This is a genomic window from Streptomyces sp. NPDC058812, from assembly GCF_042744565.1.
Taxonomy (GTDB): domain Bacteria; phylum Actinomycetota; class Actinomycetes; order Streptomycetales; family Streptomycetaceae; genus Streptomyces; species Streptomyces thinghirensis.
Genome location: NZ_JBHYOB010000017.1, coordinates 57,672 through 167,448 on the forward strand (window position 1 = coordinate 57,672; position 109,777 = coordinate 167,448).

Consider the following 109,777-nt stretch of genomic DNA (forward strand, 5'->3'; position numbering starts at 1 on the left):
CACTCCGGACGCTCCCGGCCTGCCCGACGGCGGCACTCCCGCGGATGTCTTCTGACAGCGCGAAGGAGCCGAACAAGTCGAAGAATCGGGCAAATCCTGGCAAGGTGGGGCCCATGGCTGATCGGGGAGCGAGTGCCCTGTCACTCCCGGACGACTGGCCCGCCCACCCGGACCCGATCCTGGCGCTCAACCGCATGGGCAGCTTCGACTGGGACCTGGACACGGGACTGTTCCACATGGACGCCCAGGCCTACGAGGTGTTCGACCTGCGCCCCGAGGAGTACGACGGGCGCCCCGAGTCGCTGTCGGTGCGCGTGCCCACCGCCGAGGGCCACCGCCTGGACGCCCTGGTCGCCCAGGCCATGAAGGACGGCAGCGAGAACTACGGCACCTACTTCCGTCTGCGCTGCCGCGACGGCACCCTGCGCTGGACCCGCACCCAGGGCTACATCCGCCGCGACGAGACCGGCCGCCCCCGCCGGATCATCGGCATCGTCCGCGACGCCACCCAGGAGGTCGGCGACATCGAGGCCCGCCGCGAGCAGGCCGCGCAGGACGAGGCCCGCCGCCGGCTCACCAACGTCGTCCAGCTCGCCACGGCCGCACTCGCGCACGCCCGTACGGTGGACGACGTCATCGAGGTCCTGCGGGACACTCACGGCCTCACCCGCCTGGGCGCCACCAGCCTCGTCATGGGGCTGGTCGAGGCCGGCCGCATCCGGCTGGTCGCCGACGGCCCCGACAACAGCTTCGTCCCCGGCACCCGCGTCACCCGGATCGACGAGCCGTACCCGATGAGCGAGGCCGTACGGACCCTCAGCCCCCGCTTCATCGAGTCGCCGGAGGACTTCGCGGAGCGCTATCCCGGCCTGTGGCAGAGCATCACCCACCTGAACATCACCGCTGCCGCCTACCTGCCGCTGATCGCCCAGGCCCGGCCGATCGGCGCGATCGGGCTGCTCTACAGCGACCGGCGCGGCTTCTCCGCGGAGGACCGCAACGTACTCGTGGCGCTCGGCAGCGGCATCGCGCAGAGCCTGCAGCGGGCCATGCTCTACGAGCAGGAGATGGACCTCGCCGAGGGCCTCCAGCAGGCCATGCTCCCGCGCAGCATCCCCAGCGTGCCCGGCTGCGACGTCGCCGTCCGCTACCGCGCGGCCACCATCGGCGGTGCCCTCGGGCGCGACATCGGCGGTGACTGGTACGACCTGATCCCGCTGCCCGGCGGCCGGGTCGGCGCCGTCATCGGCGACGTCCAGGGCCACGACACGCACGCCGCCGCCGTCATGGGCCAGCTGCGCATCGTGCTGCGCGCCTACGCCGCCGAGGGCCACCCCCCGGCCACGGTGATGGCGCGGGCCTCCGTCTTCCTCCACGAACTGGACACCGACCGCTTCGCGACCTGCCTGTACGCGGAGGCCGACCTGGGCACCGGAGTGGTCCAGGTGGTCCGCGCCGGGCACATCGACCCCCTGCTGCGGCGAGACGACGGAAGCTGCCGCCGCGTCCCCGTCGAGGGCGGGCTGCCGCTCGGCCTGTCCGCCGAGTTTGGGCGCCTCGCCTACCCGGTCTCCACCGTCGAGCTGGACCCGGGCAACACCCTGCTGCTGTGCACCGACGGCCTGGTCGAGCAGCCCGGCGCCGACCTCGACGAGGGGATAGAGGTGCTCACGGCGCTGGTCGCCTCCGGCCCGCAGGACGTGCGGGACCTGGCCGACCGGCTCATCGACGTGGCGGAGGAGCGCCGAGGCGACGACGACGTGGCGCTGCTCCTGCTGCGCCGCCACGGCACGGGCGCCCCGAGGACCTTCGGCCGGCTCCAGCAGCACGTGTCCCCGGGCGACCCCGAGGCCCTCACCGAGGCCCGGCACATGATCCGCGCCGCCGTCCGCGCCTGGGGCGCCGCGGGTCAGAGCGATGAGATCGAACTGGTCGCCGACGAACTGGTCACCAACGCCCTCATGCATACCGAGGGCTCCGCCGTCGTCACCCTGCGGCTGCTCACCGGCACCGACCGCCGGCTGCGGGTCGAGGTCGAGGACTCCTCCAGCGCCCTGCCGCGCCGCCGCGACGCCGGGGACGCCGGTGTCTCCGGACGCGGGCTGCTCCTGGTCGAGACCCTCGCCGACGAGTGGGGCGTGGAGGCGCGCGGCGGCGGCAAGTGCGTGTGGTCCGAGTTCGTGGTGTCCCACCGCGCGGGCTGAGTACCGGCCGTCCCACTGGCACTGTCGGTCCCCGGTGGCACTCTGGACGTATGCCCGAACTGCCCGAGGTCGAGGCGCTCAGGGACTTCCTAACCGAGCACCTCACCGGCCGAGAGATCGTCCGTGTCCTGCCCGTGGCGATCAGCGTCCTGAAGACGTACGACCCGCCGCTCACCGCCCTGGAGGGCCACCAGGTGGCCGCGGTGCACCGCCACGGCAAGTTCCTCGACGTCGAGACCGCCGGCGGCCCGCGTCTGGTGACCCACCTGGCCCGCGCGGGCTGGCTGCACTGGAAGGACAGCCTCCCCAGCGGCCTTCCCCGCCCCGGCAAGGGTCCGCTCGCCCTGCGCGTCGCCCTGGAGACCGGCGCCGGCTTCGACCTGACGGAGGCGGGCACGCAGAAGCGGCTCGCCGTGTACGTCGTGGCCGACCCGCGGCAGGTGCCCGGCGTGGCCCGGCTCGGCCCCGACCCGCTCGCCGACGACTTCGACGAGGCGCGTTTCGCCGCGCTCCTCGAAGGCGAGCGGCGGCAGCTCAAGGGCGCCCTGCGCGACCAGGGTCTGATCGCGGGCGTGGGGAACGCGTACAGCGACGAGATCCTGCACGCGGCGAGGATGTCCCCTTTCAAACTGGCCGCGTCGCTCACCGACGAGGAGACCGCACGGTTGTACGCCGCGCTGCGCGGCACGCTCACCGAGGCGGTCGAACGCTCCCGGGGCATCGCCGCCGGCCGGCTCAAGGCCGAGAAGAAGAGCGGGCTGCGCGTGCACGGCCGCACCGGCGAGCCCTGTCCGGTGTGCGGCGACACCGTTCGCGAGGTCTCCTTCAGCGACTCCTCGCTCCAGTACTGCCCGACCTGCCAGACCGGCGGCAAGCCGCTGGCGGACCGGAGGCTGTCCCGGCTGCTCAAGTAGCGCTGCCCGGATCAGCGAGAAAAGCTACGGTTCTGCACGATTGAGGACCAAAGTCCCGAATGCGGCCAAGGGGTGCATGGGCAGAGAAGGTCGGAGAGAACGTGACCGAGCCCACCGTGAGGAACCCCGCAGTATGCCGACCCATGTCGCCGCACGCCCGCACCCCACCGCAGCCGCGGTCCGGCGCCCCGCGCCCGACACCCCGGACGCCGTCACCGCGGCCTTCGTCCGTCTCGCCGTACTGGACGACGGCCCCGAGAAGGAGCGGCTGCAGGAGGAGCTGACCCGGGCCTGGCTGCCCATGGCCCACCGACTGGCCTCGCGATTCCGTGACAAGGGTGAGAGCACCGAGGACCTGCGCCAGGTCGCCGCCCTGGGACTGCTCAAGGCGATCCGGCGGTTCGACCCGGCCAGGGGGCCGTTCGAGCCGTTCGCGATACCCACCATCCGCGGGGAGCTGCGGCGGCACTTCCGCGACCGCACCTGGGACGTCCGGGTGCCGCGCCGCGTCCAGGAACTGCGCAACCGCGTGCGGGCCGCCTATGTGGAACTGGCCCTCGGCCCCGGCGGCGCGCGCCCCACCGTCGACGACCTGGCCCGGCACACCGGGCTGTCCGAGCAGCAGGTCCGCGACGGACTGGAGGCTCTCGAGAGTTACCGTGCCCTGTCCCTCGACGCCGGGAACGGAGGCGGCGGCGCGGACGAGGAAGGGCCGAGGCCGGTGGACTTCCTCGGGGAGACGGACCACGCCTTCCAGCTGGTGGTCGACCGGGAGAGCGTCAAGGAGGCGGTGCGCCGGCTGCCGTCGCGTGAACGCGCCATCCTCTACCTGCGCTTCTTCGAGGACTGGTCGCAGAGCCGTATCGCGGAACGCATGGGCATCTCCCAGATGCACGTCTCCCGGCTGCTCGGCCAGACCTGCGCCCGGCTCCGGCGCGAGACGCTCGGCTGACGGTGACCACTCAGCCGGCGGGAAGGGTCACCAGATGCTCCCCGTCCGCGGTGCGCACCTCGTAGCGGGCGATCTGGCCGGGATGCAGGGCGGCCCCGCCGTGCATGGTGTTCGGCCGGGCGTCGTCCCCGGGGACGTTCCAACTGGTGACCGTCTGCTCCGTGCCGTCGAGTCCGACGGCGATCAGCCGGCAGGAGCGCGGCCCCGCCCCGTCCTTGACCTCGAGTTCCACATCGGTGCCCCAGGCCTCGTCCTCGGTGGTGACCCGCGCCCACACCCCGGACCGCTCGTCGGTCGCGGTGATCCGCACCGCCGGGTCGGCCTGTCCCGTGTAGATGACGACGCCGGGACCGGCCACGGCGCACGCGACCGCGGCGGCCACGGCGTACAGCACCCGCCTGCGGCCGGCCCTTCGGCGCGCGGTCACCTCGGCCAGCAGTCGGTCCAGCAGCCTCGGGCCGGGCCTGGCCATGGGGTGGACGAGGCGCGGCGTCGCCCGCCGGTACAGCATCAACTGACGGGTGGCGGGGCCGAATTCGGTCACCTGCGCCGCGCACCGGGGGCACTCCATGAGGTGGTCCTCGAAGCGGAACGCTTCCGCCTCGTCCAGCACGCCGAGCGCGTAGGCGCCGACGTCACGATGCCTTTCCAGGGACCTCATGCCGAATCCTCGTGCCGTTGGGTGTGGGTGGGGTCACTCCTTGCTCCCACCCGTACGCACCGGACAGCCGAATCACTCAAGCCACAGACAGAATCGCGACCAAGGGGTTCGGAGCGGCCGAGCCCGCGGATTGGTCCGCCCGCGAAGAAGTTCGCGGAACCGACCGGGCTCCCGGGAAACCGGCCCGCCCCCTAGAAGAGATGGATGGCCAGGTGGCCGAGCGGCAGCCCCAGCTGCCACGCCGGGGTCCACACCTTCGGCCCCTCGTCCTCCCCGGTCACCGCCCCGCCCGGGACCGCGTTCAGGTCCGGGGCGAGCAGCTCGGTCTCCTGGAGCCAGCGCCAGGCGTCCCGCGCCAGCTCCAGGTCCGGCGAGTGCCGGCCGGCGGCGACCGCGTCGGCCGTGACCTCGGCCAGTCGCGACCGCACCCACTCGTGCCACGGCTGGTCGTAGGCGGTCAACGACAGCCAGGTCTCCAGCCGGGTGATGACCCGGATGCCGCCGAGCTCGTCGTCGGTGTCGGACAGGAAGACGGTCAGCGCCAGGGCGTCGCGCCCGGCGCGGAACTCGAAGGACGTCGGCGGCATCAGGTCGCCGGTCCGCAGCAGCTCGTCGGCGATGTACTCGGCGTACAGCCACGCCATGGGAACGGTCAGTTCGCCCCCACCGGTGCCGTCCGTGCTCTCTTGACCTCTGTGCAGCATCCCTTCCTGCCTTCCTCCGGTGCGTACGCGTCGCCCGACCCGGGTCATGGGCCCCCGTCCGGAACACGGATGAGGACAGCCGATTACTCAACCGGGGTCCAGGGCAAGGCGCTTTACGGAGGCTTGACCATGCGGTCGGTTTCACCGCAGGTCGGCGGCGTATCCCGGTAGCACCCTGCGCAGGGCGCGCAGCGCGTAGTACGCGCGGGACTTCACGGTACCGGGCGGGATGCCCAGGGCTGCCGCGGCTTCCGCCACACTCGCCCCCTGGAAGTACACCAGCACCAGGACTTCACGGTGCTCAGGAGTGAGTGTCTTCACAGCCTCGCGCACATCCAGGGCCGCGGCGGCCCGTTCGGCGTGATCGGCGCAGACCCGTGCGTTGTCCAGTACGGCGTCGCCGACCTCCGCGGGCCGCGCCTGCCGGGCCCGGCGCGCGTCGATCGCGAGTCGCCGGGCCACGGTGAGCAGCCAGGGCCGTACGGAGTCGAAGTCGTCGGCGCGCAGCGCCTCGGGATGCTGCCAGGCGCGGACCAGGGTCTCCTGCACGAGGTCCTCGGCGCGTTGCCGGTCCCCGTCGCTGAGCCGCAGCAGCAACGCGAAGAGCGGCCGGCCGTGCTCGCGCTGCAGTGCGGCGAGCTCGTGCTCGGCGGTCGTCCCGTTCGTTCTGTCCGTCAGGGTGATTCCGGCCGTCATGGCCGTATGGCACCGCAGGGCCGCCGTCCGGGGACAGGGCGCGCGCACGGGTGTGCGACGGACGGTCGATCGCGTCGACGAACGGTTCGACGAACGGTCGGCGCACCCCGTTCGGTCGGCCGGCGCACCCCGTTCGCGCACGCCGGACGGGCTAATGGGCGTGTCGGAACCGTCTGGGACACCGTGAGCCTCATTACCTGTTTGTAAGTAAATGTGACTATCCATCGGTGTGTGCGACCCCAGCGGAGTGAACGGATGATCACACGCAGTCGGCAGGTGGCCCTGGCCCTGACCGCCCTTCTCACCGTGGGCGCGGCCTGCCAGGCCCGCGACCACGAACCGCCGAAACGGCCGGCCCCGGCCCCGTCCGCCGCGGACACCGGTGTCTTCACCCTGGTCGCCTCCGGCGACGTACTGCCGCACGACTCGATCATCGAACGCGCACGCTTCGACGCGGGCGGCACCGGCTACGACTTCCGCCCCATGCTCGCCGGCGCCGAACCCGTCGTCTCACGCGCCGACCTCGCCCTGTGCCACATGGAGACCGTGTACGGCGCGAACGGCGACTACAGCGGCTACCCCCTCTTCAAGTCCCCGCCCCAGGTGGCCGAGGCGCTGGCCGCCACCGGCTACGACGGCTGCTCCACCGCCTCCAACCACAGCGTCGACGACGGCGCCGACGGTATCCGCCGCACCCTGGACGCCCTCGACCGCTCCGGTGTACGGCACGCCGGTACGGCACGCACCGAGGCCGAGGCGCGCACCGCGACGGTCCTGCGCGCGGGCCGCGCCGACGTCGCCCACCTCGCCTACACCCTGCACACCAACGGCCACCCGGTCCCCGAGGAGCAACCCTGGGCGGTCGGCATGATCGACGAGGAGCGGATCGTCACGGACTCCCGGGCCGCCCGGAAGGCCGGCGCGGACATCGTCGTCGTGTCCCTGCACTGGGGCACCGAATGGCAGGACGAGCCCGACGAGGACCAGTTGACCCTGGCCCGGAGCCTGACCGCCGCCCGGACCGGCGACCGTCCCGACATCGACCTGATCCTCGGCACCCACGCCCACGTCCCGCAGGCGTACGAGAAGGTCAACGGCACCTGGGTGATCTACGGGATGGGCGACCAGATCGCGGGCGAGATGATCAACGACGAGGGTGCCCGCGACCCGCGCGGCAACCAGTCGACCATCGGCCGTTTCACCTTCGCCCCGCCCGCCCGGCCCGGTGAACGCTGGCGGGTGACCCGGGCCGAGTTCGTCCCGCAGCTGTTCGACGTCGACGCCGGCCGGGTGGTGAACCTCAACCGCGCGCTGGAGCGGGGTGCCGATCTGCGTGCCGTGCGCGACCGGATCCGCGACGTCGTGCTCAGCCGGGGAGCGGCCGAGGACGGGCTGGTGATGGGGGAGTAGCCGGGCCGGGCGCCGTCCACAAGGTCCGCGCCGGTACTCCCCGCGGCCTGACGACTGTGCCCGGTGCCCGGCGCGCCCGGCATCCGGTTCGGGATGTCGGCGCCCGACTCGCCCACGCGTGGCCGGGTTCCGCATGGGCGAGGGCGTTCTCCGCCGCAAACCCATCGAGCACATCGAGGACACGGAGGCCGGGGAGGGCACCGGCCTGCGGCGGACGCTGGGGCTGTGGCAGCTGACCGCGATCGGCGTGGACCCACACCCGTCCGCGACGGGAGCCACGACGCACGCACCGTAGCCGCCGGTGCTACGGCACCACTGTCACGGGCCAGCGCCCCGCCTTCACCAGCCGCACCGCGACGGAACCGACGATCCGGTGGCCGGCCTGCTCCGAGGCGCCCACCACCACGGCGTCGGCCTTCAGTTCGTCGGCCGCCGTGACCAGCCCGTTGTAGGGGTCGCCGCGGAAGGTGTGGAACTCCCAGCGCACGTCGAATATCCCCTTGGACCGCTCGGTCGCCTCCCGGATCTGGGCCACCAGGTCCTCGGCGATCTCGTCGGTCGTCTCCGTCACCGGTGCCCCGAGCGCCGCGCCCGACGCCAGCACCGGCTGCACGTACACCACGGCGAGCAGCGCGCGCTGCCGCCGGGCCAGACCGCCGGCGTAGGCCGCGGCCCGGAGCGAGGAGTCGGAGCCGTCCACCCCGGCCACGATGACCTTCGGCCCGTCCGTGCCCCGTTCGAACTGCTGGGAGTGCTGTTCCGTCACGCCGCGAGGTTATCCGGTCGCTCGTGATCTTGGGCCGTGCGGGTGGTTTCGTGCCGCCGCACCGGTGTTGCTCAGGTGCGCCGGACCGTGGCCGGGCGACTGATGAGTCATGAAGAAGGATCAGTTGCTGACACGACGCCGCGCACTGCTGGCCGGCGCCGCGGCCGTGGGAGCGGCAGGCACCGCCGGCGCGCTCGCGGTGGCCCTGGGGGACGGACCGGCCCGGCCGGTCGCCCCTGCCCCGGGTCCCCCGGCGCACCGCCCGCTCAAGCCCTCCGCATACCGCCTTCAGCCCTTGACCGGATACGGTGCGCCACGCGCCGCGCCCGCGCGGACCCCGGTGCGCAGCGAGCCGATCCTGCGCGTGTCGGGCCGGGGCCGCACCATGCTGCTCACCTTCGACGACGGACCCGACCCCCGCTACACCCCGGACATCCTGGACACACTGGCGAAGTACGACGTGCGCGCGACGTTCTTCGTGTGCGGCGAGATGGCGGACTACAACAGGGACCTACTGTCCCGGATGGCCGACGAAGGGCACGTCGTCGGCAACCACACCTGGTCCCACCCGCTGCTGACCAGTCTCGGCCGGCGCCGTATCCGCTCCGAGATGGAGCGCACGAGCGAGGTCGTCGAGCAGGCCTACGGCGAGCCGCCCCGGTGGTTCCGGGCCCCGTACGGAGCGTGGAACCGCGCCGCCTTCCAACTCGGCGCCGAACTCGGCATGGAACCGCTCGCCTGGACCGTGGACACCCTCGACTGGACCACCCCCGGCACCGGCACCATCGTCGACCGGGTCGAGGACGGCGCCGCCCCCGGCGTCGTGGTGCTCTCGCACGACGCCGGGGGCGACCGCTCGCAGAGTGTCCGCGCCCTGCGCTCCTACCTGCCGGAGCTGCTGGACTCCGGCTACCACCTCACCGTCCCCCGGCGGCGTTACGTCTGACGCCCGCGACGCCCGCCCGGCCGGGACACGCTCAGCGGATCCCGGTCATGCGGGCGAAGACGACGACGTTCCCCTCGTATCCGTTCTGCTTCGAGAAACCGCCGCCGCAGGTGATGACCCGCAATTCGGGGCTGCCCTTGGAGGCGTACACCCGGTCGCCGGGGAAATCGTCCTTCGCGAACACCTCGATGCCGTAGATCTCGAAGACCGCCGTCTTTCCGTCCTGGCGGTGCACGTCGACCTTGTTCCCCTTTTTCAGGGCCCCGAGCCCGTAGAAGACGGCGGGGCCCTGTTGGTTGTCGACATGGCCTACGACGACCGCGGTGCCCTTTTCCCCGGGAGTGACCGCGCCGGTGAACCAGCCGGCCAGATTCGGGTCCTCGGGCGGCGGCGCGCCGACCCAGCCGTCCGCGTCGAGACCGACCGGCATCATCGGTGCGTCCACCTGGATGGCGGGAATGCCGACCCGGTCGGGTACCGAGTACGGCAGTGGTGTGAGCCCCGCGGCGGCGCCGTCGCCACCCGCGACGCGGGTGTCCGAGGCGGCGGCCGACGCCGGCTGCGGCGGGCCCACGTCGAATTCCCCCGAACCGTTCCGGATGAGCGCGAGCCCGGTCAGCAGAACAAGCGCTATCACGCCCCAGGGAGCGCGCTTCCTCCGCCGCTCCTCCTCTTCGGCCAACTCGGACGCATACATTCGCCATCCCCTCTCGACGCGGCCGTCGCCGTGTCATTCGCGCATACGAGCACGCTAAGCGCCGTGCGCCCGACCGGCGACGGGGCGGCGGCGAACGGGTGGCGCGCACGCCCTTCCGTGAGCCATCCGGGATTTCCCCGGCAGGAAATTTCTGACGGTCCGTGACCTGCGGCGATATCCACTCGCGCGCCACCGGTCCGGTATGCCCTCTCACCAGGACGGACCATTCCCGAAATGCGGCTCCGCGCAGGTCAACTGAGGGTCTTTCTGGGAGACGCTTTCTCGCCGATCGACCGGGGACGGGTCCCGGGGCGTCTTCCGCGGAGGATCACATGCGTAACACTCGTGCCCTCGCGGCAGCCGGCGCCGCCGTCGCTGTCCTCGGGCTGGCCGCCCCCACGGCCACCGCCGGCGGCGACCACAACCAGCCGTCCAACATCGTCGCGCTGCCCAGTGTGATCGCTCGCGGCGGTCAGATGACCGTCACGGTCGACGGCTGCCCGCAGGGCGGCACGATGACCTCGGACGCGTTCCGGACGACCCACCTGACCCCGGTCAAGGGTGCCAACGAGACCTCCAAGGGCACCGCCACCATCAAGGAGGACGCCCGGCCGGGCTCTTACGACATCACCGTCAACTGCTCGGGCAGGCGACTGACGCGTCCGGCGGCCTTCACCGTCATCGGCGGCGTCCGCGGCGGCGTCGGCGGCAGCAGCTCCAGCGGGGCGACCCCGACCGACATGGCGATCGGCGGCGGGCTCGTCGCCGCGGCCGTCGCCGGTGGTGGCCTGTTCTGGATGCGCCGCCGGGCCGAGCGGCGTATCTGAACCGTCCCCGTCCGTTTTGTCCGACACCGTACGGGCTCGCCTCGGAGGCGGGCCCGTCCGGTCCCCTTCGGACCGCGCGCCGGCGGCGCACGGCCGGATCGCGCGTGGCGCGTGGCGCGTGGCGCGTGGACAGGGCTTCGCCCCGGATCCACAACGGGTCCGGGGCGAAGCCCTGTCCGGCGTGCGGGGCGGGGAGATGTCAGGCGCCGTCCTCGGCGGAGCGGCGGCGTGAGAGGTGGTAGGCCGTGCCGACCGAGCCCGCGATGAGCAGGGCGCCGAGGCCGATCTCCTTCACGTCGAGCCCGGCGATGCTGCCGCCCTCGCCGGCGTGCACGCCCTTGGAGGGATGGCGGGGTTCGTGCGTGGGGTGGTCGGAGTGGTGGCCCGCGATGGTCAGGTTCACGGTTCCGGTCGTCTTGGCGCAGGTGAACGTCACCTGGTAGACCGCCCCATGTCTGGCGTCCCGGTCGACCTGTGCCGTCGCGGACGACTCGTGCCGCGGGATGGTGACCGTGTCGAACACCGCCGACGAGACCGTGACGCGTCCCCGGCAGCCGCCGGCACCGCGGCCCACCCCCAGCGTGACCTCGCCGCCCGGCGCGACCGTGGCGGGGTGGACGGTGAAGCCGAACGTCGAACCGCTGCCCCCTACGGCAGCCCCGGCCGGTACGCAGGCGGAAAGGGCGGCGACGCCCAGCAGAGCGACCGAGGCGGCGGGTATCGCGCGCATGGTGAATCCTCCGGGTCCCCGAGGAGCAGCGGCGGACCTGTTCCGCTCGTGCCAGAAATGCACCTCGATGTCCGAAACGCTAGGAAACGGTGCACGTCGACGCGATCGCAGTCGCGCGAATGGGGCAAGTGTGTGGGCCGCTCAGGGGACGGTGACGGTGTGTCGGGCGTCCCCCGGCGGGTGCCCGTGCAGGGGGCCGCCGGGGGCGCCCGTAGGGGCCCGTCCGCGTGGACGCCTCAGCCCTTGGCCTCCGGGAAGAGGCTCAGGAACGGATCCGTCGACGCCGCGACGCCGCGGCTGAACGGTGCGTCGAAGTCCCAGATCAGGAAGAGCAGGAAGGCGATCAGTGCCGAGAACAGCCCGGCGAGGATCAGTTCGCGTGCCGTACGCCGGATCTGCAGGGCGAAGACCATGCCGACCGTGACGACGCCTCCTGTGACGAGCCCGAACCACACCACCCCCGGCATGGTCGCCCCGGTCGACTCCGCCCGGGAGATGCGGGCCTGGTCCGCCGCGGTCACCTGGTCGACGAGCGGCTGGTACGCCTGGGCCTCGAAGTCCGACCTCGGCTCGTAGTCGGTGACGTCCGCGCGGACGCGGTCGAGAAGCTCGGTGCCGCGTTCGGTCACCTCGCCGCGGTCGGCCATGGCCTTCCACTCGGTGGTGACGACGTGTCCGACATAGGCGTTGACATCCTCCCGGATGCGGTCACGGACGTCGGGCGGATAGACCCGGACGCGTTCCGAGATCTCGTGCAGCGCGATCGCCTCCGCCTGCACGTGGTCCTGGGCGGCGCTGCGTGCCTCCCAGACGCCGGCGATGGCCAGGCCCAGGACGATGGCGTACACCACGCCGATCCACATTGTCATGTACTCGATGACGTCCGGGGTCTCGGTGATGTCCTCGTCGTCGGACGCCCTGCGGTGCCGTACGAGGGTGATGATGACGACCACGACACAGGCCGCCAGCATCGCGAGGGTGAGAACAAGCCATTCCGGCAAGAGAAGCTCCAGAAGATCAGCGCGCACGGAGCGCGGCGACGGCGACCACCGCGGGCACCGTGATGAGCAGGACGAAGACGAGCGGCGACGTGGCCCCGCGCGAGGACCGCTGCTGCGGCCGGGCGGCGCGGTAGCGCGGGTAGTGCACCGGGCTCAGCGACGGCCGGGGCGTGGGCGCGGCCGACGACGGGGCGGGCGCGGGGGGCGCGGGGCGGATAGGCGTCGGGGTGGGGCTGGGGGGCGGTGCCGGTGCGGGCCGGGCCGGCGAGGGGGGCGGCGGAGGCGGCGGCTCGGGTTTCGGGTCGGGCGGCGCCGGCCGGGGAGGCTTCGGCGCGGGGGGTGGCGGGGGAGTGGGCTTCGGTGGTGGCGGCGGTGGCGGTGGCGGAGGTTTGGGAGTCGGGGGCGGGGTCGGGGTGGGCGTCGGTGAGGGCTCGGGGCACGGCGGGAAGGTGGGCCAGGAGTCGCTCCCGGCGACGGCAACCGCGTCGGTGCCGCCCGGTCCGGTCGACGCGTACGCACAGGCGTCGGCCTGCGCCAGGCCGACCGGTGCGCCGACGAGCGTGAACGTCAGCGTCACCAGGGTCAACACCCGGCCGGCAGAAGCGGATCGGGTCGGTTCGGGTCCATGCACGACGCAGATCATGGAGCCTGCCGGGTCGGGCCACGCCCGATTACCGGACGATTGCCCCGAAGGAGGGACATGGGCCGACCGGCGGTTTGACCAGCGCGCACCCCCCCCGCACTCAGAGGTGCGCGTGGGTACGAGCGGGAGGCAAGCGGGAGCGGGATCGTGGCGGGGGTGGGCGGAGGCGGGGAGGCGCCCGAGTCGGCATGGCCGCGGCTCATCGCGCGTCGGGGACGCCGAGCCGCGGCCGGCCGGTGGCCGGGCGGGGCCGCGGGTCGCGACCGGTCCGCCGCTCGGGCGACACCGTGGTGGTCGCCGTGGTGGTCCGGCCGCCTTGCCGTCACTGGCGGATGCAGAGGCCGTCAGGCCGTCAGGCCGGCATCGGGCTTCGCCCGGAGACGGGACCGCCGGGCGCATGGCCGGCTTGCCGCACTCGGGCGCCGACCGGCCGGGGCACACCCGGCGGGGGTAGGACACGGGCGGGGTCGGGCGCGGGGCGGGGTCGGACGCGGGGCGGGGCCGGATGCGGCGGGGCGGGTAGGACGCGGCGGGGGCCGACGTGGTGCGGGCTGGGCGCGGCGTGGGCAGGACGCCGTGCGGCTCAGGACGCGGCGCGGTGCGGGCGCTGGACGGGCGCTGGATGTGGTGCGGGGTCGGGCGCGGCGGGGCCGGACGTGGGGCGGGGTCGGACGTCGGGTTGGGCTGGACGTGGTGCGGCGCAGGACGCGGCGGGGCCGGGCGCGGCGTGGGCAGGACGCCGTGCGGCGCAGGACGCGGCGCGGCGCGGTGCGGGCGCTGGACGGGCGCTGGACGTGGGGCGGGGCTGGACGTGGTGCGGGTTAGGACGTGGTGCGGGTTAGGACGTGGCGGGGCTGGACGCCGTGCGGCGCAGGACGCGGCGGGGCCGGACGTGGCGGGGCTGGACCCCGTGCGGCGCAGGACGCGGCGCGGTGCGGGCGCTGGACGGGCGCTGGACGGGCGCTGGACGTGGGGCGGGGCCGCGGGAGGCCCGGTGGGTGACGGTGCGCCACCGCCTCCTCGCGGCCGTCGGGGTGCCGCCCCCGGTCCGCCACGGCGTCGGCGCGCCGGGCGGGGAAAGAAAACCGCGGAGCCGTTGAACACAACCGGCTGCGCCATGCGTACCCAGTGTCGTGCGGCGGCGCAGCGGCCGCCCCAACACCTTCGCGATGATCGGGGATTGACGATGAAGACCTCCTGGCGGAGCGCCTCACTCGTGGCGAGCGCTGCGGTGGTGCTGGCGCTGACGACGGCGTGCGGCCAGGACGGCGGCGGCGCCACCGGCAGCCAGAACGTGGGCGCCACGGCCGCGCCCGGCGACGTGGGCAACATCGGCGCCGGGGCAGGCGACGGGCTCGGGGCCGGCGCGGACGGCGCGGACGGCGCGCAGGCGTCGGCGAGCCCGCCGGAGTCCGCGGGCAAGCTGTCCGTCTCCACCAACGCGGAGATCGGCGAGCTGGTGACCGACGGAGCGGGCCGCACCCTCTACCGCTTCGACGCGGACACCGCCAAACCGCCCAAGACGACGTGCGAGAACGACTGCGCCACCGCCTGGCCGCCCGTGGCCGCCGACGACGCCCTCGCCGGCGAGGGCATCGACAAGGCCCTGCTCGGCGAGGTCACCCGTCCCGACGGCACCAAGCAGCTGACGATCGGTGGCTGGCCGGCGTACCGCTACGCCAAGGACACCGCCGCCGGGGACGTCAAGGGCCAGGGCGTCGGCGGCAAGTGGTACGCGCTGGCCGCGGACGGCAAGAAGGCCGAGGCAGAGGAGGCGGCCGGGCTGTCCACCCGCGACGACCCGAAGCTCGGCGAGATCGTCGTCGACAAGAACGGCATGACCGTCTACCGCTTCATGAAGGACGAGGCGTGGCCGAAGCCGGTGTCGGCCTGCACCGGTGCCTGCCTGGAGAAGTGGCCGGTCGTCGCGCCCGTGGAGCCCAATGACACCGAGGGCGTCGTCAAGAAGGACCTGATGACCTTCACCCGGCCCGACGGCGCCGAGCAGCAGACGGTCGACTGCTGGCCGATCTACACCTTCGCCGGTGACAAGAAGGCCGGCGACACCAACGGACAGGGCGTCGGCGGTACCTGGTACGCCGTCTCCCCCGACGGAAAGCCGGTCGGCGCGCCGAAGAAGTAGCGACCTCCCGCCCGCCGTCTTCGGCGCGCGACCGTGGGCCGTCCCCTCCGTACCCAGGCGGAGGGGACGGTCCCGTTCGCGCGCTTTGGTGTGCCTTGGCGCGAGGCACGTGCCGCAGGCAGTGACCGGGAACGGACGGTCAATTTCCGTTTGGGCTCGCCCGTTTGGCGGGCGATCAGTAGCCTCAGCTCGAACACCGGATCGCCAATGCCTTGGAGAGCTAGATGGAGCGTCCCGCCTGGGCCCCTCGCAGCATCGACATCTCGGTGCCCAGTGTGTCCCGGATCTACGATTTCTACCTGGGCGGTTCCCACAACTTCGAGGTCGACCGGGAAGCGGCCCGCAGGGCCATGGAGTTCATGCCGGGCCTCCCCAAGATCATGCAGGCGAACCGGGCGTTCATGCGCCGCGCCGTGCGCTTCGCGGCCGACGAGGGCATCGACCAGTTCCTGGACATCGGCTCCGGCATCCCCACCTTCGGCAACGTCCACGAGGTGGCCGCACGCAGCCGCCCCGGCGCTCGTGTCGTGTACGTCGACCACGACCCGGTGGCGGTCGCGCACAGCGAGGCCGTCCTGGCGGGCCACGACGACGCGGACGTCGTGGCCGCCGACCTCCTCAAGCCGCGGGAGATCCTCGCCAGCCCCCAGGTGGAGCGGCTGATCGACCTGAATCGGCCGGTGGCCCTGCTGCTGGTTGCCATACTGCACTTCGTGGAAGACGCGGACGACCCGTACGCGGCGGTGGCCGAGCTGAACGACGCGCTCGCGCCCGGCAGCCTGCTCGTCCTCACGCATGCCTCGTACGAGGGAATCCCGCTGCCCGCCGAGCGGGCCGGGGGCGCGGTGGACGTGTACAAGGACATCCGCAATCCGCTGATCATGCGTTCGCGCGAGGAGATCGCGCGGTTCTTCGAGGGGTACGACATGGTGGAACCCGGGCTGGTTCCGATGCCGCGCTGGCGGCCTGAGGAGGCGCCGGAGGACGAGGACCCGTATACGTTCTCCGGGTTCGCCGGCGTGGGACGTACGGCGTGACGGCGGAGCCGGGCGGGCCGGAGGACAGACTGCGCCGGTTCGCGACGATCTGGAGCCGGGCGGTGTTCCCGGTGACCTCCACGTCGTCGACCCGGCCCGAGTTCGAGGGGGAACTGCTGCCGCTGGCCCGCCGGTTGAGCGAGGCGCTGCGGGCGCGGAGCTTCGACGCGGACGAGGCCAGGGCGGTCGGCGCCGCGCTCGTCGACTCCCACTGCACCGACCCCGAGGCGCTCGCCCGGACGCTGGACTGCGTCGACGCCTACCTGGTGCTCTACTGCGGCGAGGACGGCGACCCCGAGGCCCTGCGGGCCCGTTCGGCACGGCTGCAGCACGCCATGGCGGCAGGGTTCGCCGCGGCGCTGCGCGCACGGACCCTCGCCGAACAGGAGGCCATCGCGCAGGCGGCCCTGCGGGCGCAGGGGGTGGTGGCCGAGGCCCTGCACGCCAGCGAGGCCCGCTTCCGCGCGGTCTTCGAGGGCGCCGCCATAGGCATCGGCATCGCCGACCTGGACGGCAACGTCCTCCAGGTGAACGGAGCCCTGATGCGTATGTTCGGTATCGCCGACCCGACGCTGCGCGGCCGCAACGTCAGGGAGTGGTCGCACCCCGACGACGCGCCCCAGACCTGGCGGCTCTACGACGAGCTGGTGCGCGGCGAGCGCGAGGCCTACCACCTGGAGAAGGCCTTCTACCGGCCCGACGGAACGGTCCTGTGGACCAACCTGACCGTCTCCCTGCTGCGCGACGCCGACGGCACCCCGCAGTACCAGCTCGCGCTGATGGAGGACACCACCGAACGCCGGCTGCTCAACCTGCGGCTGCGCTACGAGGCCACCCACGACGCGCTCACCGGCCTGCCCAACCGCAGCTTCTTCTTCGAACGCCTGGAGAAGGCGCTGAACGCGGGCCCGGGCCAGCGGTTCGGCCTGTGCTACCTGGACCTCGACGGATTCAAGACCGTCAACGACAGCCTCGGCCACGCGGCCGGCGACCGGCTGCTCGTGGAGGTCGCCGACCGCCTGCAGTCCTGCGCCACCGCGCCCGGCGAGATGGTCGCCAGGCTCGGCGGCGACGAGTTCGTCGCGCTGACCACGGGCCCGGGCACCCGGCACGAGGTCGACGAACTCGCCGGGCGGATCATGAACGCGCTGCTCGCCCCGATCAGCGTCGACGGCCGCGAGCTGACCGTGCGCGGCAGCATCGGCATCGTCGAGGGCCCGGCGGGGGAGCGCAGCCCGGCGGAGGTGCTGCGCAGCGCCGACATCACCATGTACCGGGCCAAGTCGGCGGGCGGCAACCGCTACGAGCTGGCCGACCCGGAGGCCGACGCCCGCGTCATCACCCGGCACGGGCTGACGACCGCGCTGCCGGCGGCCCTGGAGCGGGGCGAGTTCTTCATCGAGTACCAGCCGCTGGTGCACCTCGGCGACGGCAGCGTGCGCGGTGCCGAGGCCCTGGTGCGCTGGCTGCACCCGCAGCACGGGGTGCTCGGCCCGGACCGGTTCATCCCGCTCGCCGAGCACACCGGACTGATCGTGCCGCTGGGCCGCTGGGTGCTGGAGCAGTCGGTGCGCCAGGCCCGCGCGTGGCGGGAGCGGTACGGCGAGACGACAGCCGCCGGCCCGCTGCGCATCAACGTCAACCTCTCGCCCTGCCAGCTCACCCACCCCGGCCTGGTCCAGGACACCGTCGACATCCTGGAGCGGACCGGGGTCGCGCCCGATGCCCTGTGCCTGGAGGTCACGGAGTCGGCGCTGATCGGCGCCGACGACGACCTGCTGAAACCGCTGCGCCGGCTGGCCGAGATGGGCGTCGACATCGCCCTGGACGACTTCGGCACCGGCTACTCCAACCTCGCCAACCTGCGCCGGCTCCCGGTGAGCGTCCTCAAGCTGGACCGCTCCTTCACCCAGAGCATGCAGCAGTTCCCGGCCGACCCCGTCGACCTCAAGATCGTCGAGGGCATCGTGGCCCTGGCCCACAGCCTGGACCTAGCGGTCACCGTGGAGGGCGTGGAGACCGGCGCCCAGGCCGAGCAACTGCGCATACTCGGCTGCGACACGGCCCAGGGCTGGTACTACGCCCGCCCGGGCCCACCGGAGCGGCTGCACGAACTGGCCCTGGTGGACGCGACGGCGTAGGGAACACGACGATGTGAGAAGGGTGCGGGCAACGCGCTGAAGGGGCGCGGGGCTGTTTCGATGTGCGGCTCCGCCGCGTGGGCGCGCTCAGCCACAGAGCACCCGCACCCCCGAACGAACACCGCACCCCTACGGCGCGACCGGGGCCCTGCCCACACCCCCAGAGGGTCACCGCTCGAGCAGCATCCGCTGCAACTCCCGAGCCGCCCGCGGCGGAGCCACATCGCTGCGATGGGCGAGCGCGATCGTCCGGTACAACCCCGGCCGAGCCAACGGAGTGACCCGCAGCCCGCGCCCGGACCGTGCCGCCACCATCCGGGGCACGACCGCCATCCCCAGCCCCGCCCGCACGAACCCCAGCACCGCGTCCATCTCCCCGCCCTCGACCGCGAAGTCCGGCTCGAAGCCCTCCGCGCGGCACGCGGCCACGGTCAGCTCCCGCAGGTCGTACCCGTGCCGGAACATCACCAGCCGCTCGCCCTCCAGGTCGGCGACGCGCACCGCCCGACGCCCTCCGCCCGGCCGGGGCGACTCCGGGGACGACACCACCACCAGGTCCTCCCGCAACAGCTCCACCGTGGTCAGCGCCGGCGACGCGGTGGGCAGCGGCAGCACCACCAGCGCCAGGTCGAGCGCGCCGCGCGCCAGCTCCCGGACGAGGTCGTGCGAGCCGCCCTCCTCGATCATGAGCTGGATGCCGGGATACCGGTCGTGGAACGCGCGCAGCACGTCCGGCAGTAGCCCGGTGCACAGACTCGGCGTGGCGCCCAGCCGGACCCGCCCGCGCCGCAGCTGCACCAGCTCCAGCACCTCGTGGCGGGCCGTGTCCGCGTCGGCCAGGATGCGCCGGGCCAGCGGCAGCAGCGCCTCACCGGCGTCGGTGAGCGTGATGTTGCCCCGCGCCCGCAGGAACAGGTCGGCGCCCAGCTCCCGCTCCAGCGCCCTGATCTGCTGGGACAACGACGGTTGGGCCACGTGGACCGTCTCGGCGGCCCGGGTGAAGTGCCGGGTCTCGGCGACCGCCACGAAGTACTGGAGCTGTTGCAACTGCATACCGCGAGCATACGTTGCCGATAGGTACAGCCTATGGAAACCAGGCAGACCATGTCTTGGACCGATGGGCCCTCGGCCCCGTAGCGTCCTGTGACATGGCTCTGGCAACGCGGACGGACCGACGGCCGTCCATGGCGCGCACCGTGTGGGACTCGACCGTCGGCAAGAAGACGGTGATGGCGGTCAGTGGACTCGTCATGCTGCTCTACCTGGTCGCCCACATGATCGGGAACCTGAAGATCTTCTTCGGGACGAGCGAGTTCAACGAGTACGCCCACTGGCTGCGCACGGTCGGCGAACCGTTCATGCACTACGAGTGGACGCTCTGGCTGATCCGCGTCGTGCTGGTCGTCGCCGTCGTCGCCCACGCCGTCTCCGCGTACCAGCTCAGCCGCCGCGACATCAAGGCGCGGCCGAGCAAGTACGTGCACAAGAAGCCGCGCTCCAGCTATGCGACGCGCACCATGCGCTGGGGCGGGATCATCCTGGCGCTGTTCATCGTCTGGCACATCCTGGACCTGACCACCGGCACCGTGCACTCCGGCGGCTTCGAGACGGGCAAGCCCTACCAGAACGTCGTGGACACCTTCTCCACCTGGTACGGCAACGTCATCTACATCGTCGCGGTGCTCGCCGTCGGCATGCACATCCGGCACGGCTTCTGGAGCGCCGCCCAGACCCTCGGCGCCGGCAGCCGCACCCGCGACCGCGCCCTGAAGACCGTCGCGAACGTCCTCGCGCTGCTGCTCACGGTCGGCTTCGTCGCCGTACCCGTGGGCGTCATGACCGGAGTGGTGAGCTGACATGTCAACCTACGCCGACTACACGACCGGTGCGCCGGTCGCCGACACCAAGGCCCCCGCCGGGCCCGTCAACGAGCGCTGGGACACGCGCCGTTTCGAGGCCAAGCTGGTCAACCCCGCCAACCGGCGGAAGCAGACGGTCATCGTCGTCGGCACCGGCCTCGCGGGCGGCTCCGCCGGCGCGACGCTCGCCGAACAGGGCTACCGCGTCGTCCAGTTCTGCTACCAGGACTCCCCGCGCCGAGCCCACTCCATCGCGGCGCAGGGCGGCATCAACGCCGCGAAGAACTACCGCAACGACGGCGACTCCGTCCACCGGCTGTTCTACGACACGGTCAAGGGCGGCGACTTCCGCTCCCGCGAGTCCAACGTGCACCGCCTCGCCCAGATCTCCGTCGAGATCATCGACCAGTGCGTGGCCCAGGGCGTGCCGTTCGCCCGCGAGTACGGCGGCCTGCTCGACACCCGCTCCTTCGGCGGCGTCCAGGTATCCCGTACGTTCTACGCCCGGGGCCAGACGGGCCAGCAGTTGCTCCTCGGCGCCTACCAGGCCCTCAGCAGGCAGATAGCGGCGGGCAACATCGAGATGCACCCGCGCACCGAGATGCTCGACCTGATCGTCGTGGACGGCCGGGCGCGCGGCATCGTCGCCCGGGACCTGATCACCGGGAAGATCGACACGTACTTCGCGGACGCCGTGGTCCTGGCGAGCGGCGGCTACGGCAACGTCTTCTACCTGTCGACCAACGCCATGAACTCCAACGCGACCGCCGTGTGGCGGGCGCACCGGCGCGGTGCCTACTTCGCCAACCCCTGCTTCACGCAGATCCACCCCACCTGCATCCCGCGCACCGGTGACCACCAGTCCAAGCTGACCCTGATGAGCGAGTCGCTGCGCAACGACGGCCGGATCTGGGTGCCGAAGGCCAAGGGCGACGACCGTCCGCCGAACAAGATCCCCGAGGACGAGCGCGACTACTACCTGGAGCGCGTCTACCCGTCCTTCGGCAACCTGGTGCCCCGCGACATCGCCTCCCGCGCCGCGAAGAACGTCTGCGACGAGGGCAGGGGCGTCGGCCCCGGCGGCCAGGGCGTGTACCTGGACTTCGCCGACGCGATCAAGCGCATGGGGCGGGGGGCGGTCGAGGCCAAGTACGGCAACCTCTTCGACATGTACCAGCGGATCACCGACGAGGATCCGTACCGGGTGCCCATGCGGATCTACCCCGCCGTGCACTACACGATGGGCGGGCTGTGGGTCGACTACGACCTCCAGACCACCGTCCCCGGCCTGTTCGCGATCGGCGAGGCGAACTTCTCGGACCACGGTGCCAACCGGCTCGGCGCCTCCGCGCTGATGCAGGGCCTGGCCGACGGCTACTTCGTCCTCCCGGCCACCATCAACGACTATCTCGCCCGCAACCCGCGGGGGGACGAGGTGGACGACGGTCACCCGGTCGTGCAGGAGGTGCTGGCCGAGACCGAGGACCGGCTCAACCTGCTCCTCTCCGTGGACGGCGACCGCACCCCGGACTCCTTCCACCGCGAACTCGGCGAGCTGATGTGGGAGTTCTGCGGCATGGCCCGCACCGACACCGGCCTGCGCAAGGCCCTGGAGCGCATCCCCCAGATCCGCGAGGAGTTCTGGCGGCGCATCAAGGTCCCCGGCACCGGCGAGGAGTTCAACCAGTCCCTGGAGAAGGCCAACCGCATCGTCGACTACCTGGAACTCGCCGAGCTGATGTGCCTCGACGCGCTGCACCGGGCCGAGTCCTGCGGCGGCCACTTCCGCGAGGAGTCCCAGACCCCCGACGGCGAGGCGGCCCGCAGGGACGACGAGTTCGGGTACGCCGCCGCCTGGGAGTTCACGGGCACCGGCGAGGCCCCGGCCCTGCACAAGGAAGACCTGGTCTTCGAGTACGTCCACCCCACTCAGCGGAGCTACGCATGAAGCTCACCCTGCGCGTCTGGCGGCAGAAGAACGCCGACGCCGACGGCGCCATGTCCACGTACGAGGTGGACGGCATCTCCCGCGACATGTCCTTCCTGGAGATGCTCGACACCCTCAACGAGGAGCTCATCCTCAAGGGCGAGGACCCGGTCGCCTTCGACCACGACTGCCGCGAGGGCATCTGCGGCGCCTGCTCGCTGGTCATCAACGGCGACGCCCACGGCCCCGAGCGCACCACCACCTGCCAGCTGCACATGCGGTCCTTCCAGGACGGCGACACCATCGACATCGAGCCGTGGCGGGCGTCCGCCTTCCCGGTCGTGAAGGACCTGGTCGTCGACCGGTCGGCCTTCGACCGGATCATCCAGGCCGGCGGCTACATCACCGCGCCGACCGGTGCCGCGCCGGAAGCCCACGCCGCCCCGGTGCCCAAGCCGGACGCCGACTTCGCCTTCGAGCACGCCGAGTGCATCGGCTGCGGCGCCTGTGTGGCGGCCTGCCCGAACGGAGCGGCGATGCTGTTCACGTCCGCGAAGGTCAACCACCTCGGCGTCCTGCCGCAGGGCGCGCCCGAGCGGGAGACGCGGGTGCTGGACATGGTCGCGCAGATGGACGACGAGGGCTTCGGCGGCTGCACCCTCGCCGGCGAGTGCGCGACGGCGTGCCCCAAGGGCATCCCGCTCTTCTCCATCACCAGCATGAACAAGGAGTGGCTGCGGGCCACGCGCAAGGTGGCGAAGCGCTAGCCCACCAGAACGTTCGCCGAAAGGTGCGGACGGACGGGGCCGGGGGAGGTGCTCCCCCCGGCCCCGTCTCGCTTTCGCCCCTGGCATTCAACAGCCCAACATCCACTCTCCCGGCCCAGGTCACGCACCGGCCAACCGGCGGCGGAAGAACAGGTGCGGCGGGCCGTACACCGTCGGCCCGCCGTCGCCGCCCCTGCCCGTGACCAGGAGAGTGCCATGACCGGCGTACTGACCGCAGACCGCCCCCCGAAGCCCGCCGCACCCCACCGCTACACCGTCGCCCTCGCCCGCGACGAGGAGGACGTGCGGGCCGCGCAGCGGCTGCGGCACGACGTCTTCGCCGGGGAGATGGGTGCCCTGCTGGCGAGCCCGCAGCCCGGGTACGACGTCGACCCCTTCGACGCCTACTGCGACCACCTGCTGGTGCGGGAGGAGACGACCGGGCAGGTCGTCGGCACCTACCGGCTGCTGCCGCCGGAGCGCGCGGCGGTCGCCGGGCGGCTGTACGCGGAGAGCGAGTTCGACCTCGCGGCGCTGGACCCGATCCGTCCCGGACTCGTCGAGGTCGGCCGTTCCTGCGTGCACCCCGACCACCGCGACGGTGCCGTCATCGGGCTCATCTGGGCCGGCATAGCCCGCTACATGACCGACCACGGCCACGAGTGGCTGGCGGGCTGCTGCTCGATCCCGCTCGCCGACGGCGGCACCCTGGCCGCGGCCACCTGGGACCGGGTGCGGGCCAAGCACCTGGCGCCCGAGGAGTTCCGGGTACGTCCGCTGCTCCCGTGGGTCCCGCGCAGCGCGGCGCCCGCCGCCCGTACCGAACTGCCGGCCCTGCTGCGCGGCTACCTCCGCCTCGGCGCCTGGGTCTGCGGGGAACCCGCGCACGACGTGGACTTCGGCGTCGCCGACCTCTACGTGCTGCTGCCGATGAGCCGGGTCGACCCGCGCTATCTGCGGCACTTCCTCTCGCTCGTCCCGGCCTGGTGAGCGCCTGGCTGCCCGCCGCGCCCTGCACTCCCGGAGCGTGCGTGGAGCGGTCCCGTACCGCGGCCGCCGTACCGCGCGCCGTGCTGCGGCTGGCGGCGGTCGCCGTGCTGCTGCTGGCGGGCATCGCGATCGTGCTGACGCCGCTCGGTGGACGGGTCCCCGCCGCCCTGGTGCGGTGCTGGTGCCGGTGGATCGTGCGGGCCGCCGGCGTCCGGGTCCGTGTCACGGGCGCCGCCGCGCCCGCCGGCGGGCTGCTCCTCGTCGCCAACCACGTCTCCTGGCTCGACATCCCGCTGCTCGCCGCCGTGCGCCCCGCGCGGATGCTGGCCAAGAGCGAGATCCGGCGATGGCCGGTGGCGGGTCCCCTCGTCGCGCGCGGAGGGGTTCTGTTCATCGAACGGAACCGGTTGCGGGCGCTGCCGGACACGGTCGCCGTGATCGCGCGGACCCTGCGCGCGGGCGCCGCGGTCGCCGCCTTCCCCGAGGGCAGCACCTGGTGCGGACGCGCTCAGGGGCCCTTCCGCCGGGCCGTCTTCCAGGCCGCCCTGGACGCCGGGGTGCCCGTCCAGCCGGTCCGCATCCGGTACCGGGCCGGGGAGCGGACGGTGAGCACGGCGCCCGCGTTCGTCGGGGAGGACACCCTGCTCGCCTCCCTGTGGCGGGTGGCGTCGGCGCGCGGGCTGACCGCGGAGGTGGAGGTACGGCCGGTCATCGGGCCGGGCGGCCACGTCGACCGCCGCTCGCTCGCCCACGCCGCCCAGGGGAAAGCACCTTCGAAAAGTATGTGGCATTTGTGACGTATGATCCGTTTTCGTGCGTCTGATGCGGACATTCGGAAGGCAGGCACTCCGGAAGGAGGGTGATGCCAGATGATCACCCGTGAAGAGATCGCCAACGTCCTGGACCACCCGGTCTACGACGGTGACGGCAACAAGATCGGCGACGCCAAGCACGTCTTCTTCGACGACATGACCGGTCGCCCCGAGTGGGTGAGCGTGAAGACGGGAATGCTCGGTTCCAACGAGTCCTTCGTGCCCATCCGCGACGCCGCGCTGGTGCAGGACCACCTTGAGGTCCCCTACCGCAAGGACATGGTCAAGGGCGCGCCCAGCGTAGACGTCGACGCGGGCGGACATCTGTCGGAGACCGAGGAGCACCGGCTCTACGACTACTACGGCATCAACTGGGACAGCGTGCTCTCCGAGGCCGAGCGGACCGACGACGGCCGCTGGGCCGCGGGGCCGGGTCCGGCCGGGACGGCCGGAGCCGCCGGAGCCGGCGGAGTGGCCGGTGCGGCCGGCATGGCCGGCAGGCAGGACGCGCCGGACCGGACGGGCATGCGCGGCGACGACGCCATGACCCGCTCCGAGGAGCAGATGCACGTCGGCGTCGAACGGCGCGAGAGCGGCCGGGCCCGGCTGCGCAAGTACGTGGTCACGGAGGAGGTCCAGCAGACCGTTCCGGTGAGCCACGAGGAAGTGCGGGTGGAGCGCGAGCCGATCACGGACGCCAACCGTGACGAGGCGCTCTCCGGACCGGAGATCAGCGAGGACGAGCACGAGGTGACGCTGCACGAGGAACGCCCCGTCGTGGAGACCGAGACGGTGCCGGTGGAGCGCGTCCGGATGACCACCGAGGAGCACACCGAGAACGAGACCGTGCGGGGCCGGGTCCGCAAGGAGCGGATCGAGGCGGAGACGGAGGAGTACACCGAGGACGACCTGCGCAGGGGCCGCGAGTAGCCGTCCCCGTCCGTCACCACGAGGGCCCGCGCCGGTGGAGCGCCTTCACCGGCGCGTCCCGCCGTCCACGGCCCGGGACAGATATGGCGCGGTGGCACTCCCGCTCGCCCGTGCCACCTCGGCCGGCGGTCCCGCGGCGACGATCCGGCCGCCCGCCTCGCCGCCGCCCGGCCCCAGGTCGATCACCCGGTCGGCGCCCGCGACCACGGCCATGTCGTGCTCGACGACGACCACCGTGTGTCCGGCGTCGACCAGGCCGTGCAACTGGCGCGTCAGCACCTCGACATCGGCCGGATGCAGACCGGTCGTCGGCTCGTCGAGGAGATACAGGGTGTGCCGGCGGCGCCCGCGCTGCAACTCGCTCGCCAGCTTGATCCGCTGCGCCTCGCCGCCGGACAGCTCGGTGGCCGGCTGGCCGAGCCGCAGATAGCCCAGCCCGACGTCGAGCAGCGCGGCCAGGCTGCGCGACACCGCCGGCGTGTCCGTGTCCGCGAAGAACTCCGCCGCCTCCTCCACCGTCAGGTCCAGCACGTCGGCGATGTTCCGTCCCCGGTACGCCACTTCGAGCGTCTCGGGGTTGTACCGCGCCCCGCCGCAGTCAGGGCACGGCGCGTACGTGCTCGGCAGGAACAGCAGCTCGACGCTGACGAACCCCTCGCCCTGGCAGGTCTCGCAGCGTCCACCGGACACGTTGAAGGAGAAGCGGCCGACGCCGTAACCCCGCTTCCGCGCCTCGTCGGTGGCCGCGAACACCTTGCGTACGACGTCGAAGAGGCCCGTGTACGTGGCCAGGTTGGAGCGCGGGGTGCGGCCGATCGGCCGCTGGTCGACGGAGACCAGGCGGCCCACTCCCGGCAGGTCCTCGGTGATCTCGCCGACGAGCGTCGACTTGCCCGAGCCGGACACGCCCGTCACCGCGGTGAGCACCCCGAGCGGGAACTCGGCCGTCACCCCGCGCAGGTTGTGCCGGGTGACCGGACCGACCGTCAGCGTGCCCCGCGGGGTCCGGACCGCACGGGCGGGAGCGGGGGAGCGGTCGAAGAGGTGGCGGGCCGTGGCGGACTCCCCGACATCGGCCAGCCCGGGGACGGGGCCGCTGTACAGCACCCGCCCGCCGTGCTCGCCCGCCCGCGGACCGACGTCCACGATCCAGTCGGCGCCGCGCATCACGCCGAGGTGGTGCTCCACCACGAACACCGAGTTGCCGGCGGTCTTCAGCCGCTCCAGCACCGTCAGCAGCGCCTCGGTGTCCGCCGGGTGCAGCCCCGCGGACGGCTCGTCCAGGACGTACACGACCCCGAACAGCCCGGAGCGCAGCTGTGTCGCCAACCGCAGCCGCTGCAGCTCTCCCGCCGACAGGGTGGGAGTCGGGCGGTCGAGGCTCAGGTAGCCGAGCCCCAGCTCGACGACGGGCGCGATGCGGGAGGTGAGGTCCCCGGTGAGCACCCGGGCCGTCTCGCCGCCGGTCGGCAGCGCGTCCACCAGTTCCGTGAGCGGCAGTGCGGCCAGCTCGGCGATGGTGCGCCCGCCGACGGTCACGGCCATGGCCTCGAGCCGCAGCCTGCCGCCGCCGCAGACCGGGCAGGGCGCACTGGTGAGGAAGCGCTCCGCCTTCGCCCGCAGCGTCGCGCTCCTGGAGTCCGAGAACGTCTTCATCACATACCGTCGGGCGCTCATGTACGTGCCCTGGTACGGCCGCTGGATGCGGCCCGCGTCCCGCACGGGGTGCACCGTGACCACCGGCTGCTCGTCCGTGAACAGGATCCACTCCCGCTGCTCGGCCGGCAGCTCGCGCCAGGGCCGGTCCACGTCGTACCCCAGCGCGTCGAGGACGTCCCGCAGGTTCTTGCCCTGCCAGGCGCCCGGCCACGCCGCGATCGCGCCGTCCCGGATCGAGAGGGACGGGTCCGGAACCAGCAGCTCCTCGGTCGTGCGGTGCACCCGGCCGAGCCCGTGGCACTCCGGGCAGGCCCCCGCCGCCGTGTCCGGTGAGAAGGCGTCGGAGTCGAGCCGCGGCGCGCCCGGCGGGTGGTCACCGGCGCGGGAGAACAGCATCCGCAGGGAGTTGGAGAGATTGGTGACCGTGCCGACCGAGGAGCGGGACGTGGGCGCCGAGCGGCGCTGCTGGAGCGACACGGCGGGCGGCAGCCCGGTGATCTCGCCGACCTTCGGGGCGCCGATCTGGTGGATCAGCCTGCGGGCGTAGGGCGCGACCGACTCGAAGTAACGCCGCTGCGCCTCCGCGTAGACCGTCCCGAACGCGAGCGACGACTTCCCCGATCCCGACACCCCGGTGAACACGGCCACCACGTCCCGGGGGATGTCCACGTCGACGCCCTTGAGGTTGTGCTCACGGGCGTCGCGCACCCGGACGTACGGGTCGTGAGGGCTGTGCATCGCGGGGAACTCCGTACGGTCTTCGGCGACGGCCGGTGGGGCCGGCCGGTGGGACAAACCCCGCGATTCTACGCCGGAGCGGTGGCCGCCCCGGCGCCGACGACGCGGGCGAGCCGCACGAAGGAGTCCAGCAGCGCCTCGCGGTCGTACGTGCTCGTGGTCACCAGGACCTCCTGCGCGCCCGTGTCCGCGAGAAGCGACTCCAGCTCGTCGGCGACCTGTTCCTCGGTGCCCGCGATGTGGCCGGTGAGACCGGAGTCGTAGAGATCCCGTTCCTTGGCGGTCATCGTCCGGGCCTCGACCTCCTCGGCCGGGGGCAGGGGAGGGAAGGAGCCCCGGGTGCGGGCGTGGGTCATGGACCAGGCCTCCGGGACCAGGAGCCGCCGGGCCGCCTCGGGGGTGGCCGCCACGGCGACGGTGCCGGAGACCACGACGTACGGCTCACTGCTCCACTCGGAGGGGCGGAAGCCGGCGCGGTAGCGGTCGATGCCGCGGCGCATCCGGTCGCGGTCGCGCAGGTCACCGATGACCATCGGCAGGCCCGCCCGGGCGGCGACGGCCGCGCCCTCGCCCATGGCCAGCACGAACGGCGGGACGGCCAGCCCCTCCGCCGGGCGGGCGTGCGCTCCGGTCGGGGAGGTGCCCCGGAACCAGCCCAGCAGCTCCGCCAGTTGGGCGTCGAAGTCCTCGGCGTCGTCCTTGTCCCGGCCCAGCGCCCTGCGCACGCCGTCGGTGAAGCCGACCGAGCGGCCGAGTCCCATGTCGATCCGGCCGGGGAAGAGCGACTCCAGTACGCCGAACTGCTCGGCGACGACCAGCGGCCGGTGGTTGGGCAGCATCACACCGCCGGTGCCGACCCGGATGCTCCGCGTGGCAGCGGCGACGGCGGCGGCCAGCACGGTCGGCGCCGAGCCTGCCACCCCGGGCACGCCGTGGTGCTCCGACACCCAGAACCGGTGGTAGCCGAGCCGCTCGGCCTCCCGCGCCAGCTCCACGGTGTCGTGCAGCGCCTGCGCGCCGGTGTGGCCCTCGCGGATGCGGGAGCGGTCGAGGACGGAGAAGCGGGTGTTCGCGATCACTGGGCTCACACGGTGTTCAACGCCCGTGCGGCGTCAGGATTCCCGGCACGGCGCTTAGGGTGGGCGGGTGACCGACAGCAGGAAGCCCCCGGTGGCCGTGTTCGACCTGGACAACACTCTCGCCGACACCGCGCACCGGCAGCGGTTCCTGGAGCGGCGGCCGCGCGACTGGGACGCCTTCTTCGCCGCCGCGCCGCACGATCCGCCGCTCGCGGAGGGCATCGCGCTGGTGCGGGAGAGCGCCGAGGAGTGCGCGATCGTCTACCTGACCGGGCGGCCGGAGCGCTGCCGGCGCGACACGCTCGACTGGCTGACCGCCCACGGTCTGCCCGAGGGGCCCGTGCACATGCGGGGCAACGCCGACCGCCGGCCCGCCCGGCGGACCAAGCTGGAGATCCTGCGGCGGCTCGCCCGTACCCACGAGGTCCGGGTCCTCGTGGACGACGACGAGCTGGTGTGCGACGAAGCCGAACGGGCCGGATTCACCGTCGTCCGGGCGCGCTGGGCGGCCCGGTCGGCCGAGCTGCGCGTGGCGCAGGAGCGCGAGGGGCGTACCTGACCGTCACGGTGAGTCCCTGAGTCCCTGAGCCCCCTGATGAGTCCCTGCTTGAGCCCCCGGGGGGCGTCAGTCCGACTCCTCCAGGCGGAAGCCGAGCTTCAGGCCGACCTGCCAGTGCGCGACCTCCCCTTCCTCGATCTGGCCGCGCACCTGGGTCACCTCGAACCAGTCCAGGTTGCGCAGGGTCTGCGAGGCGCGGGTGATGCCGTTGCGGACGGCCTGGTCGACGCCGTCGGGCGAGGTGCCGACGATCTCGGTGACCCGGTAGGTGTGGTTCGACATGCGGGTGCTCCCTTCCGCGGGGCGGCGGTGTGTCGTGCGTCACTCCACCGTGCCCCAAGCCGCGGCGGAGCGCGAGGCGTCGGGGGTCCGGCGGGGTAACCGCCCGTCACCCCTTGACCTCGGCATTGGTCCATACCAAAATCCCAGACACCCGTTCGAGCCTCGGGCTCGTCCCCCACGTCGGGTCTCCCTTCGCGTGTGCAGGACCTCCCTGTCCGCTCCGCCCCCTGTCCGTCAGACAGAAGGACCCCTCGTGAGACGTCGCCTGCTCGCCCTTGTCTGTGTGTCCGCCTCCCTGCTCAGCGGCTGCGGCCTGATGTCGCAGGACGGCGGGAGCGAGCGGCGCGCCGTCACCGTGTGGCTGATGAAGGACAGCGCCTCGCAGGACTTCCTGCGGCGGTTCACCGAGGAGTTCGAGCGGAGAAACCCCGACCTCGACCTCGACATCCGGATCCAGAAGTGGACCGGGATCGGCGACAAGGTGCAGACGGCGCTGAAGGCCGACGGCACGGACGGCCCCGACGTCATCGAGGTCGGCAACACCCAGGTCCCGCAGTACGCGGAGGGCGGCCGGCTGATGGACCTCACCCTGGAGTCGATGCGTGACTGGGGCATCCGCGACTGGCTGCCGGGCCTCGCCGAGCCGGGGCAGTGGATGTCCCAGCAGTTCGGCATCCCCTGGTACGCCGCCAACCGCGTGGTCATCTACCGCAAGGACCTGTTCGAGCGGGCCGGCGTCACCGAGCCGCCCCGCACCCGCGAGGAGTGGCTCGCCGTCACCGAAAAGCTCGACTCGGGCGGTGACCAGGGCATCTACCTGGCCGGTCAGGACTGGTACACGCTCTCCGGCTTCATCTGGGACGAGGGCGGTGAGCTGGCCACACAGGAGGGCGGCACCTGGGCGGGCGCCCTGGACTCGGAGGCCGCCCTGCGCGGCATGGACTTCTACCGCGAGCTGCAGGCCCTGGGCGACGGCCCGCTGGACGCCGACGAGGAACACCCGCCGCAGGCCGGCGTGTTCGCGAAGGGGCAGGTCGCGCAGATCGTCGCGGTGCCGGGGCTCGCCCGGTCCATCGTGCGCGAGAACCCCGAACTCAAGGGTAAGCTGGGCTTCTTCCCCGTGCCCGGCAAGAACGCCGACAAGCCCGGCGCCGTCTTCACCGGCGGTTCCGACCTCGTCGTCCCGAAGAACACCGACGAACGCGACGGCGCTCTCGCCGTGGTCGAGGCGCTCGTGGGCACCAAGTGGAACACCGACCTGGCCCGCACCATGAACTACGTCCCGAACAAGAAGTCGCTCGCCAAGGCCGTCGCGGACGAGGACGGGGTCGCCGCCATGGCGGCCGGCGCCGCGCAGGGCCGGGCGACTCCCGGTACGCCCCGGTGGGGCGCGGTCGAGGCGAACAACCCGATCAAGGAATACATGACGAAGGTGCTCACCGGGGCAGACGCGGAGTCGGAGGCCGGGAAGGCCTCCGACCGCGTCACCGAACTGCTGGACCTCGACGCGCGCTGACGCGCCGCCGCGTCAGCGCACCGGACTCACCGCACGACGCTCATCGCGCCACGCTCAGTGACAGCGCGAAACGGTCCTCGCCGTCCGTCCACCAGTGGGCCAGCTCCAGCCCCGCCGCGGCCAGTTCGGTCCGTACACCGTCCTGCCGGAACTTCGCGGACACCTCGGTCCGCAGCTCCTCCCCGTCCGCGAAGTCCACGGCCAGGTCGAGCGCCTGGACCTTGACCGTCTGCGCGGTGCGCGAGCGCAGCCGCATCTCGATCCACTCCCGTTCGGCGTTCCACAGCGCCACGTGCTCGAAGGCGGCGGGCGCGAAGTCGGCCTCCAGCTCCCGGTTGATCACGGACAGCACGTTCTTGTTGAAGGCGGCCGTGACCCCGGCCGCGTCGTCGTACGCCCGGACCAGCACCCCCTCGTCCTTGACCAGGTCCGTGCCCAGCAGCAGGGCGTCGCCGGGGGAGAGCAGCGCGCGGACGGCGGCCAGGAACGCGGCGCGCTCGCCGGGCAGCAGGTTGCCGAGCGTGCCGCCGAGGAACGCCACCAGCCGGGGGCCCGGCGTCTCGGGCAGCGTCAGCCCGCCGGTGAAGTCGGCTATCAGCGCGTGCACCTGGAGGTCCGGCCGCTCGGCGACGAGCGCCTGACCGGCTTGGGTGAGGGCGCTCTCGCTGACGTCCACCGGCACATAGCCGCGCAGACCCGTCAGCGCGTCGAGCAGGAACCGAGTCTTCTCCGAGGAACCGGAACCCAGCTCCACCAGGGTGCGGGCGCCGGTCGCCGCGGCGATCTCGCCGGCCCGGTCGACGAGGATCTCCCGCTCGGCCCGGGTCGGGTAGTACTCGGGCAGCGCGGTGATCTCCTCGAACAGCTCGCTGCCCCGCGCGTCGTAGAACCACTTGGGCGGCAGCCACTTGGGCGTGCTCGTCAGGCCCGCCAGGACGTCGGCGCGCAGGGCGGCGCCCGTGGCGTCCTCGGGCAGCGTGCGGGTGAGACGGAACGGGCTCACGTGCGGGGCTCCTTCGGGGAGGCGAAAGCGTCTGCGAGGGCGTTGTCGCCCGGGTCCTTGAGCGGAGTGAGCCGCACGTCCGTGCGGCTCGCCGTGAGCAGGGTGCGGTCGGGGACCTCCTGCCAGTGCGGGTCGTCGTCGTACGGCTCCGAGGCGACCGCCGTGCCGCCGCCGGGACGGGTCAGGTACCACAGGGTGTCGCCCCAGGTGGTGGCCGTGATGGTGTCGCCGCCCGTGAGCAGCAGGTTGAGCCGGGAGGCGGGGGCGGCCGCCGCGACCTCCAGGACCGTCTCGGCGAGCGCCCGGCCCTCGTCGTCCCCGGCGCGCAGCCGGGCCAGGACCAGCGCCCACACGAGTGCCGAGTCGTTCCGGGCCTCCAGCGACAGCAACTCCTCGGGCGGCAGCGTGCCGGCCACCCGCGCCAGCGAACCGGGCCAGCCCGTCACGGCACCGTTGTGGCTGAACAGCCAGGTCCCCGAGGCGAACGGCGCCGCCGCGGCCTCCGCGTCCGCACCCGACAGCGTCGCGTCCCGCACGGCGGCGAGCAGCGCGCGTGTCCGCACCACCCGGGCCAGGTCGGCGAAGGACTGGTCGGCCCAGATCGGCCCGGCCCGGCGGTACCGGGCCGGCACCGGGTCGTCCTCGGCGTACCAGCCGACGCCGAACCCGTCGGCGTTGACCGTGCCGTAGCGCTGGTGCCTGGGCGCCCAGGACTGCCGGTACAGGCCGTGCGGCGGCGCCACCAGGAGTCGGCCGAGGGGCTCCTCGGGGCCCACATAGGCGAGGTGACGGCACATCAGTGGGCCTCCGCCGTCCGTGCGGTGCGGAACCCGGAGAAGATCTGCCGCCGGATCGGATAGTCCCAGTTGCGGAACGTGCCCCGGCAGGCCACCGCGTCCACGGCGAACGAACCGCCGCGCAGCACCTTGTGGTCGGGCCCGAAGAACACCTCCGAGTACTCCTTGTACGGGAACGCCCGGAAACCCGGGTACGGGGCGAAGTCGCTCGACGTCCACTCCCAGACGTCACCGATCAACTGCCGTATCCCGAGCGGTGACTCGCCGGCCGGGTAGCTGCCGGCGGGCGCCGGGCGCAGGTGCCGCTGGCCGAGGTTGGCGTGTTCCGGGCCCGGGTCGGCGTCGCCCCACGGGTAGCGGGCCGAGCGGTCGCCGGCCGGGTCGTACCTGGCCGCCTTCTCCCACTCGGCCTCGGTGGGCAGCCGTCGCCCGGCCCAGCGGGCGTACGCGTCCGCCTCGTACCAGCACACGTGCACCACCGGCTCGTCGGGCGGCACCACTTCGGTGACCCCGAAGCGGCGCCGCAGCCACTGCCCGCCGTCACGGCGCCAGTACAGCGGGGCGGTGATGGAGTGCCGGCGGATGTGGTCCCAGCCCTCCGGAGCCCACCAGCGCGGGTCGTCGTAGCCGCCGTCGTCGATGAACGCCCGGTAGGCGCCGTTGGTCACCGGCGTGGTGTCGAGGTGGAACGGCGCCACCTCGCGCCGGTGCGCGGGGCGTTCGTTGTCCAGGGCCCACGGCTCGGTCGACGTGCCCATCGTGAACGGGCCGCCGGGCACCAGGACCTCGGCCGGGCCGGTGAACAGCGGCACGGGGTCCGGGTCCGGGGCGGTGAGGGCCTGCGGGCCCTTGCGGAGCTGGTGAGTGATCAGCATGGTCTCGTCGTGCTGCTGCTCGTGCTGGGCGATCATCCCGAAGGCGAAGCCCGCCTCCGTCAGCCGGGTCCCGTGGAACGCGGTGCCCTCCAGCACGTCCAGCGCCCGGCCGCGCACGTCGGCCGCGTACCGGCGGGCCTCGGCGGGCGACAGCAGCGGCAGCTTGGGCCGTTCGGCGCGCGGGTGCTCGAAGGCGTCGTAGAGGCTGTCGATCTCGGGGCGTATCGCCTCCTGCCCGGCGACGGCGCGCAGCAGCCACTGCTCCTCCTGGTTGCCGATGTGCGCCAGGTCCCACACCAGCGGGGACATCAGCGGCGACACCTGGGCGGTCAGGTCGGGGCCGTCCACGCAGCTGGTCAGCAGTGTGGTGCGGTCCCGGGCCGTGACGAGTGTGGCCAGGGCCCGCTCGCGCAGGGTCTCGGCGTCGACGGCCGAGGCGCCGGAGGCGGCGGTGGCCGTGTCGGTGGTGGTGTCCATGGCGGGGTCGGTCATCGGCGGGTCTCCCTCCCGTGCGGGCCACGGCTCGCGCCGTCCGGCATGTCCAGCAGGTCGTCGGCGGGGCAGCGGCCCCGATGGACGTAGCGCTCCAGGTGCCCGGCGACGGCGTCCGTCACCTCGGTCGTGGCGCCGAGCCGGGGCAGGGCGGCGAGCGCCGCGGTGAAGCACGTGACGGCCGCCTCGCGCAGCTCCGGATCGGCGAGGGCGTCGCGGGCCGCGTCCTCGTACAGCGGGTTGTGCGGGGCGGGCAGCCCGAGCGTGCGCTCGGCCAGGGGCTTCACGGCCCGGTAGGCGGTCTCGGTGGCCTCCGGATCGTCGAACAGCGCCGCCGTCACGGCGAGCGGCACCATCCAGCCGTCGTCTCCGGGCTGCGCGTCGATCATGCGCAGCTCCAGGTGGCCGCGCGGCCTGACCGGCGGGAACAGCGTGGTGAGGTGGTAGTCGAGATCCTCCCGGGTCGGCGGTCTCGGCGCCCCGGTCCTGGTCCACTCCCGGAAGGTCATGCCCTCGGGTACGTCCCAGGGCCCGCCGTCGCGGCGGACGCACATCACCGGGGCGTCCAGGACGTGCCGGGTCCAGGCGCCGCGCGGGTCGGCGTCCAGCGGGGGGCCGCCGGCTCGGCCGGTGCCGATCTGCGCCCACCGCAGCTGCCGGGTGGACCGCCAGCCGGTGGGCCGGTCGCCGGCCAGCGGGGAGTTGGCGAACGCGGCCAGCAGGACCGCGCCCAGCTGATGGGCCAGCCACCAGCGGCGTACGTGACCGAGGGGGCCGGGCTCCTCGTGCCCGGCGTCCAGACACACCTGCACGGAGGCCGAGGTGCACATCATGTAGCGGCCGGCGGGACCGGAGCGGTCGAGACAGGCCTCCATGGCGTCGTAGCGCGGCTGCCGCAAGAAGCGGCGGGGCGCGTGCCAGGGGTCGTGGCCGAGGCCGACGAGGGCGAGACCGTCCTCACGCAGCACCGCGCGGACGGCGGCGAGGTCGGCGGAGACGGTACCGATGCACTCCATGAGGGAGGCGGCGGGGAGCGAACTCAGCTCCAGCTGGCCGCCGGGTTCGACGGTCAGCGCCGATCTCAGGGGCACGGTCCGCAGTGCGGAGTAGACCGCTTCGAGCCGTTCGGGTGACACGGGGAGCCGCGGCGCGCGCAGCTCGTGGACGAGCCATTCCACTTCGACACCGAGACGTCTCGGTGGACCGGTCTTGAAGCAGATGCCGTGGACCAGCGCCTCGACCTCGGCTTCGGTGACGGTGGTGCGTGGCCGGGTACAGCCACCAACCATATCGGACATGTCGGGATCCTCCTGAGATTCCATCCATGCCGCCGACCCTCTTGCGGTGGGCCGGGTCGGCACACTCGTCCCACCCAAGACCCTCGTGTCGCTCCGCACAAGGGTGCATAACGGGACGTTCCAGCTCGGTAGTCTCCGCGACCCCTCCGTTTCCGGGGGCTTTCCCCGTCGTTCGCCGGTCGGGAAACTCCGTTGCACCGCATCACCAGCATCACCCAGGATTCCCGCATGAGCACGACGGGGGAGGCCGCGCGGCGCGCGGTCACGGCGTCCACGGGGGTGGCGCCGTGAGCGCGCGCCTGCGGGGTGTCGCACAGCAGACGGAACAGATCGTGACGGCGGGGTCCTACCGTGCGCCCGGCGGGCGCGAGGTGCCGATCGCGGCGGCGGTCGGGGCGGCACGCGACGGCACGCGGATGTACGGACCCGAGCCCGTCGGGCCGGCCCCCTTCGCTCCGGTGCGGACGGCCTTCGAGGTCACCGGCGAGAGCAGCCTGGAGGCCGCACGCCGCCTCGGCGGCGAGGTCGCCGTCCTCAACTTCGCCTCCGCCCGCAATCCGGGCGGTGGCTACCTGAACGGCGCCCAGGCGCAGGAGGAGGCCCTGTGCCGGGCCTCCGCGCTGTACACCTGCCTGCTGCGGGCGCGGGAGTTCTACGATCACCACCGCGCCCACCGCGACCCGTTCTACACGGATCGCGTCATCCACTCGCCGGCCGTGCCCGTCTTCCGCGACGACCGCGGCCGCCTGCTGGACGAGCCGTACACCGCCGGCTTCCTCACCTCCGCCGCGCCGAACGCGGGCGTGGTGCTGCGCACGGCTCCGGAGCGGGCCGCCGAGCTGCCAGGCGCCCTGGCCGCGCGCGCCGAGCGGGTGCTGGAGACGGCCGCGGCCCACGGCTACCGGCGGCTGGTGCTCGGCGCCTGGGGCTGCGGGGTGTTCCGCAACGACCCCGTCCAGGTCGCGGGCGCGTTCCGGGGACTGCTCGGGCCCGGCGGACGGTTCGCGGGGGCCTTCGAGCGGGTGGCGTTCGGCATCCTGGACCGCACGCCGGGCGGCACGGTCCGGGAGGCGTTCGCGCGTGCCTTCCCGGAGGGGGCGGGCAGCGCCGGTCAGCTCCAGCCGTAGCGCTCCCGCAGCCGCTGCCGTACGAGGTCGAACCGCATCCGGTCCAGGGCGCACGCCTCGCGGCGCATACCGGCGTCGTGCAACCGCAGCACCCGGTCCACGTCGACCCAGGACTCGCGCCCGGAACGGTCCCAGGGACCGCTCCCGATCGGTACCCACTCCCGGTCCCCGTCGTGGCGCTTGCTGGACAACTGCACGGCCAGCAGCGTGCCGACGGCCTCGCGGGCGACGACGAGCACGGGCCGGTCCTTGCCCCGGCCGTCGTTCTCCTCGTAGGGCACCCACGTCCAGACGATCTCGCCGGGGTCCGGGTCCCCGTCGTGCGCGGGGGAGTACTCGGTCCGCACCCGGCCCACGTCCCGGGGGTCGGCCTCGGTGGTGGCGGCGGGGCCGAAGCGGCCGGGGACGGTGTCGTCGGCGTCATCGCTGTCGTCGGTAAAGGCGCTCACGGCCGTACCGTACGGGACGCGCGGGCGCGGCCCTCCACGTGCCGGCCGGCGTCCCGGGGGCGCCGAGTCGGTGGACGGCCATCAGGCCCGGCCCGCCGGGCCGACCGGCGCCGCCCGCCACCGGATGGCAGGCTGATCACCGGGCCCCGCGCCCCGGGCCCCGGCCACCGAACCGAACGAGCACAGGAAGCCGACGTCATGACCGACCAGCTCACCGTGAGCGTCCTGGGCACCGGCATCATGGGTGCCGCGATGGCCCGCAACCTCGCCCGGGCCGGGCACACCGTCCGGGCCTGGAACCGCAGCCGGGACAAGGCCGAGCCCCTGGCCGCCGACGGCGCGCACGTCGCGGGCGGCCCCGAGGAGGCGGTGCGGGGCGCCGACGTCGTCCTCACCATGCTGTACGACGGTCCGGCAGCCCTCGACGTCATGCGGCAGGCCGCCCCCGGGCTGCGCCCCGGCACCGCGTGGGTCCAGTCGACCACCGCCGGCGTCGACGCGGTCGCCGACCTGGCGGCATTCGCCCAGGAGCACGACCTCGTCTTCTTCGACGCGCCCGTCCTCGGCACCCGCCAACCCGCCGAGGCCGGACAGCTGCTGGTCCTGGCCGCCGGGCCGGCCGACGCTCGGGACGTGGTGGCGCCCGTCCTGGACGCCGTCGGCTCCCGCACGGTGTGGACCGGCGAGGACGGCGCCGCCGGCAGCGCCACCCGGCTGAAGCTGGTGGCCAACAGCTGGGTCCTCGCCGCCACCAACGCGGCGGGCGAGGTCCTGGCGCTCGCCAAGGCACTGGGCGTGGACCCGGACGGCTTCTTCGACGCCATCGCCGGTGGCCCGCTCGACATGGGCTACCTGCGCGCCAAGGCCGGAATGATCCGTGACGGCGCGCTGACGCCGGCCCAGTTCGCGGTCACCACCGCCGCGAAGGACGCCCGGCTGATCGTCGAGGCCGGCGAGGCGAACGGCGTCCGCCTGGACGTGGCCGCCGCCGGCGCGCAACGCCTGGCGCGCGCCGCCGCGCAGGGGCACGGCGACCAGGACATGGCGGCGGCGTACTTCGCCAGTTTCGACGAGAAGCCGTCCGACTGAGCGCACCCGGGGTACCGGGGGTAGGAGCAACCTGAACGCCGACACCGCCGACACCGCCTCGGCACACACCAAGAACAGAGGAGTCCGCATGTCCGAGCCGCCGCTGCCGTCCGAGGCCGTCGACCTGCTGCGCCGTCCCAACCCGTGCGTCATGGCCACCCTCCGATCGGACGGCGCCCCCGTCTCCACGCCCACCTGGTACCTGTGGGAGGACGACGGCCGGGTCCTGATCAACCTCGACGGGGGCCGGGTGCGCCTGGGGCACCTGCGCCGCGACCCGCGCGTGACCCTCACCGTCCTCGCGGGCGACGACTGGTACACCCACGTCACCCTCATCGGCCGTGTCACCGAGACCCGCGACGACGAGGACCTCACCGGCATCGACCGCCTCTCCAGGCACTACACGGGCAGCCCGTACCCGGACCGGGTCCGCCCCCGGGTCAGTGCCTGGATCGAGGTGGAGCGCTGGCACGGCTGGGGCGCGATGAAGGACAGCGACCAGGCGTCCCCCTGAGAAACGACCTCGATCACCGCGTCCACGGCCGGCGACAGCGCCGCTGGGGGCACGGCCCCGCGCCAGGCCCGGTAGCGCGTGACGAGGCACTACTGGTCGGTCAGTCGGTGCGCCCGGTCGTGGCCACGGTGACGCCGAGGCCGATCATCGCCAGGCCGCCCGCCCCGCCGACCGCGGACAGCCGGCGCGGTGAACGCGCGAACCAGTCCCGCGCGCTCGCCGCGAGGAGCCCCCACACACTGTCGCAGGCCAGCGCGACGGCGTTGAAGACCAGACCGAGCAGCAGAATCTGCACGGTGACGCCGCCCCGGTCCCGGTCGACGAAATGCGGCAGTACGGCGGCGAAGAACACGATGGTCTTGGGGTTGGTCACACCGACGGCGAAGCCTTCCCAGAAGGTGCGCCGCCGACCGCCGCGCCCCTCCGTGTCGCCGGTGAACGCGGCCCGCGGGCGCCCGCGTTCGCGCCACGCCCTGACCCCGAGGTACACCAGGTAGGCGGCGCCGGCCAGTTTGAGGACGGTGAAGACGACGACCGACCGCTCGACGACCGACCCGACGCCCAGAGCGACGGCGACGACGAGGACGTAGGCGCCGAGCGTGTTCCCGGCCACGGTGGTGAGCGCGGCGCGGCGGCCCCGCGCCAGCGCCCTGCCGACCACGAACAGCACACTGGGGCCGGGGATCACGATGAGCAGGAACGACAACGCCGCGAAGGCGAGCAGACGGTCGGGGGACACCATGGCGCCATGCAAGCACGGGGCCCGCACTACGCTCCACAGGGTTTCGCCGGGTGTCGACACCTCACTGCGCCTTGTCTAGGATCCCCAGCGCGGCATCGCGTGCCGGTCACCGTCCGGGTGAGGCATGGAGGCGCCGCGGAGATGCCCGTGGAGGCATTGACCCGTGTCAGTCGAGTTCAACCACACCATCGTTCTCTCCCGCGACCGGGAGAAGTCCGCTCACTTCCTCGCCGGAATCCTGGGGCTGGAGGTCGGCGAGCCGGCCGGAATGTTCCTGCCCGTGACGACCGCCAACGGCGTCACCCTCGATTTCGCCACCGTCGGCACCGACATCCCCGTGCAGCACTACGCGTTCCTCGTTTCCGAGGGCGAGTTCGACGCGATCCTCGCCCGGCTCGTGGCGGGCGGGGTAGCCATTCAGGCCGACCCGCACGGCCGGCACCCGCGCCGGATCAACCGCAACGACGGCGGGCGGGGCGTGTACTTCACCGACCCTTCCGGGCACGGTATGGAGGCCTTCACCCGCCCTTACGGCAGCGACCCTTCCTCGCCGCTGAACGGCGTCACGGAGGACGTCTCCGGGGCGCGCTGACCGGCGTCCGCACACCCGTCGGCGTACTTGTCGCCCGGCCTGTTGTCAGACCCCCTCCGCATACTGGTGGCCTCACAGGGAGTCGGACGCGATCAGGGGGCGGTCATGCGGAGGGTGTACAGCGGTGAACTGGCGGTCGTCCACGGGCGGTTCCATGTGGACAGCCGCCGGGACCCGCACGGTCCCGGACCGTCGGAGGCCTGCGCCGGACAGATCAACGGTCTGTGCGGTGCGGCCGTCCCCGGCTGTCTCCTCCTGGGCACCGGCCTGCGGACCGGCAGGGTCGGGCTGACCGTCGAGGTGCACGGGTGCGCCCCGCCGCTCGACGACGGCTGGGAGGACGTGGTGGAGGCGTCCTTCCGGCCCGTCTCCCCCTCGACGGCCGTCCTGCCCTGCGGCCACGGGGCGCTGTGCGAGATGGACCTGCCGCCCGCCGACCACCGGGTGCGCTACTGCGGACGCGGAATGGACCGGAGCGAGGAGACCGGGTCCACCGCGGCCGAGGCCGCCGGGCCGGTCGGCCAGTATCTGCTGCAGTTCTGGCCCGCCCCGCCCGCCGCGGACCGGGTCGTCCGGCAGACCTCACGCAGCGCCGAGGGCCGGCACCGGTACGCGCGCAGCCTGCCGCCGCCCCCTTCCGGGGAAGGGGCCGCACGGGAACGCGCGGAGACCCTGTCCTGGGGCGGTCGGCTGCCCAGCCGGCGAGTACGGGAAGTCGGCGGCGACGCCCGCGGGCTCGTCCCACTGGACCGGGACCTGCTCGACGCCGTCGACGCGGCATGTCCGGCGACGCAGCGGAGCCTTGCGCGGTGGGCAGCCCACCGGGCCTTCACCGCGGCGGGGCTGGACGGCGTCGACTGGATCACGCCCGCGCTGGCGGCGCTGGACCGGGGGGAGCCCTTGCCCGCCCCGTTCGACGACCCCAGGCGGGCCTGGGAACGCTTCTTCACCGACGACCGCGTCACTCCCGGCGCGTCGGACGCGTCCGTCGAATGCCGTGGCAACCCGCTGCGACAGGCCATGGCCATGCCCGCGCTGCGTGCCGCGGCCGAACCGGATCCGCTGCGCGCCGCGCTCGGCGCCCTCTTCGCCGCCGCGGTCACCCACGGCACCGACTACCCGGACCTGTTCGCCGAGGCCCGCCGGGAGTTCCCCGCCCTCGGCCGAGGCGTGCCGCCGCAGTAGCGAACAACGGCTTCCGCGCGGGAGTTGGTGCCCCTTCGCCGGTACCGAGACGACCGGTGGGACTTCACCGGTCACCGGTAGGCTCCGGTCCGACCGGACTCGTGGTCCTGCCGCGGCAGCAGCAGCGGCGTCGCGAGGAGCAGTACGCCCGCGAGCGCGACGGCCGCACGCGTTCCGGTCAGGCCCGCCAGCAGGCCCCACACCGCGGTCAGTCCCGCGGTCGCCAGTTTCCCGCTGACCGTCCAGGCGGACAGGGTACGCGCGACCCTGTCCGTCGGGGTCAGGTCCAGTCGACGGGTGGCGTACACCGGGTTGAACACGCCGACGGACGTGATCAGCCCGAACTCGACGACCATCACGAGAACCAACCCCGAGGTGCCGGGACCGACGAAGGCCAGCCCGACGGGCCAGCACACGCGCAGCACCCCGCTGGTGACCAGCACCCGGTGCTGCCCGAAGCGCGCCACGAGCGTCCGGGCCAGCCGGGAGCCGACCAGTCCGCCGGCGCAGGGCACCGCGAAGGCGAGACCGTACTGCCAGGGCGCGAAGCCCAGATCGCCCAGCATGAGGACGGCGAGCAGCGGTGCGGTCGCCATGATCAGGCCGTTGACCAGGACCGTGTTGAGGAACAGCGGACGCAGACCCGGCGAGGCGAGGACGTAGCGCCAGCCCTCCAGCAGCTCACCGGCCCGCAGCCGGGGCACGTCGGCGCGACGCGGGGGTGGCTCCCCGCCGCCGATCGCCCGGATCCCCAGCGCCGACAGCAGATAGCTGGCCGCGTCGACCGCCACCGTCACCACCGGCCCGAAGAGTCCGACCGCGGCCCCGCCGACCGGGGGCCCGAGCATCGCCGCGGTCCAGGTCGTCGCCTCGAACCGGGCGTTCGCGGTCAGCAGGTCCCGCGGCCGTACCAGAGCCTTGAGACAGGAACCGGCGGCAGCCCTGAACGTGATGTCCGCCGCGGCGACGACGACCGACACGACCAGCAACTGGGTGAAACCGAGCCGGCCGCACGCGAACGCGAGCGGCACACTCAGCAGCACCACGCACCGGACCAGGTCCATCGCGACCATGACCGGCCGCTTGCGCCGGAACTCCACCCACGGCCCCAGCGGTACCGCCGCCAGCGCTCCCACCGCGAGACCGGCCGCCGCGAGCGCCGCCACCTGCGCCGCTCCGGCGTCCAGCACGACGACCGCGATCAGCGGAAAGGCGTCGAACGCGAGCCGCGTGCCGAACGTGCTGACGGAGTACGCGGCCCACAACCACCCGAACCGCCGCCCCAGCGACCCGCTGCCCACGACGCCCGACTCCGTCACGCCCGACTCCGTCACGCCCGACATCAAAGCGAGTGGCGGCACCGCGGATCAAACAACCGCTCGGAAACCACGCACAACAGGCCGTTGTACGCCGGTCGCCGACGCCCGGATCGTCCCCTCGGGGCCTACCGTGTCAGCAGCTTCCGCAAGGCCCCGGCGACCTCGCCGGGCGCCTCCTCCGCCATGAAGTGGCCGCAGTCGACGGTGTCGTGCCGCAGGTCCGGGGCCCAGGCCCGCCACAGCGCGGCGGCGTCGTAGCCGAGGGCGGCGCCCCAGTCCTGCTGGAGGACGGTCACGGGCATCCGCAGCCGGTTGCCGCCTGCGCGGTCGGCCCGGTCGTGGGCGACGTCGATGCCGGCCGAGGCACGGTAGTCGGCCACGATGGACGGCACCGCCTCGCGCGACGCCTTCAGATAGGCGGCGCGTACGTCGGCGGGCAGGGCGTCCGGGTCCCGCGTCCAGAGGTCGAGGAAGTGACCGAAGAACGCGTCCGGCGCGGCGCCGATCAACTGCTCCGGCAGTCCGGGCGGCTGCGCCATCAGGTACAGGTGGAAGCCCACCGCCGCGGTGGTGCCGTGCAGGACGTCCCACATGTCGAGGGTCGGCAGCACGTCCAGCGCGGCCAGGTGCGTCACCGCGTCCGGGTGGTCGAGCCCCGCCCGCACCGCGACGAGGGCGCCCCGGTCGTGCCCGGCCAGCGCGAACCGCTCGTGCCCGAGCGCCCGGGCGAGGGCGACGACGTCGGCGGCCATGGCCCGCTTGGCGTAGGTGGTGCCGTCCGGGTCGGCCGGCTTGTCGCTGTCGCCGTAACCGCGCAGGTCGGGGCAGATGACGGTGTGCTGGGCCGCGAGGTCGGCGGCGACGTGCCGCCACATCAGGTGGGTCTGCGGGAAGCCGTGCAGCAGCACGATCGGGCTGCCGGAGCCGCCGACGGCCACGTGTAGGGCGACCCCGTCGGCGACCGTCACGCGGTCGTGGGTGAAGCCCGGGATGGTCGGTTCCATGGCTGGTCTGTGCCTCTCTGTTCCACTCTGTTCACCGCCGTACCGGTGACTGCTTCGAGCCTGCCGCGCGCGAATCAGCAACCGATCAGCACGCGTACCGTGGTGCTCGCACGAGCGGTGCGGATCGGAGCGGACGGAACATGGAAGCGGTCACGTTCGGTGTGCTCGGACCGGTCACGGCCGAGCGCGCGGGCGCCGTGCCGGCCCTCAAGGGCCCCCGGCACCGCGCCGTGCTGGCCCGCCTCCTCCTGGCCCGGAGGCGGGTCGTTCCGCTCGCCCGCCTGGTCGAGGACCTGTGGGACGAACCACCGCCGCGGGCCGTGGGCGCGGTTCGCACCTTCGTCGGGGATCTGCGCCGCGCCCTGGAACCCGACCGTCCGCCGCGGGCCCCGGCCCGGCTGCTGGTCACCGAGGGGCCCGGGTACGCCCTGCGCGCGGCGCCGGACGCCGTGGACGCGTGGCGCTTCGAGGCGGCCGTCGCTCAGGCCGACCGGCTGCCGGCCGCACAGGCGCCGGACCGGCTGCGGGTGGCGCTGGGGGAGTGGCGGGGCCCCGCCTACGCCGAGTTCGGCGGCGAGGCATGGGCCCGCGGCGAGCGCTCCCGGCTCACCGAACTGCGGCTGCGTGCCGTCGAACGGCGCGCTGAACTGCTCGTGGAGTTGGGCCGCGCCGCCGAGGCGGTCCCCGACCTGGACGCGCACCTGACCGAGCATCCCTGGCGCGAGGAGGCCTGGCGCCTGCTCGCCCTGGCCCTGTACCGGACCGGACGCCAGGCGGACGCTCTCGCCGTGCTGCGCCGCGCCCGCGCCCTGCTCGCCGGACAGCTGGGCATTGACCCCGGGCCCCGGCTGCGCCGCCTGGAGGCCGGCGTCCTCGCCCAGGACCCCGGCCTGGACCCGCCCAGTGAGCCGGCGGAGGCGGCGGCCCGGCTGTGGGCCCGCGCCACCGAGGCGTACGACCGCACGGTCGCCGCCGGTGCCCACGCCCGCCTGGAGTCGACCGTGGGCCTGCTGTGCTCCCTCGCGGTCACCGGCGGCGGTGGTCTGGAGGCCGCCCGGGAGCACCGTATGACGGCTGTCGCGGCGGCGGAGGAGACGGGCGACGCGGAACTGACGGCCCGGGTGATCGGCGCCTACGACGTGCCCGCCAACTGGACCCGCAGCGACGACCCCGAACGGGCCCGGCGGATCGTCGCGGCGGCCGAGCGCACCCTCGCCGCGCTGCCGGACGACACCACCGCCGAAGCGGACCGCTGCCGCCTGCTGGCCACCGTCGCCCTGGAGTCCCGGGGGGTCCGGTCCCCGCGCGGACCGCGGGCGGCGGACGCGGCCGAGCGGATCGCCCGCCGCCTGGACGACCCCGCGCTGCTCGCCTTCGCCCTCAACGGCGTCTTCATGCAGTCCTGCACCACCGCCGGACTGGCCCCGCGCCGCGACGCGATCGGCGCCGAACTCGTCGCCCTCGCCGCCCGGCACGGCCTGGTCAACTACGCGGTCCTCGGCCACCTGATCCGGCTCCAGGCACGCTCGGCCCTCGCCGACCTCACCGCCGCCGACGAGCACGCCACCGCCGCCGACCGCCTGGCCGAACGGCACGAACGGCCGCTCGTGGCCGTCTTCACCGAGTGGTACCGAGCCCTGCGCCGGGCCGCCACCGGCAGCCCCTACGACAGCGCCGAGGCCGCCTACCGGTCCGCCGCCGCGCGGCTCGAAGGCGCCGGGATGCCGGGCCTGGAACGCGGACTGCTGCCCCTCGCCCTGCTGGGCCTGCGCCTGGTCCACGGGCGGCCGGCGGAGGTCGACCCGCGCGCGGACTGGGGCCCGTACCGCCCCTGGGCCGAACCGTTCGCCCTCCTCGCCGACGGCCGTGACGCCGAGGCCCGGACGGCGCTGAGGGCCCTCCCGGAGCCGCCGCCCGACCTCCTGTACGAGGCCCTGTGCTGCGCCGAGGCCGCACTCGCCCTCGAACTCGGCGACCGCGCGGCCCTGGAGCGGACGTACGGACGACTGCTGCCCGCGTCCGGCGAACTCGCGGGCGCGGGCAGCGGGCTGCTCACCTTCGGACCGGTCGACGACTGGCTCGCCGCGATCCGCCGGGCAATCGGTCCCGCCGCGTCAGGGTCGCACTAGGGGGGCCGGGGGGCTGGCACAGTACGCCGGTCAGGGGGGCCGGTACGGGAAGGTACGGGAAGGTACGCCACGGTCACCGTGCGGGGCCTCCGGCCGGCACGTCCGGCTGCTCGACGCGTGCCGAGGCCGGCGGGATCGGCATGAACATCGCGGGCTCCTCGCCCGAGGCCGTCGATCTCGGCGACGACCGTCCCACCGCCGAGGAGACAGCGCTCCGGCCTGCGGGCGTGCCCGACGCCGCCCGGAGTGCCGGTGGCCAGGATGTCGCCCGGGTTCCGCGCAGCCTCCCCTGCGGGTCACGACGCCGACCGGGCGGGTTGCCCCGACCAGCGCCGGGTACCCGGCGGGCATGAAGTGGCAGCAGGTGCAGGACGGTCCGTCCGCGGTGTACGTGGTGGTGCTCGACCCCGGCGAGGACGCGGTCGCCGAACTCACCGCCTTCGCCCGTGACCGCTCCCTCGGCGCCTCCCAGGTGACGGCCGTGGGCGCCTTCTCGGAAGCGGTCGTCGGCTGGTTCGACCGGCAGGCCAAGGACTACCGGCCCATCCCCGTGGAGGAGCAGTGCGAGGTGCTGTCGCTGATCGGTGACGTCGCCGTCGCCGACGACGGGCCGACCCCGCACCTGCACGCCGTAGTGGGCCTGTCCGACGGTTCCACCCGCGGCGGCCACCTGCTGTCCGGGCGGGTCTGGCCGACGCTGGAGGTCGTCGTCCGGGACAGCCCGGCCGAACTGGCCAAGACCCACCGCCCCGATATCGGTCTGGCCCTGATCGACCTCGGCTGAGCCGGCCGCCCGAGAGCGGTTTACCGGCCCGGGTGCGGGCTACGCGGCCCGCACGGAACCGAGTACCCACACCCCGGGAGGCGCGACCATGACACGGCGCATCCGAGACGTGATGTCACCCGCCGCGGTGGCCGTCGAGCCCATGACCACGGTGGCGCGGGCGGCCCGGCTGATGCGCGAGGAGGACGTCGGCGATGTCCTCGTGACCTACGACAGCGACCTGTTCGGCCTGCTCACCGACCGCGACATCGTGCTCCGGAGCGTCGCCGACGGCCGCGACCCCGACGACACCACGGTCGGCTCGGTGTGCACGCCCCCGCCCGTCGTGACCCTCGGACCCGACGACACCACCGACCGCGCGGCCGAGCTGATGCGACGTCACGCGGTCCGGCGGCTCCCGGTCGTCGAGCACGGCGGCGTCCCGGTCGGCGTGGTCACCCTCGGCGACCTCGCGGCCGCCGACGATCCGCGCTCCGCCCTGGCGGACATCAGCAGGGCCGCGCCCGACCACTGAGGCGCCCCGAGCGCCGACGTTCCCGACTCCTGTACGGAGGAAGGCATGAGTGACCGACGCCGCCCCGGCCGGGCCACGGAACCCGCCCCTCGCGCGCGGTCCGGCGCGATCGGCCGCCGCTCCCCGCGTACCGGCACCGAACCGGTCACCGCACAGAGCCCGCTGCGGCTGCGGCTGCTGCTGTCGGCCGTCTTCCTGCCGCTGTTCGTCGCCGGGGCCGCGTTCTTCGGCGTGTGGGCCGCGGACACCGGCCCCGGCGACAGTCCCGGGCGCGGCAGCCTGGTGGCCCTCGCCGCCCTGTGCGCGGCGTTCGCCCTGCTGGCGGCGGCGGACCTGATGGTCGTGACCGGCCGGCTGCGGCGGGAACGGGGCGTCCCCGGCCCGCACTGACCCCAGGACTCCAGAAGGGGACGGAGGAAACGACATGGCCCCCCTGGCACGAACCCCGACCCCCGCGGCGGGCCCCGGGCGGGACCGCCGGGCCCCCGTCCGCACCGCGCGGCTGCGCAGCCGGATCCCCGAACCCGACGAGGAACCGGACCTGCTCGGCCAGTACCTGACCCAGATCGGCGCCACCCCGCTGCTGACCGCCGAGGACGAGGTGAGCCTGGCCCGGCGCATCGAGGCCGGTGTCCGGGCCTTGGAGGAACTGGAGTCGGCCGACACCGGCGAGCCTGCCCCGACCCCCGGACGGCGCCGCGCACTGGAGGAGACCGTCCACGACGGCCAGGCCGCCAAGGACCACATGGTGCGGGCCAACCTGCGGCTCGTGGTGTCGATGGCCAAGCGCCACGCCCATCGCGGGCTGCCCCTCCTGGACGTCATTCAGGAGGGCAACCTCGGCCTGATCCGGGCCGTCGAGAAGTTCGACCACACCAAGGGCTTCAAATTCTCCACGTACGCCACCTGGTGGATCCGCCAGGCCATCGAGCGGGGTCTGGCGACCCACGCGCGCACGGTACGGCTGCCGGTGCACGTCGTGGAACAGCTGCATAAGCTGGCCAAGGTCGAGCGCAAGCTCCGTGGCAGCCTCGACCGCGAGCCGACCGCCGAGGAGGTGGCCGTCGAGAGCGGCATCGACGGGGACAAGGTCGTCTGGCTGCGCCGCGTCGGACGGGACGCCGTCAGCCTGGACACCCCGGTGGACGAGACCGGCGAGACCGTCGTAGGCGACCTCATCCCCGACACCGAGGTGCTCCAGGCCCCCGAGGTCGCCGAGTTCCAGGCGCTCGCGGAGGAACTGCGGGAGGCCGTCGGCACTCTCGCGCCCCGCGAGGCCCTGATCCTCAGCCTGCGCTACGGCCTGCACGACGGCCGCCCCCGCACCCTGCACCAGGTGGCACAGCACGTGGGGCTGACCCGCGAGCGCGTCCGCCAGCTGGAGAAGGCATCCCTCGACCACCTCCGCGCCCCGGAGACCCGGGACCGCCTGCTGGACTGGGCGAGCTGACCAGGCCGGCGGGCGTACATCTACACGCGCAGCCGGGCCCCCTGCCGCAGCAGCTCGTGCTGGACCATCCGGTAGGGCAGGCCGCGCGGACCGCGCCCGTGCCGGACGGTCAGCGCCGCGCACACCCCGGCCGCCTGACCGGTCGCCATGGCGATGGGCATGACCCGGTACGAGGAGTGCGCCACGTGCGTCCCGGAGATGCAGCGCCCGGCCACCAGCAGCCGCTCGGTGTCCCGGGGGACCAGGCAGCGCAGCGGGATGTCGTAGAAACTGCCCTGCGGAACCCGCTTGAGGATGGTGCCGGAGCCGCGCGGGTTGTGGATGTCGACCGGGTAGGCGCCGTGCGCGACCACGTCCGGGAAGGTGCGCGCGGCCAGGATGTCGTGACCGGTCAGCTGGTAGTCGCCGAGCACGCGCCGGCTCTCCCGTACGCCGATGTGCGTGCCGCTCTGCACCACGTACGACTCCTCGAAACCGGGCACGCGGGTCCGCAGGAAGCGGTCGATCTGGGAGAGCTGGCGCCGGGCCGTGTACTCGGCGCGGGTGAGGTCCCACACGCTGGTACCGAGTACCCGGTTGACGCGGGTGCTGTTGACGGCGATCTCGCGCGGGTGCGGGGTCGCGAAGAAGAGGATGTCCTCGCGCGGCAGCCGTAGCTCGCCGTTCGCCCTGGCCTCCTCGATCAGGTCCCACAGGCCGTGCACCCCACGCCACTGGTCGGGGTGGGCGCGCACGTAGTCGGCGAAGTCCGGCCGCGCGAAGTCCGCGACGCGGAACATCAGCGTCATGGGCTGCACCAGCCCGTCCTCGGGCCGGCCGATCTCGTACGGTGCCCCGCAGGACGTCGCCACGTCACCGTCGCCGGTGCCGTCCACGACCACCCCGGCGTCGATCACCACGGGCCCCGACTTCGTCTCGAACACCACCCGCCAGCCGGAGCCGTCCTCGAGGGGCAGCGCGCCGGAGGCGAAGGCGTGGAACAGCATCCGTACTCCCGACTCGTCCATCATCTCGAGCAGGGAGAGCTTGAACAGCTCCGGGTCGAAGGGGACCGTGTACCCGGTCTTCGGCGAGGGCGGCAGACAGCCGCCGCGCCCCATGAGCCGGTCGAGCAGCTGCCACAGCACACCCGCGACCACCGGCTCGCCCTCGCCGTGGTCGGTGGGCAGCAGCCGTGAGGTGTCCCCGGACTCGGTGAACGCGGCCTGCTTGTGCTCGTTGTGGAACGACATCAGGGGCATCACCAGCGCCACGGTCGCGTTGCCGCCGAGGAAGCCGTACCGCTCCACCAGCACGACGTCGGCCCCGGCGTCGGCCGCGCCGACCGCGGCGGCGAACCCGGCGGGACCGCCGCCCACCACCAGGACGTCGCACCGGCCCCCGTGCCGGGCGGGCCGCGGGGGCAGGGTGACCGTGCGGGGGTCGCGGGGCTCTTCCAGGATCGGCATCGCTCTCCTCGGGGGTCAGGCGTGCAACGGCCGCGGCTCGTCGGCGTACGGCTCGGGCCCCGCCGTCCGTGCGCGCGGTCCGTCGCCGGTCGCGTCGATCTCGTCCAACAGCGAGCCGCAGCGCACGCAGGTCTCCCGGGCCGCCGCGGACAGCTCCCGGATCCGGGACCGGAAGTCCTCCCGGCGCTGCGGATACTCGTCCCACAGCCGGTCCACCTCGGCCAGCAGCAGTCCGGCCTGCTCCCGCGCCACGCCCACCAGCGCCGGGGCGCCCAGCCGGCGCGCGAAGTCGAAGACCTTGCCGGAGTAGGGCAGCGGCAGCACCGGCACGCCGGTGAGCGCCGCGAAGATCACGAAGTGCAGCCGCATGCCGACGGCCACGTCCAGGTGGCGCATGAAGCCGAGGACCTGCCCCGGACTGTAGTCGCCGTGCAGGATCCGGCCCTTGTCCGGAGCGGTCATGTGGGACAGCACGGCGTGCGCGTGCCGTACGTCGTGCCGCTCCATCGGCAGGAACACCACGTGCGCGTCCAGCCGCCGCACGAGGAAGTCCGCGACGTCGGCGAGGAGCGCGTGGTAGTCGCCCTCGTCGAGCTTTTCCGCGGCCCGCCCCGGTTCGCGCACCGACATCCCCACCAGCCGGGCGCCGGAGGGGATGCCCTCGTCGCGCATCATGGCCTCGGTGAACGGCTCGGGCCCCAGCAGCAGGGCCGGGTCGGCGGTGACCGCGACCTCGCGTTCCAGGCCGACCTCCTCCAGCACCAGCCGGGACTCCTCGTCCCGTACCACGACGTCGTCCATGTCCGCCAGCACGGTGCGCACCGCGTCCCGGTCCTCGGCGTCGGTCAGCGGCCCGGCCCCGACGGCGTACGCGAAGGTCGGCACGTTCCGGGTCTGCGCGGCACGCACCAGCCGCAGGTAGCGGCGCGCCTCACCGTCGTAGAGGATGCCGCCGCCGCCCAGCACCAGCAGGTCCAGGCCGGGCAGCACGTCCAGGACGTGGTTGCGGCTGACGCCCTCCCAGGGGACCACCTCGTCGACCTCGGGGTGGTGGGCGCGGGTGTGCTCCGCGTTCCGGCTCAGGACGACCAGGTGCGCGTCGGGCCGCTGCGCGCGCAGACAGCTCAGGACGCAGGTCAGGATCGACTCGTCGCCGATGTTGAAGCCGCCGTAGGAGCCGAGCACGCCGATGCGCGGGCCCGGCCGGGCGGGGTTCGGATGCGAGGGGGCAGTGGTCATCCGGGGGCTCCCGTCACGTCGGAGTCGGCCGGCCCGCCGGCCTCGGTGCGCAGGCCGCGCACGGTGCCGGGTTGCCTGGGCCGCTCAGCGGAAACACCCTGACGAAGAACGTGTCCGTGGTCCCCTGGAAACACCTGACCAGGAACGCGTACACGGTCCCCTTCCGCCGCCTGTCACAGGAGCACCAGTGAACGTCTCCCTCAGCGTCTGGCTGCTGACCGTCGTGGGGCTGTGCGTCCTCGTCGCCGCCGACTTCTTCATCGGCCGCAAGCCGCACGACGTGTCGATCAGGGAGGCCGGGGTATGGACGGCCGTCTGGGTGGTCCTCGCGTGCCTGTTCGGCGTGGGACTGCTCGTTGTCGCCGGTGGCGCGCCCGCCGGCGAGTTCTTCGCCGGCTACATCACCGAGAAGTCGCTCAGTGTCGACAACCTCTTCGTCTTCGTCCTGATCATGGCCAAATTCGCGGTGCCCTCGCAGTACCAGCAGCGTGTGCTGATGGTCGGCGTCATCGTGGCCCTGGTGCTGCGCGCCGCGTTCATCGCGGCCGGCGCGGCGATCATCTCCGCCTTCTCCTGGGTCTTCTACATCTTCGGCGCCTTCCTGATCTGGACCGCCTGGAAGCTCATCCAGGACGCCCGCAAGGGAGGGCACGACGAGGAGTACGAGGAGAACAAGCTGCTGAAGTCGATCGAACACCGTTTCGGTGTCGCCGACCGCTATCACGGCACCAAGCTGTGGATCGAGGAGAACGGCAAGCGGGTCATGACCCCGATGCTGGTCGTGATGCTCGCCATCGGCTCCACCGACGTCCTGTTCGCCCTGGACTCCATCCCCGCCATCTACGGCCTGACCCAGGACCCGTACATCGTGTTCACGGCCAACGCGTTCGCTCTGATGGGCCTGCGCCAGCTGTACTTCCTCATCGGCGGTCTGCTGAAGAGGCTGGTGCACCTCTCCTACGGCCTGTCGGTCATCCTGGGCTTCATCGGCGTCAAACTGGTCCTGCACGCCCTGCACGAGTCCGGGGTCCACGTCCCCGAGATCGGCATCCCCTTCTCGCTCGGCTTCATCGTGATCGTCCTCGCGGTCACCACGGTGACGAGCCTGTGGGCCGCGAGGAGGCAGGATCAGGGGCAGGGAGGGCCGGGCGTGTGACGCGGGCCTACTGGGTCACCCACTGTCCCGAGACGTCCGGCGCCCAGCCGCAGACGCCCTCGGCGCGGAAGGTGACGGTGCGGTCGGTGTTGTTGCTGCAGCCGAAGGCGGCGATCGACGGATGGGCGTTCGTCACCAGCTCAGCGTAGTGCCGACCTGGGCTCTCGGGATCATGAATCGTGTGCGTACCGCTCGTCGGAGTCGGAGTGCCGCCGCATCCGCCGCCTCCACTGGACGCCAGCTTGACCATCTGCCACTGCTGGTTGGGTCCGTTGAGGTCGCCCCACTGCTGGATCGCGGCACCGTCCGCGGTCGAGGCGCCGGCCACGTCGAGGACTTCGCCCGAATGCCGTGCCTTGAGGCGGTGGAAGCCGCCGCCGGAGTCCACGAACTGCCACTGCTGGTTGGCTTCGTCGCTGCGCGTCCACTGGCTCACTCGCGCGCCTTCGGCTGTGGCCGTGCCGGAGACGTCCGGCGCCTTGCCGCTGCGGTGATTGACCAGGACGTGCCAGGCATTGGTGCCCACCGTCGCCGCCTCGGCGGGCGCCGGATCCGCCGCGGTGAGCATGCGGAGCGCGAGGGTCGCCGCCACTACGGCGGCGACCCGGGACCATCAGCGGTGTCTTCACGGCGGGGCGGGAGAAGCCGCACCGTAGGCTGTCATCGACGCCCGTTTTCGCGTGTGGGAGGCCTCATCAGGCGCGGGTCCAGCGTTGGTTGCTGCCGTTCGAGCAGGAGTAGAGCTGGATTTGGGTGCCGTTGGCGGTGCCGGCCCCGACGGCGTCGAGGCAGAGGCCGGACTGGGCTCCGACGATGGTTCCGTCGGAGTTCAGGCGCCACTTCTGGTTGTCGCCGCCCCAGCAGCTGTAGATCTGGACCCGGGCTCCGTTGCCGGTGCCAGCGGCGTCCAGGCACTTGTTGCCGTAGACCCTCAGCTCGCCCGCGGTGGTGTACGTCCACTGCTGGTTGGTGCTGCTGTGACAGTCCCACAGCTGGAGCTGGGTGCCGTCGGCGGTACTGGCGTTGGGCACGTCCAGGCAGCGGCCCGAGCCGACGCCTTTGATCTGTCCGCCATCCCCAGGGGGCGTGGAGGTGCCACCGTTGAGCGCGTTGAGGACGGCGGTGTAGGCGGGCTTCTTGCTGCCGTCACCGTTGAAGAGCAGCGGTGTCTGCTCGGATCGCCAGGAGTCGGTGTCGCGCACACCCCAGACGGTGATGCCGAGGCAGCGCGGGACGGCCAGGCAGTCGTTGACCACGCTGGCGTAGGTCGTGGGCGAGGCGCCTTGGATGTCGAGTTCGGTGACGGCCACGTCGACGCCGAGGGCGGCGAAGTTCTGCAGGGTGGTGCGGAAGTTGCTGTTGTAGGGGCTGCCGCTGTTGAAGTGCGCCTGGAAGCCGACGCAGTCGATCGGCACGCCGCGCTGCTTGAAGTCGCGGACCATGGTGTACATGGCCTGTGTCTTGGCCCAGGTCCAGTTCTCGACGTTGTAGTCGTTGTAGCAGAGCTTGGCGGCCGGGTCCGCGGCGCGTGCGGCGCGGAAGGCGACCTCGATCCAGTCGTTGCCGGTGCGCTGGAGGTTGGAGTCGCGCCGGGCCCCCGAACTGCCGTCGGCGAAGGCCTCGTTCACGACGTCCCACTGGGCGATCTTGCCCTTGTAGTGGGCCATCACGCCGTTGATGTGGTCGATCATCGCCTGGCGCAGCGCGCTGCCGCTGAGGCTCTGCATCCAGCCGGGCTGCTGGGAGTGCCAGGCCAGGGTGTGGCCGCGCACCTGCTTGCCGTTCTGCACGGCCCAGTTGTAGACGCGGTCGGCGGCGGTGAAGTTGAACTGGCCTCGCTGCGGTTGGGTGGCGTCGATCTTCATCTCGTTCTCGGCCGTCACCGAGTTGAACTCACGGTTTGCGATCGTCGTGTACGTCGAATCGCCCAGCCTGCCGGAGGCGATGGCGGTACCGAAGTAGCGGCCGCTCTGCGCCGCCGCGGCGCCGAGCGTGCTCTCGGCAGCGTGTGCGGGCGGCGGCGCGGCGAGTGTGGCGACCGCACTGAGGGCGCCGACGGCCAGCGCCAACAACAGGCCACGGATCTTCCCGCGGACAAAGGCTCTTGGAAGGGCATACGAGCCCATGACTGTGCCTCCAAGGTAGGGATCACGTAAGGACTGAAGCAGTGGGGGTTGCGTCATCCGCTCCCAATCGGCAGACGGACGGGGCGGGCCGGGGCCCGGGCAGTGCGGAATCGCCGGACACCGCGGTCATGGGGTGGGGCGGTCTTCGACACGGCACGGAGGACTCCTCGCGGCTCAGTCGGCGCAGGTGGTTCGGTGTGTGGATCTGCCGTGCGGCACGGATTGCCAGGGCTGGTGCTGTCCGAGATATCGATCCGTGGCCGGGCTCCCAGATAAGAGAGATTGAGGTATTGACGATGCATCGTCAACACTCTTCTCACGGAAAAGTTTCTATCGCACGTTCGAAACTTTCGAAGCTTTGAGGTGAGCTGCCGATGAGGTGTCCCCGGTCGCTGCGACGGCTCGCCGAGCGTGCGAACGGAGTGTCCAGGGTTCGCTCGCCGAGTCACCGCTTCGGCGTCGGCGCGCACCCCCGGCATTCGATCCGGGGTCCCGGCCGTGCTCGACCGCCTCCCGCGCGGCGCCAAGTGTGGCGCCATTCGGTCGTTTGCCGGTGTGGCGTGCGACGTTTCCTGGGCAAGCTCTCCCGAATGTTTCGGTTTCGAGAGCGACATGCGCGGAAACGGTTGACGGCGTTCGGTGGGTCCCTATCATTCAGGCTGCTCGACACTTCGACCATTGTTCGATGTGCCGAACGTGTCGAGTTGCTCCGTCGCATCACCGGGCAGCTCCAGGTCAGTCCGCCGGAAAACAGAACCGCAGGAAGCCGTGGCCCATGTCAATGTCATGTCCCCGCCAGGCAGGCGGCGCAGACACCGAGACCGAGTGGGGCGTAGGAGACCCGAGGTCGCCGAGGCTGTCCTGGCTCCCGGCTCACGGCAGATTCCCTGCTCGGCGCCCACTCTTGTGATCAACTCTGTTGGTTTCATTGACACTTCACTCAGAGGGCCTAACGTTGGGAGCGCTCCCATCACAGCTTCGCAACTGGAAGGAGTTCCCCCCACATGCGCAAACAGAGTCCGTTGACCGGGCGTTCGCAGCCCTCCCTCCGTCGGCCTCTCCAGGTGCTCGTCATGCTGTTCGCCGTGGTTGTCGGCGCACTGACCTGGTCGGCCCCCGCCCAGGCTCACGGCACCGTCGTCGGCCCCGCCACCCGTGCGTACCAGTGCTGGAAGACGTGGGGCAGCGACCACACGAACCCGGCCATGCAGACCGAAGACCCCATGTGTTGGCAGGCCTTCCAGGCCAACCCCGACACCATGTGGAACTGGATGAGCGCGCTCCGCGACGGCCTCGGTGGCCAGTTCCAGGCGCGGACCCCCGACGGGACGCTCTGCAGCAACAACCTCTCGAGGAACGCCAGCCTGAACAAGCCCGGGCAGTGGAAGACCACCACCGTCGGCAACAACTTCTCGGTCCACCTGTACGACCAGGCGTCCCACGGCGCCGACTACTTCAAGGTCTACGTGAGCAAGCAGGGGTTCAACCCCAAGACCCAGACCCTGGGCTGGGGCGACCTCGACTTCATCACGCAGACCGGCCGCTTCGCCCCGGCGCAGGACATCACGTTCCCCGTCCAGACCTCCGGCTACACCGGACACCACATCCTGTTCGTCATCTGGCAGGCCTCGCACCTCGACCAGGCCTACATGTGGTGCAGCGACGTGAACTTCGGCTGAGCCGAGGAGCGCCGCACACGGCACCTGCCTCGGCCGGGCGCCGGTAACCCGTCGCTCGGCCGACCGAACTCCGTCGGGGCAGGGTGGCCCACTCGGTCACCCTGACCCGGCGGGGCTCCCCGCGCTCCTGGGGTGCGGTTGGAAACTGCCGGTCACAGCCACTCGTCGTGGTTGCGCCCGGCATGGTCGTCTCGCGGTGGACGGCGAGCTTCTCGTATCGTGTGGCCACCGCGCGGTGGCTCTGGAGGCGATCGGTGCCGCAGCGCACCGCGTGACGTTCTGCAGTCGGCCGAGCCGAACTGTGGTGGCCTACCGCCGCCGGACGGGCGTTGCTTGCGGCCGGCGGTCTGGTCGCGCATGTCCGGGATCGTGCGGCGGATACCGCGCTTGCACCGGTAGGCGCGGTTCGCGGGGGAGCCGTACGCCTTGTCGGCGCCAGCCTTGTCCAGCCGGGTCCGCGGACGGCCCGGCCCGGACCCGGACACTCGGATGCGGCCCAGGACCACCTGGAACCGCGGGGAGTCACCGCGCTGGCCGGCGGTAACCATCAGCCACATCGGCTTCTGGGCTTGTTCGGCCGCCAGGGGGGAGCCTGGTCGTCAGCCCGCCCCGGGAACGTCCCGACCTGTTGCCTGCCGCAGCACTAGCTGGTCCAGGGGGTGTCGTGTGGATCTTGCCGGGGTCGCGGGGTCCGGCACGCGCTCCCCCACTGCCTGAAGGGCGTGGGAGGTGCCCCCAGCGGCGTTGTCGTCGGTTGCCAGGGCTCCGCCCGTCGCCCCCCTCCACCTTGCCGCGGCACGCATCGGACCCCGCTCGGATCAGTCGCAAGGCACCCCTGCCCGGGGCCGGCCTGATCCGAACGACAACCCCGAGTTCTTGCTGCTCGCGGGCGCCGAGGTCATCGTCCGCATGGCACGGCTGGGCCAGGGGCCCCGCAGGAGGCCATATCGACGCGCCGGCCCCGGTACCCCCTGGTAGTGCGGCGCCTCAGCAGCCCGCCGGGGAGGGCCTGCCGCGCGAGATGACGCGGGTGCCGTGATCGTCGACGACGCGGGCCTGGAGCGAACCGCAGGCGCACCGGGTCCACAGGGTGCCGCCCGCCGCGGTCGGGTGCGCGGACACCACCTGGAAGGGCTCGGCACCGTCGGGCCACCCGCAGTGCGGGCAGACGACACCGGTCGTGCTGGGCATGGCGACTCCTCGTGCGTCGGTGGTACGTGCGTCGTTGGTCGTCGGACGACCGGCGCGCGGCGGGTGACCGGCCGTCGCGCCACAGACAGAGTGCGGCCACGGATCCGTTCACGTCCAGGTTGACTTTACGGACTTCACCGTGAAGCGTGCACTTCATGATTGACCTGCGCAGGCTGCACGTCCTCAGGGCCGTCTCCCACTACGGCACGGTCACCGCGGCGGCCCGCGCCCTGCACTTCACCCCGTCCGCCGCCTCCCAGCAGATCCGCCAGCTCGCCCGTGACCTGGGCGTCGACCTGCTGGAGCCGCAGGGCCGTGGGGTCCGGCTCACCCCGGCCGCGGAGAGTCTGCTCGCGCACGCCGACGCCATCGAGGCCCGCTGGGACGAGGCCGAACTGGATCTGCGGGCGGGGGAGGGGACGCCCGCCGGGCCGCTGCGGGTGACGGGATTCCCGGTGGCCGTCTCCGTGCTGCTGGCACCGATGGCCGCGCGGCTGCGCGAACGGCATCCACGGCTGTCGGTCCGGATCCGGGAGGTCGAGGTGGCGGAGAGCTTCGACCTGCTCTTCGAGGGGGAGGCCGATCTGGCGGTCGTCGAGGCGACCCCGTCCAACCCGCCGACGGCCGACGCACGCTTCGACCAGCGGCCCCTGCTCGACGACCCCTTCGACCTGGTCGTCCCCGAGGGCCACCCGCTGGCCGGACGGGACGGGCTCGATCTCGCCCTCGCGGCCGATGAACCGTGGATCGCGCCCGTGCCGCAGAGCCCCTGCCGTCCGCACGTGATGTCGGCGTGCGGCGCCGCCGGTTTCACCCCCGACGTGGTCCATCACGCGCTCGACTGGAACGTCATCGCCCACCTGGTCGCCCACGGGCTCGGCGTCGCGCTGATACCCCGGCTCGCCCAGCTGGCCCCGCAGCTGCCGATCGTCCGGGTGCCCTGCGCCAACCGGCCGCACCGCAAGCTGCTGACCTGCACACGGAGCGGCGGTCACCGGCGTCCGGCGGTCGCGGCCGCACTGGAGGAACTGCGCAACCTGGCCGCGCCGGCGGTGGCCTGACGCACAGCGGTACGTACGCCGGGACGCACGCGCCGGGACGCACGCGCCGGGACGGACGGCGGGCCACACGCCGTCGTCACACACGCCGGGACCGGAGCTCGGCCGAGCTCCGGTCCCGTATGCGTCCTGCGTGCCGGTCAGGCGGCGACGGCCTCGTCCGCGTGGCCGTGCAGCCGGGCGACGACCTCGGTCAGCTGGGCGGCGACCTCGGCGTCGTCGGCCGGGTGGGTCTCGGCGAAGCGGGTCACCGAACCGGGGATGGACAGCTTGATGTCCTCGATCACCTTGCCGCCGGCGATGCCCACGGCCTTGCGGGTGTCGTCCTGCGCCCACACGCCGCCGTACTGCCCGAAGGCGGTGCCGACGACGGCGGCGGGCTTGCCGGAGAGGGCGCCGGCGCCGTACGGACGGGACAGCCAGTCGATGGCGTTCTTCAGGACGGCCGGGATGGTGCCGTTGTACTCGGGCGAGAAGTACAGGAAGGCGTCGGAGGCCGCTGCGGCCTCGCGCAGCTTCGCGGCGGCGGCCGGGACGCTGCCCTCGACGTCGATGTCCTCGTTGTAGAAGGGGATCTCGGCCAGCCCCTCGAACAGCTGCACCTCGGCGCCCTCCGGCGCGAACTTGGCGGCCGCCTCGGCGAGCTGGCGGTTGTGCGAACCGGCGCGAAGGCTGCCGACGAGCGCAAGGATGCGGACAGACATGAGTACTCCCACTGACGGAGCAGAGGCTGCGGGAACAGACGCTGCTGAAACACTGCCGTAAAGGATCCGGACCGAGGTCCGTTTAATTTCTAACATCCAAACGGACCGCGGTCCAGTTTTCTTCCCGATGCTTTACGCTGGCTTCATGTCCGCCGCTCTGCCGCCCTTCCCGAAACCCCAGGAGACCGCCGGTCCCCCTGAGTTGCTGCAAGTCGGCACGGGGGCCGAGGAGGACGAGCCCTGCCTGCGCGCCGACGCCGCGCGCAACCGGGCCCGGCTGCTGGAGGCCGCCGCCCGGCTGGTCGCCGAGCACGGCGCGGCAGGCGTCACGATGGAGGCGGTGGCCGCGGCGGCCTCGGTGGGCAAGGGCACGGTCTTCCGCCGCTTCGGCGACCGCACCGGCCTGCTCATGGCGCTCCTGGACCACTCCGAGAAGAAGTTCCAGGCCGCACTCCTCGGTGGCCCGCCGCCCCTGGGACCCGGGGCGCCGCCCGTCGAGCGGCTGCGCGCCTTCGGCTGCGCGATGCTGCGCCGCTCCATCGACGAAATGGACCTGCAACTGGCCGCGGAGCCGAGCGCGGAACGCCGCTACACCTCCGCACCGCGCCGCTTCCTGCGCGGCCACGTCGCCCTGCTGCTGCGGCAGGCGGTCCCGGACGGGGACAGCGAACTCCTCTCCCACACGCTCCTGGCGTACCTCGACGCCGCCTTGGTCCACCACCTCACCGAACAGTGCGGGGTGCCCCCGGCGCGGCTGCAGGCGGGCTGGCTCGACCTGGTCGCGCGGGTGACCCGCACCGAGCACCCGGCCTGACCCCGCGACCGCCGCGCCCACGGGGTGGGATTTCGTCCGATCCGGACGGCGTCGCCCCGCCCGTCGCCCCGTACCCGGCTTCTGCCAAGATGCCGTACGTCATGGTGCAGATACCGAAACCGCCCGCCCCCGAGTCCCTCGCACCGCGCTCCGTGCCCACGAGCGCCGATGTGGCCCGCCTGGCCGGCGTCTCGCGCGCGACCGTCTCCTACGTTCTCAACAACACCAGCGCCGTCCGGATCAGCGAACCAACCCGCCGCCGCGTCCACGAGGCCGCCCGGGAACTCGGATACGTCCCGCACGCCGCAGCCCGCTCCCTGCGCGCCGGGCACAGCCGTACGGTGCTGATGCCCGCGCCGTCCTTCCCCGTCGGCCCGCTCTACAGCCGGTTCCTCAGTGAACTCCAGGGGGCCCTCGGCCGCCTCGACTACACCGTCGTGCAGTACGGCACCGTCGGCCTGTACGACGACGAGGCCGCCCGGGCGTGGGCGGAACTGCGCCCGGTCGCCGTCCTGGTACCCGGCTCGGGTCTCGGCCCGCGGGGCGTGGAGGTCCTCAAACGCTCCGGCGCCCGGGCGGTCGTCACCCTCGGCCCCGAGGCCGTCGAGGGAGCACACGCACTGCTCATGGACCACGAGACCGTCGGCCACACCGCGGCCCGCCATCTCTACGACCGCGGCCGCCGGAGGATCGGCGTCGTCGTGCCCGTGGCGGACGGGCTGGAGGTCTTCTCGGCACCGCGCCTGACCGGCGCCCGCCGCGCCGTGCGCGACACCGACGCCACCGTCACCGAACTGCCCCTGGCCTACGAGGAACGGGACGCCGCCCGGCTGGCCGCCCGCTGGCGCTCCCTCGGCCTGGACGCCGTGTTCGCGTACAACGACGAGTACGCGATGCTGCTGATGCGGGCCATGCAGGACGAGGGCCTCGGCATCCCGGCCGACGCGGCCGTCATCGGCGCCGACGACCTGATGCTCGGCCGCCTGCTGCGGCCCCGGCTGAGCACCGTCCACCTGGAGCTGCCCTCCGGCCGCGACCTGGCCGCCCTGGTCGACCGCGCGGTCCACGACCCCACCGCCGCGCCCGAGCGTCACGAGGTGCTGGGCGCGGCGGTGGTGCACCGCGAGTCGAGCTGACCGTCGGCCGACTCCGCTCCGCTGCTACTGGCCTGCTATCGACCTTCTATCGACCTGCTACTGGCCGTCCTGCCCGGCCTGGCCCTCGGCCTGCGCCTGCTGGTCGGCGACCGCCTTGCGGACCTCGTCCATGTCCAGCTTCCGGGCCTGGCCGATGACGTCCGTCAGGGCCTCCTCGGGCAGCGCGCCCGGCTGCGCGAACACGGCCACCTGCTCCCGGACGATCATCAGCGTCGGAATGGACTGGATGCCGAAGGCCTGCGCCAGCTCGGGCTGCGCCTCGGTGTCCACCTTGCCGAACACGAGGTCGGGGTTGGCCTCGGCCGCCTTCTCGTAGACCGGGGCGAACTGCTTGCACGGACCGCACCACGACGCCCAGAAGTCGATCAGGACGAATTCGTTGTCCGTGACCGTCTGGTCGAAGTTCTCCTTGGTGAGCTCCACGGTGCTGGTCATGGGTGATCCCTCTTCCTGCGTTCGGGGCGTAAACCGTCGGCACAACACTGCCGACCTGGTGGGTATTCCGCGCACGTACCCATGTGGCCACGTCGCACACCACCCACCAGACTGACCCCATGACGCAATCGGATTCCATCGCGTACGACGTCGTCGTGATCGGTGCGGGCCCCGTGGGGGAGAACGTCGCCGACCGGACCCGTGCGGCCGGACTGTCCACCGCGATCGTGGAGAGCGAACTGGTCGGCGGCGAATGCTCCTACTGGGCGTGCATGCCCAGCAAGGCCCTGCTGCGCCCGGTTCTCGCCCGGGCGGACGCCCGCCGCCTGCCCGGTCTGAGCCGGTCGGTGCGAGACCCCCTCGACACGGCGGCGGTCCTCGCCCGCCGCGACGAGTACACCTCCCACTGGAAGGACGACGGCCAGGTCCAGTGGGTGGAGGGCATCGGGGCGGATCTGTACCGCGGCCGGGGGCGGCTCGCCGGGCCGCGCACGGTCGAGGTGGCCGCGCCCGACGGCACCCGCCGGGTACTGACCGCCCGGCACGCCGTCGCCGTCTGCACCGGCAGCGGCGCCGCCCTGCCCGGCCTGCCCGGACTCGCCGAGGTACGCCCCTGGACCAGCCGCGAGGCCACCAGCGCCGAGAGCGCGCCCGGCCGGCTGATCGTGGTCGGCGGCGGAGTCGTCGCCGTCGAGATGGCCACGGCCTGGCAGGCCCTCGGCTCCCGGGTGACGCTCCTGGTGCGTGGCGACGGCGGCCTGCTCGCCCGCATGGAGCCGTTCGCCGGCGAACTGGTCGCCGAGGCGCTCACCGAGGCCGGCGTCGACATCCGCACCGGCACCTCCGTCGAGTCCGTCAAGCGCGAGGGCGGCACCGTCGTCGCCGTCACCGACGCCGGCGACCGCGTCGAGGCCGACGAGATCCTCTTCGCCACCGGCCGCGTCCCCCGCACCGACGACATCGGCCTGGACACCGTCGGACTGGAACCGGGCTCCTGGCTCCCCGTCGACGACAGCCTCCGAGTGGAGGGGCACGACTGGCTCTACGCCGTCGGCGACGTCAACCACCGTGCCCTGCTCACCCATCAGGGCAAGTACCAGGCCCGCATCGCGGGCGCCGCCATCGCCGCCCGCGCCTCCGGCGTGCCGGACCTGGACTCCGGCCCGTGGGGCGCGCACGCCGCGACCGCGGACCACGACGCCGTCCCCCAGGTGGTGTTCACCGACCCCGAGGCCGCCTCCGTCGGCCTGACCCTGGCCGAGGCCGAGCAGGCGGGCCACCGTGTCCACGCCGTCGACGTCGACCTCGCGACGGTGGCCGGCGCGAGCCTGTACGGCGACGGCTACAAGGGCCGCGCCCGCATGGTCGTCGACCTGGAGGACGAGGTCGTCCGCGGCGTCACCTTCGTCGGCCCCGGCGTCGGCGAAATGATCCACTCCGCGACGGTCGCCGTCGCCGGGCGGGTGCCGATCAGCCGCCTGTGGCACGCGGTCCCGTCCTACCCGACGATCAGCGAGGTATGGCTGCGGCTGCTGGAGACATACCGCGACAACTGACCGGCTCCCCCCCCGCCCCAGCGGCACTACCGCCCAAGCCCGCAGCCTGCTGCCGTCGCCGTCGCCGTCGCCGTGGCCGCAGCTGCGGGCAGTCGTGCCGCTGGGGCGGCACGGGTGGGCGCAGCGGCACCCCGCAACGCCGGGCCGCGCACCCGCCCCCCGCGCCCCCCAGCGGGGCATCAGACCGCCCCCCCAGCGGGGCATCAGACCCCTGACCCCACCGACCCGGCTCCCTCCGAAGGCCCCGCAGACCCGGGAGGCAGCCCAAACCCCAACCCCACCGCAGCCCGCTCCGGCGTCACCTGCCCCCACAACTCCACCATCGCCCGATTGGACGCCAGCGACCGCAACTCGGCCCGGTCCAGGTACAACACGCCGTCCAGATGATCCGTCTCGTGCTGCACGATCCGCGCGGGCCACCCCGCGACCACCTCGTCCACGGCCCGCCCGTGCTCGTCCCGCGCCACCAACCGCACCTCGGCGTGCCGAGCCACCACCGCCTGCCACCCCGGCACACTCAGGCAGCCCTCGAAGAACGCGGCGCGCCCGGCGCCCATGGCCTCGTACGACGGATTCACCAGTACCCGGAACGGCTGCGGCACCCGCCCGCGCGCCACCCGCACCTCGTCCGGCACCGGCGCCGGGTCCTCGATCACCGCGATCCTGAGTCCCACCCCCACCTGCGGCGCTGCCAGACCGACACCCGGTGCCGCGCGCATCGTGAGACGCAGCGCCTCGACGAACCGCGCCAGCAGCGGCGGCTCCAACTGCCCGTCGAAGGGCTCGGCGACGCGCCGCAGCACCGGATCGCCGGCCTCGACGATCGGCAACGGGCCATCGCCGGCGAGCAGTTCCTCGACCCGCTCGGCAAGGGGTGCGCGATCACTCGGAGTTCCCATCGCGCCAGGATGTCACGGCGTACGGCATCCACCCGCCGACCATGACGGTGTGACGCAGGCCACGTTCCAGGCCGGGAACCCGGCGCGCTCCCGCCCCGACCACTGGGACCACCCCGTCTCCACGACGTCCCCGGAGCGCCCACAGATGACCACCACGTCCCCGACCCCCACGGACGAGGCCCCCCGACCGCCGACCCCACCGCCTCCGCCTCCGCCCGGCAGATGGTCCACCCTCCGCCCGCTCGTCCTGCGCCTGCACTTCTACGCCGGGCTGTTCGTGGCCCCCTTCCTCCTGGTGGCGGCGGCCACCGGCTTCCTCTACGCCGCCTCGTTCCAGGCCGAGAAGATGGTCTACGCACATGAGTTGACCGTCCCCGACGTGGGTGACCGCAAGCTGCCGGTCTCCGAGCAGGTCGCCGCCGCCCGGCAGGCCCACCCCGAGGGCACGGTGTCGGCCGTACGCCCCTCACCCGAGGCCGACGCCACCACCAGGGTGCTGCTGTCCGGCGTCGAGGGTGTCGACCCGGACCACACGCTCGCGGTCTTCGTCGACCCGTACACCGCGAAGGTGCGCGGCGCCCTCGAACAGTACGGCTCGACCGGCTCGCTGCCGCTGCGCACCTGGATCGACGAGTTCCACCGGGACCTGCACCTGGGTGAGACCGGCCGCCTGTACAGCGAGTTCGCCGCCAGCTGGCTGTGGGTGATCGCGGGAGGCGGCCTGGTGCTGTGGTTCTCCCGTCGCCGGGCCCGGCGCAAGCTGCGCGGCACCAGCGGCCGGCGCCGCACCCTGGGCCTGCACGGCACGGTCGGCGCATGGGTGGCGGCCGGATTCGTCTTCCTCTCGGCGACCGGCCTGACCTGGTCGACCTACGCCGGGGCGAACATCGAGGACCTGCGCGTCTCGCTCGGCCAGACCACCCCGTCCGTGTCGGCGTCGGCAGCCGGGGGAGGAGAGCACGCGGGCCACGGCGCGGCATCGGGCGCGGGCGGGGACGCCGCGCACGGGGTCGGCCTCGACAAGGTCCTGGCCGCCGCGCGCAACGAGGGCCTGGACGACCCCGTGGAGATGGGCCCGCCCGCCGACGCGTCCTCCGCCTACGTCGTCAAGCAGGTGCAGCGCAGCTGGCCCGAGAAGCAGGACTCGGTCGCCGTGGACCCGGCGACGGGCGAGGTGACCGACGTACTCCGCTTCGCCGACTACCCGGTGCTCGCCAAGCTCAGCCGCTGGGGCATCGACCTGCACACCGGCAGCCTGTTCGGCCTGCCCAACCAGATCGCCCTGATGCTGCTGGCCGCTTCCCTCGTCCTGCTCGTCATCTGGGGCTACCGCATGTGGTGGCAGCGCGGCCGGGGTTCCGCGTTCGGTCGCCCGATCCCGCGCGGCGCGTGGCAGCAGGTGCCGCCGTCGCTCCTCGTCCCGCTGCTCGCGGCGGTCGCCGTCCTCGGCTACTTCGTGCCGCTGCTCGGCATCCCGCTGGCCGCGTTCGTCGCGGCCGACGTCGTGCTCGGCGAGATCGCCCACCGGCGGGGGCGGCGGGCGCACGCGGGCGGCACGACGGCGAAGCGCTGACTCGCCGCGGCGGGGTGGCGGGTCACGGCGGCGGCGCGGTTGGTCCGGTACCGCGCTCTCACCGCCTCACCGCCTCACCGCCTCGCCGCCTCACCGCCTCGCCGCCTCACCGCCTCACCGCCTCGCCGCCTCGCCGCCTCACCGCCTCGCCGTGACGCCGCCGCTCAGCGGTCGGCGAAGTCGCCCGCCAGTGCGGAGGCGATCCGCAGCTGCGCGTCGGCCTCGTCCTGGCGCCCCTGCCGTTCGAGGGTGCGTCCCAGCAACAGCCGGGCGTAGTGCTCGACGGGATCGCGCTCGACGACGATCCGCAGCTCGCCCTCCGCCCGGCGCAGTTGGGCCGAGTGGTAGTAGGCGCGCGCCAGCAGCAGCCGCGGTCCGGTCCGCTCGGGCACCTCCTCGACCAGACCGCTCAGGACGCGTGCCGCGGCGGCGTAGTCCTTGGCGTCGAAGAACATCCGCGCGCGCTCCCAGCGCTCCGCCTGCGTTCCGTGGTGGTAGTACGTCGTGTCCACTCGTGACCTCCTTCGGTGTGCTGCAACCACGCCACTTGGTTGAACATTCCACCATCGGGGGGAACGGCATGGCGGGAGCGGCGTAGTGGGAGGGGCGTTTCCGCCCGTCACGGTGACGACCGGAGTACGGTCTGACGCGGCGGCCCGTCCGGCGCTAGTTTGGGCGGCATGAGCAATCTTGATCGCGAGGCGGTCCCCAGCCTGTGCGGCGGCCGCGGCTTCGTGGTGGCGGAGCCCGTGCGGGAGCTCCTCAGCCCTCGCCACGTCAAGCTCGGCGAGTCCACCGAGGTCCGCCGACTCCTGCCCAACCTGGGCCGGCGGATGGTCGGCGCCTGGTGTTTCGTCGATCACTACGGCCCTGACGACATCGCCGACGAGCCCGGTATGCAGGTGCCGCCGCATCCGCACATGGGCCTGCAGACGGTGAGCTGGCTGCACGAGGGCGAGGTACTGCACCGCGACTCCACCGGCAGCCTGCAGACCATCCGCCCGCGCCAGCTGGGTCTGATGACCTCGGGCCGCGCGATCAGCCACTCCGAGGAGAGCCCGCGGTCGCACGCCCGCTTCCTGCACGGCGCGCAGCTGTGGGTCGCCCTTCCGGACGCCCACCGCCACACCGACCCGCGCTTCGAGTTCCACGCCGACCTGCCCCTCGTCACCGCCCCCGGCCTGACGGCCACCCTGCTCCTCGGCACCCTCGACGGCACCTCCTCGCCGGGAACGGCGTACACCCCCATCGTCGGCGCCGACCTGACCCTCACCGGCGGCACGGACGTACGTATCCCGCTGGAACGGGACTTCGAGTACGCCGTCCTGTCCATGACCGGCGAGGCCCACGTCGACGGCGTACCGCTGGTACCGGGCTCGATGCTCTACCTCGGCTGCGGCCGCGACGAACTGCCCCTGCGCGCCGACTCGGACGCGAGCCTGATGCTCCTGGGCGGCGAGCCCTTCGAGGAGGAGCTGATCATGTTCTGGAACTGGATCGGACGGTCGCAGGCGGAGATCGTACAGGCCCGTTCGGACTGGATGGAAGGGTCGAGATTCGGCGCGGTGAAGGGCTATGACGGGGCCCCGCTGCCCGCCCCTGTGCTGCCATCGGTGCCGCTGAAGCCGCGTGGAAGGCTCCGCTGACCTGCGGGAATAGCTGACGGTCCGGCCGTCCGGACGCTCACCCGCAGTTCTTTCGCGATCACCGTGTTCTTCTCACCCCGCACAAAGCCATCGGCGGCCAGCATGCGCACCCGCTCCCGCGCGGCCTGACCCTGCGGAGTGAGACCACCACCCTGCGCATATCTCATGGCCACGGCATACCGCAGGGATCTAGCGATGTCAGCCCCGACAACTGAACGGAAGATGCCCTCAAAGCCGCCCACGCCGAGATTGCCAACCAGCGCGAGCGCATCGCCGAACTCCTGGGCCAGATCGCCGAGCTGCGGCAGGACTGGACAGATGCCGACGTCGTACGAATCACCACCGCCAACATGGCCCTGCGCCGTGAGATCAGCGCGTTGACGAACGACAACGAACGCCTCAGCAAGCGCCTCACGGCCGCCCGAGACAACGCCCGCTTCGCCGGCCGGCGCATCGCTGCACTGGAGGCCAGCATCGCCGAGCAGCTCATGGCGCCGCCCGCCGACGGCTGAGAACGGCACGTCGCACCAGATGGTGCCCACGGCCCCGTCCGCCCGCGTAACCGCGCGGGCGACGGGGCCAGCGCCTCACGCTGCCGGAGCGCATGAACATGCACGCTTCCGTGGTTCGCGGACGGTCGGCTGCAGGCTGGTCATTCCTCTGCGTCGCGGACCAGGAGTGCGATCTGCACCCGGTTCTCGACCGCCAGCTTGGCGAACAGGCTGCCTGTGTGCGCCTTGACGGTCGCGATGCTGATGCGCAGCCGCTGGGCGATCTCCGGGTTGCCCAGTCCGTCCGCGATGGCCCGAGCGGTTTCGAGTTCTCGTTCGGTCAGTGTGGACAGCTGTTTCCGTGCGGCTTCACGGGATGAGCTGCGAGCGTGAGCGGACCGCGGACCGGTGGCTGCGGCGATCACCCGTGCCGTGGCCGCTGGAGACAGCACGGGCTTGCCGTCCGCGACGGTCCGCACCGCGTCGAGAATCTGCGGCGGTTGGGTGTCTTTGAGGACGAACCCGAGGGCTCCGGCGCGCAGTGCGCCGAGCACCAGATCGTCGGAGTCGAATGTGGTCAGCATGAGCACCCGCGGCGGCGCCGGTCGGGTGAGGAGTTCCCGGGTTGTGCTGAGACCGTCCCGGCCGGGCATGCGCACGTCCATCAGTACGACGTCCGGCCGATGCTCGTCCACCACGGTGATCGCGGCGTCCCCGTCGGCCGCCTCCGCGACGACGGTCAGGTCCGGCTCGCCGTCGATGACGAGCCGCAGCGCCATTCGCACCAGCTGTTCGTCGTCGACGATGGCGACGCGCACCGGCTCCCGCTCGCTGTCCACTCAGGTTCTCTTTTCGTGGGTGGGGTCCGGCCAGGGTAGTTGGGCGGTGAGGATGTATCCGTTGTCGGGTGTGGGGTGGTGGTTGAGTGCTCCGCCGGCGAGGTTGATTCGTTCGGTGAGGCCGAGCAGGCCGAATCCCGATGCCGGTGGTTGTGCGTTTCTCGTGGTCGCCGGGGAGTTGCGGACGCTGACGTTGAGTTTGCCGCCTGCTCTTCCTTCGAGGGTGATGTGTACGTGTGCGCCTGGGGCGTGTTTGGCGGCGTTGGTGATCCCTTCCTGGACGATCCGGTAGCAGGTTCGTCCGGCGATGTCGGATGGTTTTTCCGTCACGGTGGTGGTGAGCGTGACGTCCAGTCCGGAGGTGCGGGCGTCGGCTACCAGGTCGGGGATGCTGTCGAGGGAGGGTTGGGGTGGTTCCGGGCGGCCCGGGTCGGCCCGGAGCACTCCGAGAACATCCCGTAGTTCTTCCAGGGCTTGGTGGGAGCCGTCGGCGATGCCGCGGACCAGCACGCGGGTTTCCTCTGCTGCGAGGTCGCTGCGGTGGTCCAGTACGCCGGCCTGCATGGCGACCAGGGAGATCCGGTGTGCGAGCACGTCGTGCATCTCGCGGGCGATCCGGTTGCGTTCCAGAGCCCGTGCCTGCGCCGCTCGTGCGGTCTGTTCCCGTTCCGCGCTCTCCGCCCGCTCTCGCAAGGACCGCACTTCGGCACGTCGCGCGCCGATGGCCATGCCCACGGCCACCGCGATGCCCGCGGTCAATGCTGGGAACGCGAGCTGGAACCACAACGACCCGGGCGGGCTCTGGACCGGGTAGAGCCCGACGGCGAACTGTGACGCGATCACGTAGGCCAGCCCGACGACCCCGCTCTCCACCGGACGGCGACGGGTGGAGAGCGAGGCCAGCGCCAGAAGCGCGGCGCCGGTGGCGAGTGCCGACGCGGGCGAGGCGATCGCGACCGTCATGGCGACGGTGAGCGGGAACCGCCGTCGCCACAGAAGCGCCGTCAGGCAGCCGAGAGCCACCAGCGGATCACCGATGAGGAACCAGGAGCCCGTTCCGGCCGCCTGCCACCGCAACAGCACGCCGATGGAGAGCCAGGTAGGTATGCCCACTGCCGCGGCTGCCGCCAGCCGCCAGGCTTGCTGCCACCCCCCGAGCCGTGGCGCGACGTCTGTATTCACCTGGCCATTGTCGCGAAGCGGTACGGCCGGTGAGTCAGACCGGGGGCTGATGTGTCCTTCGACCAGAGTCGAATCACCGTCTCGACTCTGGTCGAAGGCGATTCGAGCCGCCGGGCTGATGTGCCGGCGGCGTCGCACGGACAGACTCGTCGAGGCGGTCGGGATGGTGATCACAGCCCTGTCCGCCCATGCGGTGATCCGCGGCGGGGCCCGTCCCAAGCACGCCCGTTCCGGCGCCCCCGTGCACCCATCAGGAGGACATCAGATGCACCGAAACTTGTCCCTCGCCATCGCCGCGACCGCGGTGGCGGCGACCACGATTCCAGGAGTGGCGGTGGCGGCGACGCCAGACTCCGTGCGGTGGGGCCCGTGCTCGGAGAAGGCCGCCTCGGAAAAGGTCGCGGTCGCCTCGGAGAAGGCCGCCTTGCCCCGTCTGGAGTGCTCGACGTTCGAGGTCCCGCTGGACTACCGGGATCCGGACGGCCGGCAGATCGAGATCGCGATCTCCCGGCTGGCGAGCAAGAAACCCTCGCAGCGCCGCGGCGTGCTGCTGACCAGTCCGGGCGGGCCCGGTATCACGGGGCTCGGCTACCCGGCCGTTCTCGCCGGCTCAGGGCTGCCGCAGGAGGTGCTGGACTCCTACGACGTGATCGGCTTCGACCCGCGCGGCGTCGGCCGCAGCACGCCGGTGACCTGCGATCTGACACCGGAGCAGCAGGCACGCGGCAACGTCCCGCCGTACGCGCACACCGCGGCCGATGTCGCGCGGGAGGCGCCGAACGCGCGGGCCGTCGCCGAGCAGTGCGCCACCTCACGGACGGCGTGGATGCTGCCGCACACCACCACCGTGAACATCGCGCGCGACATGGACCGGATCCGGGCAGCGCTGGGCGAGCCGAAGCTCTCGTACCTCGGCGCCTCCTATGGCAGCTACCTCGGTGCGGTGTACACGACGATGTTCCCGAAGCGCAGCGACCGGATCGTGCTCGACAGCAACCTGGGTCCCGGTGGTTACGACGTCACGGCCATGCGGTTGTTCGCCCGTGGAATGGAGGACCGGTTCCCGGACTTCGCGGCCTTCGCGGCCGCGCATCCCGAGTACGGGCTCGGCACCACACCGGAGCAGGTGAGGGCGAAGTTCTTCGATCTCGCGGAGCGGTTGGAAGCGAAACCGGTCGAGGGCTTCGACGCGACGTCGTTCCGCGGGATCACGTTCGACCGCCTCTACAGCGATGCGGACATGCCCCTGGTGGCCAAGACCTGGCAGGCACTCGACACGGACCAGCCGCCGCCGCCCATCCCGCCGTTTCCGAACATGGAGAACTTCATGGCCGCCCGCTTCTCAGTGATATGCGGCGACAGTCGCTGGCCGGAGACGGTCCGGGAGTATCAGCGCAACGTCGCGGTCGACCGGCTGAAACACCCCATGTTGGGCGGGGCCACGGCCAGCATCGGACCGTGCGCGTTCTGGCCGGACAAGCGGGTCGAACCGCCGGTGCGCATCGGTGATCGGGGCCCGTCGAACGTGCTCATGGCGCAGAACGAGCGCGACCCGGGGACACCGCTGGCCGGTGCCCAGAAGCTGCGGCGGGCGTTCGGGAAGCGGGCCACGATGGTGACGGCCGACCAGGGCGGGCACGGTGTCTATCCGTTCGGCCCCAGCACGTGCGCGAACGACGCGGTGACCGCGTTCCTGACCACTGGGCAGCGCCCGTCGCAGGACCTCGCCTGTGCGGCGGAACCCAGCAAGCAACAGGAGTAGAGGCATGCTCAAGGAGTGGCGGCACCGTCGGGCCGTGCAGCGGGTCAAGCCCGGGGACGGGCGACCGTTGAAGCGATTCCGGTGGTGGCAGATGCTTACCCGCGCACTGTTCCGTCTCCGGCTGATGAACGAAGACGGCCGGCAGATGGTCTACGCCGTCGACGTCAAGCATCAGAATCGATCGGAAGGCTACGTCAAGGCCCACCTGTACCTCGATGGCAGGCATCACGCCGAGTCCAAAGTCCCCGCCGTCTTCCCCGTCCAGGGCGGAACCGTCGAAGTATGGACGAGCAGCTTCGGGCTCAAGCGCTGCCACTACGTCACCGCCGAGGGGACCGAGCACCAACTCATCCCGGACCCCGCCTCCGCCGAGGGGCGCCGCGCGCGCCTCGACCGCGTGCACCCCGCGCTGAGCCGCTGTATGGGTTTTCTCTCGTCGATCGCGCTCGTCATCGGCCTGGTTCTCCTGATCCTTCAGCTCGCCGAACAGGTCACCCGGGCACCGGAGGGCGTCGCCCAGTACGTCGGGACGTTTACCTCGCCCATTGATCTGTCGGCATGGGGCAACGTCGTGGTCGGGCTCGTTACCGTGGCGGCCAGCACGGAGCGGGCGCTGCGGCTGCGCTACAACTGGCTGCTCGACGGCGGGGTGGGCTGACCCCGCTTCTTCGGACCGGTCGTGGCGGGTCAGCAGGGGTACCCGGCCTCTCGGCTGCCAGGATGGCGAGCGGGCCACGATGCGTGTCTCGGTACGGCGCGGCGGTGTTGCCACGGCGGTGATGCGATGAAGCTGCGTGCCGGCGTCCGGTGGGCTTGGCCTGCCGCTTACGCTCCGGAGTACGCGGCGACGGAACGGCCGCCGTATCGGCTACCAGATGGACGATCGGCTCAGGTTTCATGATGGCTTCCCCCGGCTTGCGTGATCTTCTGCCAGTCCGCGCACGCGCGCAGTTCGGCGTCCTCGGTCACGTTGGCGTACGTGTTGATCGTGGTCTGGATGTCCGCGTGACCGAGCCTCCGACTGACCACGTGCATCGGCACGCTGGACAGCACCGGGGCCGAGGCGTGGGTGTGCCGGTACCAGTGCGGTGTCATGTCCGGCGGCAAGCCGGGTACATCCTTCTTCCGCGCGGCCAGGTGCTTGTAGGCGCTGTCCGGCCGGAGCGGGTGCTCGTCGGAGACCGAAGCGCGCGGTTCGCCCTCGCGGGAGTGGACGCGGCGGTGTGCGCAGGGGGGACTGTCCGTTCGTCACGGCGTCCGAAGGCTGGAGATCGTGAACGGCAGCGTCCGCGGCGGCAGTCCCGCGGACCAGCGGTCGTACTGGCTGTTGACGACCAGCAGACGCCCCGTCGTGGTGAGGGCCGCGGCGCTCGGGTGCTGAAAACCACCGGGCGGGACGAGGGACGCGATCTGCCTGCCCTTGGACAGGTCTTCGTCCAGTTCCAGGACGGCGACCCGCGATTCGGCGTCCGGGTCCGCGTAGAGGTTGCCCTGGGTGACGTAGAGGCGGCCGTCTCGCCAGACCATGCCGTCGCCGCTCAGGAGGGTACGGCCACCGAGGTCGACCTCGTCTGCGACGCCGGTGGAGCGGTCGATGCGCCACAGGCGTCCGGTGTTGCTTTGGATGGTGAGCAGGTGATTCCCCACAGCCACCACTCCGTTGAGGTTGTGCTGGTCGTCGATCCAGTCCACGGCAGTGTCCTCGACGTCGAGCCAACGCTCCAGCGTCCACCGTCCTTGGCGTTCTTGCGCGCGGTAGATGACGGGCAGGAAGGAGTCGGTGATGTAGGCCGTGCCGTCGTCCGCGACGGTGACGTCGTTCATGAACCCGCCGGGCACACCGCGCAGTTCGGCGAGGAGTTCACGCGTGGCCGTGTCATAGACCCGCATCGCTCCGGTGTCCGCCCCGTTGACATACAGACGCCCCTTGCGGTCCACGGTCATTCCGGCGGTGACGGAACGCCCGTCCTGCCCGTCGGGTGACCAGACCTTCGCCTCGGAGCTGCCCAGGTGACCTCGGTACAGAGTGCCGTCCTGCGCACTGCCCACATAGAAGTGGCCGGTGCGGGGGTCGAGGGCCAGGCCGGTGGGGAAGGCACGGTCGCCAGGGACGACGTAGTGGTCCGGCAGGGAAGATGCCTGGGCGGCCGGGGCGACGGGAGGGGCGGGAGCGAGGGTCAGGGTGAGAGCGAGCGTGGTGGCCGTCGCCAGGACGAGACGGCGTTGCCATGAGGCCACCGGCCTCGGTCCGGGCCGTTCGGCGGCCGAGCCGCGCGTGGGCATACGCATGGGTTTCCTCCGTGGCCGTTGCTGGTCGGACACCCATCGTCGGTCCTGCGGGCCCGGCCTGCGGTCGCACTGTGGTACCGGGGGTTCAGCTGACACCCGATCAGGTCCAGGGTGCCGCGCCCCCCGTGTGCGCGCCGCGTCGTCAGACGGTCTTGGCCAGGGTGCGCAGCGCTTGCTCCTCGGCGGAGCCCGGGGTGCCGGTGTACACGAGCAGACTCTGCTCCGGATCTTGTGGAAAGTGGGTGATCTCGTACGAGAGGGTGAGCGGACCGAGCTCCGGGTGGTCCATGCGCTTGAGCCCATGCGCCTTGGTGCGCACCGTGTGCAGCGCCCAGTAGCGCCGGAACTCTTCGCTGTGCTCCTTGAGTTCGTCCACGAGCAGCCGCAGCTCGGTGTCCTCCGGGAAGCGGCCCGCCGCGATGCGCAGATGTCCCACGGCCTCCCGGGCGACCATGTCGAGGTCCGGGTAGCGGCTGCCGATCTCCTTGTTGAGCAGATGCAGGCGGCAGAGGTTGCGCTCGGCCGGGGGCAGTCGGCCGAAGTCGGTGATGAGGCCGCAGGCGGGTCGGTTCCAGGCGAGTACCTCCATGCGGCGGCCGATGACGAGTGCCGGCGCGTCGATCCAGTCGAGGAGCCGCCGCACCCCCGGCCGGACGGTTGCCTCGTGCGGTGTCTCGGTGACCGGCTTGCGCGGCCGGGCGAGCCGGAAGAGATGGGTGCGCTCGTCCTCGTCAAGCCGCAGCGCGTCCGCCACCGCGTCGAGGACCGCGTCGGAGACACTGCGGTTGCGCCCCTGCTCCAGGCGTACGTAGTAGTCGACGCTCACGCCCGCCAGATGCGCCAGCTCCTCCCGTCGCAGTCCCGGGACCCGGCGCAGTCCCGAGCCCGAGGCGTAGCCGACGTCCTCCGGACGGATGCGGGCCCGCCGCGAGCGCAGGAAGTCCCTCAACTCTCCATGCAGAACCATGCGTTCATTGTGCCGGTCCCTGGGGCGGCTGGTCCCTGGGTGCGGCGTTCCCCAGGCACGGCAGAGGGGCGAGAGCGCGGCCGGCGGCGGGTGAGCATGGGCGTACAGACGCCCCCGGAACTGCTGGAGTGGACCATGCGTATGCGCACACGGCTGGGTTCGATGACCGCGGCGGCAGCCGCGCTGCTGATGATGGCGGCGCCCGCGGACGCCTCCCCCGCTTCTGAGCCCGACCCCGCGCCGGGCGGACCGCAGCGTGCCCACGAGCCGGATGTGGAGGGGCAGCGCAACATCGACACCCTCTCGGTGTCGGTCGCTTCGGACGGCGGTGCGCGCAACGGGCTGCGGGTGGGCTTCCACCGCACCAGCCGCACGGAGCCGGACGGCCCGCCCGCTGCCGCCCGCCGGTTCGTGTTTCTCTTCGACGACTCGCTCGCCTTCCGTCCGGAGGCGTTCCCGGTCTGCCCCCGGGGGGTGATCGAAACGCGTGGAGTGGCAGGCTGCCCCCCGAACTCGCAGGTGGGCAGGGGCACCGCCCACGCGTATCCCTCGGGTGTGTCGGAGGTCTTGGCCTTCAACACCCGGCATGCCAACGGGCTGCGGGGCGCGCTCGTGGTGATTCCTTCGACCGGCACAATCCTGGAACTGACGTGGGAAAAGGTCACGCCGTACTACCAACGGCTGGGCTACCGCTGGGCCCTGGACGAAATCCTGCCGCCGACGTCCGTCCCGCCCGGGCAGCGCGTGGGCACCTCCCGTTTCGAGCTGGTCTGGGGCGCGGTTCGCCGGTCGGGCGAGCGTGCCGTCAGCTTCGCCGAGAGCAGGGCGAGGCCCGGCGCGGAGCTGAGGTTCGGGCTCTGGAGCGAGTTCGTCACGGGCCAGGTCGTGCTGCCCCGTGCCACGGCGGTACGTCCGTGAGCGGATCGGGCCTCGTGGACCGGGGCGGGCTCCACGACCGTGCGGACGCACCGGCACGCGGGCGGCGCCGCACCGGTCCACCACTGGTGCCGGCGTAAAGACTCTGCGGGCGGCCAGCAGGGCGTACCGGTCGGGCAGTTACCGGTCGTCGGGGTCGGCGGGCGGCGTCCGGCCGGTGTCGGTGCGGACGTGGGCAGGTCGGCGTCAGCCCCGATTGGCCGGCGGGACGTGGCGTAGGCGTGGTCGGAGCTCATGTCGGCGTTCCGCCGGGGGAGGGACGCTGCCAGGCAGCTCATCGAGGCGACGGCCAAGACGGCTCTGCGTGAGCTGGGCGTGCCTATCGACAAGAACCCTGCCCTGCCCGCTCTCGTCAACACGGTGCGGAAGGCGCTGAAGCCCGACGCCGGTTCGGCTCCCGACGGGCCTGACGGCAGAAAGGCCGTCAAGAAGATCCTCTCCGGCTCGGTGAACATCGCTGTCGGCGTTGCCGAGCTGCGCAACCAAGGCTTCGGAAGCCGTCACGGAATGGCGAGTGCGCCGTCAGGGCTAGGGCGAGCTGCGCGGGTGAGGGGATCACCACCCGCTTGGGGTCGTACTGCGGCGGCTTGATCCCGGCGACCGGGTTGTCGTCGAACAGGCCCAGCCGGTTCGTGTCCAGCAGGATCGCCTTCAGCTTGTCGAACGCGTTAGCCTGCGCCGCCAGGCCGGCCCCGTCGCGTTCCAGGGTCTGGAGGAAGCTCTCGAGGACCTTGTGGTCGGAGGTGTTCATCCGCCGGCTGCCCAGCAGCGGCAGCAGGTGGATGTTCAGCAGCGACTCCAGGTGCACCCTCGACGCCGGCCCCAGATCCCGCCGCCCGGCCTTCCATTCGCCGGCGTACTCCTGGAACCGCATCGCCCCGTACCTCGCCATCCGGTCCGCCTTCGCCTGGCCCCCGCGGCGCGGCCTTCTTCGCGTTGTGTATCTCCGTCAAACGCGCGATCGCCTTGTCCTGGGTCGAAAACCCGGACTCCTTCACCTGCTTCCCTGAAAGACGAACCCATCCGACGAACCAAGGCAGCAGTGGAACCCACGATTGACGACTCCTCCGGAACCGATGCTGAAGGTTTGCTAACCGTTGGCGGTCCGGAACGCCGCTGACCTGCGCAAGGCGCACAGGCTTCGCTATGTTCGGGAACTGGATCGGACGGTCGCAGGACGAGATCGTGCAGGCGCGGCGGGACTGGATGAGGGGACCCGGTTCGGAGAGGTCAAGGGCTACGACGGGGACCCGTTGCCCGCCCCCGCGCCGCCTCCGGTACCGCTGAAGCCGCGTGGAAGAGTCCGTTGACCTGCGGGAGGGTGTGTCCGTCTGCGGGTGGCTGTGGCAGGACACTCGCCAACCCTTTGCCAACTCTACTGGCGCGTCATCAGATGACGGCGGAGTTCGTGGCGCACCTCTGTCACGGTGGCGTTGTCGTCGCAGGTTGCGTGGCCACCGGATGGATCACGAACCGGCGGGCGACCGTCGCATGGCCTGGCGCACGCATTCGCTGCCCGGCCCGCCACCGTGCGGAGGTTCTACAAGCACTGCGACCGCTGTAGCGGTGAGGCCAGGGGTGCTGTGTTGCCTCCTGGAGGGTCAACGCCGGCGGGAACGTCACGTTCACCGGCCCCCACCGCGCTCGATGGCGCAGCGGGCCGTGCACCCTTTCGCGCCGCGGCCGCGTCCGGCCCCGTGACGCCCGAGGGCGGCACCCTTCCAGGATGCCGCCCTTCGACGTGTACGGGTCGTGCCGGGGTTCGTTCGGGTCAGAGTGAGCCTGCCGGCGTCCGCTCCTTCGGGGTGGAGTCCTCGTCCGACGGGCCCCAGCATTCCACCTCGCCGCGCAGGCCCGGCACCTGGTCCTTTCGGAAGACCGGGTCGAGGCCCTGGCTGCGCTGGGCCGTGTAGTCGTCGAGGAGGCGGAAGGCGACCGCACCGAGGGGGATGATCGCGATCAGGTTGACCAGGACCATCGCGCCCATCGTGACGTCCGCGAGGCTCCAGACCAGCGGGACCGAGCCGATCGCGCCGAGGACGGCGCAGGCGATGACCATGGCGCGGTACGAGCTCATCACGCTCTTGCTGCGGGTGATGAACTGGATGTTGGACTCGCCGTAGTAGTAGTTACCGATCATGGAGCTGAAGGCGACCATGAAGACCACCAGGGTCAGCAGGTGCCCCGCCCAGTCGCCGAGCGCGCTGGTGAAGGCGGCCTGCGTGACGTCCGCGCCGCCGCGCTCACCGAGGGTCGGGTTCGCGGACAGGATCACGAAGGCGGTCATGGTGCAGATGACCAGGGTGTCGAAGTAGACGCCGAGGGTCTGGACCAGGCCCTGCTTGACCGGGTGCGTGGTCTCCGCGGCCGCGGCGGCGTTCGGGGCGGAGCCCATGCCCGCCTCGTTGGAGAACATGCCGCGCCGCACGCCCTGCAGGATCGCTGTACCCACGGCGCCACCCGCGACCTCGCGGAAGCCGAAGGCCCCGCCGATGATGTCGCCGAGCATGCCCGGCACGCTGCCGAGGTTGAGGAGCACGATGACCAGGCCGACCAGCAGGTAGAGCCCGGCCATCACCGGGATGATGACCTTGGTGACGGCCGTCAGGCGCTTCACGCCGAAGAACACCGCGAGCGCGAGCAGCACGGCGAGCACGATGCCGAGGACGGGGTTGAACCAGGAGGCGTCCGAGCCGAAGGAGCCCTTCGTGGCCACCGTGATGGTGTTGGACTGCACCGCGGTCAGCACGAACCCGAACGTCAGCGTGATCAGAACGGCGAAGACCACGCCGAGCCAGCGCATTCCGAGCGCCTTCTGCATGTAGTAGGCCGGACCACCTCGGTACGTACCGGGCTCGGTGTCGCGCACCTTGTACAGCTGGGCCAGGACCGACTCGACGAACGCCGAGGCACCGCCGACCAGCGCCATCATCCACATCCAGAAGACGGCTCCGGGGCCGCCCATGGTGATCGCGGTGGCCACGCCGGCGATGTTGCCGGTGCCGATCCGCGCGGCGGCGGAGATGGTGAAGGCGCCGAAGGGGCTGACGCCGGACTGCGGCTTGTCCTTGAAGACCCGGAACATCTCCGGGATCAGGCGGATCTGCACGCCCTTGGAGCGCAGCGTGAACCAGACGCCGGCGACGGCGACCAGCGGAATCAGCAGATATGTCCAGAAGGCGTCGTTGAGGTCGACGACCCAGGCTTCCAACGTGCTCATGCGAATGCTTCCCGGTTCCTCGTGAGTCGGGGAATCGGCCCGGTTTCCGCATGCGCGTACAGGTCGTGTACGGAACGGATGGTCGGGCCGGGCGGTGCGGAGGTAAACGCTCCGCAAACCCCAGGACTCTAGGCTGGCGTCGCCGTCCCTGCATATGGTTCCTGAAAGTGCTCTATCTCACATGAATGCCACACATGTGAGAAGCCGCCGGCCGAAGCCGTCGTCAGAGCTGGTCGCCGACGCCTGCTCCGCAGGAGCGGGGGCGAGAGTGGGTGAGCCGGGACGGGGCGCGGCGCACCCCGAGGATCATGGGCGGCGGGCGATCCAGATGGTGCGGGTGCAGGGGGAAAGTCCATCTCGGTGACGGCGATGAGCCCGCCCGGCCGCAGCCGCTCGAAAGCCTGGGCGAAGGTGCGGGCGGGGTCGGCCACGTGGTGCAGGAACGCGGCGGCCCGGATCAGGTCGTACGGCCCGCCCTCACCGATCTCGGTCCAGGGGTCGTCGATGTTCGCCTCCAGCGTGCTGATCCGGTCGGCGACGCCGTGCGCGGCGGCCTGCTCGTGCGGGCGGTGCAGCAGCTGCGGAGAGATGCCCACCGCCGTCACCTGCGCCGCGGGGAACTGGCGGGCGAGGGCGAGGGCGAGGCTGCCGGAGCCGGGACCGCTGCCCAGATCCGGGATCCGGGCCGGGGGTGGGGTGGGCGAGAGGGTTGCGGCGGAAGTAGAGAATGCGGTCATGGCGATATGCAAGAAGTGCCGTGCGCGAAAGCGCAGTTGGCCCCGTTCCTGCTCCCGGTGCCGGTCCGAGGTGGACCGGACGGACGCTGCTGAAACCGCCGCTGAAATCGCTGTGGAGGGAGGACTGCTCGGTTGGATCTGGCGAGGAGTCATGGCAGTTGTGCGGCTGGTGCTGCGCACGCTCAACTGACCGGGCCGAGCGGACACGATCCGACCGACTGATGGCGTACCTCTCGGCTGCTTCCCGACCACCCGCCAGGTCGGTGGAGCGGTACCGGGCAGCGGTAGTGACTCAGTCGACTACCGCGGGCACCGCGACGGGACGGAGCACCGTCAGAGACTCTTCCCGGCGAGCCATCATCGCAAAGGGGAACCTGTCGATTTCCAAGCAGAGATCGACATCGTCCTGGTGGTATCCGCTCCGCAGCCCACCGGCGAGGTCGGCCGCGGCACGAGAGGTCCTCGCGCGGTGGAGATACGGGGCCGCCTCGACGTCGCCTCCGGCCATGGACCGGCCGATGTACTCAGCGCAGGCCAGGTCCTCGTCGGCCTGGCCTCCCTCGCCGGTGACAACGAACGTCACCGGGCCGGGCTCCTTGGTTCGCAGGAACCGCGCGGTCGGGCCGGCCACCACAAAACTCGCGCACAGGACCAGCGGTGCGTTCGCGACGGCCAGCGCGCCCACGGTTCCAGCCGTCGTCTTCTGCACCAGCGTGCGGCCGGCGAAATCGCATGACCTGAGCAAGCCAGGTGAGTTCACCGCGTCGAAGCCCGCCGCTGGAGGTCCGTCCTTCAGGGCCAGCCAACCCGAGCGGCTCTCCTTCAGGGCGAGTGCCTCACTCTCCGTCGAGGCCAGGACGATCCTCTCGACGCCACGTGAGAAGGCCCAGGCAGCCACGGTGAAGGCGCGCATGACGTCGATGACGACAGCAATACGGGGAACGCCGGTCAACTCCGGTATGCCAACGAAGTGATGGTCCATCGCACCATTCTGTCGCTCTTGGATCATCCGAGGGGCACGAACGCTCGGGAGCCGAGCACCGGCTCGGTACCGCGTCCATGTGGGTGGGAGCAGCCCACCCACCCTCGGAGCTCGTCCGGCGGCGCTCCCCGGCCTAGCCTCGTATGCGTGAACACTTACCCGGAGAACCCGCCCGGGCAGTTCCTGCGGGCCCGCCGCGAGCTGCTCCGGCCCGAGGACCTCGGCATGCCGGCCGGCGGCCGCCGCCGCGTGACGGGACTGGGCCGCGAGGAGGTCGCACAGCTCGCCGGCGTGAGCACCGACTACTATGTACGGCTGGAACAGGGACGCGAACGTCACCCCTCGATCCAGGTGGTCGACGCGCTGGCCCGGGCGCTTGGGCTGGCGGAGGACGCGGCCGCACACCTGCACCGGCTGGCGCTCCCGTCGCCCGGGAAGCGGCGCCGGACTGCCCGGCACGAGCACGTCAGCCCGCACCTGCTGAACACATGATGGCGGCCTGGCAGCAGATGCCGGCGCTGGTGCTGGACCGCTGTCTGAGCGTGCTGGCGGCCAACGCCCTCGGCAGGGCCCTGTTCGACGGCCACACCCACCGCGACGACCTGTTGCGGCTGGTGTTCCTCGACCCGGACGCCCGTGACTTCTACCCGGACTGGGACCGGGTGGTGACCAACACCGTCGGCGGACTGCGCGCGGCCGTCGGTACGGACCACGACCCCGCCTATCAGGTGTCGCCGACGGCGGCGGTCTACTGCGCCACGAAGTACGCCGCCCGGGCCGTCACCGAGGGCCTGCGTCAGGAGCTCGACCCGAGCATCCGCGTCACGACGGTTTCCCCCGGTGTCGTGGACTCGGCGCTCGCCGAATCGATCAGCGACCCGGCCGCGCGGGAGACGATGCGGACCTACCGGGCGAACGTGATCCCGACAGCATCGCCGGCGCCATCTCCTACGCGACCGGGCAGCCGGCCGACGTGGACGTCAACGAGCTTGTCATCCGCCCGGCCAGGCAGCGATGAGGCGGACCCCCGGCGATTCGGCAAGCTCGGCACCAGTGGTCCATGCCCATCAGGAAACCCCGTACCGCTCCCCGGAGACGAGTGTCTGCGGGATCATGAACCATGCGTCCGGATGCCTGGCACCTCACCGAAGACCTTGACGACTTTCTCGCCCGGGCCGGAGACTTCCTCCGCTCGCGCCCCGTCCTGCACAACACACCGCTCACCGTGATGGAGAAGTGGCGGACCCGTCCGGGCGCGTTCGACCCCGGTACCGTCCTTTTCGGTCGGCTGGAGTCGGAAGGCGAGACCCAGGCGATCTTCTTCCGCCCGCCGACCCGGCGGCTGACCCTCACCCCGCTCTCTCCCGAACGGGCCGACGCCCTCGCCGTCCGCCTGCACGGCCTCGGCCGCACTCTCGCCGGCGTCACCGCGGACCACGACACCGCCACCGCGTTCGCCGAGGCCTGGCAGCGGCACACCGGCGCGGCGCCGACGCTCCGCGTCCGGATGCACCTGTACCGCCTCGGCACGCTCACCCCGCCGGAGCCGCACCCGGAGGGCCGCGGCCGGCTCCTGGGCGAGCAGGACCACGAGGACCTCATGCGCTGGTGCCGTGAACTCGCCGCAGACCTCGGGGAGCCCGTCACCATCGACGCCGGCTCCTGGGCCGACACGCGCTTCGCCGGGAAGCGCTACACCTTCTGGGAGACGCCGGACGGCACCCCCGTCTCCATCGCGGGCGTGAACCCGTTGGTCGCCGGGATGGTCCGGGTGGACCCCGTCTACACCCCGGCCCACCTCCGCGGGCGTGGCTACGCGGCCGCCGTGACGGCCGAGGTGAGCCGGGCCGCGCTCACCTCGGGCGCCACCGAGGTCGTGCTGTACACGAACGCGGCCAACCCCACCAGTAACGCCCTCTACCAGCGCCTCGGGTTCCGCCGGGTCACCGACTGGGCCCCGTACGACTTCGCGTACGCCGAACCGCAAGCTGGTGAGCGCGAGGAACGCTGAGGCCCCCTCGGCCCGCCCCGCCGGTGGTGGCAGCAGACCTGGCGGCGTCGGTCGGACCCGACCAGGTCAGTGGCCGTGGGGCCGGAGCCACTGCGGTCGGTGGGAGGACGGGCGGCGGTGTCCCGCCGGCTCGCCCGCCGTGCCGCTGCCGCCTTCGCCTTCCATGCGGCCGGCCAGGTCGTCGCGTTCCGCGGCGGCCCGCGTGGCGGCGTCACGGTCCCTGCGGCGCTTCTTGCCGCGGTGGCGCGCCAGCACCGTTCCGGCCAGCAGCATCCACATCCCCAGGCCGAAGATCAGGGTCAGCGCGATACCGCCGAGGAACGCTCCGAGCGTGCTGATCGTGAAGGGATCGCTCCCCAGCAGGGACACCGTGTAGTCCGGACCGCCGGACAGGTTGTCCGCGATCAGTAGCCCCGCGAAGGCGGCGGCGCCCGCCATGAGCAGGAGACCCAGCACCAGCATGGTTCTCACCTCGTCGCACGTGGGTGTACTCCGGACGGGTTGCCAGGAGGACGAAGACAAAACGCGCACATGTGATGCGGCTGCCCTCCGCCGCCGGTGATCTCAGCGGTGACGCCGGGCCTGGACGAGCTGGAGTGCCGCGGGGTTGTCGCCGGCCGGGTCGGTGAGGAGGCGCGTCGCCTCGACCCGGAAGCCGTGCTCGACCCCGTCCACGAGGGCGCCGTGCACGCGGGTGAACGGCGCGATGACCGGGGCCGCAGCCGACGCCGAGGAGCCGCTTGCCGCGGATGTCTCCGAGGAGCCCGGTCCACCCGGTGATGTCGCGGCGCCAGGAATTCCGGTTTCCCGTGGCGAGGCGAACCACCAGTGCCCAAGTTCCGCACGGGCACCGGTGGTTCGGCCGGATGGGCGTCAGGCGCCGAGGTCGTACAGGACGAACTCCTCCCAGGAGCCGGTGATGTCGGTGGAGCGGGCGCGCAGCGCGTACTGGAGCGATCCGGTGTAGCTGTTCTCCATGGTGACGAAGAGTCCGTTCAGCGTGGACTGGAGCGCCCAACGGTCCAGGTCCTCGTTGTAGTACACGAAGAACCGCTCCCAGCCGCCCACGCTCGTGGAGCGGGCGCGCAGCACGTTCTGCGCGCTGCCGGTGAAGTTCTTCTCCACCGCCACATAGCGGTTGTTCGCCAGGGACTTCAGGGCGTACGTTTCGGTGGCCTCGTCCCACTCGAAGGCGAAGCTCTCCCAGGAGCCGCCGAACTCGGCCGAACGAGCCCGCAGGACACCGGTGTTCGGGGCGGCGTAGTTCACCTCGGTGGCCACGAACCGGCCGTTGCGGGCCGACTGCATGGCCAGCAGTTCCGGCTCCGCTTCCGCGGCGAGGGTGCCGTCTCCGGCGGCGAGCGGGGCCTTGCGGGCGCCCGTCTCCTCGGTGATCCGCGCCAGCTCGCTCGCGTCCACCGCCTCCCATCCGGCGGGTACGGCGGCCGGCCGGTCGGCCCCGGGGGCGGCTACGGCCGCGGGAGCGGTCAGGGCGGAGGTCGCCAGCAGGGCGCTCAGGGACAGAAGTGCGGAGGTCATACGTCTCACGGGAATTCCTCAGCTTTCGTCGAACGAATTCCGGGGGCGGCGAGACAATGGGCCCGCGATGGGTCTGGTCGACCTCTCGAGATACTCGAGATATTCGAGACAGGAACAGCACCTGCCGTTCCCCCGATTTTCTCCGCACCCCCGACAACTGCGGTCGGCGCCCCTCCCCGGGCACGTCGGCAGCCGCTGCGCCAACTCGGCGAAGCGGCTTCAGCATAGTGATGTGACGTGTGTTTCAGCAGTGATCCGGCGTCAATTCGGCGAAAGTTGAACGGAATCACACGGCATTATGGATTCCGTGGTTTCCCGTTAATGCCGGTGATGCGTCTCGTTACCGTAGCGGCCACTTGGCGGGCGCTGTGCCGTCACCGGCCCCTGCGGGTGAGTCCGTCGACGACGAATCCGACCCCGATGCCGAGCATCCAGGTGTCCTTCGCCAAAGCCGTGCCCTCCTGGGTCGGGCGCAGACTGCCCTCCTCGCGCATGCCGGGCGTGCGCAGGTACAGGCCCACCAGCCCGGCGGAGAACGCGGTCAGGCCGATACCCGCCACCGCCGTCGGTACGACCGGCAGGAGCAGCGCGGCGCCGAGCGCCGTCTCACCGGCGGAGAGCAACCGGACGAAGGTCCCGGGCTGCAGCCTGCCGAGGAACGGATAGGTGTTCTTCGCCATTCCGTGCAGCATGGCGGAGGTCTGCTCATCGGCCCCGCGCTTCGACAGCCCGGAGTTGAGCATGAAGGCCCCGGTCGCCAGTCGTGGGGCGACATGCCTGAGTTCGATGGGCAGACGCATGAGCACTCCTGGCGGTGTTTCCTTCAGACGCGTGTCAGCCTAGGGCGCACGGCGGTGCCCGGCAGGGCGGGAGAGCAACGGCTGCGCCGTTCGGGGCATGGCGACGTCTCGTCGGGTACGCCCGGGTCAGTACACGGGGTTACTCCCGTCGCCGGACGTCTTCACGGCCGCCGCCCGGCAGCGTGGGTGGGGTGAAACTCAGCCGTCCCGCCCGCCGGGCCTCCCTCGTCGTCCATGTCGTCGCCTCCGCCGGCTGGCTCGGGCTCTCGCTCGGGCTGCTGGCGCTCGGGGCCACCGCCGCCACCACCGCTTCCGCGGTGACCGTGGAGGCCAGTGTCCGTGGCATGAAGCTCTTCGCCGACTGGCTCCTGCTCCCCCTCGCGTTCCTGACCCTGTCGAGCGGTGTGGTGCTGGCCCTGGGCACTCCGTGGGGACTGGCCCGGCACCGGTGGGTGTACACGAAGTTCTGGCTGACGCTGGCCACGGCGACCGCCACGGTCTTCGCGCTGCGCCCCGGGGTGAACTCGGCCGTTGCCGCGGTCGCCGCGGGCGAGTCGCTGCCCGACGCGGGCGAGGTGCTGTTCGGGCCGGTCGTCTCCCTGTCCGCCTACGTCTTCATGACGGTGATCTCGCTCCTCAAGCCCTGGGGACCGACGCGGCGTGGCCGGCGGCTGCGAGCGTCGGCCGGGGCCGGCGGGCGCGGCCACCGGTCCCGTACCGCCGGAGTGTGAACGGGCCGGCCGGGGGCTGATCACCGGCCCCTCGCGTGACACGGGCGGCGCCCGGACTTACTTGATGCCGGACGTCTTGACGGACTCCACGATCTGCCGCTGGAAGACGAAGAACGGGACATCGGCAGCACGATGTTCCAGTAGACCCGCCAGTGGCCGCAGCCGTCGAGGAACAGCGGGATCAGCACGACGGGAGCGGTGACCAGGAGGGTCGCGAAGATCGAGCCGGCGCCGGCTCGACGCCACCACCCACCAGTGGCCGGTCATGGACGCGGTGCTGCACGGCGTCAGCCGCGACCAGTTCATGGCCCGACACCGCGCCGACCACCTCAACGTGGCCTACGCGCCGGACGCGGACACCGCCGACAAGGCACCGCGCGCGAAGGCGGCGCTCTTCGCCGAGTCGGGTGTCGAGGTGCACCTGTGCGGGGACGTGACGCCGTAGCCCTCGCCTCCGGCCGGTTCGTGGCATGAGGTCATGACCGGCACAGTCCTCGACCTGATGCGGGCGGCGTACATCGACTCCGTCGGCCCGGCCCACCACATCCAGTACGGGCGGCTCCCCGTCCCGTCGATCGGGCCCACGGACGTGCTCGTGCGGGTCGAGGCCGTGGCCGTCAACCCCGTTGACACCTTCGTTCGGTCGGGGGCGTACGCCACACCGGTGCCGTTCCCCTTCGTCGTCGGACGTGACCTGGTGGGCGAGGTCGCCCTGGCCGGGCCCGGCGTGGCGGGCTTCACCCCCGGGCAGCGGGTGTGGTGCGACAGCCTGGGCCACGCGGGCCGGCAGGGATCCTGCGCCCAGTACGCGACGGTCGCCGCCGAACGTCTCTACGCGGCACCGCGCGACATCGACGGGGAACACCTCGTGGCGGCCACCCACCCGGCGGCGTCGGCCTGGCCGGCGCTGTTCCGGCACGGGCGACTGAGGCCGGAGGAGACCGTGTGCATCGGGGGCGGCGCCGGAAACGTGGGCGGCGCCGCCGTGGCCATGGCCTCCCGGGCCGGGGCGCGGGTGGTCGCCACCGCGCGTGCCGAGGACGCCGCGGCCGTCCGGAACCTGGGCGCCGCCGAGGTCCTCGACCACCGGGCGCCGGATCTCGTCGAGCGTTCGCGCCGGGCCGCACCCCACGGCTACGACGTGCACCTGGACACGTCGGGACACGGGGCGCTCGCCGACGCCGTGGACCTGCTGGCGCGGGGCGGGCGCTACTGCTCGACGGCATTCTCGCCGACCCGCCCGCGGGCCAGGGCTGACGCGTCGGGCGCGGGCGTGCCGCCGGCCGCTCACGGCTGCGGGCGGACGGTGAGCATCTGCTGCGCGTGTCCGACGGGGCCGTCCACGTCGTGCAGCACGGTACTGGTGATGCCCTGACCGGTGGGTCCGAAGACGACGGTGGTGTCCAGGCCGGTCCAGCGGCCGCGCGGCGCGCGGTGCAGGTGCAGCGTCAGGTCGACGTTCGGGAACATCCACTCCGCCGGCGACTCCCGTACCGCGATGCCGTTGGCCGTGTCGACCAGCGCGACGTAGGACGCCAGCGGGCTCGCGGCCTCGCCGGCGACCAGGTCCAGCCCGGTGGCGACCCAGGCGGTGGTGCGGCCCGGACGGGGCGGGGCGAGCGGGCGTACGTCCAGGGAGGCGATGTATCCGCCGGGCCACTCGGAGGCCATGGGCCAGGGTTCGAGCGTCTCCGGCGCGGTGAGCCGGCCGGCGGCGCCACCGGCGACGGCGCTGGTGTCCACGTCGGCCAGCAGCCAGGCCCTGGCCCGCGCCACGGACCGGCCGGCGATGAGTACGGTCGCCTCGACCAGTTCGATGGTGCGCCCGGGCCGGACGGTCTCCACCCGTATCTCGCACTCGTCCAGAGCCGGGCGACCGAGGATGTCGAAGCCGATCCGGCTCAGTGACATGCTCGCACCGGCACGCCCGGCCAGATGGCGGTCGACGGCGTGGACGATCAGGCCCCCGAGCGGACTGAAGTGCTGCTCGTCCGCGCTCCACGCCCCGCCGGCGTGGACCGTGGGCTTGTAGCGGTGCTCGTCGATGCGCTCGTAGTAGCTGTCCGGGGTCGCTGTGCTGGTGTTCAACGGGCTGCTCCTGGAACGACGGCGGTGACGAGTGGGGCAGGGAGGCAGTGGACGGCGGGCCCGGGCCAGGATAGTTCGGCGTCGGACGGCGGGGTCGGCGCCCCCGGAGGGGGCCGTGGGCCCGCAGCCCCGGCCGACGCGCGGCGACCGGCGGGGCCCCGTCCGAGTGGTGTGACCCTCGCGCGGGGCTCAGGCTGTTGAGGAGCCGGAAGGAGCACGCATGGTGAGCACCGGGCACGGCCGGGAGCCGGACGTCATCGTGGTCGGGGGCGGCCTCGCCGGGCTGGCCTGTGCCTTCGACCTCACCCGCGCCGGTCTGCGCGTCACGCTCCACGAGGCCTCCGACGACGTCGGCGGGCGCATGCGCACGGACCGCCGGGACGGCTTCCTCCTGGACCGCGGCTTCCAGGTCTTCAACACCGCCTATCCGCAGGTCCGGCGGCTGCTGCCACTGCGCAGGCTGCGCCTTCGGCCGTTCACCCCAGGGGTACTGGCCCACACGCCGTCCGGCGTCGCGCGTCTCACCGACCCGACCCGGCGCCCGCGCGAAGCCGGCGGTCTGCTGCCGGGCCGGGCCCTGGGAGCCCGGGACCTCACCGCGCTGGCCGGCCTCACCGCCCGGGACGCACTGGCTCCCACCGCCCTCCTCAAACGCGGCCGGGACCGGACCACCGCCCAGGCCCTGGCGCGCGGCGGACTGTCCCGCGACGCGGTGGACAACCTGCTGCGTCCCTTCCTGGCCGGCGTGTTCCTGGAGCCGGAACTGGAGACGTCGGCCCGCTTCTTCCACCTCGTGTGGCGCAGCATGGCCCGCGGCACCCTCTGCCTCCCGGCTCAGGGGATCGGCAGTGTGCCGCGCCTCCTGGCCGCCCGGCTCCCCGAGGGCACCGTCCGGCTGGACTCACCCGTCCGCGGCCTCACCGACCGGGGCGTGCTGCTCCAGGACGGCACCGAACGACCGGCCGGCACCGTGGTCGTGGCCACCGACGCGGCCACCGCGGCGCGTCTGCTGCCGGGGCTCGACGTGCCGCCCGGCCGGACCGTCACCACCTACTACCACGCGACCGGCCGCTCACCGCTGCCCGAGCCGACCCTCGTGGTCGACAGCACGCTCGCCGTCCTCAACACCTGCGTGCTCACCGAGGTCAGCCCCACCTACGCGCCGCCGGGCACCGCGCTGGTCTCCACGTCGGTCCTGGGCGCGGGCGCACCGGACGGCGAGAGCACCGTCCGCCGGCGGGCGGCGCGGCTGTACGACACCGACACGGCCGACTGGCAACCGGTCGCCACGTACACCGTCCAGGACGCGCTCCCGGCGATGCGCCCCCCGTGGCCGCTGAGCCGCGACACCCGCTGGGCCGAGGGCCGTTACGTGTGCGGGGACCACCGCGCCACCGGATCGGTCCAGGGGGCTTTGGCCTCCGGCAGCCGGGCCGCCCGGGACGTCCTGGCGGACCTGCGGACCGGACCGCGTCCGGAGGACGCGCTTCCCGGGAACCACCGGGGGGACGGCTTCCGACCGTGACCCGTTCTCCGTGCTCCGGTCTCCGCGAGCGACCGGCAGGCGAAGGAGTACCGAGAGGGCGAAGACGCCGTTCTCACGCATACCGACACGTGTACCGAAAGGAGCCGCCACGGCATGGAAGACCCGTACCGGCGCCCCGAGGGCGTCAGCGGCGAGACAGTGGAAGCACTCGGGTCCCTGTCGAAGGCGCTGGAGACGACCGAGCGTGCCCGTGGGCACCTGTTCTCCTTCCACCAGCTCACCGGCACGGCGGACCTGGAACTGGACCGCGCGGTGGCACTGCTGCGCAAGGCGGGCCACGTGGAGTGGGCGGAGCGGGTCGAGAGGGAGATCCTCGGGCGCAACGTCATCCCCGGCCACTGGACGTTCCAGATCGTCGAGGCCTACGACCGGACGTACTACCAGGAGTTCAGGGACTTGGTGCGCGCGGCGGAGGAGCGGCTCGCCGAGGGCCGCGAGCATCTGTACGAGGCGGAGATGAAGGAAGCCCGCCGGACCCGGAACCACCCGGACCACACGGCCCGCCCCGACAGCCCCGGCACCCGTACGCCGAACAGCCCCTTCACCTGACGGTAGCCCTCTTCACCTGACGGTAGCCCCCTTCATCCGACGGCTGCCCGGCCCCGGGGTGCGTGTTCCGCCCGGTCAGTCGCGTCCGCGGGCCCGGCGGAAGCGGTCCAGGCCCTCGGCGAGGTCCACGATCGGGTCGGGATAGGCGTCGTACGCGGCCCGCTCCGGGCCGGGCAGTCGCCACGGCTCGTGCACGGCCCGTCCCTCGAGGCCCGCCAACTCGGGTACCCAGCGCCGGACGTACGCTCCGTCGGGGTCGAAGCGCCGTGCCTGGGTCGTCGGGTTGAGGACGCGGTGGGGGCGGGTGTCCGTCCCGGTGCCCGCCGCCCACTGCCAGTTGAGCTGGTTGTTGGCGATGTCGCCGTCCACCAGCAGGTCCAGGAAGTGCCGCGCGCCGACGCGCCAGTCCACGTAGAGCGTCTTGGTGAGGAAACTGGCGGTCAGCAGGCGGCCCCGGTTGTGCATCCAGCCCTCGTGCCGCAGTTGGCGCATCGCGGCGTCGACGATCGGGTAACCCGTGCGCCCGGCCTTCCACGCGGCGACGTCCTCCTCGGCCCCGGGCCCGGTACGCCAGCGGTCGTGCCGGGTGCGGTAGTCGAGCGAGGCGGCGTGCGGACGCGCGGACAGGACCTGGTGGTGGAAGTCCCGCCAGGCCAGTTGCCGTACGAACGCCTCGGCGCCGGGGCCGCCCTTGCGGCGGGCACGGTGGACCAGCTCGACGGGGGAGAGGGCACCGAAGTGCAGGTACGGCGAGAGACGGGAGGTGGCGTCGCCGGCCAGGTCGTCGTGGTGCTCCTCGTAACCGGTGATGCCGCCGCGCAGCCAGGCCGTCAGCCGTTTCCTGGCCTCCTCCTCACCGCCGGCGGGCAGTCCCGGGGACCGTCCCGGCAGGTCACCGCGGGAGGGCAGCGGCTGTGAGCCGACACCGTCCGGGACGGGGACCCTCCGGGGCGCGGTCAGGACGTTCCGGACCGGCCGCTCGACCCAGCGCCGGAAGTACGGAGTGAAGACGGCGAAGTGGTCGGAGGAGGCGGGGGTGACGGACCCCGGGGCCAGCACGGTGGTCACGGCGTCGTGGACGTGCAGCCGGCAGCCCCGGTCCTCCAGGGCGGCCCGCAGGAGGTCCTCACGCCGGTGCGCGTGCGCGCTGACGTCGGCCGCCATGTGCACCTCGTCGGCCTCCGCCTCGCCGACCACCGCGCACACCTCCTCGACCAGGTCACCGGAGCGGACGATCAGCCGCCCGCCCCGCTCCCGGAGCCCCGCGTCCAGGCCCCGCAGACAGTCGGCGAGGAAGGCGAGCCGGTTGGGCGCGGCGTAACCGGAGGCGTCGACGGCCCGGTCGCGGACGAACAGCGGCACGACGGCCCGGGAACCGTCGAGAGCGGCGCGCAGTGGCGGGTGGTCGTGCAGCCGCAGGTCGCGGGTGAACAGGACGACCGACGTGGTCATGGCGCTCCTGGGTGCTACGGGACGCGGGAGGGGCAGCGCCCTCGGTGCGGTGTGAGTGGGTGAGTGGGTGGTCGCCGTGTGCCCTGAGCGGCGGGGTGCGACCGCCTGGCTCAGGAGGCGGGGGCATCGTGCACCGGGCCGGACGGCCGGGGGTCCCGTGCGGCGGCGCGGGCGATGTTGCGGGCCATGCCGCCGAACACCACGGAGTGGAAGGCCCACACGCTCCACCAGTAGGCGTGGCCCGCCAGCCCGTGCGGGTGGAACAGGGCACGCTGGCGGTACCGCGTCCGGCCCGCGTCGTCCGTCTCGGCGTACATCTCCAGCCAGGCCAGTCCCGGCAGCCGCATCTCCGCGCGCAGGCGCAGCAGACGGCCGGGGACGATCTCCTCCACCCGCCAGAAGTCGAGCGAGTCACCGGCCCGCAGCCGGGCGGCGTCCCGGCGCCCGCGGCGCAGGCCGACCCCGCCGACCAGCCGGTCCAGCCAGCCCCGTACCGCCCAGGCGAGCGGGAAGGAGTACCAGCCGTTGTCGCCGCCGATCCCCTCGATGACCCGCCACAGCGCGTCGGGCGGCGCGTCGACGGTCAGCGCACGGTGGTCGGTGTAGAGGCTGCCTCCCGCCCAGTCGGGGTCGGTGGGCAGCGGGTCACTCGGTGCCCCGGGCACCGACGCGGAGGACCAGCGGGTGGTGACCCGGGCGTCCCGCACGCGTCGCAGGGCCAGCCGGACCGCGTCGTCGAAGCCGAGCGGAAACCCCGGCGGGGCCGGTACGTACCGGACGATGTCGTTCTCGCGGCACACCACTTCGTGCCGCAGCGATTCGGTGAGCGGGCGCGCGATGGACGCGGGCACCGGGGTGACCAGCCCGACCCAGTGGCTGGACAGACCGGGCGTGAGCACCGGCACGGGAACGATCAGCCGTCGCGGCAGCTCCGCGATCTCGGCGTACCGGACCATCATGTCCCGGTAGGTGAGGACGTCCGGGCCACCGATGTCGAAGGCGCGGGAGACGTCGCCCGGCATGCGCGCGCTGCCGACGAGGGCGCGCAGCACGTCCCGGACCGCGACCGGCTGGATACGGGTGTGGACCCAACTCGGCGTGACCATCACCGGCAGCCGCTCGGTGAGGTAGCGCAGCATCTCGAAGGAGGCCGACCCGGAGCCGATGACGACGGCGGCCCGCAGGACGGTCGTGGGCACGCCGGAGGCCAGCAGGACGCGGCCGACCTCCGCGCGGGAGCGCAGGTGCGGCGACAGGTCGCGCTCCGGTACGCCCGGTGGCGTCAGACCGCCGAGATAGACGATGCGTCGTACACCGGAGGCCCGGGCCCGCTCCGCGAAGGTGCGCGCCGCCCGCCGGTCGGTCTCCTCGAAGTCCCCGCCTGCACCCAGCGCGTGCACCAGGTAGTAGGCGACGTCGATGCCCTCCATCGCCCCGGTCACCGAGTCCGGGTCCGTGACGTCTCCCCGTACCACCTCGGCCTCCCCGGCCCAGGGGTGGTCGCGCAGCTTGTGCGGGGAACGGGCCAGGCACCGCACCCGGTGTCCGGCGGCGAGGAGCTCCGGCACGAGCCGGCCGCCGATGTACCCCGTGGCACCGGTGACCAGGCAGCGCAGCTCCGCTTCGTCGCCGTCCCTGTCGCCGTCGCCGTCACCGTTCACGCGGCCGTGTTCTTCGCTCATGGGGCAGGCTCCGTCTCGCACGGGAAGTCGTCGCGGTGATCGCTTCCCGCTCGGGGACCGCGGTGGATGCGCGGTGACCCAAGTTGACCCTTCTATACGCTGATCGCGTGGCGACAGCGAACCAGCGCGGACAGCACGCGCACGAACGGGGGACCGGAACCGGGTCCGAGGCGAGCGACCTGCACGTCCTCGCCGCGCAGCTCCGGCGGATGAACGGCGAGATCAACCGCCTCGTGCAGAGCTTCGCCGGCGAGCACGGGCTGCACGCCACCGACGTCCAGGCGCTCGCGGCGATCCTGGACGCACAGGAGCCCATGACGCCGGGGCGGCTGCGTGAACACCTGGGGCTCACCTCGGGCGCGGTGACGGCGTGCGTGGACCGGCTGGAGCGCGCTGGGCACGTGCGCCGGGTCCGGGAGAGCGCCGACCGCCGGGTCGTCCATCTGCACTACGTGCCCGATGCCCGGGCGGCGGCCCGGACGTACTTCCGCCCGCTGGCCGAGGCCGCCGCCACCACCTGCGCGCGCTTCGACGAGAGCGAACTGACGGCCGTGCTCCGCTTTCTGGCGGCGATGAACGAGGAGTTGCGGCTCGTGCGGTCGGACGATCGCTGATCCTCCCGCGCGTGCCGCATCCGGGAGCCGGGACCGGGCAGAAGTCGGTGTGACACGTCGACCTCTGATAACTCAATCATTGAGATTGTTTATGATCGAGTCACTTTCCGTGCCGCTGGATACCTGGAGACCCGAAGACCGATGCCCATCCCCTCCCGACGAGCCCGCTGGCTCATCCCCGTCGTCCTCCTCCTGGTCTGGCCAGGCATCGGCGGAACGCTCGGCCCGTACGCCGGAAAGCTCGGCGAGGTCGCCACCAACGACCAGGCCGCCTTCCTGCCCCGCAGCGCCGAGTCCACCCGGGTCGTCGACGCGCGGAAGGCCTTCCAGCAGGACGAGACCCTCCCGGTGATCGTCGTGTGGACCGCCGACGGCGGCGGCGCCGTCACCGAACACCGGGCGGCGGCCACCCGATCGGTCGCGGGCCTCGCAGGGAAACCCGGGATCGTCGGTCCCGCGACGCCCGCCCTGCCCTCCGACGACGGCGAGGCCCTCCAAGCCGTCGTCCAGGTCGATCCCGACCTCGGCGACCGCCTGCCCGACGTCCTGGAGCGCGTCCGGGACGCCGCCGGGCAGGTGCCCGGCACCCAGGCGCGACTCGCCGGGCCGGCGGCCTCCCAGGCAGATCTCTCCGACGCCTTCGCGGGCATCGACGGGCTGCTGCTCGGTGTCGCACTGGTCACCGTGCTGGTGATCCTGCTGCTCGTGTACCGCAGCGTCCTGCTGCCCCTCGTCATCATCCTCGGCGCCGTCTTCGCACTGGGCCTGGCCTGCGCGATCGTCTACGCGCTCGCCGACCGCGACGTCGTACGCGTCGACGGACAGGTCCAGGGCATCCTCTCCATCCTGGTCATCGGCGCCGCCACCGACTACGCGCTTCTGCTCACCGCCCGCTACCGCGAGGAACTGGCCAGGCACCCGGACCGTTTCAGTGCCGTCCGCGCCGCCCTGCGCGCCTCCTGGGGAGCGGTCGTCGCCAGCGCGGCGACCGTCGCCCTGGGCCTGCTGGCGCTGCTGCTCAGCGATCTGACCAACAACCGCGCGCTCGGACCCGTCGGTGCCATCGGCATCGTCTGCGCCGTACTGAGCACGCTCACCTTCCTGCCCGCCGTCCTGGTCCTGCTCGGCCGGGCCGCCTACTGGCCGGCCAAGCCCGTCCGGACCGGCGACCCGGACGCCGGGCACCGCCTGTGGCACCGCGTCGCCGAACTCGTGGACCGGGCCCCGCGCCGCATCTGGGCGATCTCCCTCGCCGCGCTGCTCGCCTGCGCCGCCTTCTCGCCGACCCTGACCTCCAAGGGCGTACCGCTGGACGAGATCTTCGTGAACGACGCGCCCTCCGTCGCCGCCCAGCAGACCCTGGCGCGGCACTTCCCGGGCGGCTCCGGCAACCCCGCCGTGATCATCGCGGACGCCGACCGTCTCGACCCCGTCCTCGCGGCGGCCCGCGACACCCGCGGCGTCGCCACCGCCGCCGCGGTCACCGCCTCCGGCCGACCCGGCGGCGGCGAGCCGAAGGTGGTCGACGGGCGCGTACGGATCGACGCGACGCTCCAGGCGCCCGCGGACAGCGACGCCGCCAAGAGCACCGTGGCCCGGCTGAGGTCGGCCGTCCACGCCGTGCCCGGCGCGGACGCCCTCGTCGGCGGCTACACCGCCCAGCAGTACGACACCCAGCGCACCGCCGAACACGACCGCACGCTCATCGTGCCCGTGGTCCTCGCCATCATCCTGATCATCCTGATCGTCCTGCTGCGCTCCCTGCTGATGCCCGTGCTGCTCGTGGCGACGGTGGCGCTGAACTTCCTGGCCACGCTGGGCGTCTCGGCCCTCGTCTTCACCCACGTGTTCGGCTTCAGCGGCACCGACGCCTCCGTGCCGCTGTACGGGTTCGTGTTCCTGGTCGCCCTCGGCGTGGACTACAACATCTTCCTCATGTCCCGGGTACGGCAGGAATCGCTGGACCACGGGGTACGGGAGGGCATCCTGCGGGGTCTGACCGCCACCGGCGGCGTGATCACCTCGGCCGGCGTCGTCCTCGCCGCCACGTTCGCCGCCCTCGGGGTGATCCCGCTGGCCTTCCTCGTGCAGATCGCCTTCATCGTGGCCTTCGGCGTCCTGTTGGACACGCTCGTGGTGCGCTCGCTGCTCGTCCCGGCGCTCGCCCGCGACATCGGCGCCGTCGCGTGGTGGCCCGGACGCCTCGGCCGCCGGTCACCGGCCGGGGTGGCCGAGGCACCCGCTTCCCGCCCCGGAAGCGGCGACTGAGCCCTCGGGGCTCACCCTCCGGGGGCGTCGGTCCCGGAGGGCGCGAGGGGGCGCACCGTGCCCAGGAAGCGCCGGACGGCGATTTCGATGACGACCCGCTCCGGGTTCGCCCGGGGCTGCCGGTAGCGGGCCGCGTACCGTGCCTCCGCGTCGCGGACCGTCTCGGCGTCGTCCCGCACGGTCGCGACGCCCTCCAGGGTGGACCAGCGCCGGCCGTCCACCTGGCTCACGGCGACGACGGGACTCTCCGCCCGCTCGACGTTGCGCACCTTCGCGGTACCCCGGCTCGTGATGACGCGTGCCGTGCGGGTGACGGGGTCGTACGTCACCCCGATCGGGACCAAGTGCGGGGTCCCGTCGGCACGCTGGGTCGACAGGAAACACACCCGGCGCTCCTGCCAGAAACGCACGAACTCCGCGTCCGCGTCCGTGGCGTGCCGTTCTTCAGTGTTCACCGGATCTCCTCGCGTGAGCTGTGCTTGTTCCCGTCCGGGACAGCATCGCCAGTGCCTCGGCCAGTTCGCGCGGCCGCGGCAGCCCCGGCAGCGCCCGGTGCCCCCACCCCGGGCCGGCGACCAGGACGACGGGGCCGCGCCGGGCGCCCCTGACGCCCCACCGCGTGTCGGCGAGGTGGCGGGCGAGGGGGGAGTCGGCCGTGGACCGCGTCTGGGACCACAGCACGACGGCACACGGTCCCGTGCGGCGCACGGCGGCGGTCAGCGCCTCCGCCGGCACGGCGCCGCCCAGCATGCGCGTCGCGGTGCCCCGCTCGCGCAGCGCCGCGTCGAGCGCTTCCAGCGGCAGCGTGTGCTGCTCGTCCGGGAGACAGGCGAGCAGCACGGGTGCCGCCTCCGGCGGCGGCTGGGGGCAGGGCCGGAGCAACGGCGCGCTGCGCAGGGCGGTGGAGACGTGCCAGGACAGCAGGTGCTCGACCTCCACGTAACGGTCGCCGCTGGACTGCCACTTGCGGCCCACCGCGTGCAGCGTCGGCATCATCACGTCCTCCCACGCGGCTACGACGCCGTGCTCCCGGACGAAGGCGTTCAGCAGGTGCTGCACCGTCGGCGAGTCCAGCCGCACCGAGGCACGGGCAAGCCCCCGCGCCTCACGGCGCACGTCACCGAGCGGCAGCCCGCTGCCACCGGCCCGCACCCGCGCGCCGGGCACGGCACCCGAGGGCGGGAGCGGACCACCCGGTGTCGGCGGCGCGGTGCCGGGCGTGGAGGCGGAGGGTGAAGGGCCTGGCGCCGGGAGCGGAGCGTCCGGTGCCGATGGTGCGGCAGTCTCCTTGGAGGGCGGGTGAGCCTGTGTCGAGGACAGAACACCCGGTGCCGGTGCCGGTGCCGGTGCCGGTGCCGGTGGCGGTGGCGGTGGCGGGGCACCGTGCACGGAGCAGGGGCGCCCCGGCTCCGGCGACGAAACGTCCGGTGCCGGTGATGCGGCACCGGGCGTCGGCGTCGAGGGCGCGGTGCCCGGTGTGCGGGGCGCCGTGCGCGGCGTGGAGGGCGCGGTGCCCGGCGTCGGGGGCGTGGCGCCCGGTGTGCGGGGCGCCGTGCGCGGCGTGGAGGGCGTGGCGCCCGGCGTGCGCGGCGTAGCACCCGACGCCGGGCGCCGGATGTCCGGTGTCGAGGGTGTGACCCGGCCCGAGTGGGCCCCGGCATGGTCCCGCCGTTCCGCGGTCTTCGCCGCGCGCGCGGCCTCGGCGGGCGGGACCCCGGTGGCGGTCAGCCGGCACATCTCCTCCAGCACCGCGATGTCCGCCGCCCGCCAGCGCCGGTGCCGGCCGCCTTCCCGGTCGGCCGGACCAAGCCCGTAGCGCCGGTCCCACGATCTGATCGTCGTCGGCGACACGCCGAGCCGTCGGGCCAGGGCGCCGGTCGTGACGCCGATGTCGTCCGCCGGGCCCGGTCCCGCACCGTCGTCGCTCCCACCCTCCACCCCGGACACCCCCACACCATACGACGCACATTCGCTGCGAGTTGCCCGCCCGCGGCCGTCCTTCCCAGGCTGGGGCGGCCGGAGGTGCCCGCGTCGGCCGGAGCAGCCGGAGCAGCCGGAGCAGCCGGACCGGCCGGAGCCCGGCCGACTCGTGAAGGAGCAGCAGCCATCATGACCGCACAGTGGCCCACCGGAGGGCCCGCCCCCGCTCCGCCCCCCTCGCCGGCGGCCGCGGAATCGCTCGCCGAGGAGGAACTGGCCGAAGGGTTCGTGCGCGGCGAGGAGGCGTGCCTGGTAGCCGCCTACCACCGATGGAGCGGCCTCGTGTTCACGCTGGCGCAGCGGACGCTGGGCGACGCTCGGGAGGCGGAGGACGTCACCCAGGTCGTGTTCCTGGCCGCATGGCGGGGCCGTCACACCTTCGTGCCCGCGCGCGGCGTACTGGCCGGCTGGCTGGTCGGCATCGCCCGGCGCAAGATCGCCGACGCGCTGTCGGCCCGCACCCGGCGCGCCGACCTCGTCGCGGCGGCCGGCGCCCGGCTCGCGCAGACCGCGTACGACACGGCCGACCGGCCGGAAGCCGTACTCGACCGGGTGGTCGTCCGCCAGGAGCTGGCCAAGCTGCCCGCACCGCAGCGCCGTGTCCTCGGCCTCGCCTTCTACGACGACCTGACGCACACGCAGATCGCCCGGCTGACCGGATGGCCCCTCGGCACGGTGAAGAGCCACGCCCGCCGCGGCCTGCGCCGACTCGGCCACCGACTGCGGGAGGCAGACGTGCCGCGGACCCCCCTCGTAGCTCCGCCGCAAGAGTGATGCGAGCCATCGAGGAGGCTGACGCGAAACGGCGGAACGATCCCGCCAGTGGGTGACGCCCGCCCGCCGAACGGGCATCCGTGTCCCGTAGGTCCGCGCACCGCCGACGGGACGGAGTACAGGCGATGGCCACCACGACAGGTGAGATCCGAGCGGCCACGACGGCACCGAACAGCATCCGGCTGCCCGGCATCGTCCTCGGGGTCGGGCTCGGCGGCTTCGTCGACGGCATCCTGCTCCACCAGCTCCTCCAGTGGCACCACATGCTCACCAGCACCAACGACGACCGCATCGGCGTGAAGTACTACAACCCGAACACCGTCTCCGGGCTGGAGATGAACACGGTGTGGGACGGCATCTTCCACGCCGTGTGCTGGATCGCCGTGCTGCTCGGCCTGGCCCTCCTGTACTCCCGGGTCACACACAACCGGCGGGCGGTGTGGGCCTCGCGGGTGCTGTGGGGCTGGGTCCTGGCCGGTTGGGGCCTGTTCAACCTGGTCGAAGGCGTCCTGGACCACCACATCCTGGGCATTCATCATGTCTACGCCGGTCCGCACCAGGCATGGTGGGACGCCGGTTTCCTCGTCCTCGGAGCCCTGTTCCTGGTCGGCGGTCATCTGCTCCAGCGCGGCGGACAGCCCTTCGACCCCGACGCCCCCCGCCGCACCGCACGGCCCCGGGGCCAAGCCTGATGGACGGCACACACGGCGGCGCACACGATGGCACCCACCCCGTGCCCCACGACGGCTCCGGCAGCGGCGAAGGGGTACTCGACGCGGTGCCCACCATGCTGGTCCCGGTGATCGTCCTCGCCGCGGCCGGGGGCTACCTGCTCGCCGTACGCCGGGCTCGTCGCCGCAACCCCGTACAGGGCTGGAGCGGTTGGCGGTCGGCGGCGTTCCTCGGCGGGCTGGCGCTACTGGCCGTCGCGCTGCTGCCCCCGCTGGGGCCGGCCGCTCACCACGACTTCCGGGGGCACATGGCCCAGCACATGCTGATCGGCATGTACGCCCCGCTGGCACTGGTGCTGGCCGCGCCGGTCACCCTGGCGCTCCGCATCCTGCCACCGGCCGGCGCCCGCCGGGTGACGGCCCTGCTGCACGGCCGCCCCGCGCGGCTGCTCACCCACCCCGCGGTGGCGCTCGCGCTGAGCACCGGCACCCTGGGGGTGCTGTACTTCACCCCGCTGTACGACACGGCGATGAGCCACCCCGCGGGGCACTGGCTGATGAACGCCCACTTCCTGGCCGCCGGATGCCTCTTCGCGCACGCCGTCGCCGGCCCCGACCCCGCTCCCGCGCGGCCCGGCGTCCCGGCCCGGCTGGTGTACCTGGGCATCGCGATCGCCGCCCACGCCCTGATCGCCCAGGCGATGTACGGCGGATTCCTCGTCCACATCCACGCGCCCGTCGACCAGGTCCAGCAGGGCGCGGAGATCATGTACTACGCCGGGGACGTCGCCGAACTCCTGCTCGCCGCGGCACTGGTGGCCACCTGGCGCCCCGAGCGCCGGAGCCGGCGCCCGCGGGCCCGCCCGGGAGCCGTGCCGGCGGGACCGGCCTCATCAGGCGGCGTCCCGGTCGGTTGAGCGGTGCCGGGCCGGCACCGGGTGCCGGGCCGGCCGGGCCTCCTCGGCTCTGCCGCCCGGAATGAGACGCAGATGCCGGCGCCGGGCGTGCCGGGCCGTGCCCGGATCGCCGAACAGCCGGTCCTCCAGGTACGTCATGGTGAACAACAGCAGCCCCATTCCGGGCAGCAGTAGGACGGCAACGGTAACCACGCCGCAGGTCCCCCTCCGCTGTGGACGACTCCCCTCCGGGTGCCCGGGCCGGCGCCGGCGATGGGCCGGTATCGAGTGAAGATGACGCAACCTCCGGACATAAGGGACAAGCGAGGGAAAGGGGTGTGCGCGTGCCGAAGCGCGCCGGGCGTCATGTTCGAAACCGTCGGTGGGTAGGCGGGCCCGGCGGCAGAGACGGTCCCCCAGGAACGGAGCGCTTGAGCCGATGTCGCACAGTCGGCGGCCTCGTGGTGGGGCTGGATCGGCGACCACACCACGGCACTGATCGGGATACCGCTGCGCATCGCGCTCATCGGCGTCGTCCTGCTGGTGGTGCGCGTGGTGGCCGAGCGGGCCATCACCCGGGTCGTCCAGCGGGTACTGGAACCATCGGCCGGAGAGGCCGTGCGCAGCCGGCCCCGGCGGTCGGGCCGCGGGGCGCCGTACTTCACCGCGACCGGTCCCGGGCGCGGCAGCGCCGCGAACAGCGGGCCCGCACGATCGGCTCGGTGCTCAGCAGTGCCGTGACCATCGTGCGTGCTGTTCATGGTCGGCGTGACCGTGGCGGAGGACCAGTACGGCGTCGGTGACTCGGTCGACCTCGGCGAGGCCGTCGGCGAGGTGGAGCACGTCGGCCTGCGGCTGACGCGCGTACGTGACCTCGACGGCGGCCTGCGGCACCTCCACAACGGCGAGATCCTGCGGGTCCGCTACGACGGCCAGGAATGGGCGCGTGCCGTCCTGGACGTCGCCGTGGCCTACGACGCGGACCTCGACACCGTGCACCGCGTGCTGGAGGACACCGGCCGCGCCCTGCGCCAGGACCCGGACTTCGATGACCTCCTGCTCGAGGACCCCGCGGTGTGGGGCGTGCGGTCCCTGGACGCCGACGGTGTGCTCGTGCGCCTGGCGGTCAAGAACGCGCCGCTCCAGCAGTGGGGCGTCACCCGTGAGCTGCGGCGCCGGGTCAAGGACGCCCTGGACGAGGCCGGCATCGACACCCCGTTCCCGCAGCGGACGGTCTGGGGGCGCGCCGACGCCCCGGACTGCGGGTCCGGCGCTCTGATGCGCTGACTCGCGGGCGGGCGGGACCGGCGGCACGTTTTGCCGGACCGGCAAAGATCTTTGCCGGCCCGGCGTCCGCCGGTGCAGCCTGCACATGGCAGGGCCCGTGGCCGTCGCGCGCCCAGCCGAGCAGACGATCCCGTCCGTCCCCAGGAGGCACCATGTCCGACAAGCCCGTCCCGGCCACCGCCGCGGAGTTCTGGGAGGCCCGCTACCGCGACACCGGCCGTGTCTGGAGCGGCCGCCCCAACGCCCTGCTGGTCCGCGAGGCGAGCGACCTCGCCCCCGGCACCGCTCTGGACCTGGGCTGCGGCGAGGGGGCGGACGCCGTGTGGCTGGCCTCGCGCGGCTGGCGGGTCACCGGCGTGGACATCTCCGGCACCGCGCTCGACCGTGCCGCCGGGCACGCCGCCGACGCCGGGGTCGGCGACCGCGTCGCCTGGGAACGCCACGAGCTTGGCCGGTCGTTCCCCGAGGGCTCGTTCGACCTGGTGAGCGCCCACTACCTCCAGTCCCCGGTCGCGCTCGACCAGCAGGCCGTCCTGCGTGACGCCGCGCGCGCCGTGGCGGACGGCGGCACCCTGCTGCTCGTCCTGCACGCCGGCTGGCCCTCCTGGCAGACCGAACCGCCCTTCGACGCCGTCTTCCCCACCCTGGACGGGGTTCTCGGCGAACTCGCCCTGCCCGACGGCGAGTGGACCGTCGAGACCAAGGAGACGGTCCGGCGGCCGAGCGCCTCGCCCGAGGGGGTCGAGGGCTTCCGCGAGGACAACGTGTGGCGTCTGCGGCGAGTGGGATAGATGGATGGGTGTCCTATTTGTTGAAAAAGTTATCTCCTGAGAATTTTGAGAAGAGAGGCATGCTTTGTGGCTTCCCGGACACCTGTGGTGTGAAGGCCATTGGCTACCAGAGGGAGATGGTGAAATGCCTTCCAAGGACAAGGTGCTCGAGGAAGTCCGCACCGAGAACATCGACATCGAAGCAGCACTCGACCCCGCCGAGCCCGACGGAGTCTTCCGCGACAGCCGCGAGTGCGCCGCGCTCGCCCTGCAGTCCGGAGGCACCACCCTGCTGCTTTCGCCGCCGACCCCGCGCCCGAAGAAGGGTTGACGGACCGACGGGAGCAGTGAGATGGAGCAGTCGAGCACGTCAGCCCTTCTCCAGGGAACGGTGCTGGACCTCGCTTCCGACGTGGTCTCCGCTCTTCGGAGCGGAGACCACGTGCGAGCGGGGGGCACCCTCACCGGAGGGGGAGCGGGCGAAGGCGTCGCACGTGCGGCGGTACGCGTCCTGGGCGCCGACACGCTGTTGCCCACCGCCCTCCTGCGCGTTCCGCCCGATCCCGGACAACTCGCCGTGTTCAAGGACGCGGTGGCGGCCCATCCGCCGCGGGACGACGCGGCCCCCGCCGTCGTATGGAGCCACTGGGCCATGGCCCGTGCCCTGCGCCGGCTCGAACAGCCCCTGACCGACCCGCTCGCCGACGACCCGGGCGCGGAACCCGGCGCCGGCTGGCTCGACGACGCGGGCTGGCAGTTCCTGACCCACCAGCTCGCCGTACTCGCCCCGCTCGCGCTGCCCGGCGAGGAATGCGCGGTGACCCGTGCGGCCCGGCGCCGTCCGGTGGACGTCGCCCGCGGCTTCGTGCGGGCGGTACGCCGCCGTGACTGGCAGCAGGCCGCCGGAGCCGGGCGCTGGCTCACCCTCCTGGACGGGGTGCCCGACACCCTCGGCCTCGAAGCCGGACTCGACTTCGTACGGCTCATGGGCGGCAGCGACCCGCGGGTGGCCCTGCAACTGGAGGCGGCACGGCTGATGCCGGCCGGAGTCCTCCTGTGAGCGTCCGGGAGGTCGAGGAGACCTCACTGGAGTGGGTGTGGGCCCACCGCGACCGCTTCGCCCTCGGTGACGACGCGCTGGCCGCCGACGGCCAGGTGAACCGCACCTGGAAACCACTGGGCGAACTGGCCCAGGTCTGCGCGTCCGTGTCCGCCTGCACCCCGCCGTCGGACCCGGTCCACACCCGCGTGTCCGACCTGCTGGACTTCGCCTGGCAGCAGACCCGCCGGGGCGAGCTGTTCCTGCTGATGCAGTCGCTGGAGCCCTTCGCCACCTACCCGCTGGAGGTGTACGCGGCCTTCGCCTCGGCCGGTCACCGGCACACCGGCTACGAGGCGTCCGCCGCCGTGGTGGCCCGGACCCGCGGCTGGCGGCTCACCGAGCAGTACCCCACCCGGCGGCTCGGCGTCATCGAGGCCGAGCGGCGCAGCGGCCTGAGCCCGCACGGCCGGGTACCGCAGGCACTGGGCCGCACCTGGCTGGGCGGCCTGCCTGAACCCTGGACCTTCGAACGCGCGGCCGGCTACGCGCTCACCCACGTCGTCTTCCACCTCACCGAATGGGGACGCACCGCCCAGGGGGTGCCGCCGGACCTCGCGGACTATCTGCGGCACTGGCTGCCGCCCTGGCTCGACACCTGCATCGAGGCCCGGATGTGGGACCTGAGCTGCGAGTTGCTGGCGGTGGCGGCGAGCGTGCCGCGGCCGCCGGAACCGGCCGTCCTGGAGGACGCCTGGCAGCGCGTCGCGGCGGCACAGCACGCGTCCGGCTCGATCCCCGAGGAGGGCGCCATCCAGGACGCCGCCGGGTCCGCCGACGGCTCGGACCCGGGCGCGGACCCCTACGCCTTCACCGACTGCTACCACTCCACCCTGATGGCGGCGTTCGCGGCGGCCCTCACCACGGCGCGGCTGAGGGACGTGGACCACGCCGGACAAGGAGTGCCGGGATGACGGACACCCGCCTGATCCACCGCGTCGGAGTCGGTGCCCTGGAGTGGCTGTGGGCCCACCGCGACGGCTTCCGGCTGGAGCCGGACGTGGACCCCGAGATCGGCTTCCTGGAACGCTTCAAGCCGATCGGGGAACTCGCCCTGATCTGCAAGGTGCTCTTCCGCGAGGGCGTCGCCGGCTCCCGGCAGGCACAACTCGCCCGCCAACTGCTCGACCACACCTGGCGCGAAACCCTGGACGGCGGCCGCATGCTGGAGCGCGGACAGCGCATCGAGCCGTTCTCACCGGTCCCCTTCGAGGTGTACCTGCCGTTCAAGGAGCTGGGCTACAGCCAGCCCGAGATCGAGCGGGCGACCGTGCTCAACCACCGGCTGGACAGCTGGACGCGGTTCCCGGTGACACCGACCCGGCGCCTCGGCCTGTCCGCCTTCCAGCGCCGCTTCGGCCTCACGGCCCGGCCGCCCGAGGCCGACCTGGTGGCCACCACCTGGCTGGCCGGCACCCCCGAACCCTGGACGGTCGAGGGCCACACGGCCTACGACATCACCCACACCGTCTTCCACCTCACGGACTGGGGCGAGAACCCCGACGGCCTGCCGCCGGCCATCGCCGACTACCTCGCAACCTGGCTCCCGGTCTGGATCGACGACTGGCTGGACCTCGAACGCTGGGACCTGCTCGGCGAACTCCTCGTCGTCGACGCCTGCCTGCCCCGGCCCACCCTCGACGAGCCCGCCTGGCAGGGCTTCGCCGCCGCGCAGCAGCCCGACGGCGCCATGCCCGCCGTACGGACGATGCCCGAGGGCGACCCCGAGGAGGTGTTCGACATCGTCTACCATTCGACGCTGGTCGCCGCCTTCGCCTCCCTGCTGGCCACCTCCCGCGCCCTCAGCGAGCTGGCGCACACGGGCCCATGACGGCCCGTCCCGCGCCCTGGCCGGGTGAACCCGACGACGACGCGTCCCTCCCGCCGGCCCCCGCACCGGCGCCGGGCGACGAGCGGGCCCTGCGCGACCGGCTGGCCGAGGCCGTCGACGCCTCCGACGCACCCGACGCCGTCTTCGCCGTCTCGCGGCACGGCCGGCGCGTCCTCCACAGCGGCGGCACCGCCCCACCGCCCGCCGTCCCCCGGGAAGACCTCCGCTACGAGATCGGCTCGGCCTCCAAGACCCTCACCGGACTGCTGCTGACCGTGCTGATCCGGCGCGGCGTGCTCACCGGCGCCGAACCCGCCGTCGGCTGCCTGGACCCCGATCGCCCGGCCGGCCTGCACCCCGTGACCCTCGCCCACCTCATCACCCACACCTCGGGACTCCCGACCCTGCCCGCCGACTTCGTCCCCCGCGCGCTGCCCGCCTGGCGCACCAACCCCTATGCCCGCTACCCGGCCGAGCGGGTGACCCGCACCTTCCTGCGACACGGACCGAGGCACCGCCCCGGGACCCGCTGGCACTACTCCAACTACGGCGTCTCCGTCCTCGGACACGCCGTCGCAGCGGTCACCCGCACGGCCTGGGAGGACCTGATCACCGGACAGGTCCTGCGCCCGCTCGGCCTGAGCGGCACCGCCCTGCGCGCGCAGGGCGGGATGACCGACGCCACCGGCCACCGCAAGGACGGCCGGACCTCGGTCCCGCCCTTCGACGCGGGCGGCTTCGCGGCGGCCGGCGCCGTCCGCTCCACCCCGCACGACCTGCTCACCTTCCTCGAAGCCCACCTCGACCCCACCCGCTCACCGGCCGCCGGCGCCCTGCGGTCGGTCCGCGTGCCGGTGCTCCGACGCGGGCTGGGACACCGGCACGTGCACACCGTGGCGTGGTTCAGGCATCCCACCGACGGCGGGCCGATGTACTTCCACAGCGGTGCCACCCTCGGCCAGCAGGCGTTCCTCGGCTTCCGGCCCGACACCGGCACCGCCCTGGCCGCGGTCTGCACCCGGCGGTTCCGTGCCCGGGACCCGTTCATCGCCACCGCCTACGCGCTCCTCGCCGGGGAATGACGAAGGCGCGGTGCCGCGGCACCGCGCCCACGCCTCACCGTCCGTCAGACACGCTGCCACAGGGCCGGCGTGGCCTCGGGCGACCAGACGCCCTGCGCCTGGTGGTTCTGCAGGCAGCGGTAGCGCTGCCCGGCGTGGGACACCGTGGTCCCGACCTCGTAGACCCGGCCCGCGGCCCACGCGTCCGCCGCCGCGTTGTCCTGCGGCGCGGGCGTACCCGCCGCGGCGGAGGTGGTCTTCAGGGTGAGTCCGAAGTCGCTGAGCAGCGGGTTGATCGGCTGATAGAAGGTGGTACCGCCGTTCGTGCAGTCTCCCGAGCCGCCCGACGTGGTGCCCTGCGCCTGGGTGCCCGCGACGAACGGGCCGCCCGAGTCACCGGGTTCGGCGCACACCGTCGTCTCGGTCAGCCCGTCCACGGTGCCCTCTGGGTAGCTGACACTCGTGTCGTGCTGCTGGACCGTGCCGCAGTGCCATCCCGTGGTGGAGCCGGAGCGGCAGACCGAGGCGCCGACGAGCGCCTCCACCGAACCGGCGACCTGCACCTTCTGGCCGTCCTGCGCCTTGATGTCGGGGGTGGCGGCCCAGTCGGCGTTGACGCCCACCCAGGCCATGTCCTTGCCGGGGAAGGTGGACCCCTGGAAGGTGCCCTGGTCGGTCTCGTCGGCCCCGGTGGTCGCCGCGCCGGGCTGGCCGCAGTGGCCGGCGGTGGCGAAGCCCTGCTGCTGGTCCTTGACGACGGAGAAGCCGATGGAGCAACGGGCCTGGCCGTCGATGTAGTAGGCATCGCCACCGACGAGGTCTTTCAGCACCCGGGGCCGGTGGGCCGAGACCCGGACGCCCACGTCCCCGCCCGCGACCCCGGCGGCCTCGGCGAAGGCCGCGGCGGCCGACTGGCTGGTGGCCTGGACCACGGCCCGGTTGGTCCTGACGTCGACGTACCAGACCGGCGTCTCGCGCGTCTCGGTGCGGGCGGCGGCCGCGTCCAGCTTCTCCTTGACCGCCCGCAGCTCGCCCAGACCCCGCTCGACGACCGCGGCCCGGGCGCCCTGCGCCTCGATGGCGGCGGTGTCCGCGGCGTCGGTGGTGGCGACGGTCAGCTCGGCGGAGGTCGCGCCGCTCACCCAGGCCCCGGCGAAGCGGTCGCCCAGCGTGTTGCGCAGCATGCCCGCGCGGGTGCCGGCCTCCGCCTCGTTGACCAGCCTGGCCGACGCCTGGTCCGGCGTCAGTCCGAGGTCCCGTTGCATGGCACGCAGCACCTGCGCCGGGGGTTCGTCCGCGCCGAGCGTCCGGGCGGCCGCGGACACCGGTCCGGGAGCGGGCGGCGGGGCGGCCGACGCGGCGGCGGGGAGTGTGGTCAGGACCAGTGCGCCGAGCGCCGTGAGGGCGGCGCGGCGGCTGCGCGCGGCATGTCTGCCGACCATGCGATGTGCCTCCTTCGAGGGCTGTGCGAGACAGCGGGTGTCGGTGGGTGACCGTGGGTCATGGTGCGGGTGCGGCGAAGTCACAGGCCTTGCCGCAAAGAGCCGCGGTCATGTCCGGGCCGGTGGTCATTCGCGCGATGGGGGACGCGCTGGGTGCCAAGTGCAGTACGCGGACGCGCGGGACGCGGCGCGCTCAGGCGGGGGTCAGCCCCGGGTTGCCCGCCTCGGTGACGAAGGACGCGGCCGTGGTGATGGGAGCGCCGGGCGTGCTGATCGCGGAGACCGTCCTGAAGTCGAGGCGGGCGGCCTGGCGGTCGAGATCGACCCGGACGTAGCCGCGCCTGCCGTCGTAGAACTTCATGTGCGGGTTGGCCCGCATGTACAGGTCCCAGTTGGCGGGCTGCTCCACGCCGTCCCGGCCGCTGGCCACCGATGTGCAGGTGACCTCCGTGCCCACGGTGGCGGACGCCGGGTCGTCGAAGTCCTCCTTGACGTCGAGGGCGTAGCCCACGTGCACGTCGCCGGTGAGGATCAGCCAGTTCTCGACCCCGGCGGCCTTCGCCCCGGCGACGACCCGGTCGCGCGAGGCGCGGTAACCGTCCCAGGCGTCCATCGAGAGCGCGGCGTCGGCGGTCACGTCGAACTTGCGCTGCGAGAAGCAGACCTGCTGGGGCATCACGTTCCACAGCGCGGACGAGCTCTGCCAGCCGCCGAGCAGCCACTGCTCCTGCGCGGCGCCGGTGATGGTGCGTGCCGGATCGTCCGACTCGGGCCCGGGGGCGTGCGGCCGGTCGTCGTAGGCCTGGTCGGAGCGGTACTGCCGAGTGTCGAGGATGTCGAACTGGGCGAGCGTGCCCCAGTGCAGCCGGCGGTACAGCTGCGCGTCCGGCCCCTGCGGCAGCTGTGCGGCGCGCAGCGGCTGGTTCTCCCAGAAAGCGCGGTAGGCGGCTGCCCGCCGCAGCAGGAACTCCTCCGGCGGGATGCCGTTCTCCGGGATGCTGCCGGCGTAGTTGTTCTCGGTCTCGTGGTCGTCCCAGGTGACCACGAAGGGGTGCGCGGCGTGGGCCGCCCGGAGGTCCTCGTCGTTCTTGTAGAGCGAGTAGCGCAGCCGGTAGTCGGCGAGGGTCATCGTCTCGCGGTTGAACACGTCGGGCAGCACGACGTCGGTGTAGCGGCGCTCCCCGCCCTCCGAGTTGACCGCGTACTCGTACAGGTAGTCGCCGAGGTGGAAGACGATGTCGACGTCGTCCTGGGCGAGGTGCCGGAGCACCGTGTAGTAGCCGTCCTGGTAGGCCTGGCAGGCGACGGCCGCCAGTTTCAGCGCCGACGTGGCGCTGCCCGCCGGCGGCGCGGTGCGGGTGCGGCCCACGGGGCTGAGCCAGGCACCGGCCCGGAAGCGGTAGTAGTACGCCGTGCCCGGTGTCAGGCCCTTCACGTCGACGTGCACGCTGTGGTTGTACTCGGCGTGGGCGTCGGCGGTGCCCCGGAACAGGACGGCCGCGAAGTACTCGTCGAGCGCCACCTCCCATTCGACCGTGACCCGCTCCGTGCCCATCCCGCCGTCCTCCAGGAACGGCTCCGGCGCCAGCCGGGTCCACAGCAGCACCGAGTCCGGCAGGGGGTCGCCGGAGGCGACGCCGAGGGTGA

The 109,777-nt window shown here is 72.6% G+C and carries 112 protein-coding genes and 3 pseudogenes (2 of these 115 only partly in view); 63 read left to right on the top strand and 52 right to left on the bottom strand.

Annotation, left to right across the window (positions count from 1 at the left end):
• The 4 genes from ACFW48_RS28975 to ACFW48_RS28990 form a co-directional block, all read left to right on the top strand.
• Positions 1-55, top strand: the end of a protein-coding gene (locus tag ACFW48_RS28975) for a DUF6777 domain-containing protein (protein ID WP_386319529.1). It extends 1,067 nt beyond the left edge of the window; the window shows 55 of its 1,122 coding nt (coding positions 1,068-1,122); its start codon lies beyond the left edge, outside the window; it ends in the stop codon at positions 53-55.
• A gap of 58 nt (positions 56-113) precedes the next feature.
• Positions 114-2,204 carry a SpoIIE family protein phosphatase gene (locus ACFW48_RS28980; protein ID WP_386319532.1) on the top strand — a complete coding sequence of 697 codons (2,091 nt, stop codon included), beginning with the start codon at positions 114-116 and terminating at the stop codon, positions 2,202-2,204.
• A gap of 50 nt (positions 2,205-2,254) precedes the next feature.
• Positions 2,255-3,118, top strand: coding sequence for an Fpg/Nei family DNA glycosylase (locus tag ACFW48_RS28985; protein WP_386319535.1), 864 nt, complete (start codon positions 2,255-2,257; stop codon positions 3,116-3,118).
• Between the two features lie 133 nt (positions 3,119-3,251).
• The gene (locus tag ACFW48_RS28990) at positions 3,252-4,070 is read left to right on the top strand and encodes a SigB/SigF/SigG family RNA polymerase sigma factor (RefSeq protein ID WP_386319537.1); all 819 of its coding nucleotides are present in this window, start codon (positions 3,252-3,254) and stop codon (positions 4,068-4,070) included.
• Between the two features lie 10 nt (positions 4,071-4,080).
• Here ACFW48_RS28990 and ACFW48_RS28995 read toward each other — a convergent pair whose 3' ends face one another.
• The 3 genes from ACFW48_RS28995 to ACFW48_RS29005 all read right to left on the bottom strand — a co-directional run bounded on the left by ACFW48_RS28995 (position 4,081) and on the right by ACFW48_RS29005 (position 6,131).
• The gene (locus tag ACFW48_RS28995; protein ID WP_386319540.1) at positions 4,081-4,731 is read right to left on the bottom strand and encodes a zf-HC2 domain-containing protein; all 651 of its coding nucleotides are present in this window, start codon (positions 4,729-4,731) and stop codon (positions 4,081-4,083) included.
• A 191-nt stretch (positions 4,732-4,922) separates the two neighbouring features.
• Positions 4,923-5,435, bottom strand: coding sequence for a hypothetical protein (locus tag ACFW48_RS29000; protein WP_386319543.1), 513 nt, complete (start codon positions 5,433-5,435; stop codon positions 4,923-4,925).
• A gap of 141 nt (positions 5,436-5,576) precedes the next feature.
• Positions 5,577-6,131, bottom strand: coding sequence for a sigma-70 family RNA polymerase sigma factor (locus ACFW48_RS29005; RefSeq protein ID WP_375911599.1), 555 nt, complete (start codon positions 6,129-6,131; stop codon positions 5,577-5,579).
• Between the two features lie 255 nt (positions 6,132-6,386).
• Between ACFW48_RS29005 and ACFW48_RS29010 the strand changes: the two genes are divergently transcribed.
• Both ACFW48_RS29010 and ACFW48_RS29015 read left to right on the top strand, forming a co-directional pair.
• Positions 6,387-7,541: a CapA family protein gene (locus ACFW48_RS29010; protein ID WP_386319545.1), complete on the top strand. Its 1,155-nt coding sequence runs from the start codon at positions 6,387-6,389 to the stop codon at positions 7,539-7,541.
• 118 nt (positions 7,542-7,659) lie between these two features.
• Positions 7,660-7,836 (top strand): hypothetical protein, encoded by a 177-nt coding sequence (locus ACFW48_RS29015; protein WP_386319811.1) that lies wholly within the window; start codon positions 7,660-7,662, stop codon positions 7,834-7,836.
• Positions 7,837-7,845: 9 nt separating this feature from the next.
• On the opposite strand, the gene ACFW48_RS29020 is transcribed toward ACFW48_RS29015, so the two are convergent.
• The gene (locus tag ACFW48_RS29020; protein WP_386319548.1) at positions 7,846-8,307 is read right to left on the bottom strand and encodes a universal stress protein; all 462 of its coding nucleotides are present in this window, start codon (positions 8,305-8,307) and stop codon (positions 7,846-7,848) included.
• A gap of 109 nt (positions 8,308-8,416) precedes the next feature.
• Between ACFW48_RS29020 and ACFW48_RS29025 the strand changes: the two genes are divergently transcribed.
• Positions 8,417-9,253 carry a polysaccharide deacetylase family protein gene (locus ACFW48_RS29025; protein WP_386319551.1) on the top strand — a complete coding sequence of 279 codons (837 nt, stop codon included), beginning with the start codon at positions 8,417-8,419 and terminating at the stop codon, positions 9,251-9,253.
• Positions 9,254-9,284: 31 nt separating this feature from the next.
• Here the strand turns inward: ACFW48_RS29025 and ACFW48_RS29030 are convergent, their stop codons facing one another.
• Positions 9,285-9,950: a class F sortase gene (locus ACFW48_RS29030; RefSeq protein WP_386319554.1), complete on the bottom strand. Its 666-nt coding sequence runs from the start codon at positions 9,948-9,950 to the stop codon at positions 9,285-9,287.
• A gap of 332 nt (positions 9,951-10,282) precedes the next feature.
• On the opposite strand from ACFW48_RS29030, the gene ACFW48_RS29035 reads away from it, so the two are divergent.
• Positions 10,283-10,777 (top strand): hypothetical protein, encoded by a 495-nt coding sequence (locus tag ACFW48_RS29035; RefSeq protein WP_386319557.1) that lies wholly within the window; start codon positions 10,283-10,285, stop codon positions 10,775-10,777.
• Positions 10,778-10,976: 199 nt separating this feature from the next.
• On the opposite strand, the gene ACFW48_RS29040 is transcribed toward ACFW48_RS29035, so the two are convergent.
• The 3 genes from ACFW48_RS29040 to ACFW48_RS29050 all read right to left on the bottom strand — a co-directional run bounded on the left by ACFW48_RS29040 (position 10,977) and on the right by ACFW48_RS29050 (position 12,656).
• Positions 10,977-11,507, bottom strand: a complete 531-nt coding sequence (locus ACFW48_RS29040) for a hypothetical protein (RefSeq protein WP_386319559.1) — start codon at positions 11,505-11,507, stop codon at positions 10,977-10,979.
• Positions 11,508-11,743: 236 nt separating this feature from the next.
• Positions 11,744-12,508 (bottom strand): hypothetical protein, encoded by a 765-nt coding sequence (locus ACFW48_RS29045; RefSeq protein ID WP_386319562.1) that lies wholly within the window; start codon positions 12,506-12,508, stop codon positions 11,744-11,746.
• A gap of 16 nt (positions 12,509-12,524) precedes the next feature.
• Positions 12,525-12,656, bottom strand: coding sequence for a hypothetical protein (locus ACFW48_RS29050; protein ID WP_019330432.1), 132 nt, complete (start codon positions 12,654-12,656; stop codon positions 12,525-12,527).
• Positions 12,657-14,337: 1,681 nt separating this feature from the next.
• On the opposite strand from ACFW48_RS29050, the gene ACFW48_RS29055 reads away from it, so the two are divergent.
• The 3 genes from ACFW48_RS29055 (at position 14,338) to rmdA (ending at position 18,472) form a co-directional block, all read left to right on the top strand.
• On the top strand, positions 14,338-15,294 hold the full coding sequence (locus ACFW48_RS29055; protein WP_386319789.1) for an SCO0930 family lipoprotein: 957 nt from the start codon (positions 14,338-14,340) through the stop codon (positions 15,292-15,294).
• A 224-nt stretch (positions 15,295-15,518) separates the two neighbouring features.
• Entirely contained in the window at positions 15,519-16,331 is an 813-nt protein-coding gene (locus ACFW48_RS29060) for an SAM-dependent methyltransferase (RefSeq protein ID WP_386319564.1), read from the top strand.
• Entirely contained in the window at positions 16,328-18,472 is a 2,145-nt protein-coding gene (gene rmdA / locus ACFW48_RS29065; protein ID WP_386319567.1) for a cyclic Di-GMP phosphodiesterase RmdA, read from the top strand. Before ACFW48_RS29060 ends, rmdA begins: the two co-directional genes overlap by 4 nt.
• A 168-nt stretch (positions 18,473-18,640) precedes the next feature.
• On the opposite strand, the gene ACFW48_RS29070 is transcribed toward rmdA, so the two are convergent.
• A complete protein-coding gene (locus ACFW48_RS29070; protein WP_386319570.1) occupies positions 18,641-19,525 on the bottom strand; it encodes a LysR family transcriptional regulator in 885 nt (294 codons plus the stop codon).
• 131 nt (positions 19,526-19,656) lie between these two features.
• Between ACFW48_RS29070 and ACFW48_RS29075 the strand changes: the two genes are divergently transcribed.
• From ACFW48_RS29075 to ACFW48_RS29100, 6 genes are all read left to right on the top strand, one after another.
• Positions 19,657-20,328, top strand: a complete 672-nt coding sequence (locus ACFW48_RS29075) for a succinate dehydrogenase (protein ID WP_386319791.1) — start codon at positions 19,657-19,659, stop codon at positions 20,326-20,328.
• 1 nt (position 20,329) lies between these two features.
• Positions 20,330-22,279, top strand: a complete 1,950-nt coding sequence (locus ACFW48_RS29080; RefSeq protein ID WP_386319572.1) for a fumarate reductase/succinate dehydrogenase flavoprotein subunit — start codon at positions 20,330-20,332, stop codon at positions 22,277-22,279.
• Positions 22,276-23,025 (top strand): succinate dehydrogenase/fumarate reductase iron-sulfur subunit, encoded by a 750-nt coding sequence (locus ACFW48_RS29085; protein ID WP_351394654.1) that lies wholly within the window; start codon positions 22,276-22,278, stop codon positions 23,023-23,025. The genes ACFW48_RS29080 and ACFW48_RS29085 overlap by 4 nt, the downstream gene beginning before the upstream one ends.
• Positions 23,026-23,241: 216 nt before the next feature.
• The gene (locus tag ACFW48_RS29090) at positions 23,242-24,015 is read left to right on the top strand and encodes a GNAT family N-acetyltransferase (RefSeq protein ID WP_386319575.1); all 774 of its coding nucleotides are present in this window, start codon (positions 23,242-23,244) and stop codon (positions 24,013-24,015) included.
• Positions 24,012-24,812, top strand: coding sequence for a lysophospholipid acyltransferase family protein (locus ACFW48_RS29095; RefSeq protein WP_386319578.1), 801 nt, complete (start codon positions 24,012-24,014; stop codon positions 24,810-24,812). The genes ACFW48_RS29090 and ACFW48_RS29095 overlap by 4 nt, the downstream gene beginning before the upstream one ends.
• Positions 24,813-24,884: 72 nt before the next feature.
• Positions 24,885-25,757 (top strand): DUF2382 domain-containing protein, encoded by an 873-nt coding sequence (locus ACFW48_RS29100; RefSeq protein WP_386319582.1) that lies wholly within the window; start codon positions 24,885-24,887, stop codon positions 25,755-25,757.
• Positions 25,758-25,802: 45 nt separating this feature from the next.
• Here the strand turns inward: ACFW48_RS29100 and ACFW48_RS29105 are convergent, their stop codons facing one another.
• Together ACFW48_RS29105 and ACFW48_RS29110 are read right to left on the bottom strand one after the other, a co-directional pair.
• Positions 25,803-28,154, bottom strand: a complete 2,352-nt coding sequence (locus ACFW48_RS29105) for an ATP-binding cassette domain-containing protein (protein WP_386319584.1) — start codon at positions 28,152-28,154, stop codon at positions 25,803-25,805.
• A gap of 68 nt (positions 28,155-28,222) precedes the next feature.
• Positions 28,223-29,242: an LLM class flavin-dependent oxidoreductase gene (locus ACFW48_RS29110; RefSeq protein ID WP_386319586.1), complete on the bottom strand. Its 1,020-nt coding sequence runs from the start codon at positions 29,240-29,242 to the stop codon at positions 28,223-28,225.
• A 58-nt stretch (positions 29,243-29,300) separates the two neighbouring features.
• On the opposite strand from ACFW48_RS29110, the gene ACFW48_RS29115 reads away from it, so the two are divergent.
• Positions 29,301-29,792 carry a hypothetical protein gene (locus ACFW48_RS29115; protein WP_386319588.1) on the top strand — a complete coding sequence of 164 codons (492 nt, stop codon included), beginning with the start codon at positions 29,301-29,303 and terminating at the stop codon, positions 29,790-29,792.
• A 66-nt stretch (positions 29,793-29,858) separates the two neighbouring features.
• On the opposite strand, the gene ACFW48_RS29120 is transcribed toward ACFW48_RS29115, so the two are convergent.
• Positions 29,859-30,074, bottom strand: coding sequence for a dodecin (locus ACFW48_RS29120; RefSeq protein WP_121745613.1), 216 nt, complete (start codon positions 30,072-30,074; stop codon positions 29,859-29,861).
• Between the two features lie 253 nt (positions 30,075-30,327).
• Here ACFW48_RS29120 and ACFW48_RS29125 point away from each other — a divergent pair, with 253 nt between their 5' ends.
• Positions 30,328-31,590: an extracellular solute-binding protein gene (locus tag ACFW48_RS29125; protein ID WP_386319591.1), complete on the top strand. Its 1,263-nt coding sequence runs from the start codon at positions 30,328-30,330 to the stop codon at positions 31,588-31,590.
• Between the two features lie 40 nt (positions 31,591-31,630).
• Here ACFW48_RS29125 and egtD read toward each other — a convergent pair whose 3' ends face one another.
• Genes egtD through egtA form a run of 4 tightly spaced genes read right to left on the bottom strand, consistent with a single transcriptional unit; the run spans position 31,631 to position 36,055 of the window.
• Positions 31,631-32,593, bottom strand: a complete 963-nt coding sequence (egtD, locus tag ACFW48_RS29130; protein ID WP_386319593.1) for an L-histidine N(alpha)-methyltransferase — start codon at positions 32,591-32,593, stop codon at positions 31,631-31,633.
• Complete coding sequence (gene egtC, locus ACFW48_RS29135) at positions 32,590-33,390, bottom strand: ergothioneine biosynthesis protein EgtC (RefSeq protein ID WP_386319594.1); 801 nt, start codon at positions 33,388-33,390, stop codon at positions 32,590-32,592. Before egtC ends, egtD begins: the two co-directional genes overlap by 4 nt.
• Complete coding sequence (egtB, locus tag ACFW48_RS29140) at positions 33,390-34,757, bottom strand: ergothioneine biosynthesis protein EgtB (RefSeq protein ID WP_386319596.1); 1,368 nt, start codon at positions 34,755-34,757, stop codon at positions 33,390-33,392. The genes egtC and egtB overlap by 1 nt, the downstream gene beginning before the upstream one ends.
• Positions 34,754-36,055 carry an ergothioneine biosynthesis glutamate--cysteine ligase EgtA gene (gene egtA / locus ACFW48_RS29145; RefSeq protein WP_386319599.1) on the bottom strand — a complete coding sequence of 434 codons (1,302 nt, stop codon included), beginning with the start codon at positions 36,053-36,055 and terminating at the stop codon, positions 34,754-34,756. Before egtA ends, egtB begins: the two co-directional genes overlap by 4 nt.
• 287 nt (positions 36,056-36,342) lie before the next feature.
• Between egtA and ACFW48_RS29150 the strand changes: the two genes are divergently transcribed.
• On the top strand, positions 36,343-37,182 hold the full coding sequence (locus ACFW48_RS29150) for a TIGR02452 family protein (RefSeq protein ID WP_386319600.1): 840 nt from the start codon (positions 36,343-36,345) through the stop codon (positions 37,180-37,182).
• Here ACFW48_RS29150 and ACFW48_RS29155 read toward each other — a convergent pair.
• Positions 37,167-37,631, bottom strand: a complete 465-nt coding sequence (locus ACFW48_RS29155; RefSeq protein ID WP_386319603.1) for a type II toxin-antitoxin system PemK/MazF family toxin — start codon at positions 37,629-37,631, stop codon at positions 37,167-37,169. The genes ACFW48_RS29150 and ACFW48_RS29155 overlap by 16 nt on opposite strands.
• A gap of 198 nt (positions 37,632-37,829) precedes the next feature.
• Here ACFW48_RS29155 and ACFW48_RS29160 point away from each other — a divergent pair, with 198 nt between their 5' ends.
• The gene (locus ACFW48_RS29160) at positions 37,830-38,720 is read left to right on the top strand and encodes an NAD(P)-dependent oxidoreductase (RefSeq protein WP_386319604.1); all 891 of its coding nucleotides are present in this window, start codon (positions 37,830-37,832) and stop codon (positions 38,718-38,720) included.
• Positions 38,721-38,808: 88 nt separating this feature from the next.
• Positions 38,809-39,234: a PPOX class F420-dependent oxidoreductase gene (locus ACFW48_RS29165; RefSeq protein WP_386319607.1), complete on the top strand. Its 426-nt coding sequence runs from the start codon at positions 38,809-38,811 to the stop codon at positions 39,232-39,234.
• Positions 39,235-39,334: 100 nt separating this feature from the next.
• Here the strand turns inward: ACFW48_RS29165 and ACFW48_RS29170 are convergent, their stop codons facing one another.
• A complete protein-coding gene (locus ACFW48_RS29170) occupies positions 39,335-39,976 on the bottom strand; it encodes a LysE family translocator (RefSeq protein ID WP_386319610.1) in 642 nt (213 codons plus the stop codon).
• Between the two features lie 163 nt (positions 39,977-40,139).
• Here ACFW48_RS29170 and ACFW48_RS29175 point away from each other — a divergent pair, with 163 nt between their 5' ends.
• Entirely contained in the window at positions 40,140-40,568 is a 429-nt protein-coding gene (locus ACFW48_RS29175) for a VOC family protein (protein ID WP_386319611.1), read from the top strand.
• Positions 40,569-40,673: 105 nt separating this feature from the next.
• A complete protein-coding gene (locus ACFW48_RS29180; RefSeq protein ID WP_386319612.1) occupies positions 40,674-41,753 on the top strand; it encodes a hypothetical protein in 1,080 nt (359 codons plus the stop codon).
• 71 nt (positions 41,754-41,824) lie between these two features.
• Here ACFW48_RS29180 and ACFW48_RS29185 read toward each other — a convergent pair whose 3' ends face one another.
• Together ACFW48_RS29185 and ACFW48_RS29190 are read right to left on the bottom strand one after the other, a co-directional pair.
• Entirely contained in the window at positions 41,825-43,096 is a 1,272-nt protein-coding gene (locus tag ACFW48_RS29185; RefSeq protein ID WP_386319613.1) for an MFS transporter, read from the bottom strand.
• A gap of 101 nt (positions 43,097-43,197) precedes the next feature.
• Entirely contained in the window at positions 43,198-44,076 is an 879-nt protein-coding gene (locus tag ACFW48_RS29190) for an alpha/beta fold hydrolase (protein WP_386319614.1), read from the bottom strand.
• Between the two features lie 140 nt (positions 44,077-44,216).
• Here ACFW48_RS29190 and ACFW48_RS29195 point away from each other — a divergent pair, with 140 nt between their 5' ends.
• The gene (locus ACFW48_RS29195; RefSeq protein WP_386319617.1) at positions 44,217-46,205 is read left to right on the top strand and encodes a BTAD domain-containing putative transcriptional regulator; all 1,989 of its coding nucleotides are present in this window, start codon (positions 44,217-44,219) and stop codon (positions 46,203-46,205) included.
• Here the strand turns inward: ACFW48_RS29195 and ACFW48_RS29200 are convergent.
• Positions 46,202-46,468 carry a hypothetical protein gene (locus ACFW48_RS29200; RefSeq protein WP_386319794.1) on the bottom strand — a complete coding sequence of 89 codons (267 nt, stop codon included), beginning with the start codon at positions 46,466-46,468 and terminating at the stop codon, positions 46,202-46,204. The genes ACFW48_RS29195 and ACFW48_RS29200 overlap by 4 nt on opposite strands.
• An 86-nt stretch (positions 46,469-46,554) precedes the next feature.
• Between ACFW48_RS29200 and ACFW48_RS29205 the strand changes: the two genes are divergently transcribed.
• The 4 genes from ACFW48_RS29205 (at position 46,555) to ACFW48_RS29220 (ending at position 48,953) form a co-directional block, all read left to right on the top strand.
• Positions 46,555-46,989, top strand: coding sequence for a PPC domain-containing DNA-binding protein (locus ACFW48_RS29205; protein ID WP_386319620.1), 435 nt, complete (start codon positions 46,555-46,557; stop codon positions 46,987-46,989).
• Positions 46,990-47,077: 88 nt separating this feature from the next.
• A complete protein-coding gene (locus ACFW48_RS29210; protein WP_345635517.1) occupies positions 47,078-47,503 on the top strand; it encodes a CBS domain-containing protein in 426 nt (141 codons plus the stop codon).
• Between the two features lie 45 nt (positions 47,504-47,548).
• Positions 47,549-47,893 carry a DUF6343 family protein gene (locus ACFW48_RS29215; RefSeq protein ID WP_386319624.1) on the top strand — a complete coding sequence of 115 codons (345 nt, stop codon included), beginning with the start codon at positions 47,549-47,551 and terminating at the stop codon, positions 47,891-47,893.
• 34 nt (positions 47,894-47,927) lie between these two features.
• Entirely contained in the window at positions 47,928-48,953 is a 1,026-nt protein-coding gene (locus ACFW48_RS29220; RefSeq protein WP_386319627.1) for an RNA polymerase sigma factor RpoD/SigA, read from the top strand.
• A gap of 20 nt (positions 48,954-48,973) precedes the next feature.
• Here ACFW48_RS29220 and ACFW48_RS29225 read toward each other — a convergent pair whose 3' ends face one another.
• Together ACFW48_RS29225 and ACFW48_RS29230 are read right to left on the bottom strand one after the other, a co-directional pair.
• Positions 48,974-50,401, bottom strand: a complete 1,428-nt coding sequence (locus tag ACFW48_RS29225) for an FAD-dependent oxidoreductase (RefSeq protein ID WP_386319629.1) — start codon at positions 50,399-50,401, stop codon at positions 48,974-48,976.
• Positions 50,402-50,416: 15 nt separating this feature from the next.
• The gene (locus ACFW48_RS29230) at positions 50,417-51,640 is read right to left on the bottom strand and encodes a polysaccharide pyruvyl transferase family protein (protein ID WP_386319632.1); all 1,224 of its coding nucleotides are present in this window, start codon (positions 51,638-51,640) and stop codon (positions 50,417-50,419) included.
• Between the two features lie 187 nt (positions 51,641-51,827).
• On the opposite strand from ACFW48_RS29230, the gene ACFW48_RS29235 reads away from it, so the two are divergent.
• Entirely contained in the window at positions 51,828-52,796 is a 969-nt protein-coding gene (locus tag ACFW48_RS29235) for a TerC family protein (RefSeq protein WP_386319634.1), read from the top strand.
• A 7-nt stretch (positions 52,797-52,803) separates the two neighbouring features.
• Here ACFW48_RS29235 and ACFW48_RS29240 read toward each other — a convergent pair whose 3' ends face one another.
• On the bottom strand, positions 52,804-53,364 hold the full coding sequence (locus ACFW48_RS29240; RefSeq protein ID WP_386319637.1) for an RICIN domain-containing protein: 561 nt from the start codon (positions 53,362-53,364) through the stop codon (positions 52,804-52,806).
• Positions 53,365-53,491: 127 nt separating this feature from the next.
• Positions 53,492-54,922 carry an endo-1,4-beta-xylanase gene (locus ACFW48_RS29245; protein ID WP_386319639.1) on the bottom strand — a complete coding sequence of 477 codons (1,431 nt, stop codon included), beginning with the start codon at positions 54,920-54,922 and terminating at the stop codon, positions 53,492-53,494.
• A gap of 1,073 nt (positions 54,923-55,995) precedes the next feature.
• On the opposite strand from ACFW48_RS29245, the gene ACFW48_RS29250 reads away from it, so the two are divergent.
• On the top strand, positions 55,996-56,601 hold the full coding sequence (locus ACFW48_RS29250) for a lytic polysaccharide monooxygenase (RefSeq protein ID WP_386319796.1): 606 nt from the start codon (positions 55,996-55,998) through the stop codon (positions 56,599-56,601).
• 987 nt (positions 56,602-57,588) lie between these two features.
• Here the strand turns inward: ACFW48_RS29250 and ACFW48_RS29255 are convergent.
• The gene (locus tag ACFW48_RS29255; RefSeq protein WP_386319641.1) at positions 57,589-57,792 is read right to left on the bottom strand and encodes a hypothetical protein; all 204 of its coding nucleotides are present in this window, start codon (positions 57,790-57,792) and stop codon (positions 57,589-57,591) included.
• A gap of 155 nt (positions 57,793-57,947) precedes the next feature.
• On the opposite strand from ACFW48_RS29255, the gene ACFW48_RS29260 reads away from it, so the two are divergent.
• Positions 57,948-58,853 carry a LysR family transcriptional regulator gene (locus ACFW48_RS29260; protein ID WP_386319798.1) on the top strand — a complete coding sequence of 302 codons (906 nt, stop codon included), beginning with the start codon at positions 57,948-57,950 and terminating at the stop codon, positions 58,851-58,853.
• Positions 58,854-58,990: 137 nt separating this feature from the next.
• On the opposite strand, the gene ACFW48_RS29265 is transcribed toward ACFW48_RS29260, so the two are convergent.
• Entirely contained in the window at positions 58,991-59,554 is a 564-nt protein-coding gene (locus ACFW48_RS29265) for an NAD(P)H-dependent oxidoreductase (protein ID WP_386319644.1), read from the bottom strand.
• A 145-nt stretch (positions 59,555-59,699) separates the two neighbouring features.
• Here ACFW48_RS29265 and ACFW48_RS29270 point away from each other — a divergent pair, with 145 nt between their 5' ends.
• Together ACFW48_RS29270 and ACFW48_RS29275 are read left to right on the top strand one after the other, a co-directional pair.
• Entirely contained in the window at positions 59,700-60,368 is a 669-nt protein-coding gene (locus tag ACFW48_RS29270) for a TetR/AcrR family transcriptional regulator (RefSeq protein ID WP_386319646.1), read from the top strand.
• Between the two features lie 101 nt (positions 60,369-60,469).
• The gene (locus tag ACFW48_RS29275; protein ID WP_386319649.1) at positions 60,470-61,504 is read left to right on the top strand and encodes a LacI family DNA-binding transcriptional regulator; all 1,035 of its coding nucleotides are present in this window, start codon (positions 60,470-60,472) and stop codon (positions 61,502-61,504) included.
• Positions 61,505-61,561: 57 nt separating this feature from the next.
• Here the strand turns inward: ACFW48_RS29275 and trxA are convergent, their stop codons facing one another.
• A complete protein-coding gene (gene trxA / locus ACFW48_RS29280) occupies positions 61,562-61,960 on the bottom strand; it encodes a thioredoxin (protein WP_376673808.1) in 399 nt (132 codons plus the stop codon).
• Positions 61,961-62,079: 119 nt separating this feature from the next.
• On the opposite strand from trxA, the gene ACFW48_RS29285 reads away from it, so the two are divergent.
• Positions 62,080-63,516 carry a dihydrolipoyl dehydrogenase family protein gene (locus tag ACFW48_RS29285; RefSeq protein WP_386319652.1) on the top strand — a complete coding sequence of 479 codons (1,437 nt, stop codon included), beginning with the start codon at positions 62,080-62,082 and terminating at the stop codon, positions 63,514-63,516.
• A 203-nt stretch (positions 63,517-63,719) separates the two neighbouring features.
• On the opposite strand, the gene ACFW48_RS29290 is transcribed toward ACFW48_RS29285, so the two are convergent.
• Positions 63,720-64,415: a peptide deformylase gene (locus ACFW48_RS29290; protein WP_386319655.1), complete on the bottom strand. Its 696-nt coding sequence runs from the start codon at positions 64,413-64,415 to the stop codon at positions 63,720-63,722.
• Between the two features lie 145 nt (positions 64,416-64,560).
• Here ACFW48_RS29290 and ACFW48_RS29295 point away from each other — a divergent pair, with 145 nt between their 5' ends.
• Positions 64,561-65,988, top strand: coding sequence for a PepSY-associated TM helix domain-containing protein (locus ACFW48_RS29295; RefSeq protein WP_386319801.1), 1,428 nt, complete (start codon positions 64,561-64,563; stop codon positions 65,986-65,988).
• 164 nt (positions 65,989-66,152) lie between these two features.
• Here the strand turns inward: ACFW48_RS29295 and ACFW48_RS29300 are convergent, their stop codons facing one another.
• On the bottom strand, positions 66,153-66,500 hold the full coding sequence (locus ACFW48_RS29300; protein ID WP_386319657.1) for a tetratricopeptide repeat protein: 348 nt from the start codon (positions 66,498-66,500) through the stop codon (positions 66,153-66,155).
• Between the two features lie 168 nt (positions 66,501-66,668).
• On the opposite strand from ACFW48_RS29300, the gene ACFW48_RS29305 reads away from it, so the two are divergent.
• A complete protein-coding gene (locus ACFW48_RS29305) occupies positions 66,669-67,634 on the top strand; it encodes a pirin family protein (RefSeq protein WP_386319659.1) in 966 nt (321 codons plus the stop codon).
• On the opposite strand, the gene ACFW48_RS29310 is transcribed toward ACFW48_RS29305, so the two are convergent.
• From ACFW48_RS29310 to ACFW48_RS29320, 3 genes are all read right to left on the bottom strand, one after another.
• Positions 67,562-68,176 (bottom strand): hypothetical protein, encoded by a 615-nt coding sequence (locus ACFW48_RS29310; RefSeq protein ID WP_386319661.1) that lies wholly within the window; start codon positions 68,174-68,176, stop codon positions 67,562-67,564. The genes ACFW48_RS29305 and ACFW48_RS29310 overlap by 73 nt on opposite strands.
• Before the next feature lie 110 nt (positions 68,177-68,286).
• Complete coding sequence (locus ACFW48_RS29315) at positions 68,287-68,964, bottom strand: response regulator (protein ID WP_386319664.1); 678 nt, start codon at positions 68,962-68,964, stop codon at positions 68,287-68,289.
• Complete coding sequence (locus ACFW48_RS29320; protein ID WP_386319803.1) at positions 68,965-70,146, bottom strand: sensor histidine kinase; 1,182 nt, start codon at positions 70,144-70,146, stop codon at positions 68,965-68,967.
• 265 nt (positions 70,147-70,411) lie between these two features.
• Between ACFW48_RS29320 and ACFW48_RS29325 the strand changes: the two genes are divergently transcribed.
• Complete coding sequence (locus ACFW48_RS29325) at positions 70,412-71,908, top strand: alpha/beta hydrolase (RefSeq protein ID WP_386319666.1); 1,497 nt, start codon at positions 70,412-70,414, stop codon at positions 71,906-71,908.
• Positions 71,909-71,912: 4 nt separating this feature from the next.
• Entirely contained in the window at positions 71,913-72,566 is a 654-nt protein-coding gene (locus ACFW48_RS29330) for a hypothetical protein (protein WP_386319668.1), read from the top strand.
• A 230-nt stretch (positions 72,567-72,796) separates the two neighbouring features.
• On the opposite strand, the gene ACFW48_RS29335 is transcribed toward ACFW48_RS29330, so the two are convergent.
• The 3 genes from ACFW48_RS29335 to ACFW48_RS29345 all read right to left on the bottom strand — a co-directional run bounded on the left by ACFW48_RS29335 (position 72,797) and on the right by ACFW48_RS29345 (position 75,164).
• The gene (locus tag ACFW48_RS29335) at positions 72,797-73,045 is read right to left on the bottom strand and encodes a tyrosine-type recombinase/integrase (protein WP_386319805.1); all 249 of its coding nucleotides are present in this window, start codon (positions 73,043-73,045) and stop codon (positions 72,797-72,799) included.
• Between the two features lie 111 nt (positions 73,046-73,156).
• Positions 73,157-74,197, bottom strand: coding sequence for an SMP-30/gluconolactonase/LRE family protein (locus ACFW48_RS29340; RefSeq protein WP_386319670.1), 1,041 nt, complete (start codon positions 74,195-74,197; stop codon positions 73,157-73,159).
• Between the two features lie 142 nt (positions 74,198-74,339).
• Positions 74,340-75,164, bottom strand: a complete 825-nt coding sequence (locus ACFW48_RS29345) for a helix-turn-helix domain-containing protein (protein ID WP_386319672.1) — start codon at positions 75,162-75,164, stop codon at positions 74,340-74,342.
• A 96-nt stretch (positions 75,165-75,260) separates the two neighbouring features.
• Here ACFW48_RS29345 and ACFW48_RS29350 point away from each other — a divergent pair, with 96 nt between their 5' ends.
• From ACFW48_RS29350 to ACFW48_RS29360, 3 genes and pseudogenes are all read left to right on the top strand, one after another.
• On the top strand, positions 75,261-76,082 hold the full coding sequence (locus tag ACFW48_RS29350; protein WP_386319674.1) for a hypothetical protein: 822 nt from the start codon (positions 75,261-75,263) through the stop codon (positions 76,080-76,082).
• 252 nt (positions 76,083-76,334) lie between these two features.
• Positions 76,335-76,691, top strand: a complete 357-nt coding sequence (locus ACFW48_RS29355; protein ID WP_386319676.1) for an abortive infection family protein — start codon at positions 76,335-76,337, stop codon at positions 76,689-76,691.
• Between the two features lie 555 nt (positions 76,692-77,246).
• Positions 77,247-77,410 (top strand): annotated as a pseudogene (locus ACFW48_RS29360) (pirin family protein); the annotation flags it as partial.
• Between the two features lie 461 nt (positions 77,411-77,871).
• On the opposite strand, the gene ACFW48_RS29365 reads toward ACFW48_RS29360, so the two are convergent.
• The 3 genes from ACFW48_RS29365 to ACFW48_RS29375 form a co-directional block, all read right to left on the bottom strand.
• On the bottom strand, positions 77,872-79,320 hold the full coding sequence (locus tag ACFW48_RS29365) for an alanine/glycine:cation symporter family protein (protein WP_386319678.1): 1,449 nt from the start codon (positions 79,318-79,320) through the stop codon (positions 77,872-77,874).
• A 128-nt stretch (positions 79,321-79,448) separates the two neighbouring features.
• Positions 79,449-80,057 (bottom strand): class I SAM-dependent methyltransferase, encoded by a 609-nt coding sequence (locus tag ACFW48_RS29370; protein ID WP_386319681.1) that lies wholly within the window; start codon positions 80,055-80,057, stop codon positions 79,449-79,451.
• Between the two features lie 292 nt (positions 80,058-80,349).
• The gene (locus tag ACFW48_RS29375; protein ID WP_386319684.1) at positions 80,350-81,039 is read right to left on the bottom strand and encodes a 2-phosphosulfolactate phosphatase; all 690 of its coding nucleotides are present in this window, start codon (positions 81,037-81,039) and stop codon (positions 80,350-80,352) included.
• A gap of 147 nt (positions 81,040-81,186) precedes the next feature.
• On the opposite strand from ACFW48_RS29375, the gene ACFW48_RS29380 reads away from it, so the two are divergent.
• The 3 genes and pseudogenes from ACFW48_RS29380 to ACFW48_RS29390 all read left to right on the top strand — a co-directional run bounded on the left by ACFW48_RS29380 (position 81,187) and on the right by ACFW48_RS29390 (position 83,050).
• Positions 81,187-81,531, top strand: a complete 345-nt coding sequence (locus ACFW48_RS29380) for a helix-turn-helix domain-containing protein (protein WP_386319685.1) — start codon at positions 81,187-81,189, stop codon at positions 81,529-81,531.
• 17 nt (positions 81,532-81,548) lie between these two features.
• Positions 81,549-82,057: pseudogene (locus tag ACFW48_RS29385) on the top strand (SDR family NAD(P)-dependent oxidoreductase).
• Between the two features lie 102 nt (positions 82,058-82,159).
• Positions 82,160-83,050 carry a GNAT family N-acetyltransferase gene (locus tag ACFW48_RS29390; protein WP_386319687.1) on the top strand — a complete coding sequence of 297 codons (891 nt, stop codon included), beginning with the start codon at positions 82,160-82,162 and terminating at the stop codon, positions 83,048-83,050.
• 66 nt (positions 83,051-83,116) lie between these two features.
• On the opposite strand, the gene ACFW48_RS29395 is transcribed toward ACFW48_RS29390, so the two are convergent.
• From ACFW48_RS29395 to ACFW48_RS29410, 4 genes are all read right to left on the bottom strand, one after another.
• Complete coding sequence (locus ACFW48_RS29395) at positions 83,117-83,512, bottom strand: hypothetical protein (RefSeq protein ID WP_386319689.1); 396 nt, start codon at positions 83,510-83,512, stop codon at positions 83,117-83,119.
• 102 nt (positions 83,513-83,614) lie between these two features.
• Entirely contained in the window at positions 83,615-83,740 is a 126-nt protein-coding gene (locus ACFW48_RS29400) for a hypothetical protein (RefSeq protein WP_386319691.1), read from the bottom strand.
• A 183-nt stretch (positions 83,741-83,923) separates the two neighbouring features.
• On the bottom strand, positions 83,924-84,589 hold the full coding sequence (locus ACFW48_RS29405) for a hypothetical protein (RefSeq protein ID WP_386319693.1): 666 nt from the start codon (positions 84,587-84,589) through the stop codon (positions 83,924-83,926).
• A 374-nt stretch (positions 84,590-84,963) separates the two neighbouring features.
• Entirely contained in the window at positions 84,964-85,389 is a 426-nt protein-coding gene (locus tag ACFW48_RS29410) for a hypothetical protein (RefSeq protein WP_386319694.1), read from the bottom strand.
• A 191-nt stretch (positions 85,390-85,580) separates the two neighbouring features.
• Between ACFW48_RS29410 and ACFW48_RS29415 the strand changes: the two genes are divergently transcribed.
• The 3 genes from ACFW48_RS29415 (at position 85,581) to ACFW48_RS29425 (ending at position 87,495) form a co-directional block, all read left to right on the top strand.
• Positions 85,581-86,120 carry a DUF2269 domain-containing protein gene (locus ACFW48_RS29415; RefSeq protein ID WP_386319696.1) on the top strand — a complete coding sequence of 180 codons (540 nt, stop codon included), beginning with the start codon at positions 85,581-85,583 and terminating at the stop codon, positions 86,118-86,120.
• 265 nt (positions 86,121-86,385) lie between these two features.
• Entirely contained in the window at positions 86,386-86,565 is a 180-nt protein-coding gene (locus ACFW48_RS29420) for a hypothetical protein (RefSeq protein WP_386319697.1), read from the top strand.
• Between the two features lie 33 nt (positions 86,566-86,598).
• The gene (locus tag ACFW48_RS29425; protein WP_386319699.1) at positions 86,599-87,495 is read left to right on the top strand and encodes an alcohol dehydrogenase catalytic domain-containing protein; all 897 of its coding nucleotides are present in this window, start codon (positions 86,599-86,601) and stop codon (positions 87,493-87,495) included.
• Here the strand turns inward: ACFW48_RS29425 and ACFW48_RS29430 are convergent.
• Entirely contained in the window at positions 87,408-88,208 is an 801-nt protein-coding gene (locus tag ACFW48_RS29430; protein ID WP_386319701.1) for a thioesterase family protein, read from the bottom strand. The two genes, ACFW48_RS29425 and ACFW48_RS29430, sit on opposite strands and share 88 nt — an antisense overlap.
• A 220-nt stretch (positions 88,209-88,428) precedes the next feature.
• On the opposite strand from ACFW48_RS29430, the gene ACFW48_RS29435 reads away from it, so the two are divergent.
• Complete coding sequence (locus tag ACFW48_RS29435; RefSeq protein WP_386319704.1) at positions 88,429-89,733, top strand: NAD(P)/FAD-dependent oxidoreductase; 1,305 nt, start codon at positions 88,429-88,431, stop codon at positions 89,731-89,733.
• 114 nt (positions 89,734-89,847) lie between these two features.
• On the top strand, positions 89,848-90,303 hold the full coding sequence (locus tag ACFW48_RS29440) for a hypothetical protein (RefSeq protein WP_386319706.1): 456 nt from the start codon (positions 89,848-89,850) through the stop codon (positions 90,301-90,303).
• A gap of 75 nt (positions 90,304-90,378) precedes the next feature.
• On the opposite strand, the gene ACFW48_RS29445 is transcribed toward ACFW48_RS29440, so the two are convergent.
• The gene (locus tag ACFW48_RS29445; protein ID WP_386319709.1) at positions 90,379-91,755 is read right to left on the bottom strand and encodes a cryptochrome/photolyase family protein; all 1,377 of its coding nucleotides are present in this window, start codon (positions 91,753-91,755) and stop codon (positions 90,379-90,381) included.
• Between the two features lie 110 nt (positions 91,756-91,865).
• Positions 91,866-93,437 carry an SDR family oxidoreductase gene (locus ACFW48_RS29450; RefSeq protein ID WP_386319712.1) on the bottom strand — a complete coding sequence of 524 codons (1,572 nt, stop codon included), beginning with the start codon at positions 93,435-93,437 and terminating at the stop codon, positions 91,866-91,868.
• Between the two features lie 107 nt (positions 93,438-93,544).
• Here ACFW48_RS29450 and ACFW48_RS29455 point away from each other — a divergent pair, with 107 nt between their 5' ends.
• Both ACFW48_RS29455 and ACFW48_RS29460 read left to right on the top strand, forming a co-directional pair.
• Positions 93,545-94,051, top strand: coding sequence for a MarR family winged helix-turn-helix transcriptional regulator (locus ACFW48_RS29455; protein ID WP_386319714.1), 507 nt, complete (start codon positions 93,545-93,547; stop codon positions 94,049-94,051).
• A gap of 141 nt (positions 94,052-94,192) precedes the next feature.
• Positions 94,193-96,319: an MMPL family transporter gene (locus ACFW48_RS29460; protein WP_386319717.1), complete on the top strand. Its 2,127-nt coding sequence runs from the start codon at positions 94,193-94,195 to the stop codon at positions 96,317-96,319.
• 11 nt (positions 96,320-96,330) lie between these two features.
• Here the strand turns inward: ACFW48_RS29460 and ACFW48_RS29465 are convergent, their stop codons facing one another.
• Positions 96,331-96,774: a TIGR03618 family F420-dependent PPOX class oxidoreductase gene (locus tag ACFW48_RS29465; protein WP_386319720.1), complete on the bottom strand. Its 444-nt coding sequence runs from the start codon at positions 96,772-96,774 to the stop codon at positions 96,331-96,333.
• Positions 96,764-97,486: a B12-binding domain-containing protein gene (locus ACFW48_RS29470; protein WP_386319808.1), complete on the bottom strand. Its 723-nt coding sequence runs from the start codon at positions 97,484-97,486 to the stop codon at positions 96,764-96,766. The genes ACFW48_RS29465 and ACFW48_RS29470 overlap by 11 nt, the downstream gene beginning before the upstream one ends.
• A gap of 301 nt (positions 97,487-97,787) precedes the next feature.
• On the opposite strand from ACFW48_RS29470, the gene ACFW48_RS29475 reads away from it, so the two are divergent.
• On the top strand, positions 97,788-98,135 hold the full coding sequence (locus ACFW48_RS29475) for a hypothetical protein (RefSeq protein WP_386319813.1): 348 nt from the start codon (positions 97,788-97,790) through the stop codon (positions 98,133-98,135).
• On the opposite strand, the pseudogene ACFW48_RS29480 reads toward ACFW48_RS29475, so the two are convergent.
• A pseudogene (locus ACFW48_RS29480) lies at positions 98,066-98,272 on the bottom strand (MerR family DNA-binding transcriptional regulator); the annotation flags it as partial. The gene ACFW48_RS29475 and the pseudogene ACFW48_RS29480 overlap by 70 nt on opposite strands.
• Positions 98,273-98,428: 156 nt before the next feature.
• On the opposite strand from ACFW48_RS29480, the gene ACFW48_RS29485 reads away from it, so the two are divergent.
• The 3 genes from ACFW48_RS29485 (at position 98,429) to ACFW48_RS29495 (ending at position 100,661) form a co-directional block, all read left to right on the top strand.
• On the top strand, positions 98,429-99,073 hold the full coding sequence (locus ACFW48_RS29485; RefSeq protein ID WP_386319723.1) for an RNA polymerase sigma factor: 645 nt from the start codon (positions 98,429-98,431) through the stop codon (positions 99,071-99,073).
• Positions 99,074-99,198: 125 nt separating this feature from the next.
• Entirely contained in the window at positions 99,199-99,765 is a 567-nt protein-coding gene (locus ACFW48_RS29490; RefSeq protein ID WP_386319726.1) for a DUF2243 domain-containing protein, read from the top strand.
• The gene (locus ACFW48_RS29495) at positions 99,765-100,661 is read left to right on the top strand and encodes a cytochrome c oxidase assembly protein (protein WP_386319729.1); all 897 of its coding nucleotides are present in this window, start codon (positions 99,765-99,767) and stop codon (positions 100,659-100,661) included. The genes ACFW48_RS29490 and ACFW48_RS29495 overlap by 1 nt, the downstream gene beginning before the upstream one ends.
• On the opposite strand, the gene ACFW48_RS29500 is transcribed toward ACFW48_RS29495, so the two are convergent.
• Entirely contained in the window at positions 100,638-100,853 is a 216-nt protein-coding gene (locus ACFW48_RS29500) for a hypothetical protein (RefSeq protein ID WP_386319732.1), read from the bottom strand. The genes ACFW48_RS29495 and ACFW48_RS29500 overlap by 24 nt on opposite strands.
• A gap of 555 nt (positions 100,854-101,408) precedes the next feature.
• Between ACFW48_RS29500 and ACFW48_RS29505 the strand changes: the two genes are divergently transcribed.
• From ACFW48_RS29505 to ACFW48_RS29535, 7 genes are all read left to right on the top strand, one after another.
• Complete coding sequence (locus ACFW48_RS29505) at positions 101,409-101,927, top strand: mechanosensitive ion channel family protein (RefSeq protein WP_386319734.1); 519 nt, start codon at positions 101,409-101,411, stop codon at positions 101,925-101,927.
• A gap of 152 nt (positions 101,928-102,079) precedes the next feature.
• Positions 102,080-102,718: a class I SAM-dependent methyltransferase gene (locus ACFW48_RS29510; RefSeq protein WP_386319737.1), complete on the top strand. Its 639-nt coding sequence runs from the start codon at positions 102,080-102,082 to the stop codon at positions 102,716-102,718.
• A 124-nt stretch (positions 102,719-102,842) separates the two neighbouring features.
• Positions 102,843-103,028, top strand: a complete 186-nt coding sequence (locus ACFW48_RS29515) for a hypothetical protein (protein ID WP_386319740.1) — start codon at positions 102,843-102,845, stop codon at positions 103,026-103,028.
• Between the two features lie 21 nt (positions 103,029-103,049).
• The gene (locus ACFW48_RS29520; RefSeq protein WP_345635407.1) at positions 103,050-103,757 is read left to right on the top strand and encodes a hypothetical protein; all 708 of its coding nucleotides are present in this window, start codon (positions 103,050-103,052) and stop codon (positions 103,755-103,757) included.
• A complete protein-coding gene (locus tag ACFW48_RS29525; RefSeq protein WP_386319743.1) occupies positions 103,754-104,710 on the top strand; it encodes a DUF6895 family protein in 957 nt (318 codons plus the stop codon). Before ACFW48_RS29520 ends, ACFW48_RS29525 begins: the two co-directional genes overlap by 4 nt.
• Positions 104,707-105,627: a DUF6895 family protein gene (locus tag ACFW48_RS29530; protein ID WP_386319746.1), complete on the top strand. Its 921-nt coding sequence runs from the start codon at positions 104,707-104,709 to the stop codon at positions 105,625-105,627. Before ACFW48_RS29525 ends, ACFW48_RS29530 begins: the two co-directional genes overlap by 4 nt.
• Positions 105,624-106,709, top strand: a complete 1,086-nt coding sequence (locus ACFW48_RS29535; RefSeq protein ID WP_386319749.1) for a serine hydrolase domain-containing protein — start codon at positions 105,624-105,626, stop codon at positions 106,707-106,709. The genes ACFW48_RS29530 and ACFW48_RS29535 overlap by 4 nt, the downstream gene beginning before the upstream one ends.
• 44 nt (positions 106,710-106,753) lie before the next feature.
• Here ACFW48_RS29535 and ACFW48_RS29540 read toward each other — a convergent pair whose 3' ends face one another.
• The gene (locus tag ACFW48_RS29540; RefSeq protein ID WP_386319752.1) at positions 106,754-108,130 is read right to left on the bottom strand and encodes an alpha-lytic protease prodomain-containing protein; all 1,377 of its coding nucleotides are present in this window, start codon (positions 108,128-108,130) and stop codon (positions 106,754-106,756) included.
• 193 nt (positions 108,131-108,323) lie between these two features.
• Positions 108,324-109,777, bottom strand: the 3' portion of a protein-coding gene (locus ACFW48_RS29545; RefSeq protein WP_386319754.1) for an alkaline phosphatase D family protein. It continues 208 nt past the right edge of the window; the window shows 1,454 of its 1,662 coding nt (coding positions 209-1,662); its start codon lies off the right edge, out of view — the gene reads right to left on this strand; its stop codon occupies positions 108,324-108,326.

Coding starts and splice junctions, on each gene's coding strand:
- ACFW48_RS29170 (WP_386319610.1), bottom strand. CDS start 39,976: ATGGTGTCCCCCGACCGTCTGCTCGCCTTCGCGGCGTTGTCGTTCCTG.
- ACFW48_RS29490 (WP_386319726.1), top strand. CDS start 99,199: ATGGCCACCACGACAGGTGAGATCCGAGCGGCCACGACGGCACCGAAC.
- ACFW48_RS29100 (WP_386319582.1), top strand. CDS start 24,885: ATGATCACCCGTGAAGAGATCGCCAACGTCCTGGACCACCCGGTCTAC.
- ACFW48_RS29270 (WP_386319646.1), top strand. CDS start 59,700: ATGTCCGCCGCTCTGCCGCCCTTCCCGAAACCCCAGGAGACCGCCGGT.
- ACFW48_RS29340 (WP_386319670.1), bottom strand. CDS start 74,197: ATGCGTATGCCCACGCGCGGCTCGGCCGCCGAACGGCCCGGACCGAGG.
- ACFW48_RS29305 (WP_386319659.1), top strand. CDS start 66,669: ATGAGCAATCTTGATCGCGAGGCGGTCCCCAGCCTGTGCGGCGGCCGC.
- ACFW48_RS29070 (WP_386319570.1), bottom strand. CDS start 19,525: ATGCAGTTGCAACAGCTCCAGTACTTCGTGGCGGTCGCCGAGACCCGG.
- ACFW48_RS29190 (WP_386319614.1), bottom strand. CDS start 44,076: ATGGAACCGACCATCCCGGGCTTCACCCACGACCGCGTGACGGTCGCC.
- ACFW48_RS29195 (WP_386319617.1), top strand. CDS start 44,217: ATGGAAGCGGTCACGTTCGGTGTGCTCGGACCGGTCACGGCCGAGCGC.
- ACFW48_RS29025 (WP_386319551.1), top strand. CDS start 8,417: ATGAAGAAGGATCAGTTGCTGACACGACGCCGCGCACTGCTGGCCGGC.
- egtC (WP_386319594.1), bottom strand. CDS start 33,390: ATGTGCCGTCACCTCGCCTATGTGGGCCCCGAGGAGCCCCTCGGCCGA.
- ACFW48_RS29180 (WP_386319612.1), top strand. CDS start 40,674: ATGCGGAGGGTGTACAGCGGTGAACTGGCGGTCGTCCACGGGCGGTTC.
- ACFW48_RS29485 (WP_386319723.1), top strand. CDS start 98,429: ATGACCGCACAGTGGCCCACCGGAGGGCCCGCCCCCGCTCCGCCCCCC.
- ACFW48_RS28990 (WP_386319537.1), top strand. CDS start 3,252: ATGCCGACCCATGTCGCCGCACGCCCGCACCCCACCGCAGCCGCGGTC.
- ACFW48_RS29105 (WP_386319584.1), bottom strand. CDS start 28,154: ATGCACAGCCCTCACGACCCGTACGTCCGGGTGCGCGACGCCCGTGAG.
- ACFW48_RS29425 (WP_386319699.1), top strand. CDS start 86,599: ATGACCGGCACAGTCCTCGACCTGATGCGGGCGGCGTACATCGACTCC.
- ACFW48_RS29375 (WP_386319684.1), bottom strand. CDS start 81,039: ATGGACCATCACTTCGTTGGCATACCGGAGTTGACCGGCGTTCCCCGT.
- ACFW48_RS29390 (WP_386319687.1), top strand. CDS start 82,160: ATGCGTCCGGATGCCTGGCACCTCACCGAAGACCTTGACGACTTTCTC.
- ACFW48_RS29000 (WP_386319543.1), bottom strand. CDS start 5,435: ATGCTGCACAGAGGTCAAGAGAGCACGGACGGCACCGGTGGGGGCGAA.
- ACFW48_RS29435 (WP_386319704.1), top strand. CDS start 88,429: ATGGTGAGCACCGGGCACGGCCGGGAGCCGGACGTCATCGTGGTCGGG.
- ACFW48_RS29055 (WP_386319789.1), top strand. CDS start 14,338: ATGAAGACCTCCTGGCGGAGCGCCTCACTCGTGGCGAGCGCTGCGGTG.
- ACFW48_RS29365 (WP_386319678.1), bottom strand. CDS start 79,320: ATGAGCACGTTGGAAGCCTGGGTCGTCGACCTCAACGACGCCTTCTGG.
- ACFW48_RS29290 (WP_386319655.1), bottom strand. CDS start 64,415: ATGGGAACTCCGAGTGATCGCGCACCCCTTGCCGAGCGGGTCGAGGAA.
- ACFW48_RS29330 (WP_386319668.1), top strand. CDS start 71,913: ATGCTCAAGGAGTGGCGGCACCGTCGGGCCGTGCAGCGGGTCAAGCCC.
- ACFW48_RS29005 (WP_375911599.1), bottom strand. CDS start 6,131: ATGACGGCCGGAATCACCCTGACGGACAGAACGAACGGGACGACCGCC.
- ACFW48_RS29060 (WP_386319564.1), top strand. CDS start 15,519: ATGGAGCGTCCCGCCTGGGCCCCTCGCAGCATCGACATCTCGGTGCCC.
- ACFW48_RS29410 (WP_386319694.1), bottom strand. CDS start 85,389: ATGCGTCTGCCCATCGAACTCAGGCATGTCGCCCCACGACTGGCGACC.
- ACFW48_RS29210 (WP_345635517.1), top strand. CDS start 47,078: ATGACACGGCGCATCCGAGACGTGATGTCACCCGCCGCGGTGGCCGTC.
- ACFW48_RS29445 (WP_386319709.1), bottom strand. CDS start 91,755: ATGACCACGTCGGTCGTCCTGTTCACCCGCGACCTGCGGCTGCACGAC.
- ACFW48_RS29240 (WP_386319637.1), bottom strand. CDS start 53,364: ATGCTCACCGCGGCGGATCCGGCGCCCGCCGAGGCGGCGACGGTGGGC.
- ACFW48_RS29185 (WP_386319613.1), bottom strand. CDS start 43,096: ATGTCGGGCGTGACGGAGTCGGGCGTGACGGAGTCGGGCGTCGTGGGC.
- ACFW48_RS29245 (WP_386319639.1), bottom strand. CDS start 54,922: ATGGGCTCGTATGCCCTTCCAAGAGCCTTTGTCCGCGGGAAGATCCGT.
- ACFW48_RS29080 (WP_386319572.1), top strand. CDS start 20,330: ATGTCAACCTACGCCGACTACACGACCGGTGCGCCGGTCGCCGACACC.
- ACFW48_RS29285 (WP_386319652.1), top strand. CDS start 62,080: ATGACGCAATCGGATTCCATCGCGTACGACGTCGTCGTGATCGGTGCG.
- ACFW48_RS29515 (WP_386319740.1), top strand. CDS start 102,843: ATGCCTTCCAAGGACAAGGTGCTCGAGGAAGTCCGCACCGAGAACATC.
- ACFW48_RS29510 (WP_386319737.1), top strand. CDS start 102,080: ATGTCCGACAAGCCCGTCCCGGCCACCGCCGCGGAGTTCTGGGAGGCC.
- ACFW48_RS29495 (WP_386319729.1), top strand. CDS start 99,765: ATGGACGGCACACACGGCGGCGCACACGATGGCACCCACCCCGTGCCC.
- ACFW48_RS29460 (WP_386319717.1), top strand. CDS start 94,193: ATGCCCATCCCCTCCCGACGAGCCCGCTGGCTCATCCCCGTCGTCCTC.
- ACFW48_RS29040 (WP_386319559.1), bottom strand. CDS start 11,507: ATGCGCGCGATACCCGCCGCCTCGGTCGCTCTGCTGGGCGTCGCCGCC.
- ACFW48_RS29325 (WP_386319666.1), top strand. CDS start 70,412: ATGCACCGAAACTTGTCCCTCGCCATCGCCGCGACCGCGGTGGCGGCG.
- ACFW48_RS29205 (WP_386319620.1), top strand. CDS start 46,555: ATGAAGTGGCAGCAGGTGCAGGACGGTCCGTCCGCGGTGTACGTGGTG.
- ACFW48_RS29540 (WP_386319752.1), bottom strand. CDS start 108,130: ATGGTCGGCAGACATGCCGCGCGCAGCCGCCGCGCCGCCCTCACGGCG.
- ACFW48_RS29225 (WP_386319629.1), bottom strand. CDS start 50,401: ATGCCGATCCTGGAAGAGCCCCGCGACCCCCGCACGGTCACCCTGCCC.
- ACFW48_RS29160 (WP_386319604.1), top strand. CDS start 37,830: ATGACCGACCAGCTCACCGTGAGCGTCCTGGGCACCGGCATCATGGGT.
- ACFW48_RS29030 (WP_386319554.1), bottom strand. CDS start 9,950: ATGTATGCGTCCGAGTTGGCCGAAGAGGAGGAGCGGCGGAGGAAGCGC.
- ACFW48_RS29355 (WP_386319676.1), top strand. CDS start 76,335: ATGTCGGCGTTCCGCCGGGGGAGGGACGCTGCCAGGCAGCTCATCGAG.
- ACFW48_RS29370 (WP_386319681.1), bottom strand. CDS start 80,057: ATGACCGCATTCTCTACTTCCGCCGCAACCCTCTCGCCCACCCCACCC.
- egtB (WP_386319596.1), bottom strand. CDS start 34,757: ATGACCGACCCCGCCATGGACACCACCACCGACACGGCCACCGCCGCC.
- ACFW48_RS29530 (WP_386319746.1), top strand. CDS start 104,707: ATGACGGACACCCGCCTGATCCACCGCGTCGGAGTCGGTGCCCTGGAG.
- ACFW48_RS29215 (WP_386319624.1), top strand. CDS start 47,549: ATGAGTGACCGACGCCGCCCCGGCCGGGCCACGGAACCCGCCCCTCGC.
- ACFW48_RS29350 (WP_386319674.1), top strand. CDS start 75,261: ATGGGCGTACAGACGCCCCCGGAACTGCTGGAGTGGACCATGCGTATG.
- ACFW48_RS29395 (WP_386319689.1), bottom strand. CDS start 83,512: ATGCTGGTGCTGGGTCTCCTGCTCATGGCGGGCGCCGCCGCCTTCGCG.
- ACFW48_RS29250 (WP_386319796.1), top strand. CDS start 55,996: ATGCTGTTCGCCGTGGTTGTCGGCGCACTGACCTGGTCGGCCCCCGCC.
- ACFW48_RS29230 (WP_386319632.1), bottom strand. CDS start 51,640: ATGACCACTGCCCCCTCGCATCCGAACCCCGCCCGGCCGGGCCCGCGC.
- ACFW48_RS28985 (WP_386319535.1), top strand. CDS start 2,255: ATGCCCGAACTGCCCGAGGTCGAGGCGCTCAGGGACTTCCTAACCGAG.
- ACFW48_RS29265 (WP_386319644.1), bottom strand. CDS start 59,554: ATGTCTGTCCGCATCCTTGCGCTCGTCGGCAGCCTTCGCGCCGGTTCG.
- egtA (WP_386319599.1), bottom strand. CDS start 36,055: ATGTCCGATATGGTTGGTGGCTGTACCCGGCCACGCACCACCGTCACC.
- trxA (WP_376673808.1), bottom strand. CDS start 61,960: ATGACCAGCACCGTGGAGCTCACCAAGGAGAACTTCGACCAGACGGTC.
- ACFW48_RS29295 (WP_386319801.1), top strand. CDS start 64,561: ATGACCACCACGTCCCCGACCCCCACGGACGAGGCCCCCCGACCGCCG.
- ACFW48_RS29345 (WP_386319672.1), bottom strand. CDS start 75,164: ATGGTTCTGCATGGAGAGTTGAGGGACTTCCTGCGCTCGCGGCGGGCC.
- ACFW48_RS29120 (WP_121745613.1), bottom strand. CDS start 30,074: ATGTCGAACCACACCTACCGGGTCACCGAGATCGTCGGCACCTCGCCC.
- ACFW48_RS29010 (WP_386319545.1), top strand. CDS start 6,387: ATGATCACACGCAGTCGGCAGGTGGCCCTGGCCCTGACCGCCCTTCTC.
- ACFW48_RS29275 (WP_386319649.1), top strand. CDS start 60,470: ATGGTGCAGATACCGAAACCGCCCGCCCCCGAGTCCCTCGCACCGCGC.
- ACFW48_RS29420 (WP_386319697.1), top strand. CDS start 86,386: ATGGACGCGGTGCTGCACGGCGTCAGCCGCGACCAGTTCATGGCCCGA.
- ACFW48_RS28980 (WP_386319532.1), top strand. CDS start 114: ATGGCTGATCGGGGAGCGAGTGCCCTGTCACTCCCGGACGACTGGCCC.
- ACFW48_RS29165 (WP_386319607.1), top strand. CDS start 38,809: ATGTCCGAGCCGCCGCTGCCGTCCGAGGCCGTCGACCTGCTGCGCCGT.
- ACFW48_RS29450 (WP_386319712.1), bottom strand. CDS start 93,437: ATGAGCGAAGAACACGGCCGCGTGAACGGTGACGGCGACGGCGACAGG.
- ACFW48_RS28995 (WP_386319540.1), bottom strand. CDS start 4,731: ATGAGGTCCCTGGAAAGGCATCGTGACGTCGGCGCCTACGCGCTCGGC.
- ACFW48_RS29085 (WP_351394654.1), top strand. CDS start 22,276: ATGAAGCTCACCCTGCGCGTCTGGCGGCAGAAGAACGCCGACGCCGAC.
- ACFW48_RS29260 (WP_386319798.1), top strand. CDS start 57,948: ATGATTGACCTGCGCAGGCTGCACGTCCTCAGGGCCGTCTCCCACTAC.
- ACFW48_RS29090 (WP_386319575.1), top strand. CDS start 23,242: ATGACCGGCGTACTGACCGCAGACCGCCCCCCGAAGCCCGCCGCACCC.
- ACFW48_RS29220 (WP_386319627.1), top strand. CDS start 47,928: ATGGCCCCCCTGGCACGAACCCCGACCCCCGCGGCGGGCCCCGGGCGG.
- ACFW48_RS29535 (WP_386319749.1), top strand. CDS start 105,624: ATGACGGCCCGTCCCGCGCCCTGGCCGGGTGAACCCGACGACGACGCG.
- ACFW48_RS29255 (WP_386319641.1), bottom strand. CDS start 57,792: ATGCCCAGCACGACCGGTGTCGTCTGCCCGCACTGCGGGTGGCCCGAC.
- ACFW48_RS29035 (WP_386319557.1), top strand. CDS start 10,283: ATGCGTAACACTCGTGCCCTCGCGGCAGCCGGCGCCGCCGTCGCTGTC.
- ACFW48_RS29075 (WP_386319791.1), top strand. CDS start 19,657: ATGGCGCGCACCGTGTGGGACTCGACCGTCGGCAAGAAGACGGTGATG.
- ACFW48_RS29520 (WP_345635407.1), top strand. CDS start 103,050: ATGGAGCAGTCGAGCACGTCAGCCCTTCTCCAGGGAACGGTGCTGGAC.
- ACFW48_RS29440 (WP_386319706.1), top strand. CDS start 89,848: ATGGAAGACCCGTACCGGCGCCCCGAGGGCGTCAGCGGCGAGACAGTG.
- ACFW48_RS29405 (WP_386319693.1), bottom strand. CDS start 84,589: ATGACCTCCGCACTTCTGTCCCTGAGCGCCCTGCTGGCGACCTCCGCC.